At 69.1% G+C, this 101578-nt stretch carries 86 protein-coding genes and 2 pseudogenes (1 of these 88 running past the window's edge); 56 read left to right on the top strand and 32 right to left on the bottom strand.

Annotated elements, in window-relative coordinates:
* The 5 genes in view from ACFOY2_RS31070 to ACFOY2_RS31090 are tightly spaced (at most 32 nt apart) and all read right to left on the bottom strand, a layout consistent with a single transcriptional unit that may run on beyond the window.
* Positions 1-896: the 5' portion of an ROK family transcriptional regulator gene (locus tag ACFOY2_RS31070; RefSeq protein WP_379531650.1), read on the bottom strand. 274 nt of this gene lie to the left of the window's left edge; only the first 896 of its 1170 coding nucleotides appear in the window; the start codon lies at positions 894-896; the stop codon falls past the left edge of the window.
* A gap of 3 nt (positions 897-899) precedes the next feature.
* Entirely contained in the window at positions 900-1745 is an 846-nt protein-coding gene (locus tag ACFOY2_RS31075) for a carbohydrate ABC transporter permease (RefSeq protein ID WP_379531651.1), read from the bottom strand.
* Between the two features lie 7 nt (positions 1746-1752).
* Positions 1753-2667 carry a carbohydrate ABC transporter permease gene (locus ACFOY2_RS31080; RefSeq protein WP_379531652.1) on the bottom strand — a complete coding sequence of 305 codons (915 nt, stop codon included), beginning with the start codon at positions 2665-2667 and terminating at the stop codon, positions 1753-1755.
* Complete coding sequence (locus ACFOY2_RS31085; protein ID WP_379531653.1) at positions 2664-4031, bottom strand: ABC transporter substrate-binding protein; 1368 nt, start codon at positions 4029-4031, stop codon at positions 2664-2666. The genes ACFOY2_RS31080 and ACFOY2_RS31085 overlap by 4 nt, the downstream gene beginning before the upstream one ends.
* Before the next feature lie 32 nt (positions 4032-4063).
* Entirely contained in the window at positions 4064-4951 is an 888-nt protein-coding gene (locus ACFOY2_RS31090; protein ID WP_379531654.1) for a sugar phosphate isomerase/epimerase family protein, read from the bottom strand.
* Positions 4952-5064: 113 nt separating this feature from the next.
* Here ACFOY2_RS31090 and ACFOY2_RS31095 point away from each other — a divergent pair, with 113 nt between their 5' ends.
* The 3 genes and pseudogenes from ACFOY2_RS31095 to ACFOY2_RS31105 all read left to right on the top strand — a co-directional run.
* Positions 5065-6099: a zinc-dependent alcohol dehydrogenase gene (locus ACFOY2_RS31095; RefSeq protein WP_379531655.1), complete on the top strand. Its 1035-nt coding sequence runs from the start codon at positions 5065-5067 to the stop codon at positions 6097-6099.
* A complete protein-coding gene (locus tag ACFOY2_RS31100) occupies positions 6096-6881 on the top strand; it encodes a sugar phosphate isomerase/epimerase family protein (protein WP_379531656.1) in 786 nt (261 codons plus the stop codon). The genes ACFOY2_RS31095 and ACFOY2_RS31100 overlap by 4 nt, the downstream gene beginning before the upstream one ends.
* Positions 6878-8056, top strand: a pseudogene (locus ACFOY2_RS31105) (MGH1-like glycoside hydrolase domain-containing protein); the annotation flags it as partial. The gene ACFOY2_RS31100 and the pseudogene ACFOY2_RS31105, both read left to right, overlap by 4 nt.
* 9 nt (positions 8057-8065) lie before the next feature.
* On the opposite strand, the gene ACFOY2_RS31110 reads toward ACFOY2_RS31105, so the two are convergent.
* The 3 genes and pseudogenes from ACFOY2_RS31110 to ACFOY2_RS31120 form a co-directional block, all read right to left on the bottom strand.
* Positions 8066-9169, bottom strand: coding sequence for a zinc-dependent alcohol dehydrogenase (locus ACFOY2_RS31110; RefSeq protein ID WP_379531729.1), 1104 nt, complete (start codon positions 9167-9169; stop codon positions 8066-8068).
* Positions 9169-9768, bottom strand: a complete 600-nt coding sequence (locus tag ACFOY2_RS31115) for a Gfo/Idh/MocA family protein (RefSeq protein ID WP_379531730.1) — start codon at positions 9766-9768, stop codon at positions 9169-9171. The genes ACFOY2_RS31110 and ACFOY2_RS31115 overlap by 1 nt, the downstream gene beginning before the upstream one ends.
* A 39-nt stretch (positions 9769-9807) precedes the next feature.
* Positions 9808-10107, bottom strand: a pseudogene (locus ACFOY2_RS31120) (Gfo/Idh/MocA family oxidoreductase); the annotation flags it as partial.
* Between the two features lie 108 nt (positions 10108-10215).
* Here ACFOY2_RS31120 and ACFOY2_RS31125 point away from each other — a divergent pair.
* Entirely contained in the window at positions 10216-11184 is a 969-nt protein-coding gene (locus tag ACFOY2_RS31125) for a glucosyl-3-phosphoglycerate synthase (RefSeq protein WP_379531657.1), read from the top strand.
* Entirely contained in the window at positions 11181-12335 is a 1155-nt protein-coding gene (locus ACFOY2_RS31130) for a glycosyltransferase (RefSeq protein WP_379531658.1), read from the top strand. The genes ACFOY2_RS31125 and ACFOY2_RS31130 overlap by 4 nt, the downstream gene beginning before the upstream one ends.
* Here ACFOY2_RS31130 and ACFOY2_RS31135 read toward each other — a convergent pair.
* Positions 12307-13101, bottom strand: a complete 795-nt coding sequence (locus ACFOY2_RS31135; RefSeq protein ID WP_379531659.1) for a universal stress protein — start codon at positions 13099-13101, stop codon at positions 12307-12309. The genes ACFOY2_RS31130 and ACFOY2_RS31135 overlap by 29 nt on opposite strands.
* 138 nt (positions 13102-13239) lie before the next feature.
* On the opposite strand from ACFOY2_RS31135, the gene ACFOY2_RS31140 reads away from it, so the two are divergent.
* A complete protein-coding gene (locus ACFOY2_RS31140; protein WP_379531660.1) occupies positions 13240-13803 on the top strand; it encodes a phosphatase PAP2 family protein in 564 nt (187 codons plus the stop codon).
* Here the strand turns inward: ACFOY2_RS31140 and pip are convergent.
* Entirely contained in the window at positions 13757-14728 is a 972-nt protein-coding gene (pip, locus tag ACFOY2_RS31145) for a prolyl aminopeptidase (RefSeq protein ID WP_379531661.1), read from the bottom strand. The genes ACFOY2_RS31140 and pip overlap by 47 nt on opposite strands.
* 31 nt (positions 14729-14759) lie before the next feature.
* On the opposite strand from pip, the gene ACFOY2_RS31150 reads away from it, so the two are divergent.
* Positions 14760-15671, top strand: a complete 912-nt coding sequence (locus tag ACFOY2_RS31150) for a threonine ammonia-lyase (protein ID WP_379531662.1) — start codon at positions 14760-14762, stop codon at positions 15669-15671.
* On the opposite strand, the gene ACFOY2_RS31155 is transcribed toward ACFOY2_RS31150, so the two are convergent.
* Complete coding sequence (locus ACFOY2_RS31155) at positions 15668-16246, bottom strand: hypothetical protein (RefSeq protein WP_379531663.1); 579 nt, start codon at positions 16244-16246, stop codon at positions 15668-15670. The genes ACFOY2_RS31150 and ACFOY2_RS31155 overlap by 4 nt on opposite strands.
* Before the next feature lie 199 nt (positions 16247-16445).
* Here ACFOY2_RS31155 and glgX point away from each other — a divergent pair, with 199 nt between their 5' ends.
* From glgX to treZ, 3 genes are read left to right on the top strand one after another with little or no spacing between them, the layout of a single operon-like run.
* Entirely contained in the window at positions 16446-18539 is a 2094-nt protein-coding gene (glgX, locus tag ACFOY2_RS31160; RefSeq protein ID WP_379531664.1) for a glycogen debranching protein GlgX, read from the top strand.
* Positions 18532-20676, top strand: a complete 2145-nt coding sequence (gene treY, locus ACFOY2_RS31165; RefSeq protein WP_379531665.1) for a malto-oligosyltrehalose synthase — start codon at positions 18532-18534, stop codon at positions 20674-20676. The genes glgX and treY overlap by 8 nt, the downstream gene beginning before the upstream one ends.
* Positions 20666-22378, top strand: coding sequence for a malto-oligosyltrehalose trehalohydrolase (gene treZ / locus ACFOY2_RS31170; RefSeq protein ID WP_379531666.1), 1713 nt, complete (start codon positions 20666-20668; stop codon positions 22376-22378). The genes treY and treZ overlap by 11 nt, the downstream gene beginning before the upstream one ends.
* A gap of 290 nt (positions 22379-22668) precedes the next feature.
* Here the strand turns inward: treZ and ACFOY2_RS31175 are convergent, their stop codons facing one another.
* A complete protein-coding gene (locus ACFOY2_RS31175) occupies positions 22669-24009 on the bottom strand; it encodes a helix-turn-helix domain-containing protein (protein WP_379531667.1) in 1341 nt (446 codons plus the stop codon).
* A 715-nt stretch (positions 24010-24724) separates the two neighbouring features.
* Between ACFOY2_RS31175 and ACFOY2_RS31180 the strand changes: the two genes are divergently transcribed.
* From ACFOY2_RS31180 to ACFOY2_RS31190, 3 genes are all read left to right on the top strand, one after another.
* Positions 24725-25123 carry a hypothetical protein gene (locus tag ACFOY2_RS31180; RefSeq protein ID WP_379531668.1) on the top strand — a complete coding sequence of 133 codons (399 nt, stop codon included), beginning with the start codon at positions 24725-24727 and terminating at the stop codon, positions 25121-25123.
* A 513-nt stretch (positions 25124-25636) separates the two neighbouring features.
* A complete protein-coding gene (locus ACFOY2_RS31185; RefSeq protein WP_379531669.1) occupies positions 25637-26623 on the top strand; it encodes a hypothetical protein in 987 nt (328 codons plus the stop codon).
* Between the two features lie 29 nt (positions 26624-26652).
* Positions 26653-27402, top strand: coding sequence for a hypothetical protein (locus tag ACFOY2_RS31190; protein ID WP_379531670.1), 750 nt, complete (start codon positions 26653-26655; stop codon positions 27400-27402).
* Between the two features lie 7 nt (positions 27403-27409).
* Here ACFOY2_RS31190 and ACFOY2_RS31195 read toward each other — a convergent pair whose 3' ends face one another.
* The 4 genes from ACFOY2_RS31195 to ACFOY2_RS31210 form a co-directional block, all read right to left on the bottom strand.
* A complete protein-coding gene (locus tag ACFOY2_RS31195) occupies positions 27410-27754 on the bottom strand; it encodes a winged helix-turn-helix transcriptional regulator (RefSeq protein ID WP_379531671.1) in 345 nt (114 codons plus the stop codon).
* Between the two features lie 46 nt (positions 27755-27800).
* A complete protein-coding gene (locus ACFOY2_RS31200) occupies positions 27801-28637 on the bottom strand; it encodes an NAD(P)-dependent oxidoreductase (RefSeq protein WP_379531672.1) in 837 nt (278 codons plus the stop codon).
* Positions 28638-28814: 177 nt separating this feature from the next.
* Positions 28815-29954 (bottom strand): suppressor of fused domain protein, encoded by a 1140-nt coding sequence (locus tag ACFOY2_RS31205; RefSeq protein WP_379531673.1) that lies wholly within the window; start codon positions 29952-29954, stop codon positions 28815-28817.
* Between the two features lie 118 nt (positions 29955-30072).
* Positions 30073-31698, bottom strand: coding sequence for an FAD-dependent monooxygenase (locus ACFOY2_RS31210; RefSeq protein ID WP_379531674.1), 1626 nt, complete (start codon positions 31696-31698; stop codon positions 30073-30075).
* Positions 31699-31865: 167 nt separating this feature from the next.
* On the opposite strand from ACFOY2_RS31210, the gene ACFOY2_RS31215 reads away from it, so the two are divergent.
* Together ACFOY2_RS31215 and ACFOY2_RS31220 are read left to right on the top strand one after the other, a co-directional pair.
* Positions 31866-32159 (top strand): MTH1187 family thiamine-binding protein, encoded by a 294-nt coding sequence (locus ACFOY2_RS31215; RefSeq protein ID WP_379531675.1) that lies wholly within the window; start codon positions 31866-31868, stop codon positions 32157-32159.
* A gap of 137 nt (positions 32160-32296) precedes the next feature.
* Positions 32297-32824 (top strand): hypothetical protein, encoded by a 528-nt coding sequence (locus ACFOY2_RS31220; protein ID WP_379531676.1) that lies wholly within the window; start codon positions 32297-32299, stop codon positions 32822-32824.
* Positions 32825-33006: 182 nt separating this feature from the next.
* Here the strand turns inward: ACFOY2_RS31220 and ACFOY2_RS31225 are convergent, their stop codons facing one another.
* The 6 genes from ACFOY2_RS31225 to ACFOY2_RS31250 form a co-directional block, all read right to left on the bottom strand.
* On the bottom strand, positions 33007-33330 hold the full coding sequence (locus ACFOY2_RS31225; RefSeq protein WP_379531677.1) for a hypothetical protein: 324 nt from the start codon (positions 33328-33330) through the stop codon (positions 33007-33009).
* Between the two features lie 10 nt (positions 33331-33340).
* Positions 33341-34018 carry a uracil-DNA glycosylase gene (locus ACFOY2_RS31230; RefSeq protein WP_379531678.1) on the bottom strand — a complete coding sequence of 226 codons (678 nt, stop codon included), beginning with the start codon at positions 34016-34018 and terminating at the stop codon, positions 33341-33343.
* Positions 34019-34671: 653 nt separating this feature from the next.
* The gene (locus tag ACFOY2_RS31235; RefSeq protein ID WP_379531679.1) at positions 34672-35574 is read right to left on the bottom strand and encodes a carbohydrate ABC transporter permease; all 903 of its coding nucleotides are present in this window, start codon (positions 35572-35574) and stop codon (positions 34672-34674) included.
* Positions 35571-36950: an ABC transporter permease gene (locus tag ACFOY2_RS31240; RefSeq protein WP_379531680.1), complete on the bottom strand. Its 1380-nt coding sequence runs from the start codon at positions 36948-36950 to the stop codon at positions 35571-35573. Before ACFOY2_RS31240 ends, ACFOY2_RS31235 begins: the two co-directional genes overlap by 4 nt.
* A gap of 12 nt (positions 36951-36962) precedes the next feature.
* Complete coding sequence (locus ACFOY2_RS31245; RefSeq protein ID WP_379531681.1) at positions 36963-38291, bottom strand: ABC transporter substrate-binding protein; 1329 nt, start codon at positions 38289-38291, stop codon at positions 36963-36965.
* Positions 38292-38298: 7 nt separating this feature from the next.
* Entirely contained in the window at positions 38299-39546 is a 1248-nt protein-coding gene (locus ACFOY2_RS31250) for an ABC transporter substrate-binding protein (protein WP_379531682.1), read from the bottom strand.
* Positions 39547-39674: 128 nt separating this feature from the next.
* Here ACFOY2_RS31250 and ACFOY2_RS31255 point away from each other — a divergent pair, with 128 nt between their 5' ends.
* Genes ACFOY2_RS31255 through ACFOY2_RS31265 form a run of 3 tightly spaced genes read left to right on the top strand, consistent with a single transcriptional unit; the run spans position 39675 to position 43205 of the window.
* Entirely contained in the window at positions 39675-40181 is a 507-nt protein-coding gene (locus ACFOY2_RS31255; RefSeq protein WP_379531683.1) for a PadR family transcriptional regulator, read from the top strand.
* A complete protein-coding gene (locus ACFOY2_RS31260) occupies positions 40178-40906 on the top strand; it encodes an ABC transporter ATP-binding protein (RefSeq protein WP_379531684.1) in 729 nt (242 codons plus the stop codon). Before ACFOY2_RS31255 ends, ACFOY2_RS31260 begins: the two co-directional genes overlap by 4 nt.
* Positions 40907-40937: 31 nt before the next feature.
* Positions 40938-43205, top strand: coding sequence for an ABC transporter permease (locus ACFOY2_RS31265; RefSeq protein WP_379531685.1), 2268 nt, complete (start codon positions 40938-40940; stop codon positions 43203-43205).
* On the opposite strand, the gene treS is transcribed toward ACFOY2_RS31265, so the two are convergent.
* Together treS and ACFOY2_RS31275 are read right to left on the bottom strand one after the other, a co-directional pair.
* On the bottom strand, positions 43192-44907 hold the full coding sequence (treS, locus tag ACFOY2_RS31270; RefSeq protein ID WP_379531686.1) for a maltose alpha-D-glucosyltransferase: 1716 nt from the start codon (positions 44905-44907) through the stop codon (positions 43192-43194). The genes ACFOY2_RS31265 and treS overlap by 14 nt on opposite strands.
* A 261-nt stretch (positions 44908-45168) precedes the next feature.
* Positions 45169-46803, bottom strand: coding sequence for an asparagine synthetase B family protein (locus ACFOY2_RS31275; RefSeq protein ID WP_379531687.1), 1635 nt, complete (start codon positions 46801-46803; stop codon positions 45169-45171).
* Positions 46804-46873: 70 nt separating this feature from the next.
* Here ACFOY2_RS31275 and ACFOY2_RS31280 point away from each other — a divergent pair, with 70 nt between their 5' ends.
* The 4 genes from ACFOY2_RS31280 to ACFOY2_RS31295 all read left to right on the top strand — a co-directional run bounded on the left by ACFOY2_RS31280 (position 46874) and on the right by ACFOY2_RS31295 (position 52144).
* Positions 46874-48721, top strand: coding sequence for a hypothetical protein (locus ACFOY2_RS31280; protein WP_379531688.1), 1848 nt, complete (start codon positions 46874-46876; stop codon positions 48719-48721).
* Between the two features lie 9 nt (positions 48722-48730).
* Entirely contained in the window at positions 48731-49351 is a 621-nt protein-coding gene (locus ACFOY2_RS31285) for an anticodon-binding protein (RefSeq protein WP_379531689.1), read from the top strand.
* Between the two features lie 124 nt (positions 49352-49475).
* The gene (lysA, locus tag ACFOY2_RS31290; RefSeq protein WP_379531690.1) at positions 49476-50858 is read left to right on the top strand and encodes a diaminopimelate decarboxylase; all 1383 of its coding nucleotides are present in this window, start codon (positions 49476-49478) and stop codon (positions 50856-50858) included.
* Positions 50855-52144: a homoserine dehydrogenase gene (locus ACFOY2_RS31295; RefSeq protein ID WP_379531691.1), complete on the top strand. Its 1290-nt coding sequence runs from the start codon at positions 50855-50857 to the stop codon at positions 52142-52144. The genes lysA and ACFOY2_RS31295 overlap by 4 nt, the downstream gene beginning before the upstream one ends.
* On the opposite strand, the gene ACFOY2_RS31300 is transcribed toward ACFOY2_RS31295, so the two are convergent.
* The 4 genes from ACFOY2_RS31300 to ACFOY2_RS31315 are packed head-to-tail and all read right to left on the bottom strand — an operon-like array spanning position 52145 to position 57673.
* Positions 52145-53824, bottom strand: a complete 1680-nt coding sequence (locus tag ACFOY2_RS31300; protein ID WP_379531692.1) for a glycosyltransferase — start codon at positions 53822-53824, stop codon at positions 52145-52147.
* A complete protein-coding gene (locus ACFOY2_RS31305) occupies positions 53821-55740 on the bottom strand; it encodes a glycosyltransferase (protein ID WP_379531693.1) in 1920 nt (639 codons plus the stop codon). The genes ACFOY2_RS31300 and ACFOY2_RS31305 overlap by 4 nt, the downstream gene beginning before the upstream one ends.
* Positions 55737-57239 carry a glycosyltransferase gene (locus ACFOY2_RS31310; protein WP_379531694.1) on the bottom strand — a complete coding sequence of 501 codons (1503 nt, stop codon included), beginning with the start codon at positions 57237-57239 and terminating at the stop codon, positions 55737-55739. The genes ACFOY2_RS31305 and ACFOY2_RS31310 overlap by 4 nt, the downstream gene beginning before the upstream one ends.
* Positions 57236-57673 (bottom strand): hypothetical protein, encoded by a 438-nt coding sequence (locus tag ACFOY2_RS31315; protein ID WP_379531695.1) that lies wholly within the window; start codon positions 57671-57673, stop codon positions 57236-57238. Before ACFOY2_RS31315 ends, ACFOY2_RS31310 begins: the two co-directional genes overlap by 4 nt.
* A gap of 253 nt (positions 57674-57926) precedes the next feature.
* Between ACFOY2_RS31315 and ACFOY2_RS31320 the strand changes: the two genes are divergently transcribed.
* A complete protein-coding gene (locus ACFOY2_RS31320) occupies positions 57927-59000 on the top strand; it encodes a glycosyltransferase family 2 protein (protein WP_379531696.1) in 1074 nt (357 codons plus the stop codon).
* On the top strand, positions 58997-60643 hold the full coding sequence (locus ACFOY2_RS31325) for a glycosyltransferase family 2 protein (protein ID WP_379531697.1): 1647 nt from the start codon (positions 58997-58999) through the stop codon (positions 60641-60643). The genes ACFOY2_RS31320 and ACFOY2_RS31325 overlap by 4 nt, the downstream gene beginning before the upstream one ends.
* Positions 60644-60694: 51 nt before the next feature.
* On the opposite strand, the gene ACFOY2_RS31330 is transcribed toward ACFOY2_RS31325, so the two are convergent.
* Positions 60695-62083, bottom strand: a complete 1389-nt coding sequence (locus ACFOY2_RS31330; RefSeq protein WP_379531698.1) for a glycosyltransferase family 2 protein — start codon at positions 62081-62083, stop codon at positions 60695-60697.
* 257 nt (positions 62084-62340) lie between these two features.
* Between ACFOY2_RS31330 and thrC the strand changes: the two genes are divergently transcribed.
* From thrC to ACFOY2_RS31450, 24 genes are all read left to right on the top strand, one after another.
* The gene (thrC, locus tag ACFOY2_RS31335; RefSeq protein ID WP_379531699.1) at positions 62341-63399 is read left to right on the top strand and encodes a threonine synthase; all 1059 of its coding nucleotides are present in this window, start codon (positions 62341-62343) and stop codon (positions 63397-63399) included.
* A gap of 41 nt (positions 63400-63440) precedes the next feature.
* Entirely contained in the window at positions 63441-64346 is a 906-nt protein-coding gene (gene thrB, locus ACFOY2_RS31340) for a homoserine kinase (protein ID WP_379531700.1), read from the top strand.
* Between the two features lie 456 nt (positions 64347-64802).
* Positions 64803-66821, top strand: coding sequence for a transcription termination factor Rho (gene rho, locus ACFOY2_RS31345; protein ID WP_379531701.1), 2019 nt, complete (start codon positions 64803-64805; stop codon positions 66819-66821).
* 136 nt (positions 66822-66957) lie between these two features.
* Complete coding sequence (locus ACFOY2_RS31350; protein WP_379531702.1) at positions 66958-68223, top strand: sensor histidine kinase; 1266 nt, start codon at positions 66958-66960, stop codon at positions 68221-68223.
* Positions 68224-68234: 11 nt separating this feature from the next.
* On the top strand, positions 68235-68870 hold the full coding sequence (locus tag ACFOY2_RS31355; protein WP_379531731.1) for a response regulator transcription factor: 636 nt from the start codon (positions 68235-68237) through the stop codon (positions 68868-68870).
* Positions 68871-69095: 225 nt separating this feature from the next.
* On the top strand, positions 69096-69314 hold the full coding sequence (rpmE, locus tag ACFOY2_RS31360) for a 50S ribosomal protein L31 (protein ID WP_357830001.1): 219 nt from the start codon (positions 69096-69098) through the stop codon (positions 69312-69314).
* 161 nt (positions 69315-69475) lie between these two features.
* On the top strand, positions 69476-70528 hold the full coding sequence (prfA, locus tag ACFOY2_RS31365) for a peptide chain release factor 1 (RefSeq protein WP_379531703.1): 1053 nt from the start codon (positions 69476-69478) through the stop codon (positions 70526-70528).
* A complete protein-coding gene (gene prmC / locus ACFOY2_RS31370) occupies positions 70525-71379 on the top strand; it encodes a peptide chain release factor N(5)-glutamine methyltransferase (RefSeq protein ID WP_379531704.1) in 855 nt (284 codons plus the stop codon). The genes prfA and prmC overlap by 4 nt, the downstream gene beginning before the upstream one ends.
* Before the next feature lie 111 nt (positions 71380-71490).
* Positions 71491-72138, top strand: a complete 648-nt coding sequence (locus ACFOY2_RS31375; RefSeq protein ID WP_357829992.1) for an L-threonylcarbamoyladenylate synthase — start codon at positions 71491-71493, stop codon at positions 72136-72138.
* 89 nt (positions 72139-72227) lie between these two features.
* Positions 72228-74216 (top strand): hypothetical protein, encoded by a 1989-nt coding sequence (locus ACFOY2_RS31380; protein ID WP_379531705.1) that lies wholly within the window; start codon positions 72228-72230, stop codon positions 74214-74216.
* Positions 74216-74587, top strand: a complete 372-nt coding sequence (locus ACFOY2_RS31385; protein ID WP_379531706.1) for a hypothetical protein — start codon at positions 74216-74218, stop codon at positions 74585-74587. The genes ACFOY2_RS31380 and ACFOY2_RS31385 overlap by 1 nt, the downstream gene beginning before the upstream one ends.
* Before the next feature lie 63 nt (positions 74588-74650).
* The gene (locus ACFOY2_RS31390) at positions 74651-75916 is read left to right on the top strand and encodes a serine hydroxymethyltransferase (protein WP_379531707.1); all 1266 of its coding nucleotides are present in this window, start codon (positions 74651-74653) and stop codon (positions 75914-75916) included.
* Positions 75917-75973: 57 nt separating this feature from the next.
* The gene (locus tag ACFOY2_RS31395; RefSeq protein WP_379531708.1) at positions 75974-77257 is read left to right on the top strand and encodes a glycosyltransferase family 4 protein; all 1284 of its coding nucleotides are present in this window, start codon (positions 75974-75976) and stop codon (positions 77255-77257) included.
* Positions 77258-77387: 130 nt separating this feature from the next.
* A complete protein-coding gene (locus ACFOY2_RS31400) occupies positions 77388-77810 on the top strand; it encodes a hypothetical protein (RefSeq protein WP_379531709.1) in 423 nt (140 codons plus the stop codon).
* A 64-nt stretch (positions 77811-77874) separates the two neighbouring features.
* Positions 77875-78090 carry an AtpZ/AtpI family protein gene (locus ACFOY2_RS31405; protein WP_379531710.1) on the top strand — a complete coding sequence of 72 codons (216 nt, stop codon included), beginning with the start codon at positions 77875-77877 and terminating at the stop codon, positions 78088-78090.
* Between the two features lie 67 nt (positions 78091-78157).
* Complete coding sequence (atpB, locus tag ACFOY2_RS31410; RefSeq protein WP_379531711.1) at positions 78158-78955, top strand: F0F1 ATP synthase subunit A; 798 nt, start codon at positions 78158-78160, stop codon at positions 78953-78955.
* Positions 78956-79028: 73 nt separating this feature from the next.
* Positions 79029-79259, top strand: coding sequence for an ATP synthase F0 subunit C (gene atpE / locus ACFOY2_RS31415; RefSeq protein ID WP_357829968.1), 231 nt, complete (start codon positions 79029-79031; stop codon positions 79257-79259).
* A 37-nt stretch (positions 79260-79296) separates the two neighbouring features.
* Positions 79297-79848: a F0F1 ATP synthase subunit B gene (locus ACFOY2_RS31420; RefSeq protein WP_379531712.1), complete on the top strand. Its 552-nt coding sequence runs from the start codon at positions 79297-79299 to the stop codon at positions 79846-79848.
* A gap of 40 nt (positions 79849-79888) precedes the next feature.
* A complete protein-coding gene (locus ACFOY2_RS31425; RefSeq protein WP_379531713.1) occupies positions 79889-80698 on the top strand; it encodes a F0F1 ATP synthase subunit delta in 810 nt (269 codons plus the stop codon).
* Positions 80699-80721: 23 nt separating this feature from the next.
* Positions 80722-82371 carry a F0F1 ATP synthase subunit alpha gene (atpA, locus tag ACFOY2_RS31430; protein WP_379531714.1) on the top strand — a complete coding sequence of 550 codons (1650 nt, stop codon included), beginning with the start codon at positions 80722-80724 and terminating at the stop codon, positions 82369-82371.
* 3 nt (positions 82372-82374) lie between these two features.
* Positions 82375-83277 carry a F0F1 ATP synthase subunit gamma gene (locus tag ACFOY2_RS31435; RefSeq protein WP_379531715.1) on the top strand — a complete coding sequence of 301 codons (903 nt, stop codon included), beginning with the start codon at positions 82375-82377 and terminating at the stop codon, positions 83275-83277.
* A 1-nt stretch (position 83278) separates the two neighbouring features.
* On the top strand, positions 83279-84727 hold the full coding sequence (atpD, locus tag ACFOY2_RS31440) for a F0F1 ATP synthase subunit beta (protein ID WP_379531716.1): 1449 nt from the start codon (positions 83279-83281) through the stop codon (positions 84725-84727).
* Positions 84728-84795: 68 nt separating this feature from the next.
* The gene (locus ACFOY2_RS31445; protein ID WP_132331956.1) at positions 84796-85197 is read left to right on the top strand and encodes a F0F1 ATP synthase subunit epsilon; all 402 of its coding nucleotides are present in this window, start codon (positions 84796-84798) and stop codon (positions 85195-85197) included.
* A gap of 113 nt (positions 85198-85310) precedes the next feature.
* Positions 85311-85676, top strand: a complete 366-nt coding sequence (locus ACFOY2_RS31450; protein WP_379531717.1) for a DUF2550 family protein — start codon at positions 85311-85313, stop codon at positions 85674-85676.
* Here the strand turns inward: ACFOY2_RS31450 and ACFOY2_RS31455 are convergent.
* Positions 85673-86263: a cob(I)yrinic acid a,c-diamide adenosyltransferase gene (locus ACFOY2_RS31455; RefSeq protein ID WP_379531718.1), complete on the bottom strand. Its 591-nt coding sequence runs from the start codon at positions 86261-86263 to the stop codon at positions 85673-85675. The genes ACFOY2_RS31450 and ACFOY2_RS31455 overlap by 4 nt on opposite strands.
* A 175-nt stretch (positions 86264-86438) precedes the next feature.
* Between ACFOY2_RS31455 and ACFOY2_RS31460 the strand changes: the two genes are divergently transcribed.
* The 4 genes from ACFOY2_RS31460 (at position 86439) to ACFOY2_RS31475 (ending at position 90002) form a co-directional block, all read left to right on the top strand.
* Complete coding sequence (locus tag ACFOY2_RS31460) at positions 86439-87335, top strand: ABC transporter ATP-binding protein (protein WP_379531719.1); 897 nt, start codon at positions 86439-86441, stop codon at positions 87333-87335.
* Complete coding sequence (locus tag ACFOY2_RS31465) at positions 87332-88441, top strand: ABC transporter permease (RefSeq protein WP_379531720.1); 1110 nt, start codon at positions 87332-87334, stop codon at positions 88439-88441. Before ACFOY2_RS31460 ends, ACFOY2_RS31465 begins: the two co-directional genes overlap by 4 nt.
* On the top strand, positions 88442-89605 hold the full coding sequence (locus ACFOY2_RS31470; protein WP_379531721.1) for a sensor histidine kinase: 1164 nt from the start codon (positions 88442-88444) through the stop codon (positions 89603-89605).
* A gap of 79 nt (positions 89606-89684) precedes the next feature.
* The gene (locus ACFOY2_RS31475) at positions 89685-90002 is read left to right on the top strand and encodes an STAS domain-containing protein (RefSeq protein WP_357829932.1); all 318 of its coding nucleotides are present in this window, start codon (positions 89685-89687) and stop codon (positions 90000-90002) included.
* A gap of 175 nt (positions 90003-90177) precedes the next feature.
* Here the strand turns inward: ACFOY2_RS31475 and ACFOY2_RS31480 are convergent, their stop codons facing one another.
* Positions 90178-90714, bottom strand: a complete 537-nt coding sequence (locus ACFOY2_RS31480; protein ID WP_379531722.1) for a TetR/AcrR family transcriptional regulator — start codon at positions 90712-90714, stop codon at positions 90178-90180.
* Between the two features lie 639 nt (positions 90715-91353).
* Positions 91354-92016 carry an endonuclease NucS gene (gene nucS, locus ACFOY2_RS31485; protein ID WP_379531723.1) on the bottom strand — a complete coding sequence of 221 codons (663 nt, stop codon included), beginning with the start codon at positions 92014-92016 and terminating at the stop codon, positions 91354-91356.
* Between the two features lie 65 nt (positions 92017-92081).
* On the opposite strand from nucS, the gene ACFOY2_RS31490 reads away from it, so the two are divergent.
* The 4 genes from ACFOY2_RS31490 to ACFOY2_RS31505 form a co-directional block, all read left to right on the top strand.
* The gene (locus ACFOY2_RS31490; RefSeq protein WP_379531724.1) at positions 92082-92372 is read left to right on the top strand and encodes an ATP/GTP-binding protein; all 291 of its coding nucleotides are present in this window, start codon (positions 92082-92084) and stop codon (positions 92370-92372) included.
* 108 nt (positions 92373-92480) lie between these two features.
* Positions 92481-93185 carry an alpha/beta hydrolase gene (locus ACFOY2_RS31495; RefSeq protein ID WP_379531732.1) on the top strand — a complete coding sequence of 235 codons (705 nt, stop codon included), beginning with the start codon at positions 92481-92483 and terminating at the stop codon, positions 93183-93185.
* Between the two features lie 235 nt (positions 93186-93420).
* Positions 93421-96639: a LamG-like jellyroll fold domain-containing protein gene (locus tag ACFOY2_RS31500; protein ID WP_379531725.1), complete on the top strand. Its 3219-nt coding sequence runs from the start codon at positions 93421-93423 to the stop codon at positions 96637-96639.
* Between the two features lie 93 nt (positions 96640-96732).
* The coding region (locus ACFOY2_RS31505) for a type IV secretion protein Rhs (RefSeq protein WP_379531726.1) at positions 96733-101578 on the top strand (4846 nt) is incomplete at its 3' end.

Raw genomic sequence — 101578 nt, forward strand, 5'->3', positions numbered from 1 at the left:
GCCAGCACGATGCCCAGCGTGCGCCCCGCCTCCTGGGTGACGGCGATGGCGGCGGGGTCGCCGGCCTGCACCAGGCGGACCACGTCGCGGCTGGAGGCCACGCCCAGGTCGGTGGCCAGGGCGTTGCCGCTGGCCAGGGAGGCGACGCAGCCGCGCGAGCCGCACGTGCAGACCCGGTCGTCGGTCTCGCGCAGGCGGACGTGGCCGATGTTGCCTGCGGCCTCCTCCACGCCCCGATAGATCTGCCCGTCCAGGACGATGCCGGTGCCGATCCCGGTCGAGACCTTGACCAGTATCAGCGACTCGACGTCCCGCCAGGACGACCACCACTCGCCCAGCGCCATCGCGTTCGCGTCGTTCTCGACAAGGATGGGCACGTTGTACTCTTCCCCGATCGCCGCGCCCACCGGATGGTCGTCCCAGCCCGGCATCAGGAACGACCTGATCACCCGTCCGGTGGTGTGGTCCACGGAGCCGGGCAGGTCCAGCCCGATGCCGCACACCTCGCTCGCCGGCCGCCCGGTCCTGTCCAGCAGCCGCTGGAACGCACCCCGCACCCACGACAGGACGGCCTGCGGCCCGAGCTCGATGCGCATCTCGGTGTACTCCTCGGCCAGGGACCTGGCCGCCAGGTCGGTCAGCGCGACCCTGGCGTGCGTGGCGCCGAGGTCGGCCACCAGCATCAGGCGGCTGGTCGCGTCCACGCCGAGGACCGAGGGGGGTCGCCCGCCTCCGGAGGTGCCCACGCCGGACTCGTGGATGTAGCCGGCGTCGATGAGCCGGTCGACCCGGTCGGTGACGGTCGAGCGGGACAGGCCCGTGTGCTCGATCAGTTCCTTGCGTGTCCGGCAGGTGCCATTCCGGATGAGCTGGAGGATCTGCCCTGCCGTCAGCATGGTCTACCCCTTCTCCGCCCCTGCCGTGAGGCCCTCCGTCAGCAGTCGTTCACCGGCGAAGAACACGATCACGATGGGCAACGTGAGCACCACCGATCCCGCCATCAGGACCGTCGTCGGGATCTCTATGCTCCCCGCAAGCTGAGAGAGCCCCAGTGACACCGTCCAGTTCTCCCGTCTCTCCACCAGGAAGAGCAGGGCGAACAGGAACTCGTTCCATGCGATCATGAACGCGTACAGGCCGGTGGCCATCAGCGCGGGCTTGGACAGTGGCAGCACCACGCGCCAGATGGTCGACAGCCTCGTGCACCCGTCGATCGCGGCCGCCTCCTCAACGCTTTGCGGCACGCTCTCGAAGTAGTTGCGGAGCATATATACCGTGACTGGAACGGTTTGCGCGATATATACGAGAATTAGGCCGATGAGCGACCCCCGGAGCCCGAGCATCGTGAAAAGCACGAACAGGGGGATGGCCAGCACGATCGCCGGAAACAGGTACACCGCCAGGAACAGGAAGTGCACCTGCCGCCGCCCGAAGAAACGCAGCCGCGCGACCGCGTAGGCGCCCGGGATCGAGATCAGCAGCGTGCATGCCACCGTGGCGATCGAGACGATCGCGCTGTTGCGCAGAAACGTCAGGAAGCCCTGCTCTGTCAGTACGTTCACGTACGTGTCCAGGGTGAAATCGCGCGGCAGCAGCGATCCTGGGTCCAGGATGAGCTCCTGGATGTCGCGCACCGACAACATCACCATGTACATAAACGGGAACGCGGTGATCAGGACCAAGAACACGATCACCACGGGCTTGAGTACGGCGAACAGGCCCCGCTCAAACCGGTCCCTGCTCATCGGCCGCCTACCCTTCGTCACGTTCACCTCCGGCGAAGAAGCGCAGGTAGATGGCCAGGAGGACGACCAGGAAGATCGCCAGCACGATCGCCTGCGCGGCCGAGGCGCCGATGTCGTCGCGGGCGGTGAGGAAGTTGTAGACGCGGACGCTGACCACCTCGGTCCCGGCCCCGCCGCCGGTCAGCAGATAGACGTCGTCGAACTTGGTGAAGGTGAAGACGAACCGCAGCACCGACAGCAGCGCGATGATCCGCCAGAGCTGCGGCATGATCACGTAACGGAAGCGCTGGGTCGGCGTGGCCCCGTCCATGACCGCGGCCTCCTCCAGTTCCGCGGGCAGCGCCTGAAGCCTGGCCAGGATGAACAGGAACGCGAACGGGAAATACCGCCACGCCTCGAACGCGATCACCGTCAGCAGCGCCACCGGCACCTCGACGCCCAGGAACTCGCCCTTGGCCTGGGTGAGGAAGGCGATCGGCTCGCGCAGCCAGGTGTTCACGATGCCGTACTGCGGGTTGAGCATCGTCTCCCACAGGAAGGCCACGGCCACGACCGGGGCCACGTACGGGATCAGGATCGAGGCCCGCACCAGCGTCCTGCCCCTGAACCTGTCACGCAGCGCCAGCGCCGTCACCAGCCCGATCGCGATCGACGACGCGGTCCCGGCGATCGTGTAGAGGAGCGTGTTGACCAGCGACGACCAGAAGCCCGGCTCGGAGATCACGTACGTGAAGTTCTCCAGGGTGTAGTGGCCGAAGACGCCCACCCGCCGGATGTTGATCAGCCGCGCGTCCTGGAAGGCCAGCATGATCGCCCACAGCAGTGGCAGCACCACCACGACCAGCGTGATGATCAGCGTCGGCGAGATCAGCGCCAACCCCGCCCGCCCCTCCTGCTGCCTGAGGGTTCTTGGGGTGGTCACTCGCGGATCCCGCGTTTGATGGTTTCCACGTCGGTCTTGGCCTGGGTGGCGGCGACCTGCGGGCTCAGGGAGCCGTCGGCGATGGCGGTCAGCGCCTTGGGGACGGGCAGTTCGCCCATCGTGGCCCCCACAAGTTTGCCCTGACCCTGGGGGATGCCCCAGCGGGCGAAGGTGTCAGGGCTCTTGCGCAGGGCGTCGAGCACGTCGGCCGGGTAGATCTCGGCCAGCGGCTTCTTGGAGTCGACCCCGGCGGGCAGCTTGTTCCACTTGTCCTCGAAGCCCTTGCGGGTGGGGAACTTGCCTTCCGGCGCCATGCCGATCCAGCGCTCGTAGCCCTCGTTCATCATGTAGGAGACGAACCTGGCGGCCGGGTCCTTGGCGGCGTCACGGGTGATCGCCCACGAGACGATCTCGCCGTACTGCGCGGGAGCGCTCCCGTCGGGCCCCTTCAGCGCCGTGACCACGCCCGTGTTCTCGGCCAGCCATTGCGGGTCGGCGCGGCACTCCCGGCAGCTCGGCAGCGCGTCCTTACGCAGCCCCGCCAGCTCGTCCAGGATGAACGACGACCAGATCATCATGGCCGCCTTCCCCGAGAAGTACGTGGCCCGGGTCGAGTCGACGTCCTGCTTGCCCTTGACCGAGTAGTCCTTCGCGAGTTTCGCGTAGAAGTCGAAGGCTTTCACGCACTGCGGTGAGTCAAGGGCGACATTTCCGGAATTGTCGACTAGCTGGCAGCCATTCGCCAACGCCACATGCTCGAAGCTCTGCGCGGTGAAGGAGTCCTTCGGCGCGATCGCCAGCGTGATGCCCGCCATTCCACCGGTGTTCAGCCTGGCCGCCGCCGCCTCAAGGCTCTCGTACGTGTCCGGCGCCCGCAGCCCGGCCCGCTCGAACAGGTCCTTGCGGTAGAGGATGAGCTGCGCCCACCCGTCGCTGGGCACCGCGAGCAGCCTGCCCCCCGAGGTGTCGAGCTCCAGCGCCCGCGGCGAGAACGACGCCCTGCCGAGCTGATCGACGACCCTGCCCGCCGTCTTGGTGTCGAGCAGGTCGCCTGCCTCCATCTCCCGTACGGCCGACAGCGGCAGCGCCCCGATCACGTCGGGCAGGTCGCCGGCCGCGGCGGCGGCCGTCAGGGTCTGGCTGAACTGGTCCTCGGCCACGCCGACCAGCTTCACCTTGACCCCGGTCTTCTTGGTGAACTCGGAGACGATCGTGTTCTGCACGGTCATGCGGTCCGGGAGGTTCTCCTCGGTCCAGACGGTGATCGCGTTGGGCGACCGCCCGCCCCCGTCGTCGCCGCAGGCGGCCAGCGACGCGGCGGCCAGCAGTGCGACGGAGAGGACAGCGGTTACCTGCTTCGGCATGGCGCGCTCCTCCGGTTGGGGATACGCCGCATTTACCCCGGGATCATGGGGCGCAACGTGCGGTAGGCGATACCGAGACCGGTCTGTACCCGGTCCGTGCTGCCGCTCCACACCGGGTCCTCGTGCTCCACGGAGACCGTCCCGTCGTAGCCGGCCTCGTGGAGCGCGTCGATCACCCGGACCCAGTCGACCTGGCCGAGACCGGGCACGCGGAAGCGGTACCAGCCCTTCTCGCCGCTGATCGGCCCGTAGCAGCCGTACCTGTCGATGGCGCCGGGCAGGATCTCGGTGTCCTTGGCCTGGACGTGCGCGACGTTCGCCACGTACGGCCGCAGCGCCGCCACCGGGTCGATCCCGAGCGGAACGAGGTGGGAGGGGTCGTAGTTGAGCTTGAGCCCGAGCGTGAACATCCACTCCCACAGCTCGGGGGAGTAGGCCAGGTTGCCCGGGTATCCATCGGGATGCCAGCTCTTCATCACGCAGTTCTCGATGGCGATCCGGACGCCGCGCGCGGTGGCGTACTCGACCAGCGGCCCGAAGACGTCGGTGGCCAGTTTGAGGTTGTCGCGTACCGTCAGGCCGGGGTCGCGGCCCACGAACGTGCCGACCGTGGGGCAGCCGAGCGCCGCGGCGGCGTCGACGCAGGCCCGCACGTGCGCGTTCACCTGCGCCCCTTCCCGAGGGTGCAGATTGTTCTCGTAGTAGGCGATCGAGGAAAGCGTGAGTCCGGTCTCCGCGAAGATTCGCCTGACTCGATGGCATTCGGCTTCGTCGAAACGATCTACTCTGATGTGATTTCGGTCATCCGGGGACGGCCAACCCGCCACCTCGAGCGCCTCGAAACCCGTTCGGGCGGCCCAGCGTGCTATGTCGGTAAGATCCCTTTCCGGAAGACACGCAGTCAGGAACCCCAATTTCATCAGCCACCTCCGATGGAAGTCGTAGACTTAAGCGTGTTACGAGCGCAACTATGGTGTGCGAACAAGGGCTAAGTCTTTGCCTTCCGTTTGATCGAATATCGTAAGTGTGGGGAATGCGAGTCATCACCTTCCAAGAGCCAGGCAAAGTCCGCGTCAGCCTGGAACCGCCCGCCGATCTCGTGCCGGGCTCCGTGCGGGTTCGCACGATCTACTCGGGAATCTCAGCGGGCACCGAACTAACCGCCTATAGGGGAACCAACCCCTACCTCAACCGCAAATGGGACACCGAGCGCCGGCTCTTCGTCGAGGGCCAGACGCACGGCTACCCGCTCACCGGCTGGGGCTACCAGGAGGTCGGCGAGGTCATCGAGGCCGCGCCCGACGTGGCCGACCCGCCGATCGGCAGCCTCGTGTGGGGCATCTGGGGCCACCGCGCCGAGGCCGTGGTCCCCGCCGAAAGGCTGGTCGGCCACGTGCTGCCGCCCGGCGCAGACCCGCTCACAGGCGTGTTCGCGCGGGTGGGCGCCATCGCGCTCAACGCCGTCCACGCCGCCGACGTGCACCTGGGCGACCAGATCGCGATCTTCGGCCAGGGCGTCATCGGGTTGCTGGCCACCCGCCTGGCCGTGCTGAGCGGCGCCAGGGTGGTCGCGGCCGACTCCATCCCCGAGCGGCTGGAGCTGGCCAGGGAGTTCGGCGCATCGGAGACGTTCGACGTGGCCTCGGGCTCGGTGGCCGAGTTCATGCGCAAGCGCGACGAGGGCGCCGACACCGTCATCGAGTTCAGCGGCAGCCACCAGGGCCTGCACGAGGCTATCAGGACCGTGCGCAAGGGTGGCAGAGTCGTGGCGGCCGGGTTCTACCAGGGTGACGCCATCGGGCTGCGGCTGGGCGAGGAGTTCCATCACAACCAGGTCCAGCTCGTCTCCTCACAGATCGGCGGCGTCGCCTCGTGGCTGGCGCATCGCTGGGACGTCGAACGCCTGCAGCGCACGTTCATGGCGCTGGTGCACGAGGGGCAGGTCGACGCCCTGCGGCTCATCAGCGAGGTCATGCCCATCGAGCGGGCTCCTGAGGCGTTCGACCTGCTCGACAAGCACCGGCACAAGGTGCTCCAGCTCGTCTTCCGATTCGAGGAGTCGCCATGAAGCTCGCCGTCCAGGAGCAGCTTCTGCCAGGCCGGACGCTGCAGGAGAAGTACGCCTTCGCGGTCGAGGCCGGGTTCGAGGCCATCGAGCTGCGCGGCAAGGGCGACTTCCACTTCGCCGGCCGCCTGACCGAGCTCAAGCGGGCACGGGCCGACGGCGTGATCATGCCGACGGTCTGCGTGGAGATGTCCCACTTCATCGGCGACTTCGACCCGGCCAAGCGCAAGGACGCCATCCAGCAGCTCAGATCGCAGCTCACGGTGATCGGCGAGTTGGGCGGCCTCGGCGTCATGACTCCGGCCTCGTGGGGGCAGTTCTCGCGCCGGCTGCCGCCGTTCGAGCCGCCGCGCAGCCAGGAGGAGGACCGCGAGGTGCTGGCCGAGGCCCTGGGCATCCTGGGCGAGCACGCGCAGCGCAACGGCGTGCTGATCATGCTGGAGCCGCTCAACCGCTACGAGAACCACATGGTCAACACCCTGGCCGAGGCGGTCTCCTACTGCTCCATGGACTCGATCAGGATCGTCGGCGACACCTACCACATGAACATCGAGGAGGACGACCCCTGCCGCGCGCTGGCCGAGGCCGCCCCCTACCTCGCGCACATGCAGATCAGCGAGTCCAACAGGAATCAGCCGGGCACCGGCCACCTCGACTGGGCCGCGCAGCTCGCGACGCTCGACGCCGTCGGCTTCGACGGCTACCTCGCCCTGGAGTGCCGGCTCCGCGGCGAACCCGAGATCGTCCTTCCCCAAACCGCAGCCTTTGTCAGGAAATTTGTATGATCCTCCGCGAAGCCGTGCGTGTTCTCGTGGCCAACTGGGACGGCAGCCACACGGTTCCCTCCCGCCGTCTCTACCCCCACCAGTGGAGCTGGGACTCCGCCTTCATCGCGATCGGCAACGCCCGGTGGGCGCCCAGAAGGGCCAGGCTGGAGCTGCTGTCCCTGTTCGGGGCCCAGTGGCAGGACGGCAGGGTGCCGCACATCGTCTTCAACCCCGCGGTGCCCGAGGGCGCCTACTTCCCCGGCCCCGAGTTCTGGGCCTGCCGCGCGCCGTCCGGCTCGGCGACCTCCGGCATCGTCCAGCCGCCCGTGCACGCGCTGGCGGCGTGGAAGACACACCTGGCCGACCCCGACGCGGCGTTCCTGCGCCGGATCTACCCCAAGCTCGTGGCCCAGCAGGACTTCCTGCGCGCGGCCCGGCGCTCCGCCGAGGGCCTGATCTCCATCGTGCACCCCTGGGAGTCGGGCATGGACAACAGCCCGGCCTGGGACCTGCCGCTCAGCGCCGTCGAGACCGGCCAGTCCGGGTTCGTCCGCAAAGACCTGGCCTCGGTCGAGGCCTCTGAGCGGCCCACCGACCGCGACTACGAACGCTATGTCGCGCTCGCCCGCGCCTACCGCGACTCCGGCTACCGCGAGCCCGGGGCCTTCCACATCGAGGACCCCCTGTTCAACGCCGCGTACGGGCTGGCAGAGTCGACGCTGGCCAAGATCGCCGAGGCGTGCGGCGCCGACCCCCGGCCCCACGAGCGCGAGGCGGCCGCGGTCACCGCCGCCATGGTCGAGCACCTGTATGACGACGGCCTGTTCCACCCGCGCGACCTGCGCACCGGCTACCTGATGCGCTCAAGCAGCGCCGCAGGGCTGACCCCGCTCATGCTGGCGGGCCTGCCGATCGGCGTCGTGAACGCGTTGATCGGCACCGCGCTCGACCGGTTCGCGCTCAAGGACGGCGTGCTGCCCAGCTACTCACCGGCCGCGCCCGAGTTCGACACGGCCCGCTACTGGCGCGGCCCGAGCTGGATCAACCTCGCCTGGCTGGTCTGGCACGGGCTCAAGGACCGCCGCCCCGACCTGGCCGGCCTGCTCGCCGGCGGGATGGCCACCGCGGTGTCGCGTTCCGGCTTCCGCGAGTACTTCGACCCGTCCACGCTGCGCGGCCACGGCTGCCACGACTTCAGCTGGTCAGCCGCCCTCATCCTCGACGTGGTCGCAGAGCACGGCCTGGAGCGTCTGCCTGCGGCGGCCCGCGAGATCGGCGAGAAGTCCGGGGGCCTCGGCGAAACCGACGAGATCGGTGACCACGTGCTCGCGTAGTGGCCCGCCGTGCTCCCTGAGCAGGCTGATCGTCTCGTGTGAGAGCCGTTCTCTGTCCCAGGCGTGCGCGAGGCCGCGCGGCACCCGGCCGATCTGGGCGCAGCGCACGGTCAGCCCGTTGTGGTGGAACTCCTCCCCGAGTCGTACGTCGTGCGCGCCCTGCGTGTAGAAGGCCAGGTCCACCAGCGTGCCCTGGGGGCGCAGCAGCTTGAGCCCGAGCGCCAGTGCCCTGGTCTGGCCGCGGCACTGGAACACCAGGTCGGCGCCGCGATCGTTCACGCCGTGCCGCCAGCGGCGCTTGAGCGCCACCGCGGGGTCGTCGTCGGCGGCCAGCGTGTTCGCGCCGAGCGCCCGCGCCACCGCGAGTCTGGCCGGGGTCTCGTCCACCACCACGACCTCGGCCGCGCCGCCCGAGATGGCGAAGCAGGCCGTCAGCAGCCCCACCACTCCCGCGCCGACGACCGCGACCCGCCGGCCGCGTACGCCGTCGCCGAGGTGCCGCACTGCGGGCCCGTGCAGGTCGTGCGCGGCGTGCAGGAGGCCGTTGGCGCAGATCGGGCCCATGTGGGCCACGTAGATGCCGAGCACGGGATCGAGGTCGCCGGGCAGTTCCACGAACCTGTCCCGCATCGGGTCGGCCACGTACGCCGTGCGGTGCCCGTAACACATGGCGACCAGCGAGCCCTCGCGCACCGCCCGCGTTCGCGTCTCCACCACCAGGCCGACCTGCATGTAGCCGATGCCGCGCACGGGGTAGGCGATGGACGGCGCGCCGTCCATGAACAGCCCGAGCGCCGGATCCCACGTCGCGCCCAGGTAGGGGTTGGTGCCCTTGACGTAGGTGAGCTCGGTCCCTGCCGACACGCCGCTGTGCGTGGTCGCCACGACGAACCCGCCTTCGGGCAGATCGGACAACTTCTCTTCGACCAGCGTGACGTGCCCTGGGGCCTCGATGCTGAGCACTCTGTTCATCATGGGAGCAGCACCGGCCGTCGTTCGGCGGCTGACTGGGCCAGGGCGAGCGCCAGGCGGTGGGTGCGCAGGGCTTCACGGTACGGCACGCGTACGTCGGCGTCCTTGCCCTGGACCGCGTCGATGAAGGCGCGGTCCACCCGCGTCTTGGCCCGGCCCTCGTCCTCGATCACCCGCTGCCCGTCCACCAGCAGTCGCGTCTCGCTGAGCTCCAGCGCGATGCCGTCGGCGCAGACCTCCAGCCCCACCCGGTGTTTCTGGGTGAGCAGGCAGGAGGTGGCCAGCAGCCCCGACGCCCCGCCGGCGAAGCGCATGACCGCCGCCGTGGCCCGGTCCACCTGGCCGTCGGAGGTGGTCTGCGCCGGCACCGCGTGCACCATCGACACCTCGCCCACCAGGAGCCGCGCCAGGTCCAGCACGTGGACCGCTTGCTCGACGATCTGGCCGCCCGACATGGCCGGGTCGAGCCACCAGGCGACCGGCGGCACCTTGTCGAGCCAGTGCCCGAGGGCCAGGTGGACGGGGCGGCCGGCGAGAAGGTCGTGGGCCTGCCCGATGATGTCTAGATATCTCCAATGATGTCCGACAGCCGATGGCAAAGATCTCCTGTCTATTTCGGACGCGATTTTTTCCGCGGTGTGGAGGTCAAGCGAAAGGGGTTTTTCCACAAAGATCGGAAGATTGCACGACAGAACATCATGTTCCGGGCTGCCATGCGCGAAAGGTGGCACGCAGATGTAAACCGCATCCAGATCGTCCGCATCCAGCAGGTCCGCGTGGCCGCCGTAGGCGGGCGCGCCGTACCTTGCGGCCAGAGCTTCGGCCTTGTGAAGATCTGTGTCAGCGATTCCCGCGATCACGACATCGGGAAATCCGGACAGGACGTCTGCGTGGCGAGCGGCGACATTTCCGGCACCTATGATTCCGACACGGCTCATTGGGGACACAATCTGGCATATGCCACACTCAGCTGTAATCAAACTAGAATGGAGAAATGCGTATAGGTCGGGCAGATGCTGTGGCCCAAGGGGATCGAGGCTGACCGCATGGAAACAGATCTGCGCACCTTGGCCAGAGTGAAGGAATGGTACGGCCCGCACTCGAGCACCGCGGCCGAGTGGCCGGTCGACGCTTTAATCCTGGCCAAGGGAACCACCACGATCAGCGTCGTCCTGCCCGCCCGCGACGAGGAGAGCACGGTCGGCGACATCGTCCGTGTCATCCGCCGCGACCTCGTCGAGCGGGCGCCGCTCGTGGACGAGATCCTGGTCGTCGACTCCAACTCCACCGACGCCACGGCGGAGCGGGCCCGAGAGGCGGGCGCGCGCGTCGTGGCGCAGAACGCCGTGCTCTCCCACCTGCCCCCGCTGACGGGCAAGGGGGAGGCGTTGTGGAAGGGGCTGGCCGCCACCACCGGCGACATCGTCGTGTACATCGACGCAGACCTGCGCAGCTTCGGCGCCCACTACGTGTCGGGGCTGGTGGGGCCGCTGCTGACGAACTCCGACATCCACTTCGTCAAGGCCACCTACGAGCGGCCGTACGTCGGCGCCGACGGCTCCGTCCAGCCCGGTGGCGGCGGCCGGGTCACCGAACTGGTCGCCCGCCCCCTGATCAACCTGTTCTGGCCGGAACTCGCCGGAATCGCCCAGCCGCTCGGCGGCGAGTACGCCGGCCGTCGCTCGGTGCTGGAAGCCGTGCCGTTCGTCACCGAGTACGGCGTGGAGTTCGGACTCCTCGTCGACCTGCTCGAACTCGTCGGACTCGACGCGATGGCCCAGGTGGACCTGGGGTATCGCACCCACACCCACCAGTCGATGACCGCGCTCGGCAGGATGGCCGGGCAGATCATGCTCACCGCCTGGTCCCGCCTGCAACGGCAGGGCCGTGTGTCGGAGACCCCGGCGCGCACCATGCTCCAGTTCGGGCTGGAGGGCGGGGCCGACGTGGTGGACCTGGCCGTGGACGAGCGGCCTCCGCTCGCCTCCCTCGTCCTTGAGGAGGACGTGGCATGAGAGTCCTGGTGAACGCGGGGCCGTGGCTCGCGGTCCCGCCTCCTGGCTATGGCGGGATCGAGAACGTGGTGGCCACGCTGGTCCCCGCGCTGCGCGAGCGCGGCGTGCACGTGGTGCTGGCCTCGGTCGCGTCGAGCACGCTGCAGGTGGACGAGCTCATCAGCGCCTACGACGACGGGCAGTTCGCCGAACTGCAGAAGCCGTACAACCAGGTCATGGGCATCGCCCACGCGCACCAGGCCATGGTGGCCGCCGCGCTGCGCGCCCGCGAGGACATCGACCTGGTCCACGACCACCTGGAGGTGGTCGGCCCCGCGGTGCTGTCGGCGCTGGGCGGGCCGCCCGTCCTGCACACCCTCCACTGGGACCTGCGCAAACACCCGGCCTTCTACGGCGCCTTCCCGCCGTCGATCGCGGTCAACGGGGTCTCGGAGTCGCAGCTCGCCCGCGCCCCCGCCGCGCTGCGCTCCGTCTCGCTCGGAGCCGTCCACCTGGCCACCCCGCTGGCCGCCTACGACCTGCGGGTGGAGCGGGGCGGGCACCTGGTGGTCATGGGCCGGATCTGCCGGCTCAAGGGCCAGCACGTGGCGGCCAGGATCTGCCAGAAGCTCGGGCTCCCGCTGGTGCTGGCGGGCCCCGTGAGCGGCCGCAACAGCCAGGACGAGCTGGACGTCGTCATACACGACCCCCACCACCCGCTGCACGGCCACCCCGACGTGCGCTACCACCTCGACCACGTCACGCCCCACCTTGACGGCGAGCTGGTCAGATGGGTCGGCGCGGTCGGCGGCCAGGACAGGGACCACCTCTACGGCTCGGCACGGGCCGCCCTCTTCCCCATCCAATGGGACGAGCCGGGCGGCACGGCCGTCGTGGAGGCGCTGGCGCTCGGGGTGCCGGCGGTGGGCCTGCGCCGCGGCTGCCTGCCGGAGATCATCGAGCACGGCCGCACGGGATTCCTCGCCGACACCGAGGACGAACTGGCCGAATGGCTGCTGCGGGTGGACGAACTCGACCCCGAGGAGTGCCGCAGCGAGGCCAGGCGCCGCTTCACGCCGTCCGTGATGGCCGCGGGCTACCTGGAGCTGTACGAGCGGGTCATGGCAGAGGCCGCACCGCAGGTCAGGAGAACCCCCGAGGGAGCACGGTGACGGGGCAGGACGAGGCCCGCAGCACCTTCATGGCCAGCTCGCCGAGGAAGACCCGGTGCGGCTGGGCGTCCTCGCTGGCCGCGCAGACCAGCAGTTCGCCCGGCAGCCAGTCGAGGCTTTCCAGCGCGGAGGCCACGTCGTGGCCCTCGGCGACCTCGGACTCGGCCTCGATCCCGGTGCTCTCCCAGGCCAGCCGCACGGCCAGCGCGAGATCGTCCATGAGCTTGCCCGGGTCTTCTGTGCGCAGGTCGAGCGTGATCAGCCGGAGCGGCACGCCCAGCCGCAGCGCCGCCTGGGCCACCTGCTCGACCGCCGCGTCGCACTGCGGCCGGTGCACGTAGGCCAGGGTCAGCCGGGCCGGCTCCTGCGACGGGACGTACTGGGCCGGGGCCAGCATGACCGCCTCCGACGACAGGTGCAGCAGGTGGTCGGAGGTGGAGCCGATCTCGATGCGGCCGTTCCTGCCTCCTTCCGCCGACCCGACCACGATCAGGTCGGCCCTGATCCTGCTGGCCAGCACCGACAACCCGCGCCCCGCGCCCCTGCTCTCGTAGGTGAGGTACTCGGCGGGGGCCTGCCCCAGCTCCTCGGCCGCGTGCGCCAGGTTGGCCTGCGCCTCGACCGCCAGCCCCGGGCTGCCCGGCGGGTAGATCGTCGCTATCGTGAGCTCGCCGCCGGTGACCCGGGTGATCGCGGAGCCGAGGGCGAGCGCGTCTTTGCCGCCCTGGTCACTGGTGTAGCCGACGATCACGTGCGCTCCGATCACGACTGCCCTCCTACCCGCTCCGAGCTGGGAACACGCTGTCTTGATCCGAAACGTTCGGTGGAGTTTTTCCCGGCTTTCCACCTTAAGGCCGAGGCGTTTGACGATCTTTGTTCGTAAGGTCGTGTCCATTACCCGTTCATGGATAGGACACGTGTGTACCACGACATCGTCGGCTTCGCCCTCACCACCCCCTCCTGGCTCCATACCTTCGCCGAAGTCGGCACCGACGCCGGGTTGTTCGTGTTCGTCGCGCTGTTCGGGGTGGCCGCGTTCCGGGCGTGGCGGGCCCCGGCCCGCGACCTGGCCATCGTGATCGCGGGCCCCGCCGGGGTGGTGTTCGCCTACGTCGTGAGCGAGGCGCTCAAGCTCGTCATCAGGGAGGACCGGCCGTGCAGGGGCGGGGTCACGACGATCGCCGCCTGCCCGCCCCCGGACGACTGGTCCTTCCCCAGCAACCACTCGGTGATCGCGGCCGGCGCCGCCGCCACGCTCGTGCTGGCCTGGCGCGCCCTGGCCTGGGCGGTGCTGCCGCTGGCGGCGCTCATGGCGTTCTCGCGGGTGTTCGTGGGCGTGCACTACCCGCACGACGTGGCGGCGGGCTTCGTGCTGGGGCTGGTGCTCGCGCCGCTGTTCGCGCTGCTGCTGGTGGGGGCAGTCACCCCCGCGGTGCGTCTAGTGAGAACCCGTCTGTCGCCGCGATGAGCCGGTCCACGATGCCGGGCTCTGTGGCCGAGTGGCCGGCGTCCTGGACGACGTGGAACTCCGCCTCGGGCCAGGCCCGGTGCAGCTCCCAGGCGGTGGCCATGGGCGTGCAGGCGTCGTAGCGGCCCTGCACGATCACCGCAGGGATGTGCCGGATGCGGTCGACGTCCCTGATGAGCTGCCCGGGCTCGAACCAGCCGGCGTGGGTGAAGTAGTGGTTCTCGATCCTGGCGAAGCAGATGGCCATCTGCTCCTCGCCGAACTCCTCGACCAGCTCAGGGTCCGGCAGCAACGTGATCGTGCCCGCCTCCCACTGCGCCCACGCCCTGGCCGCCGCCAGCCGGGCCGCGTCGTCCTGCCCCTCCAGCCGCCGGCGGAAGGCCGCGATGAGGTCGCCGCGCTCCTCCTCCGGGATCGGGCGCACGTACGACTCCCACAGGTCGGGGAAGAGGTGGTTGGCGCCCGCCTGGTAGAACCAGTGCAGTTCCTCGGGCCGCAGCGTGAAGATCCCGCGCAGCACCAGCTCGGTCGTCCGGTCAGGATGGGTCTGGGCGTAGGCGAGCGCGAGCGCGCTGCCCCACGACCCGCCGAACACCTGCCAGCGCTCGATGCCCAGGTGCTCGCGGAGCTTGTCCATGTCGGCGACCAGGTTCCAGGTGGTGTTGGCGCTCAGGTCGGTGGCCGGGTCGCCGGCGTGCGGCAGGCTGTGTCCGCAGTTGCGCTGGTCGAACAGGACGATGCGGTACAGATCAGGGTTCCACTGGCGACGTTGCCTGGCGCTGCACCCGCCGCCGGGGCCGCCGTGGAGCATGACGGCCGGCTTGCCGTCGGGGTTGCCGCTCACCTCGTAGTGGATCAGGTTGCCGTCGCCGACATCGAGCAGGCCGGAGTCGTAGGGGTCGATGGGCGGGTACAGGGTTCTCATGCGTCCCGATATTGCCTCATGCTTGGGTCTCATGGAGCTGGTGACGATCGATGACGTCCGCGCGGCGGCCGAGCGGATCAAGGCGGTGGCGGTGCGCACACCGCTCGTGCGGATGGGCGAGGCGTGGGTCAAGCCCGAGAGCCTGCAGCCGGTCGGCGCCTTCAAGATCCGCGGAGCCTACAACGCGGTCGCCTCCCTGCGCCCCGACGGGGTGGTGACCCATTCCTCCGGCAACCACGGGCAGGCCCTCGCGTACGCGGCCAAGGAGTTCGGGGTGCCGTGCGTGGTCGTCGTCCCCGAGGGCACGCCGCGGGTCAAGACGGACGCGATCCGAGGGTGGGGCGCCGAGGTGGTCGTCGTGCCGCCCGAGCAGCGCGAGAGCGTGGCGGAGAAGACGGCCGCCGAGCGCGGGCTGACGCTCGTGCCGCCGTACGACCATCCGGCGATCATCGCCGGGCAGGGGACGGTCGGGCTGGAGATCGTCGAGGATCTGCCGGACGTCGAGGTGGTGCTGGTGCCGGTCGGCGGGGGCGGGCTGGCCTCGGGCGTGAGCACGGCGGTCAAGGCGCTGCGGCCGGACGCGCGGGTGATCGGGGTCGAGCCCGAGCTGGCGGGCGACGCGGCGCAGAGCCTGGCCGCCGGGCGGGTCGTGGTGTGGGAGCCGGCGCGCACCTTCCGCACGATCGCCGACGGGCTGCGCACGTGCCTGTCGGAGCTCACGTACGCGCATCTGAACGCGCGCCTCGACGGGATCGTCACCGTCACCGAGGACGAGATCAGGGCCGCCATGGGCCACCTGGCGCGCAGGGCCCGGCTGGTGGCCGAGCCGAGCGGGGCGGTGGCCACGGCGGCCCTGCTGTCGGGGCGGGTCCCCGCAGGACGTACCGTCACGGTGCTGTCGGGCGGGAACGTGGACCCCGACCTGCTGCGGCAGGTGATCTAGGCCGACCATTCGTGGCGGGACAGGAACGAGCGCTCGCCCGTGGCGTAGTCGTGGAAGGCCCGCTGCACCTCGGCCAGCTCCGCCACCGTCGTGCGGACGAGCGTGCCCTCCTTGTACTCCAGCTCGTATCCGGGCGAGACCTGCAGGAAGTGGCGGCCGAAGTTGACCAGGGCCACGAAGGGGTTCTGCGGTGACAACGTGGCCAGGACGTCGTGGACGAGACCGAGGTCGGGATCCTTGACGATCATGCCGTCGCCCGTGTGGAGCTGCATGCCCTCGTACACGCCCAGCGGCGCCACGTTGTGCACCAGATCGCGCTGCGGGTCGTAACACACCAGCCCGTGCGCCTGCGCGAGCGTGAACACCTGCGCGGACATCTCGTCCATCGTGTCCAGGTCCATCGTCACCAGCACGTGCCCCGGATAGAGCGTGATCTTCCCCGGCAACTCCTTGGCGACCTCGGGCACCGCTCCGCCTGTCACCGGGTCGGTCCGCTTGACCGCCAGGTAGGCGGTGCGGGCCTGATCCCTGGTGATCGGCACCGGCTCGTCCCAGACCATCAACTCAACGCTCATCGGTCCATCTTGGCCGACCGGCACCCCCGCCGCGCGCCACCACCTGGGTTTTTTCGAATCGGGCGGCTGTTTGAAAGGGCCACGGCGCGGCAGGTTGCCAGGGTGGTGTGATGACCAGGTTGGTACGGATCGGCGTCGGCCGGGCTTGTTCGGCGCAGCAGGGGAACAGAACATGGGGAGAGACCGCAAGGGAGCCTCGATGATCGAGATCTGGCCCGGAGACCCCTATCCGCTCGGGGCGACCTACGACGGCGCGGGCACCAACTTCTCGCTCTACACCGAGGTCGCCGACCAGGTGGAGCTGTGCCTGTTCGACGAGGACAACGTCGAGTCGAAGGTGCCGCTCAGCGAGGTCGACGGGTTCATCTGGCACGGTTACCTGCCGGGCATCGGCCCCGGCCAGCGTTACGGCTACCGCGTCCACGGGCCGTACGACCCTGCGAGCGGGTTGCGCTGCAACCCGGCCAAGCTGCTGCTCGACCCGTACGCGATGGCCATCGAGGGCGGCGTGAGGTGGAACGAGGCGGTGTACGGCTACCGGTTCGGCGCGCCCGACACCAGGAACGACCTGGACTCGGCCCCCTACGTGCCGCGCTCGATCGTGATCAACCCCTTTTTCGGCTGGGGCCACGACCGGCCGCCCGCGACGCCGTACCACGACACCGTGATCTACGAGGCCCACGTGCGCGGGCTGACGTACAGCCACCCCAAGATCCCCAGGCACCTGCGCGGCACGTACGCGGCCCTGCACCACCCCGAGATCCTCGACCACCTGACCAAGCTGGGCGTGACGGCGCTGGAGCTGATGCCGGTCCACCAGTTCGTCACCGACCAGATCCTGGAGCAGCGCGGTCTGTCCAACTACTGGGGCTACCACTCGATCGGCTTCTTCGCCCCGCACAACCGCTACTCCAGCCAGGGGCAGCGCGGCCAGCAGGTGCTGGAGTTCAAGGCCATGGTCAGGGGGCTGCACGAGGCGGGCATCGAGGTCATCCTCGACGTCGTCTACAACCACACCGCCGAGGGCAACCACCTGGGGCCGACGCTGGGGCTTCGGGGGATCGACAACTCCGACTACTACCGGCTCGCCGAGAACGACAAGCGTTACTACGTCGACACCACCGGCACGGGCAACAGCCTGCTCATGCGCTCGCCGCACGTCCTGCAGATGATCATGGATTCGCTGCGGTACTGGGTCATCGAGATGCACGTCGACGGGTTCCGCTTCGACCTGGCCTCGACGCTGGCGCGCGAGCTGCACGAGGTCGACCGGCTGAGCTCGTTCTTCGACCTGGTGCAGCAGGACCCGGTGTTGTCGCAGGTGAAGCTGATCGCGGAGCCGTGGGACGTCGGGCCAGGCGGCTACCAAGTCGGAAATTTCCCATCTCGGTGGACGGAATGGAACGGACGTTACCGCGACACGATCCGCGACCTGTGGCGCGGGCAGGCGGCCACGCTGCCGGAGTTCGGATCCAGGTTCACCGGTTCGAGCGACCTCTACCAGGACGACAGCCGCCGTCCCGCCGCCTCGATCAACTTCGTCACCTGCCACGACGGCTTCACCCTGCAGGACCTCGTCTCCTACGACCACAAGCACAACGAGGCCAACAAGGAGGGCAACCGCGACGGCACCGACGACAACAGGTCATGGAACTGCGGCGAGGAGGGCCCGGCGGGCATCGCCATCGAGTCGCTGCGCGAGCAGCAGAAACGCAACTTCCTGACCACGCTCTTCCTGTCGCAGGGCGTGCCGATGCTCTCCCACGGCGACGAGCTGGGCCGCACCCAGCAGGGCAACAACAACGGCTACTGCCAGGACAACGAGCTGACCTGGGTCGACTGGTCCGACATCCGCGAGAACTGGCTGCTGCTGGAGTTCACCCAGAGCCTGGCGGCGCTGCGCAAGAAACACCCGGTCTTCCGCCGCAGGCGGTTCTTCTACGGCAAGCCCGTACGCGGGCTGAACGACATCGCCTGGCTCACCCCGTCAGGCGAGGAGATGATCGACGGCGACTGGAACGTCGGATACGCCAAGTCGCTGGCCGTCTTCCTGAACGGCGACGCCATCACCGAGCCGGACCGGCGCGGCCGGCCGATCAGGGACGACTCGTTCCTGGTGCTGTTCAACGCCCACCACGACACGATCAAGTTCACCATCCCCGAGGACTATGGCGAGATGTGGCACACGGAGATCGACACGGCCATGCCGATCAGGCTCGACGTGCGGATGTGCCGGGCGGGCGAGGCGATCGCCGTGCCCGGACGGAGTGTACGGGTGCTGCGCCGTGTCTAGGCCGGCCTCCACCTACCGGGTGCAGCTCACCCCCGACTTCGGTTTCGCCCAGGTGGCCGAGATCGCCGGTTACCTGCGCGACCTCGGCGTCAGCCACGTCTACCTGTCACCGATCCTGCAGGCCGTGCCCGAGTCGCGGCACGGCTACGACGTCACCGACCACTCCAAGATCAGGGAGGAGTTCGGCGGGGCGACCGGGTTCAGGGAGATGGCCCAGCAACTGGCCGCCCATGACCTGGGCATCGTGCTGGACATCGTGCCCAACCACATGAACACGGTCAACGCTCCGTTCTGGTCGGTGCTCAGGTACGGCCCTGACTCGCCGTACGCGTCCTGGTTCGACCTCGACTGGGTCGAAGGGAAGGTCGCGCTGCCCGTGCTCGGCGATGACACCGAGCCGGTGGTGGACGGCGACGTGCTGCGCTACCACGAGCACGCCTACCCCCATCCCGGCCACTATCGGCTCGTCGACTGGCGCGAAGGGCCCGGCTACCGTCGCTTCTTCGACGTGTCCTCGTTAATCGGGCTGCGGGTGGAGGACCCGTCCGTGCTGTTCGCCACCCACGAGGTGATCTTCTGGCTCCTCGACGAGGGCCTGGTGGACGGGCTGCGCGTGGACCACCCCGACGGGCTGGCCGATCCGCGCGGCTACCTCGAACGGCTGCGCGCGCGGGCCGGCGAGGCGTGGACCGTCGTGGAGAAGATCCTCATCGGCCCCGAGCGGCTGCCCGGCGACTGGGCCTGCGACGGCACCACGGGCTACGACGTGCTCAACCGGGTCAACGGCCTGTTCGTCGATCCGGCGGGCCGCGAGCCGCTCGTCCGGCTCTTCTGCGAGCTGACCGGGCAGCCCGCCGAGTACCGTCCGGTGATGGCGCGGGCGAAGCGGGAGGTGCTGGAGCTGTTCTTCGGAGCCGAGGTCGACCGGCTGGCCAGGCTCACCTCCAGCTCCCCCGAGGCAGTACGCGAGCTGCTCGCGGCGATGCCGGTCTACCGGGCGTACGTGGTGCCGGGGGAGGAGCCGCCGCCGGAGTCCGCCGAGATCGTCGAGATGGCCGCCGAGTCCTGCTCTCCCGCCGTGCTGCCGCTGGTCCGCAAGGTCCTGCGCGGACCGGAGGAGGCGGTCACCCGCTTCCAGCAGGCGTGCGGCCCCGTGATGGCCAAGGGCGTCGAGGACACCGCGCTCTACCGGTGGTACCCGCTGGCCTGCCTGAACGAGGTCGGCGGCGAGCCGGACGCCTTCGGGACGTCGGTCGAGGACTTCCACGCGTTCTGCGCCGAACTGCGGCCGTACACGATGACGACGCTGTCCACGCACGACACCAAGCGCTCTGAGGACGTGCGGGCGCGGCTGTCGGTGCTGGCGGAGTTGCCGGGCGAGTGGGCCGAGGCGGTGGCGCAGTGGTCGGCGGCCGTGCGCTTCGACCCGAACCTCGACTACCTGGCCTGGCAGAATCTCATGGCGGCGTGGCCGATCTCGGTCGAGCGGTTCGGGGATTACCTGCTCAAGGCCGCACGGGAGGCCAAAACCGCCATTTCCTGGATAAATCCGGATCCGTCCTATGAGCGGCGGCTGCGAGACTTCGCCGCGGCCGCCGTCTTACTGCCGGGGCCCGGCGAGTTCGCCGCGCGGATCGAGCCGTACGCGCTGTGCAACTCGCTCGGGGCCAAGCTGGTGCAGCTCATGATGCCCGGGGTGCCCGACGTGTACCAGGGCAACGAGACCACCGATTTCTCGCTGGTCGATCCGGACAACCGGCGGCCGGTGACCTACCCCCGCAAACCCGACACCTCTTGGGATGCGGCCAAGCTCCTGGTGACCACCCAGGCGCTGCGGCTGCGCCGCCGGCTCGGGGGCGCGGCGCCATACCTGCCGCTGTCGGCGGAGGGCTCCGCGGCGGAGCACGTGATCGCCTTCGCCCGCGGGCTCGACGCCCGCACCCGGCCCATGGCGGTCGCGGTGGCCACCCGGCTCCCGGTACGGCTGGCGCGGTCGGGATGGGGCACGACGTTCCTGGCGCTGCCCGCCGGCACCTGGCGCGACCTGCTCACCGGCGGCCTCTACACGGGGCGGATCCCGCTCGCCCACCTGCTCGGTCAGTATCCTGTCGCACTCCTGGAGAGACATGATCTTTGAGGTCTGGGCACCGCGGGCCACGGTTGTCGAGATGGTCGTCATGGGCGCGCGCCGGGCGATGTCGGCGGGGGCGGGCGGGTGGTGGTCGGCCGAGGTGGGCGGGGCCCGGCACGGCACCCAATACGCGTACCTGGTGGACGGCGCCGGGCCCTACCCCGACCCGCGCTCCCGCCGGCAGCCCGAGGGGATCTTCGGGCCCAGCGTCGTGTACGACCACGCCCGCTTCACCTGGTCCGACCACGAATGGAAGGGACGCGACCTGCGGGGCGCGGTGATCTACGAGCTGCACGTGGGGACGTTCACGGGGGCGGGGACGTTCGCGGCGGCCATCGAGAAGGTGCCGCACCTCGTGGAGCTGTCGGTGGACTTCGTCGAGATCATGCCGGTGGCGCCGGTTCCCGGGGGGCGGAACTGGGGGTACGACGGGGTTGATCTTTATGCGGTGAACGAGACGTATGGGGGGCCTGACGGGCTCAAGTCGTTCGTGGACGCGTGTCATCGGGCGGGGATCGGTGTGATCCTGGACGTGGTGTACAACCACCTCGGGCCGTCGGGGAACTTCCTGCACCCGTTCGCCCCCTATTTTTCCGGATTTAAGGGCAGTTATTGGGGCGATGCGGTCAATTTGGACGGGCCGGGGTCCGACGAAGTGCGGCGGTACCTCATCGGGAACGCCGTGCAGTGGCTGCGCGACTTCCACATCGACGGGCTGCGACTCGACGCCGTACACGCCCTGCACGACCGCCGCGCCACCCACCTGCTGGCCGAACTGGCCGAAGAGGTGGACGCGCTGGCCTGCTCCGTCGGCCGTCCCTTGTGTCTGATCGCCGAATCCGACCTCAACGACCCGCGCATGGTGCGCTCCCTCGACGCCGGCGGCCTGGGCATGACCGCGCAGTGGAACGACGACGTCCACCACGCCCTGCACAGCGCCGTGAGCGGGGAATCGCACGGCTACTACAAGGACTTCGCCGACCTGTCGGCGCTGGCCAAAGTCCTGACGTCGGGGGTGCTGCACGACGGGTCCCACTCCAGCTTCCGCCACCGCGCCCACGGCCGCCCCTTCGCCGGCGTCCCCGGACACCGGCTCGTGGCCTGCCTGCAGAACCACGACCAGATCGGCAACCGCCCCAACGGAGACCGCCTGCCCGTCCCCGCGCTCAAACTCGGCGCCGGCCTGCTCCTCACCTCCCCCTTCACGCCCATGCTCTTCATGGGGGAGGAGTGGGGGGCGCGCACCCCGTTCCTGTTCTTCTCCGACCACCTGGACCCCGAACTGCGGGCGAGCGAGGGGGCGCGCCGAGAACGGGAGTTCGACGGGTTCGGATACGTATGGGACGCCCCTGACCCCTCCGACGAGGAGACCTTCCAACGCTCGAAACTGGACTGGAGCGAAGTCAAGGAAGAAGCGCACTGGTCGCTCCTGTGCTGGTACCGAGACCTGATCGCGCTCCGCAAGGCACTCCCCGAACTGTCGGACCCCCGGCTGGACCAGGTGCGGGTGGAAGTGGACCCAGCGGGGAAGTGGCTGCTGATGTGGAGGGGGACGCTGGCCGTCTCGGTCAACTTCTCCCAGGAGTCAGTGACGGTGCCGGTGCCGGGCGGGACGGTGCTACTGGCCTCGGACGAACCGGTCATCGCCGAAGCCGACGGCCTCCGCCTACCGGCCCAATCCCTGACCATCCACCGCCCCACGTCCTGACCCGCGCCTCTCCTGGCACCCACCCGTTGCCCGCTTACCGGGTGGGCTGGCGGCTCCCGCCCCGAGCGGTGCTCGCTGCGCTCGCGCGCCTGCTAAGGGGGCTTCGCCCATCGCACACCATCCGCGCACCGGCTTTCCGACGCCACGGCCCTTCGCCAGCCCTTGCCTGCTGCCCGCCGCCACCGCACGTCCCTCGTCGGGCATCGCTCACGATCCAGCCGGCACGAGCGGAAAGGTCACCGCAGGCGTGCCTCAGGGATAGGGATTACCCTGCGCTCAGGTGACCGACCCTACGAATTCAGCCTGTGTAGGAGTTGGCGGAGGTCGGCAGCGGAGTCAACCAATGTGGACGTTGCGACCGTACGGGCCTTCTCGATGCGTTCGATGGTACGCAGCAACAGATTTGTGGTGCGTATTGATCCGATTTCCTGTGCTTTGGGCATCACGTCGTTGATCATCGTCTGTTCGGCTTCCCCCCAAGCATGGACGCGTACCAGCGAATCAAGGAAATGGACTGAAGCATAATAGCTTGAGCGGCGGGACGATTGCCGAAGATCGGCTGCTTCTTTGAGCAACGGGACGGCATTGTGCCATTCTCCGAGCTCGGCGTGAGCCGTAGCTTTGTGTCCAATAACCTCGGCCTCGTCCAGCCACCAAGTCCATTTTGGATCACGAGTGGTAATGCTGTCGTCGAGCGCTGAGCGCGCCTTGTCAAGGGTGCGGAGGGCTCGTTCGCGCTCCCCGTACTGGGCCAGCGCACGACCACGCCGTATGTCGAACAACGCTACGACTCGTGGCGGTATTTGTGCATCGTCTTGGACATCGTCGGCGATCCTCATCGCCTCCCGAGGACGATGAAGATAAATGGACTGCATGGCCAGGTGTGTTAGCTCGAAAAGCTCCATCTCGCGATCCCCTGCAAGCCGCGACAGAAACAGCGCCTCATGGATGATCTGGCGAGAAAGTGACTGATGGTCGGCATCGTAGGCCAGCCATGCGGCTACTTCGCCGGCTTCTCCGGCTGCCGCTTCCAGGTCCCGCTGGATAGCGGGGTGGAGAGATGCGCTGCCGAGCTTTCCGTGTGCGGCTCGGAAGGTTCTGACAGCCAGTGGGAGTATGTCTTTTCCTCCGCAAAGGCCATCGATGGCGACGAAGTGCTGGTTACTCTCCCTGATTGCCTGGACATAGTCCGCGTCAACTTGGTTGGCACCAAATATCTCGTCGGCGGACAGAATTAGCCTTTCCTTGCTATCTGGTTCTGTCGTCCCGGTCTGCATGCTTTGATTGCCGTCTGGATGACGGAAATCGCGCCTGAATGTCATGGGCGCCTCTGCAACCTGCGGCGTGCTCGCCTCAGTCGATGCTTCGGCGAAGAGTTCGGCCTCGCTCATACCGAATACGCGGCAGTAGAGCGTGCGATAGGGGTCTCGGGGTTGGTGCTTACCGGCTTCGTAGTCGGTGATCCTGCGGAGGATGGAGGCTCGCGCGGGCAGAGCGGCGCCAAGACGCTTGTTGACGGCTGCTGCTTCCTTCTCCAGCGCGCTCGCAAGGTCGTCCTGTGACCACAGTCGGTTTTGCCGCTCGGCGCGTAGACGTTCTGCCCATTTCGGGCGGGACGGTCGTCTGACCACGAGTGCACCTCACGATCGGATGGGGGGTATCGGGATCGCCGGACAGGGGACTATCGGTCTCTGTTTTCTAGTGTCCTCTATACGCGGCTGTCCGTGCATGTTGTCCGGCGATTGGATTGGGCTCGCAGAAGAGCGATGACGCCGAATAGGCGGGAGTTGCAGGCGGTGACATGCCTGGCGGCTGCCTGGATCAGGAATTGAGGTCCTGACCTATGACACATGATAGAGCCAATCCGGCAACAGGCGAGAGGCGTTCAAATCGCGGCGAAAAGCCCGATATGACGCACGTCAGCCTTGTCGGGGGGCATGAGAGACCACTTGATGCTGATCTTCTATGGCATCGGGGGCCTATAAAGACGGCGGCGGCGAGCGCATCGTGCCCGGCGGAGAGACTCGCGCATCAACTGGCGGACCACCTGCGTCGTCTCGGTATCGAGTCCCAAATCTCAGCGTGCGAGGGGATCGCACTGGTGGGGATCTGGTCGGTGCGGTTGGCGGTGTGGTGTGAGTGCGTGACGGACGGTTGGCGCTTCCGGTGGTGCTTGGACGACACGAGCGTTCCCGGAAAGTGGCGGTACACGTCGTGCCCGGGGTCGGCGCTGGAGACGGCCGCGATGCGGGTAGCGCGCTTGTACGAGGAAAGGCACCGGAAGATGTACGGGCCGGTGCCGGTGGAAGCGCGTCAGCGATCCGCGTCTCGTCATGAGGACATGGCATGACCGGCTACACCCCACTTACTGATGATCCCGGCTACGTGGAAGCGCGGCGGGACAGATTCGGTCCCTTTGTAGAAGTGCGCTGGGGGCAAAACCGGATAGTCGTCCGAGAAAACGGCTGGAGTGTATTCCATTCCGAAATCCGCTTCGGTGGCTATCAGCCTGCGAAAGTGGACGGCAAGCGTGGGTGGGTGCGTTTCGAGATCGACGAAGGGTATGCCGGGACATTGCCGCCGGTGGGCTGGAAACCCAAGGCGCTGGAAGTGCCCGAGTTGGTATGGCAACGGTTCGTTGATGCCGGTGGCAGAGGTGTCTTTGCAGACCTCGGGTACTGCTACTGGGCGGGCAGGCCGCCGCGAAAGCCTCCAGATACACAGTCAATGGCTGACCCGGAGTGAGGCCCGGAGACCGTCTGGGGATGACCCTGGCTGATGTCCGGCTGCCGCGCGTCGGACTCGCCGGGGTGGGGTCCCAGCCAGCAGCACCACCGCACTTGCGTGATGGCTGGGACCTTGGTGATTCCGACTCGGCTCGGGTTCACGGTCGCGTCCCCGCCGACTCCGGCCAAGGGCTTCGTTACCAAGAAAGTGAAGGTGACCGACGACGGTCAGCCGGTCATGGTGGTGAAGAAGCTGCTGGCGAAACGATCACCAGCGAGGCACTGACCAAGCGGAAACGCTCACGACAGGCCACTCACGGGCCAACCGGGGCATCGTGGCCGTAAAACCCCAGGTCAACCCCTCTGGTTGTGGATAAGCGATCGTTCTCCACAGAACCACGTTCCATTCTCCCTGCCCCTCGCCCCATCTTCCATCCTGAACACCTCCCGGCCCGGGCCACCGCCCGGTCCAACCCACGTGGGTCCACTACAAGCTCGTTCCCAACGTCAGCCCGACACCCGGAGGCCGTTCATGATGATCACCTTCCCCCTGCCCAGCACACTGACCTCCCAATTCATCGTCGCCACAGAGCGCCTTCTGTTCGACGTGGAGTCATTCGTGCCCTGGCGCATCGGGGGCGGCCCGTTCAAGAAGGCCGCACTCGCCGCGTTGAACGACGCATCGCTCACCATGACCCACCACCCGACCCCCTGGAAGCCGACGAGTGTCCCCAACCTCTCAGATGAGGAAAGACGCCGCCTTCGCCGGACGAAACAGCACGTCGTCATCTCCTCCAGCGCGCCCCCGCACAAGCTCCCCTCCATCCTCCAGACGGCAAGGGCCGTGGCCAGAGCCCTGGCCCGCGAATCGGGCGGCCTTCTGTTCGACCCGCTGACCGGCTCCTCGATCCTCACCTGCGGAAAGTGCACGACCGAGCCCATGGCGTTCAGCCTCGGCGACGACTGGCTCTCCTGGGACGTCCAGATTCACGACGACGCCACCTGCCCGCCGTGGGACCCAGCGGACCTGGGCGTATGCGACTGCCTGCGCGTCACCTCCCGAGGCATGCGCCGCTTCGCCCTCCCGGAGATCACCCTCGACGGCGCCGCCTGCGCCCACAACCTGTGCGCGATCAACCTCCTGCGCACGGTCGCCCACCGCCTGGTCACCGACCACCTCGCCTATGTCACCACCCATCCCGACGCCACCGAACGCCAGATCGACGACTACCTCCGAATACGGCCATCGGACCAGCCCGACGGCAGCGGCCTCCCGTTCGGCGTCCAGCTCACGCCGTACAACGCCGACATAGGCGAACTGGGCCGCACGGGCAGCATCCGCCGCCTCAAGGTCGGCCCGGGGCCGGGCACGGGCCAGGTCACCTGCCTCAAGGTCGGCCCGCCGCCGGGCTTCGCGGGTTCACTGAACGACTGGTTGTGCACCACCCAAGCCCTCACCGGCCACTCCACCCCGGCCCAGCTCGGCCGCCACCCCATAGCTCCGGCCTTCGCCGCCTGACGCCAGTAGCCCGTCCTCACATGGCCGCTATGCCCGATTTGAAGGTAAAACTGCATGATCGTCCTGAACCGGCTCGCCCTCGCGGACGTCCAAGTCACGTGATCCCCTTTGAAATGATCAACGAAGACCTGCGTACGGCCCGCCGCCGGGCACGTCGCAGGGACGAGCTGACCGAACGACACGCGGAGATCATCGACCTCGTGCAGGAGGCGCGAAAGGCCCTCGATGCGGTTGACGTGTGGGATCAGGAGTCGGTGTCCGTGGCCGAGGCCCGGCTGGGCGCGCTGACGGTCGTGCTCGCGGCGGTGGAACAGGAACTGGCCGCAGTGGGCCCGGCGCAAGACCTCTACGAAGAACTGCTGGTACGTGAGGAACGACGGGTGGCCGCATCGGCCGACCCGCGAGGCGCCGAACTGCTGGAGATCAATCGGTTACTGTCCGAGCTGGACGTGGAACTACCGGCCAGAGAACGCGCCCGAGCAGCAGGAACCGCGCTCCTGCACACCGGGGGAGGCGCATGCGAAGCGGCCCTGACGGACTTCGCCCAGCGACTCAAGGCACTGGGAATGACGGTCGAACCGGCATCGCTGAGGTGCCATGGCGGAACACTCAGTGGCCACGGTCAGAGGCCCAGTGGCCGTGGTCGGAAGTCCGGTGGTGAAGGGCGGAGGGTCGGTGTTGCGCGAGGGGCCGTGGAGCGGCTGGAGGAGCGGTGCCACGAACTGGAAGGGCTCCGCTACCGACTTCGCACCCGCCGAGAGGAGTTGCTGATCAGCTGACCAACGCTTACTCCTGGCCGTGGGTGGGAACGAGGTCGAGCGTGTGCATGCGGCGACGACCCCATTCCCCCAGAGCGCCGAGCGCTGCCAAGAGCGCGACGCCTTCGTCGGTCAACGCGTACTCGACCCGGGGCGGCGTCTCCTCGAACACGGTCCTGCTGACGATCCCGTCCGCCTCGAGCTCACGCAGTTGTTGGGCGAGCACTTTCTCGCTGACGCCCGGCAGGCTCCGGCGCAACTCACCGAATCGATGGATGCGCGCGTCCAATGCCCAAAGGATCAGGGCCTTCCATTTGCCCCCGACAACATCCATCACTGCATCAAGGGCGCAGATGTACGGCGGATTACGCATCTGCCTCATGGTAGCCGGGATCCGCCGCGCAGCCCTGAGGCGAGACTCAGGCGACCGTGGCCGCGTGCCGCATCCGCCACAGCGAAGCGCGCAGGTGTCCCACGAGCTCCGCGGGCACGCCCGCCTCCTCGGAGGCGGCCAGCATGGTCTCCAGGCCAGTCGCCTGCATCCCCGGGTTGGAGTCCTCCAGGACAGTCTCGCTCGCCTCGGCGCCGACGACCATGAACGGGAGCATCTGCTCCAGCCAGAGCCCCAGCACCTCGCGCTTGAAGGTCTCCACGTCGCCGCCTTCTGCGTGGACCATGGCCACAGCGTGGTCCGCCCCAGCCGCAATGCCGTACATACCGCTCAACGCGGCCATGTCGTACAGTGCCGCGAACCCCGGGTCCTCGCCCACCCAGTGCGGGCGGGCCATGGGACTGAGCACAGGGGCGACACGGTCGAACAGGTCACGGGCGCCGCTGTAGAGAATGAAGGCTCCCTCCGTCCCCACCGTCGGCGGCACAGCCATGATCCCGCCGGAAAGGAACCGCACCCCGTACCCTTTGAGCCATCCGGCGAGCTCCCGCGCCTGCCGCACGGAGCCGCTGGTGAGATCGACGAGCGTCCTGCCGTCCAGCTTCGGCGCGACCGGTGCGAGCGTTTCACGGACGCTGGAGTCATCCAGCAGGCACACGACCGTCAGGTCGCCCGCCTTGATCGCCTCCTCCACGCTCGACGCCTCCCGCGCACCGCGCGCGACAAGGTCGCCCGCCTTTCCGGGGGTACGGTTCCACACGGTCACCTCGCGGCCCGCTTCGAGAAGCGCGCCCGCAAGCGCACGCCCCATGGCTCCCAGGCCGAGGATGCTGATTCGTTCATGCGTGATGTTCATGCGGACCACTGTTCTCCGGCGCGGACCGTGCCACAAGAACGCACTTCGAAGTGCGTGGTTACCTTGGAGTTAGAGAGCTCGGTGGCAGCGGCCGTGAGCTGGAACGGCTCCGCAGTCGGCTCCACGCCCGCCGAGAGGAGTTGCTGATCGTCTGATCTCGCCCTCGATCAAGGGCGTTGCCAAGACTCAGCGGGTGACGTCGGTGATCGGTACCCCATGCTCGCCGGTGAGACGGGCCAGGACCGCATCATTGCTGGTGGCCTTGGCCTCGGCGAGTTCCTCGCGGGTCACCCCGACGGCTGTGATGAACTCGACTCGGCCACCGGGAGCGTCGATCGTGCCGAGCTGAGGGTCGGTGATGAAGGCCAGGGCGTTGAGCCGGCTGCTTTCCGGGCCGAGTTGGCCGGCGACGCCCATCCGGTGCCCGTCGGCGAACGGGTATCCCTCGCTGAAGACGTACTCGCCCAGGTTGCGCAGCGTCTGCAGGGCCCAGCCGGGCGGCATCTCATCGTTTTCCTCGCGAGGCACGCGCATCGTCAGTTCGAAGCCGAGGCCGCTGGTTCCGGTGTCGAGGTCAAGGACGCCGTCCAGGTCGCTGAAACCCCAGGTGACCAGCAGCCAGTGGCCGTCCGCGCGGTGGGCGCTCAGCTCCTGGACACCCTTGCCGATCGGGGTGTCAGTCGACCAGTGCAGCGGTTGCCCATCAGGCAGCAGGGCATCCAGGGCGGCGACGATCGCCTTGCGGCTGCCTTCGCGGATCTCCGGGACGCCCGTCTGGAGGTACACCTCGAACAGCCCGCCCCAGAAGGTGTCGGGTGCCAGAGCCCGCTCGTCCAGGGACTTCAGTTCGGCGATGAGCTTTTCGGTGTACGGGCGTGCCTCCTCGGCGGACGTCCCCGCGATCTCCGTTCGGCGTAGCTCGCTCCGGTAGAGGAACTCCACGAAGGAATTGAGCGTCGTGTTGACCGTCTCGACGTGGCTGGTGAACTTGCCGTCCTCGATGCCGAGCATGAAGACGTTGCCGCTCTCCAGCTCAACGGCATAGCGGATCTGGTCCGCATAGGCGTTCTGCTCGCCGTCAGCCCCTTTGCCGAGGATCAAGAAGCGCGCGGGCCTGTCCTGCGTCTCGGCGTCCACCATCGTGAAGGCCTCGTACGGGCCGTTCACCTTCATGGTGAAGACGATGCCGGCGGTCACCGGGATACCGACCGAGCACAGCACTTCCACGTCGTCGGGACGGAAACCGTGGGACTCGACGTCGGCCCGGTCGAGCGTGATGACACCGTCCGCGCCGAAGACCTGGACGAGCTCTGCATGCGTGGCCACGGGAAGCCTTCCGGAAGGGGGCAGGACCGACGACATCATAGTGATCTTCGGAAAGCCGACTTTTGGTTTTGTGGGAGTTGGTCACTCATGGCCAGAGTTGTGGAGGCGATGCGCTGGGTTAGCGGCTGAGGATTTGCCTGAGGACGCGTTCGAGGGTGGCCGCCGGTTCCGGGGTGGGCGCGGGGGAGCGCCAGGCGACGTATCCGTCCGGCCGTACGAGCACGGCGCCGCCCCCGCGAACGCCGTACCGCTGCCGGAAGCGTCCCTCGACGTCCATCAGCTCCTCATCCACCAGCAACCGCGTGAGCTGCACCCCCAGCCGCTCCTTGACCAGCCGCCCGGCGTCGGTCCAGACCTGACCTCCTTGTTTGTCGGCCATCAGCACGAAGCCCGAGCCGAACAGGTCGATGGTCGACATGGGCTGGCCGTCCCAGTCGAGCACCACATGGGGAGCACGACTGCCGGGCCGGCCGGTGGGGATGCGTGGGTTCTCCAGGATGGAGCGGTCGTCGTCCGGTTCGGTGAGGATCGCCGCTGAGTGGTAGCGGTGGGCGACGAGGGCGCTCGCCGGGTCCTGCATGGGTTCCGGGTAGCCGACTCGGACGGTGGGAGGTGCGGATGCGCCGAAGGTGGTGGGCTGGGAGGTGGGAGGCGTGAGTGCGCCGAAGGTGGCGACTCGGGCGGTGAGAGGCGTGTGCGCGCCGAAGCCGGCGAGTTGGGCGGTGGCGGTCAGGGTGCCGATCGGGCGGCGTTCGGCGTCGTAGGTGTCGAGGAAGGAGGGGCTCGCCTGGCCCGTGAGAACGAGCCAGAGCCGCCAGGCGAGGTCGCAGCCGTCCTGGAGCGCCAGGCTGCCGGCCTGACCGCCGGTGGGTGGCATGGTGTGGGCGGCGTCCCCGGCGAAGAAGACCCGGCCGCAGTGGTAGGTGTCGGCGAGCAGGTGGGCCACGGGGAACGTCGTCTTGTCCAGGATCTGGACGTCGAGGCCGGGCCGGCCGACGGCGGCGCGTACGAGATCGACGCAGCGTTCGTCCGTGAAGTCGGCCTCGGTGTCCTCGTCGGAGTAGTTGACGCCGAGAACGTGGGCGCCCACCCCGCAACCGGTCACGATCGCGCCGGTGAACAGGTCGTTGCGCAGGTGCCGGAGTGTGGTCTCGCGGTCGCTCACCAGCCCGGTCAGGTCGGCGTCGAACATGATCGAGCACGTCCGTCCCAGTTCGCCCTTGCCCGAGGTGGGGACGTTCATGAGCTGCCGCAGCGGGCTTTCGTACCCGTCGGCGGCCACCACGTAGTCCGCCCGGACGACGCGTTCGACGCCCCTGGTGCGGAGCAGCGCCGTCACGCCGTCGTCGTCCTGCTCAAGCGAGATCAGTTCGGTGGAGAAGCACAGGTCGGCGCCCAATTCCTCGGCCTTGGCCCGCAGCACGCGCTCGATCTCGGTCTGCGGCGCCCCCACCGGCGCGACCGGGGTGATGTCGGCCTGGAAGGGCGGAGCGTCGCTCGTGATCATGTGAGGGCTCACGCCGATGCCCGTCCAGACCTGGCTGAGCTGTTCCTCAAGACCCGGGACGGGACGCAGTAGTTCGACCGCGCGCGGGTTCACGCCGAACGACTTGGGCTGGATCGAGGTGCCCGGACGCCGCTCGACCAGCATCACGGGGACCTCGCGCCAGGCCAGGAGCGTCGCCGCGCTCAATCCCGCATACCCGCCGCCCACCACCAGGACGGGCACTCGCTCGTGTTCCATGCTTGTCCACCTCCAAGAACGCGTACTATCGCGTTGCGGTCGCGGACAACACGATATGTCGCGTATGGCGACACGGTCAAGACATATCGCGAATGGTGGCTTTCTTGAAGCGGCGTCGTCGACGCTCGTTAAGATCGAAGTCGCTCTGGCCGCGAAGGGAGCCCTCAATGATCGTCGCATTTTCCATCACCCCGCTCGGTGTCGGCGAAGGTGTCGCCGAGCCCGTCGCCCGCGCTGTGAAGGTGGTCCGCGAGAGCGGGCTGCCCAACCGGACAGATGCCATGTTCACCACGATCGAGGGCGAATGGGATGACGTAATGGACGTGGTCAAGCGTGCGGTGGAGGCGGTGAAGGAGGTGGCTCCGCGGGTGAGCCTGGTGCTCAAGGCCGACCTGCGGGAAGGGGTCACCGACGGGATGAGCGGCAAGATCGAGTCATTGGAACGCCACCTCTCCCAGTGAACAAACCTGGACGCATCCAGCCATCGGCCGCGCCGTACCGTCGTGACGGTCGCGGACGCCTGCTGATCGTGTGAATCGCCCACACCCGAAGCGCGTTCGGGCTATGGTTGCGGACTCGCGATCATGGAGGAAACGTTGTGAAGCAGACCATAGCCGTGCGGATCGGTCGGTCGGCGCTCGTGGTGGCGCTGGCCGGAGGCGTCGTGCCGGCGGGCGTCGCGCCCGCGGCGAACGCCTCCGCTGCCCAGAAGAGGGCGTTGGGGCCGTTCGGGTACGGCAACATCAAGCTCGGGATGACGGAGGCGCGGGCCAAAGCCACCGGAAGGATCGTCCGCAAGACCATCAACGCCCCCACCAAGTGCTCGACCTACGACCTGAAGGAGCGGCGGTACAGCGGCAACCGCGCGGGGTTGTTCGTCTCGAAGAAGCAGGGCGTGGTCACGATCTCCGCACCCGGCCGCAGCGTCAAAACACCTCAGGGCATCGGCATAGGCTCCACCCCCGCGCAGTTGAAGGCCGCCTACCCCAACCTGAAGCAGAACGCGCGCTACGGGACGTTCGCCACCGTTCCGGGCAACCCCAAGGCGTCCTACGTCTTCCTCGTGACGAAGAACATGGTCATCGGTGTGACCCTGATGCTGACCGCGCAGGACTGCCTCGGGTAACGGCCCATCACGTCAACTCGACCGGCCCGGTTCCGGATGGGCCGCCCATACCAGAGGGGAGGCCTCCCGGACCCCAACTGCCGGAGCCGTGTGGGAGCAGCGAAAAGCCACGACGTTTCTTGACGCCGTGGCCGCCGCTTCATGTCACCTCAAGGGGTACACAGGTCGTGCGGAACTCGATGTCACACGTGGTCGTGCTCTTCTTCGTCCTCTTCCTCGCTGGGGCCCTCCGAGGGCTCCACACCCAGCACGGCCTCGCGCGGCTCGATCTCGGCGATGTGCTCCACGAGCTGGAGCACGTGATCGGGCTCGATGAGCCACTGCAGGGCAGAGGCGCCGGTCTCGTCGGAGTTGACCAGCTCGGCCTGCTCGGTGCGCTCCTCCTCCGAGAGGTCGGCTTCGGGGTGCCTGATCTCGGCCAGCGCCGCCGCCTGCAGCGCGTTCACATCGAGCACCTCGACGGTCAGCTCGACCGTGAGGCGCAGGTACTTCGGTTCGTCACTCATGGCGATGACTTTAGGGCAGCTTCCACTCGACGGGTGCCGCGCCTTGCTGGACGAGCAGTTCGTTGGCGCGGCTGAACGGCCGGGAGCCGAAGAAGCCGCTGCGGGCCGACAGCGGGGAGGGGTGGGCGGACTCGATGCGCGGGATGTTGCCCAGCATCGGCGCCAGGTTGCGCGCGTCGCGGCCCCAGAGGATGGCGACCATCGGCTTGTCGCGGGCCACGAGAGCGTGGATGGCCTGCTCGGTGACCTGCTCCCAGCCCTTGCCGCGGTGCGAGGCGGGCTTGCCCGGCATCACGGTGAGGACCCTGTTGAGCAGGAGCACGCCCTGGTCGGCCCACGGCGTGAGGTCGCCGTTGGCGGGGCGGGGGAGGCCGAGGTCGGTCTCCATCTCCTTGTAGATGTTCAGCAGGCTCCCGGGAAGGGGACGCACGTCGGGGGCCACCGAGAACGACAGCCCCACCGGGTGACCGGGCGTCGGGTAGGGGTCCTGGCCCACGATCAGCACCTTGACGTCGTCGAAGGGCTGGCTGAAAGCACGCAGGACGTGCGGGCCCGAGGGCAGGTACTGCCTGCCCTCGGCGATCTCCTTGCGCAGGAACTCGCCCATCAGCGAGATCTGATCGGCGACGGGCTCAAGCGCTTGAGCCCATCCGGCTTCGACGACTTCATGAAGGGGACGACCTGCCATGTCCGGGAGCTTAGTCAGGTCTGGTACTGCTTGCGGCCGAAACACGGTGTCAAGCCGTACCAGAATGATCACAACGCGGGTTTGCCGGGTTTGAAGAGCCGCGCATCACCCAGGTCAGGGGCGTACGCTTTCGTTCGGGACAGGCACTGGAGGTTGTCGTGCGTGGTTCAGATGTGGCACCTGCGTACCTCCGGGTCCGTCGGGCTGAACTGCACACGGCGATGCAGGAGGCGATGGCCCAGCTGGATGGTACGCACACGGCCCGGGTGGCGCTCGTGCCCGGACTCACCAAGGAGCAGATCGAGGAGCTCGGCGGCGTGGAGGAAGGGTGAACCCGACCCGTCCGACCATCCGCTTGACGAGGGGCATGAAACCTATGTGGGCATCCGGTTTCATGGATCCCCAGCGGTAGCACTGGGCTTGTTACGACGGTCATCAAGGGGAGCCGTCGTAGCCCCGGCTCTCTTGCTCCGGAGCCGACAAGATGACGGCCGGACCAATGCGGCGGGTGTTCCTCCGCGCCGTTCGATCCACTGATCGGCGCCCATGCGTTACGCAGGCAAGGCAGCGTCCGCCCCAGACGTTCGCCGCGAACGCCGAGGCCCAAAACGCCCGGACGGGGCGGGCGTTCTGGGCCTTGTCACTTCACCGGGTTACTTGACCGAGCCGGCCATCATGCCCTGGACGAAGTACCGCTGGAAGGCGAAGAACAGTACCAGCGGAATGATCAGCGACAGGAACGCGCCGGACGAGAGGATGTCGACGTTCGACCCGAACTGCCGCATCTGTGACTGCAGGGCCTTGGTCATCGGCTGGTTGCCGGCGTTGGCGAAGACCAGCGCGATGAGCATGTCGTTCCACACCCACAGGAACTGGAAGATCCCCAGGGACGCGATGGCGGGCTTGCCCAGCGGGAACACCACCGACACGAAGATCTTCCACTCGGGCGCCCCGTCCATCCGCGCGGCTTCCAGCAGCGAGGCGGGGATGCCGACGAAGAAGTTGCGGAGCAGGAAGATCGCGAAGGGCAGGCCGAACGCCACGTGGAAGAGCACCACGCCGGGGATCGAGCCGAAGATCCCGAGGCCGCCGTAGAAGGACGCGATGGGGATCAGCGCGATCTGGATGGGCACGATCAGCAGCCCGACCACGATGAGGAAGCCCAGGTCGCGTCCGGGGAACTCCATCCAGGCGAACGCGTAGGCGGCCATGGCCGCGATGCCGATCACCAGGATCGTGGTCGGCACCGTGATCGCCACGGTGTTCCAGAAGGAGGCGGTGAAGCCGGTGGCCAGCAGGTCGGTGTAGTTGGAGAGGATCAGATCGGACGGCTTGGTGAAGATCGTCCACCAGCCTTCGGCGGTGTTGACCTCGGTGTCGCGCAGCGAGACGACCAGCAGGCCGAGCGTCGGCACCAGCCAGAACAGCCCCAGAAGCACCATCACGACCTGGACCGCGCCGCTCCCGACGCGATCGACGATCTTGCTCAGCACGCCCCTGCGCGGAGCGCCCGTCTCGAGCCCGGACGACGGCGCCTCAGCCGTTGCCGTAGTCATGACTCCCCCCTTCTGAACCGGCGAATGTTCATGATCATGAAGGGAAGGACCAGAATGAGCAGGAAGACGGCCAGCGCGCTGCCCAGACCCTGGTTGTTCCCGCCGCCGAACGCCACGCGCCACATCTCCAGCGCGATCACGTTCGCCTGCGGCTGGACCGAGGCCGGCGCGATGATGAAGACCAGGTCGAACACCTTCAGCGTATTGATGATCATCGTCACGAAGACGACGAGCAGCACCGGCGACAGCAGCGGCACGGTGATCTTGCGGAACACCTGCCACTCCGTGGCGCCGTCGATGCGGGCGGCCTCAAGGGCGTCGCGCGGGATGGCCGCGAGGCCGGCCGCGATCAGCACCATGGCGAACCCGGCCCACACCCAGACGAACGCGCCGATGATCGCCGGAGTGATCAGCGTCTCGCCGAGCCAGGTCAGCCCGCCGTAGGCGGCCTGGAAGTTCGACTGCGGAAGCCGTACGACGTAGGACCCCGCGGGCAGGCCCGCGAAGTGGAAGGAGCCGTCGCCGGCCGTCGTCGCGGTCGCGGCGACCTGGCCGTTCTGCACCGCCTCCACGGTCATGCCCGGCAGGCCCTTCTCCTCGCCGTCCACGACGCCGCTCTGGCCTTTGCCGCCTTGCGTGAAGTCGAACCAGACGGTGCCCGATAGGACGTCGCCGGCCGTCGGGGCGCGCGCGGTCTGGGCGTTGCCCGGCATGGTCTCCTGCTTGACGCCCACGATCGGGATCAGCACCGGCTGACCCACCTGGACGGCCTGCTTGGTGACGACCGCGCCGTTCTGGTCGGCGACCGGTGACTGGTCGCCCTCGCGCGGGCGGGCTTCCGGGTAGCCCTGCGAGGAGGAGAACGTGTCGTGCACGGTCGTCAGGACGGCGTTGGCCAGGCCCTTGTCCGGGTTCTCCTCGTAGACGAGGCGGAAGATCACACCGGCCGCCATCAGGGAGACCGCCATCGGCATGAACACGATCAGCTTGAACGCCGTCGCCCACTTGATCCGCTCGGTCAGCACCGCGAAGATCATCCCCAGTGTGGTGACGATGATCGGCGCGACGATGACCCAGATGAGGTTGTTGCGGATGGTGGTGAGCATGCCGCCATCGGTGAAGATCGTGGCGTAGTTGCCCAGTCCCACGAATCCGGTGCCGTTGGCGTCGAACAGGCTCCGGAAGATGGAGTAGACGATCGGATAGACCACCCAGATGCCCAGCAGCAGCGCCGCCGGGAGGAGGAAGGCGATGGCGACCGCCGGCGAGGGGCCGAGGCGTTGTTTGGTGCGGGGGGAATCAGCCGGTCCGGAGGAGGGCCCGCCCGCGTCGTCCGCGGGCGGGGCCTGTCGCGGGCCGTCCAACCGTTCGGTCACGGCCTTACCTCTTTACTTCCAGGCCTTTTTGGCCTCGTCCTCGAGCTTGGCCTGCGCGCCCTTGATGTCGCTCGGGTCACGCAGGAAGTCCTGCAGTACCTTCCACTCGCCCTTGCCGTCGGTGGCGCCGAACGCGCTCGGCGCCAGGTCGGACATGTCGTAGCGGACGGCGTCACCGGCCGAGACGATCGTCTGGCCGAGCTGCTTGGTCAGCTCGTCGGGGTAGTTGTCGGGGGAGACGTTCTTGTTGGCGGACAGGTAGCCGGGCAGCTTGGCCCAGATCTCGCCGCCCTCCTTGGATGCCAGGAACTTCACCAGCTCCTGCGCACCGGGGGAGTCCTTCATGATCACTGCCACGTCGCCGCCGAGGATGACGGGCGCGGTGTCGCCGACCTTCGGGAACGGGAAGTACTTGGCCTCCTCGCCCACCTTGGCGCCCGCCTGCACGGCCGAGACGGCGACGAAGTCGGCCTCGATGACCATGGCGGACTTCTTGGTGCCGTAGACCTTGTCCACGCAGCCGGGGAAGTCGGTCTGCAGCGCGCCGGAGGCGCCGTCGACCACGAACTCCTTCTTGCCCACGATCTGCTGGATCTTCTCCAGGGCCGTGGTCACGGTGGCGTCGGTCCAGGGGATCTCGTGCTTGGAGAGCTTGTCGTAGTTCTCGGGACCCGCGGTGGACAGGTAGACGTTCTCGAACAGGTCGGTCAGCGTCCAGCCGGAGGCGCCACAGAACGAGAACGGCGCGGTGCCGGAGTCGGCGATGGTCTGCGCGTTCTTGACCAGCTCGTCCCAGGTGGTCGCCGGCTGCACGCCCGCGTCCTCGAACGCCTGCGCCCGGTACCAGACCAGCGACTTGTGGGCGGCCTTGATCAGCACGCCGAACGGCTTGCCGTCCGCGGAGCCGAGCTCCTTCCAGTACGGGGTGAAGTTGGTGTCGATCTCCTGCAGGACCGGGTCGCTCAGCGGCTTGAGCGCGTTCTGGTCGGCGTACTGCTGCACCAGGCCCGGCTGCGGCAGGATCGCGACGTCGGGCGGGCTGCCGCCCTGGATGCGCGGGCCGAGGTAGGCGCCGGTGTCCTCGCCGGTGGAGGCGTAGGTGATCTCGGCGCCGGTCTTGTCGGAGAAGGCCTTCAGCACCTGCTCGAAGTTCTTCTGCTCGTCGCCGGTCCACTTGGCGGCGACTTCGAGTTTCACGCCCTGCAGAGTCTTGGCGCCGCCGGCGTCACTGGCCGGGGCCGAGCTCGAAGCGTTGTCCGGCGTCGTCGTCGGCGCGTTGCCGCACGCGGCGACGGCTACCGCAAGCCCTGCCAGGATCGCTGCTGCTCTGGCTGTTCGCATGACTGCCTCACTGGGTTCTGATGATCTCTTCGAGTTCGGACTTCATGGAGGCCGCGACGTCGTCGGCGGACTCGGGGGAAGGGTTGTTGAGCGCCTTGGCGACCGAGCTGGCGATCACCAGGCTGAGCTGGTTGTAGTTGGCGGTGACCGGCCGTGGCCTGGCCGCGAGGATGCTCTCCTTGAGCACGGGCAGGTAGGGGAAGCGCTTGATCAGCGCGGGGTCGTCGTACAGCTCGGTCCACACGGGTGGGAAGGAGCCCTCGGTGAGGACCCGGCGTTCGTTCTCCAGGCTCGTGAAGTAGCGGATGAACTCCTGTGCGGTCTGCTGGTGCTTGGAGTAGGCGCTGATCGCCAGGTTGGCGCCGCCCAGCGTGCTGGACCCCGGCCCGTCGAGCCCCGGCAGCCTGGTCACGCCCAGCTTGTCGCCGAGTTCGGCCCTGGCGGGGCCGTACCCGTGCGGCCAGTTGCGGGCGAAGGCCAGCCGGCCCTCCTGGAAGGCCAGGCGCGACTCCTCCTCCTTGTAGCTCAGCGACTGTTTGGGTATCCACCCCTCGCGCAGGCCCTGGAGCAGGAAGGAGAGCGCGACGCCGCCCTTGGCGGGGTCGAGCCGCACCTCCGTGCCGTCGCGGCTGACGATCTCGCCGCCCGCCGACTGCACGGCCTCGGAGTAGTTGACGGTCAACCCTTCGTAGGCCAAGAACTGACCGGAATACCCCTCAATATTGTGCTTTTTCCTAATTTGTCGGGATTGATCGCGAAGTTCCGCCCACGTGCGCGGCGGCTTCTTGACCAGGTCAGTCCGGTAATACAGCAGCCCCGCGTTGCTCGTGTACGGAACCGCCCAAAGTTTGCCCTTGTAGACCGCCGTTTCCACGACAGGCGGCAGGAACCTGTCGAGCGGGAACGACCCGCGCGCCAGGGGGATGATCCAGCCGTTCTCCGCGAATTCGGCGGTCCACACCACGTCCAGTCCGAGCACGTCGTACCGATTGCTCTGAGCCTGGAGGTTGGCCACCATCTGGGCACGCTGCTCATCGGCGGCCTCGGGCAGTTCCAGCAGCGTCACCTTCTCGGCCGGATGGGCCTGATTCCAGCGGTCCAGCAGGGGTTGCAGGTACGCCGTGGTGTCGCGGCCGGTGACGAAGGTGATGGGCCCCGTTCCGCCCGTCCCGCTCTCGCCGCCGCCCTCGTCACCCGCCCCCGCGCAACCGGCCGTGACAAGCATGGCCAGTGCGGCAAAAAGCGGGCGCAGCACTCTGTTGCCTCCGTGTTCAGAGTGATTACATACGTGTTAGGTAGATGCATTCATGTTATGCACACCTGTAATCTGTAGGTCAACGGATAGCCACGTAACGCATTCGTAACACGGCGGGAGGTGAGGGGTTGCGGCTTCACCTGCTTGCGCTCCTGGCCAAAGAGCCGGCCCACGGCTACGAGCTCAAACAGGCGCTGGAGCAGACCTTCGGCAGCGCCTATCCCTCACCCAACATCGGCCAGATCTACGTGACCCTCGGCAGGCTGGAGAAGGACGGCTTGATCAGGGCGGTCGACGTCGAGCAGTCCAACCGGCCCAACAAGAAGGTCTACTACCTGACGGCCAAGGGCCGCGACGTGCTCACGACCTGGGTGGACGAGCCGACCGAGGGTCCCAGGGTGCGCGACGAGTTCTTCATGAAGCTCGTGCTCGCCCCGCTCACCGGCATCGCCGACCGCATGGCGCTGATCAGCCGGCAGCGCCGCCACTATCTGTCGTTGATGGGCGACCTCAACGACCTCCTGTCCCGAACGCCGCAGACCGACCGGGTGGCGACGTTGCTGATCGAGGGCGCCATGTTGCACCTGCAAGCCGATCTTGACTGGCTGGAGCGTTGCCAGGAGGATCTGGCATGAGCGCGGTTGTGAAAACGGTCAATCTGGTCAAAATCTACCAGGATGGCGCGGTCCCCGTGCCCGCCGTGCGCGGTGTGGACCTGCAGGTCGAGGCCGGCGAGTTCGTGGCGATCATGGGGCCGTCCGGCTCGGGGAAGTCCACGCTCGTCCACCTGCTGGGCGGGCTCGACACCAGGACCAGCGGCGAGATCTGGCTCGACGGCAAGCGCGTGGACACGCTCTCGGAGAGCGCCTGGGCGCTGCTGCGGCGCAAGAAGATCGGGTTCGTCTTCCAGTTCTTCAACCTCGTCGCCAACATGACCGTCGGCGACAACGTCGAGCTGCCGGCCCTGCTGGCCGGGGTCTCGCCCAAAGAGGCCCGCGAGCGCAGAGAGAACCTGCTCGGCGCGCTCAACCTGACCGACAGGTCCGAGGCGTCGCCCGCCCAGCTCTCCGGAGGCGAGCAGCAGCGGGTCGCGCTGGCCAGGGCGCTGGCCCACCAGCCCGCCCTGCTGCTGGCCGACGAGCCCACCGGCAACCTCGACAGCCGCAACACCCGCGACGTGCTCCGCCTGCTCAGCGACGTCCACAAGGAGGGCCAGACGATCGTCATGGTCACCCACGACGCCCGCGTGGCGAGCCTGGCCGACCGCCTGGTGTCGCTGTTCGACGGGGAGATCGTCGACGACGGCCGCATCGCGCGCCGGCGCACCCGCACCGCAGGAGAGGTGATCGACCTCAGGTGAGCGGACGAGCGACGATCCCATGGCGGTGGCTGTGAGTACCACGCTGGCCGGGAGCCGGTGGATCAGGGCGGACCTGCGGGCCAGGAAGGGCCAGACGGCGCTGACCGTGCTGGTCGTGGCCGGCATCGTGGCCGCGCTGATCACCGGGGCGACCCTGCTCGAAGACAGCACCAACCCGTGGCGCAGCCTGTTCGCCCAGACCGAGGGCGCCCACGTCTGGCTCTACACCGACGAGAGCCCCCAGGTCGACCTGGGGGCCATCGACGGCGTGACCAGGACCGCGGGCCCCTACCGCGCCGCGCCGGTGACCGTGGCGCAGGACGGGAAGAAGGAGCCGGCGGCGCTGCGCGCGATGCCGGCCGAGCCGCAGGCCGTGGCCCACCCCATGGTCTCCGACGGCAGGTGGCTGGACGCCGCCCAGCCCGACGGCGTGGTCGTCGAGCGCTCGTTCGCCACCTCGCTGCGGCTCGGGGTCGGCGCGCCCTTCACGATCATCGCGCTCAGCGGCGAGCGCCACACCCTGTACGTGCGCGGCATCGCCGACTCCGCCGAGCAGGGCTTCTATCCGGAGTGGACGCCCGGCCTGGCCTACGTGCTGCCGGGCACGCTCGACCGGATCGAGCCCATGCTGGGCCGCAGCGAATGGGTCACCGGGCTGCGCCTGGCCGACCAGGAGGCCTCCCAGGTCGTCTCGCAGCGCGTGGTCGTGATGCTGGAGGACAAACTCCAGCGGGTCTACACCTGGCGCGAGGTCAGGGCCGCGATGGAGCTGGACAACCGGCTGCTCGGCACGCTGCTGGCGCTGTTCGGGGTGGCCGGGCTGGTGGCCGCGGCCTTCGCGCTGGCCAACGCGGCCGGCGGGCGGGTGCTCGGCCAGCAGCGCGACCTGGCCACGCTCAAGTCGATGGGCTTCACCAAGGGCCAGGTCGCCCTGCTGCTCCTGGTCGAGCACGGCGCGCTCGGGCTGGTCGGCGTGGCGATCGGCGGCGTGGCGGGCTGGGGCGTGATGGCGGCCGTGCTGGGCGCCTCCTCCGTGGCCCCCGGGCCCGTGCTGGCGATCGTGGCGGGCACCGCCCTGGTGGTGCTGGCGGCCGTGGGCGTGCCCGCCTGGCGCGGCGGCCGCACGCCGCCGATCCCCGACGCCCCCGTCTCGCCGCCCCACGGCCGTCTGTCCAGGCTGGCCAGACTGGCCCTCCTCGTACGCCTGCCGCCCGCCCTGATCCTGGGCACCAGGGACGCGTTCACGCGCAGGATGCCGGCGTTCCTGACGGCGTTCGGCCTGGCCGTGCCGATGATGATGATCACGATCGGGCTCGGCGTGTGGGCCACCCTGGACAACTTCCGCGCCCACCCCGAGCAGGTCGGCCAGCACGCCGGCCTCTACGTCAGACCGGGCAAGCTGGAGGCCGCCGCCGCGCAGCGCATCGCCGAGCAGGACAAGGACGTGGCCGAGGTCTATCCGGGCACCGACGTGAACGCCCTGGCTCCGGGCCAGGCCCGTTCCGTCAGGGTGCGGGCGCTCGGCAGCTCGACCGACCCGTACCCGTTCCCCGTGGTCGAGGGCCGCATCTACGGCAGGCAGGGGGAGGCGGTGGCGGGGCAGGGGCTGCTGAACCTGCTCGGGCTCAAGATCGGCGACCGGGTGCGGCTGACCGTCGGCGGCACGCCGCTGATCGTCAGGATCGTCGGCAGGACGGTCGAGCCCGACCTGGACGGCGAGGTGCTCTCGGTCGGGCTGGACAGCCTGGCGGCCAAGGACGCGGTGCCGCCCGAGTTCTACGCGCTCGCCCTGAAGCCGGGCGCCGACCAGGCGGAGGTGCGCGGCCGGCTGCTGACCCAGTCGGCGGAGAGCCTGGAGGTGCAGGCCGCGGTGAACCCGGCCGACCGCCTGGCCATCATCAGGGTCGTGATCGTGGCGATGATCGCCGTGCTGACCCTGATCGGCCTGGCCAACCTGCTCACCGCCAGCGCGCTCGGCCTGCGCGACCACGCCTTCGACCTGGCCGTGCTGAAGGCCATGGGGCTGACGCCGCGCCAGGTCATGGCCACGCTCGTGACCGGTACGGGCCTGCTGGTCGTGCTCGGCGTCGGCGTGGGCGCCGCGGCGGGCGTCTCGATCGTCACCGGGCTGATCGACCTGCAGGGCCACACGAGCGGTGTGGGCGCGGGCATCGGCCGCGCGCCCTCGGCCGTGACGCTGGCCACGGCGGTCGTGATCGCCGTGGGCACGGCCCTCGCGGTGGCGCTCATCCCGGCGCGCCGCGCGGCCCGTGCCCAGGTGCCGGTCACATCGCGCTGACGGCGGGCTCCCCGGCGCGCTTGAGCGCGAACCAGTAGAACCCGTGCCCCGGCAGGGTCAGCAGGTAGGGCAGTTCCCCGATGGGCGGGAAGTGCACCCCGCCGCGCGCCTCGATCGGCGTCATGCCCTCGAAGCGCCGCAGGTCCAGCTCGACCGGCTGCGGGAACTTCGACAGGTTGTTCACACACAGCATGACGTCGTCGCCGTCCTCACGCACGAAGGTGAGCACGCAGGGGTTGGAGGACCACATTTCGGTGTAGGCCCCGACGCCGAACACCGGGTGGTTGCGGCGGATCTCCAGCATGCGCCTGGTGAAGTGGAGCAACGACCCCTCGTGGCGCTGCTGGGCCTCCACGTTGACCGCCTGGAAGCCGTAGATCGGGTCCATGACGGCGGGCAGGTAGAGGCGGCCGGGGTCGGCCGAGGAGAAGCCGGCGTTGCGGTCGGGGCTCCACTGCATCGGCGTGCGGACCGCGTCGCGGTCCTCCAGCCAGATGTTGTCGCCCATGCCGATCTCGTCGCCGTAGTAGATGATCGGCGAGCCCGGCAGGCTCAGCAGCAGCGCGGTGAACAGCTCGATCCGGTCCCTGTCGTTGTCGAGCAGGGGGGCCAGGCGGCGCCGGATGCCCAGGTAGGCCCGCATGCGCGGGTCCTTGGCGTACTCCTTGTGCATGTAGTCGCGCTCTTCCTCGGTCACCGTCTCGAGCGTGAGCTCGTCGTGGTTGCGAAGGAAGATGCCCCACTGCGCCGTCTCGGGCAGCTTCGGCGTACGCGACATGATCTCGGAGATCGGCTCGCGGGTCTCCTTCTTGACCGCCATGTAGATGCGCGGCATCAGCGGGAAGTGGAAGGCCATGTGGCACTCGTCGCCGCCGGCCGTGGGGTCGCCGAAGTACTCGACCACGTCCTCGGGCCAGCCGTTGGCCTCCGCGAGCAGCACCCGGTCCGGGTAGAGGCGGTCGACCTCCGCGCGGACCTTCTTCAGGTAGGCGTGCGTCTCGGGCAGCCCGGAGCACGCGGTGCCCTCGCGCTCGAACAGGTACGGCACCGCGTCCAGCCGGAACCCGTCGATGCCCAGGTCGAGCCAGAACCGCAGGACCTCGAGCATGGCCTCCTGCACCGCAGGGTTGTCATAGTTCAGGTCCGGCTGGTGGTGGAAGAAACGGTGCCAGTAGTACTGCTTGCGCACCGGGTCGTAGGTCCAGTTGGACTCCTCGGCGCCGATGAAGATGACCGGCGCGTCCGGATAGCCTCCGGGGTCGTCGGACCACACGTAGAAGTCGCCGTACGGCCCTTCAGGGTCGTGCCTGGACGCCTGGAACCACGGGTGCCGGTCGCTCGTGTGGTTCATCACGAGGTCGGTGATGATCCGCAGGCCGCGCTCGTGAGCCGCCTCGATCAGTTGGACAAAATCCCCCAGATCCCCAAAGTCAGGGAGGATCTTCATATAGTCCGAAATATCGTAGCCGCCGTCGCGCAGCGGCGACTCGTACAGCGGCAGCAACCACAGACAGTCCACACCGAGCCACTCGACGTAGCCGAGCTTCTCGATGAGACCGCGCAGGTCGCCGGTGCCGTCGCCATTGGAGTCCTTGAACCCCCGGACGAGAACCTCGTAGAACACCGCCCGCTTGTACCAGGCAGGGTCTTCGGAGACGAACGCCTCAGAGATCGGCTCCGGCGATGGGGATGTGTTGATCATATGTAGCTCACAGAAAGAGATGTGGGCAGGACGAAGTCACCGGTGTTCCCCGGCGTTGTTATCTGGTGACCGCGCCGCGTGGAGGCGTCATCCCTGCGAACTCCATGCCCTGACGAGACCGGATTTGTGATCTGGTGCCCGTTTGTGCGGCGCTTACGGGCCGAACACTACCAGCCCGTCGGCTTTCCGGAACCCGCTTCTGCTGTACAAGGTTTAATGCCCACGAGATCGGTATGTAATCGCCCTGTTACCCAGGGTTCACTAAAAAGGTGTAGCCAGATCTGAGAGATCGTTCTCGAAGTCGTTCAGCCAGAGCCCGAACAGCACCAATCCGCGCACCCAGAATCGGTCGTTCCAGCCGTTGAACCTGGTCAGCGCGTCGGGTCCGCCCGCGATCACCTCGTGCAGCTCGTCCGACAACAACCCCGGCACCCGGCTCACAACGGTCTCCAGCATGCGGTGCGAATAATTTCGGGCAGGCGCCGCCGTCGACCGCAACGGCACGCGCTGAAGCGGCTGCTTGACCACATTCGTGGAAGGCAGTGCGGCCACCCGTGGATGGGCCGCGCGCAGCACCTCGCGGTAGAAGCGGCCCTTGTCCTTGCGGGCCACGCCGACCGACAGCGCGGCGTCGAAGAACTCCGGATGGATGAACGGCGCCGCGAACGCCGCCTCGGGGCCGACCAGGTTGACCGCCGAGCGCGCGATGCCCCGGACCGTCCTGGTGTGCAGCACCGAGAGCGGCAACTCGGCCCGGTGCCCGTGGAGCATGGAGGTGGCCGCCGCGAACTGCTCGCGTACGGTCTCCTCCATCCACTGCACGGCGGCCTTGGACAGGAACGGCTGCGAGGGCGCGCCGAGCGACAGCGAACCCAGCACGGCCGCCGACCGCTCGGCCTGCGTCCTGGCCTCCAGCGCGGCCCCGCTGACCATGAAGTTCTTCAGCAGCGGCCCGCCGGCCAGGCCGTCGACGAGGATGCGGCCCGCGCCGTGGACCTCCTTGGCGAAGGGGGCGTACCAGGCGTGGTGCGGCGTCAGGTATTCGAGCCTGCGGGCGACCTCGGCGGCGTCGTCCGGATAGTCGGCGGCGTCCTGGGTGATCACCCGGTGCTGGATGCCCAGCTCCCTGGTGATCGACCTGGCGAAGGCGATGTCGGTGTCGGTGCCGTCGTCGGGGCTGGTCGTCCACGACTCGACGTCCATGCCGCGGGCCTTGGCCACGCTCGCCAGCAGCCGTGAGTCGTAGCCGCCCGAGACCGGCACGAGCAGCTTGCGGCCGTCGTAGTCCTCGTAGACGCGGTGCAGCAGCTCGACGATCTCCTGCGGGCTGATCCACGCCTCGTACGGCTCGGTGCGCAGCCAGCGCGGCAGCCGGCGGTCGGTGGCCACCCTCCCGTGCTCCCACACCAGCGCGCTCGATCCCGGCAGGCGCTTGACCTCGGCGTACGGCGTCGCCTCGCCCAGCGGGAAGGTCACCTGGAGGATCGAGGCCCAGGCCGACCAGTCGATCCGGATCGGCACCAGGCTGAGCAGGGGCTGGATGAGGGAGGAGAAGTAGACGGCCTCGCCGTGGCGGACGTAGTAGACGTCCACGAGCCCGAGCGCGCCGGTGTGCAGCGTGATCCGCTCGCCGTCGCCGATCAGGCCGGGCGTCTCGTGGGTCTCCGCGACCGTCATCCAGTCTTCCGCCTCGGTCGGCCTGCGCTCGCCCCAGGAGAACGCGAACGCCCCTCCTGAGCGGTGGTAGGGCGGCAGCGGCGTCGAGCTGAACAGCGCGGCCTCGGCCGACTGGAGGGCCGGGCGGACCCGGGGGCCGGCGGCCATCAGCTTGCCGAGCACGGCGGTGTCGATCCGGCCGAGAGCGCCGCAGACGTAGGGTCGGACGTTGAACTGCACCGGATCTCATCCCTTCCAGACGCTTGCGCAAAGAGTATCCTTTGCCGGGCTGAGGGAGAGGTGGTCGGTTTTGTCCACAGAGCTGGAGAGCACGCGAAGGGCGCTGCGGGACGCGGTCGCGCAGGCCGAGCGCGCCGCCGAGCTGGCCAGGCTGCTGGACGCCGCCCAGGCCAAGCTGGCCGCGGCCGAGGAGAGCGCCGAGCAGGTCAGGACGCTGGCCGAGCAGCTGAGCGAGGCTGAGGAGCAGCTCGCCGCCGAGCAGGCCGCCGCCGACAAGCTGCGCAAGGACGTGGCCGAGCAGCGTTTCCAGGCCGAGGTGGCCAACTGGAAGCTGTCGTCGATCAAGGTCGCCCGCTGGAACCGGCTCGGTGACGCCATCAAGAGCGGCAAGAGCAACCCCGTCCGGCTCGCCAGGGGCCTCAAGGGCGCCGCCAAGCCCGTCAAACGGCCCGTCGCGCCCAAACGCAAGCCGCCCGCGTCCAACGCCAAGCCCAAGGACGAGCGCCCGGGAGCGGCCTTCCAGGCCACGACCACGACCAGGACGGTCGAGGGCGCCTCCTTCAAGCTCAAGCCGTTCCGGGTGCCGACGGGGCCCAACACCCGTCCGCACCTGACGGCCGCGGTGATCGCCGACCCGCACGCCGAGGCGCTGCTGCGCTACGAGTGGCGGCAGACGACCGGGTTCACGCCGCGCGACTTCGCCAGGGTGCTCCCGCTGGAGGTGCCCCACCTGCTCGTCGTCGAGTCCGTCACGCGGGGGCCGTGGGCCGAGGAGATCATCGGCGAGCCCGGCGAGGGGCTGCGGGCGCTGCTGGCCTGGTGCGCCGAGCGCGGCATCCGCACGGTCTTCTGGCACACCCAGGGCGAGGTGTCCGACTACGCCGCGGCGGCCCACCTGTTCGAGCACCGCTTCACCAACGACCTGACCGTGGCCTGGCCGCGCCTGCAGTTCGGGGTCCAGCCCCGGGTGCACAACCCGCTGCCGCTGTCCAGCGGGCGCATCGACCGGGTGCTCTCGCTCAACCAGCTCCTGCCCGATCACCTGTCCTACCCGGACGTGCTGACCTCCTACCGCTGGGCCGCCGCGGCCGACTGCCCGCCGGGCACGCCTCAGTGGCGGCTGGCCGAGCTCGCCGCCTGCGGCACGCCCATCGGCACCGAGGCCGACTCGCGGCGGGCGCACGTGGCGCTGCGGCGGGCCTACCAGATGGGCACGATGACCGAGCGCATCGACGAGATGCTGGAGGCGATCGGGCTGCCCAGCGCCCGCGCCACCCTCAACACCTCCGTGCTGCTGCCGATCCGCGACCCGTTCCTGATGGAGCACGGGCTGGCGCAGGTGGCCAAGCAGTCGGGCGTGGACCAGCTCATCGTCATCGGGCCGCCGGAGACCGAGCTGCGGGCCCGCGACGTGCTGCCGGACGTCGAGATCATCTACCGCCGCCCGGAGCCCTCGATGACCGAGGGCGCGATGCTGGGCGCCGGCATCGACCTGTGCGAGGCCGACCTGGTGGCGGTCATGGACCCGCGCGACGTCTACGGCCCGCACTACCTGGCGGACCTGCGGCGGGCCTTCCTGTTCAGCACCGCCGACGTCGTCGGCAAGGCCGCCTACTACGCTCACCTGCGCAAGCCGCAGACCACGCTGCTCAAGCAGCCGGACGCCGAGTACTCCTACGTGCCGGAGATCACCGGAGCCACCCTGCTGGCCCGCCGCAACGCGCTGCGCGAGCTGGGCTTCGCCGACCTCACCGAGGGCTGGGACGAGGTTCTCATGCGGCAGTGCCGCACCGACGGGATCAAGGTGTTCTCGGCCGACCGGTTCGGCTACGTGCGGGTGCGCGACGAGGACCGCTGGCTGCTCGGGGCGGCCCAACTGGTCGAGTACGGCTCGGCGGAGCCGCACGCGCTCATCTAAGGTCGTCCCATGCTGGAGGAGCTGGCCGAGGCGCTGGGGGAGCCGCCGGCGCCCGAAGGGACGTGGGAGCGCGAGGCCGTGTACGTCTCCGCCGCGGCCCTGCGGCGGCGCCTGCCCCCCGAGCCGCTCGCCGAGCGGATCTCGGCCCTGCCGGGCGTGGACAGGGTCGAGGCCGAGCCGAACGGGTTCCTGCGGATCATCGTCCGCGAGCCGGGCGAGCTGCTGGAGTCGCTGCCGCGTCCCGACCTCCCCGAGCCCGCGTGGCCGGACTTTCCCCGCACGTGGGACAACCCTGGCTTCGTGGTCAGGTACGCGCACGCCCGCACGTGCGCCGTGCGGCGGTGGGCCGATCAGCTCCGGGTGCCGCTCACCGGGTTCAGGCCCGAACTGCTCGACGACCCCCGCGACCGGCTGGTGCTCAGGGTGCTGGCGGAGCTGCCGGGGCGGCTGGGCAGCAGGGATCCGGGCTGGGAGGCGTACCTGCTGCGGCTGGCCCTGGCCTATCACGACGCCCACGAGCACGCGCCCGCCGTGCCCGTCGGGGACGAGCCGCCGGGGCCGGTGCACACGGCGCGGGTGCGGCTGGCGGAGACGGTGGGCGGGATCATCGCAGGGCCGGATCGGCTGTGACGAATTGCAAAATATCCGGGCTACCAGTGAAAAAGCGTAAAAATATCCCTTCTGCGGCTTGATCCCGTCTCGATACGTGGGCAGTGGGTCATGGCTCACTTGCTGTTCCGATAGCCTCGATCAGGTGAGTCGATTCGCCCATCCCGCCGGGGACCGGCATGCCGAGATGCTTCCCCACGAGCGCCCGCCGCAGGCGCCCGCCGACCTCAACCGGATCAACCCCGCGATCTGGCCCCGAACGTCGACGCGGACCGACGGCGCGCTCACGGTCGGCGGCGTGGACGTCCGCGACCTGGCCCGCGAGTACGGCACGCCGCTCTACGTCCTCGACGAGGACGACGTGCGCTCGCGCATGCGCGACTACGCCACCGCCTTCGCCGGCTCCGAGGTCCACTACGCCGGCAAGGCGTTCCTGTGCAAGGAGCTCGTGCGCTGGCTGCGCGACGAGGGCCTCGGGCTCGACGTGGCCAGCAGCGGCGAGCTCGCGGTCGCGCTCAGCGTCGGATTCCCCGCCGAGCGCGTCACGATGCACGGCAACAACAAGTCCGCCGCCGAGCTGACCAAGGCCCTGGAAGCCGGCGTCGGCCACATCGTGGTCGACTCCTTCGACGAGATCGCCCGCCTCGGCTACCTCGCCGAACAGCACGGCAAGCGGCCCAAGGTGATGATCAGGGTGACCACCGGGGTCGAGGCCCACACCCACGAGTTCATCGCCACGGCCCACGACGACCAGAAGTTCGGGCTCTCGCTCAACTCCGGCGCCGCCGCCGAGGCCGTCCACCGCATCCTCGCGCTGCCGCAGCTCGAACTCGTCGGGCTGCACTCCCACATCGGGTCCCAGATCGTCGACACGGCCGGGTTCGAGGCGGCCGCCAGGCGCCTGGCCACGCTGCTCGTGCAGATCAAGGACGAGCACGGCGTGGTGCTGCCCGAGCTCGACCTCGGCGGCGGCTACGGCATCGCCTACGTCGAGGGCGACGAGGCGCCCGACATCAAGGAGCTGGCCGACGGCCTGCGCGAGATCGTCACCAAGGTCTGCGCCGACGCGGGCCTGCCCGTGCCCCGCCTGACCGTCGAGCCGGGCCGCACCATCGTCGGTCCAGGCGGCATCACGCTCTACCAGGTCGGCACCGTCAAGGACGTCGAGGGCCTGCGCACCTACGTCAGCATCGACGGCGGCATGAGCGACAACGTCCGCACCGCCCTCTACGGCGCCGACTACACCGCCGCGCTGGCCAGCCGCGTCAGCCAGGACGCGCCCATGCTCAGCCGTCTGGTCGGCAAGCACTGCGAGAGCGGCGACATCATCGTGCGCGACTGCCACCTGCCGGCCGACCTCACGCCGGGAGACCTGATCGCCGTGGCGGCGACCGGCGCCTACTGCCGCTCGCTGGCCAGCAACTACAACTACCTGCCCAAGCCCGCCGTGGTGGCCGTCTCAGGCGGCAAGTCGCGGGTGATCGTGCAGGGCGAGACCGAGGACGACCTACTGAGGGGGCAGGTGTGAAACCGCTGAAAGTGGCTCTTCTGGGCTGCGGCGTCGTCGGCTCGCAGGTCATCAGGCTCATGCACGAGCAGGCCGCCGACCTGGCGGCCCGCATCGGGGCCCCGCTCGAGCTGGCCGGGGTCGCGGTGCGCCGCCTGGGCCGCAAGCGCGACATCGACATCGACCCGGCCCTGCTGACCACCGACGCCGAGGCGCTGGTCACCCGCGACGACGTCGACATCGTGATCGAGGTCATCGGCGGCATCGAGCCGGCCCGCACGCTGATCGTCTCGGCCCTGTCCAAGGGCAAGTCCGTGGTCACCGCCAACAAGGCCCTGCTGGCCGAGGACGGCGGCACCCTCCACGAGGCCGCCCGCAACGGCAACGGCGACCTCTACTTCGAGGCCAGCGTGGCCGGCGCCATCCCGCTGCTGCGCCCCCTGCGCGAGTCGCTGGCCGGCGACCACGTCAAACGGGTGCTGGGCATCGTCAACGGCACCACCAACTACATCCTCGACAAGATGGACTCCACCGGCGCGTCCTTCACCGACGCCCTGGAGGAGGCCCAGACGCTCGGCTACGCCGAGGCCGACCCGACGGCCGACGTCGAGGGCTTCGACGCCGCCGCCAAGGCCGCCATCCTGGCCGGGCTCGCCTTCCACAGCCGGGTGACGGCCGCCGAGGTGCACCGCGAGGGCATCACCGAGATCACCGCCACCGACGTGGCCTCGGCCAAGGAGATGGGCTACGTCATCAAGCTGCTGGCCATCTGCGCCCGCGCGGACGACGGCCGCTCGTTCGGGGTGCGGGTGCACCCGGCGATGATCCCCAGGTCCCATCCGCTGGCCGGGGTGCGCGAGGCGTACAACGCGGTCTTCGTGGAGGCCGAGTCGGCCGGAGAGCTGATGTTCTACGGCAAGGGCGCGGGCGGGGCGCCCACGGCCTCCGCCGTGCTCGGCGACCTGGTCGCGGTGGCCCGCAACCGCCTGGCGGGCACCCGCGGGCCAGAAGAGTCGACCTACGCCGACCTGGTGGCCCACCCCATGGGCGAGACCGTCACGCGCTGCCACGTGGCGCTCGACGTGGCCGACAAGCCGGGCGTGCTGGCGCGGGTGGCGGAGCTGTTCTCCAAGCACGACGTCTCGATCCAGACGGTGCGCCAGGAGGGGCGCGGCGACGACGCCCAGCTCGTCATCGTCACCCACCGGGCCACCGACGCCGCCCTGACGGCGACCATGGAGGGGCTGCGGGAGCTCGACCACGTGCGCGCGGTGGCCAGTGTGATGCGCGTCGAGGGCGACGAATAACTATTTGCCGGGGAAGGCCAGGCCCCTGACACGGCGGACGGCCCGCTTCAGCACCGTGCGGTCCTGGGTGCGGGCCAGCCGCACCGCCTCCTTGCGCCAGGACTCCGCCTTCTCCCGCCAGCGGGCGGCGTCCCTGCCGTTCTTGCCCGCCTCCTTGCGCAGCTGGGCGATCTCGGCGCGGAGCTCGGCCGTGCGCTTGCGGTAGAGAGCGATCTTCTGCTCCTGCTGGGCGGCCTGCTTGACGATCTCCGGGACGGGCCGTTTGCGGGGCGGATAGACGGCAGGGCGGCGCTTGAAGCCCCAGCTTTCGCCGTCCACCCACTCCAGGCCGAAAACGGCGTCGAGGAGGTCGTCGGGGTCGTCGTCCCGGGTGGCCACCAGCGCGACCCTGGCCAGGGCCGCCGTGCGGTCCAGGCGGGCGACGGCGACGCCCTGCGCGTTCTCCTCCAGCGCGACGAGCAGGCCGCCGGCGTCGTGCTCCTCCATGTGGGCCACCAGGCGTTCCACGGTGTCCTGCGACGGGACCCAGCCCGGCGGGACGCTCAGGTGGAACGGGGGTGTGCCCGTCTCGGGGGCCGTCAGGTGGACGCGCGGGTCGTTGTCGAAGGTCGCGTGGATGAGCCGCAGGTCGAGGTCGGGGTCGGCGAGCGGGGAGCGGCGGTCGCAGGTCAGCGAATCCCAGGGGCCGGTGACGGTGACCCTGACGTCGGGGAGCGAACCGGCCAGCAGGCCGTCGACCGTGGCCCTGACGTCCTCGTAGGAGCCCGTGGCGGGCACCACCGCGTCCACGTACGGCACCAGCCACTGGCGGCCGGGGTCGGTGCGCAGGTAGCGGCGGTACGGGACCCGGTCGGCGACGTAGGGGTCGTTGTAGCGCTTGAGCGCGGTGAAGTCGCGCATCGCCGTCGGCAGGCCGACGTGCCAGGCCCTGGACTGCGGGTCGGGGACGAACACCACGCCCGCCTGCGTGAGCCGGTAGCCGAGCTCCGTGTCCTCCGCCAGCACGAGCGAGGTGTCCATGCCGCCGATCGAACGCAGCAGCTCGGCCGGGTAGGACGCCGTGGCGCCGACGTGGATGCGGGTGGCCAGGGAGTTCGGCGCGCCGCGCAGGCCGTCGTGGTCGGCGATGATCTGCTCGGCCCAGTCGTGGCGGTGCGGGGACAGCTCGAACAGGCCCTCCTCCTCGCCCGCCGCCAATGCCTGGCACACCCGCTCCTGGGACGGCAGGTCGCCGCCCGCCGGGGTGAAGTCGATCCAGCCCAGGACCACCACGTACGGGGCCAGGTGGTGCCAGCGGAGCTGGGCCTCCACGTGCTGCCTGTGGGGCACCATGTCGGCGTCCAGGACGAAGACGACCTCGCCCATGGCCGCGTCCAGGCCCGCCTGCACGGCCCACGCCCGGCCCCAGCCGCCCGGCGGGCTGGAGATCAGCTTCGTTCTGGAGGGCCTGATCTCCGGCAGGTGGAGCGGGGTGGCGCTGCCGTCGTCCACGACGATGACGTCGATGAGGGGCTCGGGGTAGCTCTGGGCCGACAGGGCGGCCAGCGTGAGGTCCAGGGTCTCCTGGCGGTCGTGGGCCGGGATGACGACCGTGACGGTGAGCGTGGGCTCCCAGGCGCCCAGGGCGGGCGGGGTCAGGACGCCGAAGTCGTTGCGCCGGATGCGCGGGATGGGTGTCATGGGCGCGGGCCCCCGTCCATGGCCATGAGCGCGTTCGGGCGGAAGCCGCGCCACTGGTGCCGGTTGCGTTGCAGGAACGTCCCGATCGGCTCCTGCCAGGTGTGGTTGGCGGCCGGGCCTCTGCGCAGGATGTAGCCGAGCCCGTGTGTGCGGTAGATCTGCCCGCCGGCCGCCTGCAGCGCCTCCTGGAACTGCGTGTCCACCGAGCGGCGCAGCGGCCTGAACCCGCCCACCGCCTGGAACGCCGACCGCTCCACCAGGATCGTGCCCCCGGCGACGAAGCTGGTGATCTGCTCGGTGATCTGCCTGCGGTGCACGGTGACGTCGATGGAGGCCAGGTAGACGAACTCCGGCACCGTGCCGATCACCTGGGCGCCCGAGTACGAGTGCGCCAGGAGCAGATCGGACAGGAAGTCCGGGCCGTACCAGTCGTCGTCGTCCATCTTCAGCAGGAACGAGCCCGACGCCCTGGTGGCGGCGGCGTTCAGCACCTCGCCGAAGATCGCCTTGGGGTCGGCCTCGAACACCGTCAGGGGCCGCTCGAACGCCTTGATCGCCACGGCCACGTCCGGGTCGTCCTTCGAGACGCCGTGCAGGGCGAGGATCACTTCGAGTCGCGTGTCGCGCTGCCTGGCGACCTGGTCGAGGGCGAAGGCCACCATGTCGGCGCGGCGGGTGGCCAGCAGGACCGAGGTGAGCGGGGGAGCGGGGGCGGGCGCGCCGAGCTGTTCCCAGCGCGCGGCCACGCCGTGGGTGCGCAGCGCGGCGCGGCGCAGCCGGATGCTGTGTTCCTCCCGCCGGAGTTCGTCGGACAGGTCCGGATATTTCTGGACGAGCTCGATGAGGTCGTCGCCGAGCGCGCCCGCCCAGCGCGGCACCGTCTCCGCCACCAGCGGCACCCCGGCGGCGGCCAGACCCGCCAGCACCCGCACGGCCGCCAGCGGGCCGCTGTGGGCGTGGCGCCAGTCCACCTCCACACCGCGGATCTGCCGCAACCTGGCCACGTCGGCGTCGGTCACCCCACCCGACTCGGCGAACGACGTCACGACCTTCCCGTCCAGGACCACCGACCAGCGGCCGTCGCGCTCGGCCAGCGAGGCCATGCCGCGGGAGGGGGTCGTGACGAAACCCTGGGGGTTCACGAGGCGTTCGTCCACCGGGGGGATCATGGAGGGCTCGGCCAGCACGTCGGGGTCGGCCAAGGGCGAACCGGCCATTCCCGGGCGGCCCAGGCGCTCCCAGGTCGCCGCCTGCGGCGCGGGGCGCTCGATGGGCGTCTGGTCGCCCGCCCAGGCCGGGGCGCCGTCCTCGGTGACGCTCATGGGCGTGGTTCGCAGGACCACATCGCTGCCGGGGGCCCCCACCCGCTCGGGGACGGGGCCCGTCACCTCGGCGGGTGTGGCGTTCGGGTCGCCGGGCCGCCAGGCCGCCGCGCCGACGCCCGCGATCGCCGCCGCGGGCGCCGCGATCACGTCCAGGCGATGCCCCGCGAAGGCGCGGGCCGTGGCGGTGACGGTACGGCCGGCGGGCGTGGCGGCGGAGAAACGGGCGTCCACCACCCAGACCCGGTTCTTGGGCTGGTACACCCGCAGATCGGTCAGCGACCGCCACCGGTGGGCGGGCGTGGGCGTGGGCACGGGCGCCGGATGGGCGGCGGGCGTGTCGAGCACGGCCACCACCACCCGCTCGGCCTGGGGCAACAGCTTGTGGAGCGTCGCGATCCTGCGCAGGTCGGCCGGTGTCCTGGCCAGGACGAGGACTTCGCGCACCTGCTCGGGCTCGGCGGGCGGCTCCATGAGGTCGCGGTCGAGATCGACGACGACCCGCTCGTCGGCCCCGGAGAACGGCTTCACGTCGTCCATTCCGGCGAAGAACACGGGAGCGCCGCGCAGCTCCGCCATCAGCTCCTTGATCATCCGGCGCTCCGCAGGTGCCTGATCAACGAGCTCAACGGCCCACGGCGGTCCTCGGAGCCGTCGGCGTCGGAGGGGGCCGACAGCCGTTCGACCTCGGCCTTCAACTGTGCCACCTCGGCACGCAGCTCCTTGACCTCCCCGAGCCGCTCCCCGGCCAGCCCCCTCCATTTGGCGGGGTCGCCACCCAACAGCTCGGCCTCCTCGGGCCTCGCGAACCCGTATTCGCCCCCGCTCACCCACTCCGAGCCGAACATCTCGTCCACGAGGTCATCGGCCGCGCCGCGCAGCAGGGCGGCGCGGGAGAAGGCGGACGTACGCTCCAGCCGGGCGGCCTCGACCCCGCCGGGACCCTCGGCCAGGGCGATGGAGACCAGCCCGAGCAGGTCCTTGTCGGCGTGCCGCACGAGCTTGGCGAGCGTGTCGGCGCCCAGGACCCATCCGGTGGGCAGGGTGAGCTGGAAGGGGGTGGGCGCGACGGATGCGGGTACGCTCTCCGCGAACGCGACCCGGGGCTCATGCGCGTAGAGATTGTGCAGCAGCCGCAGGTCGAGCATGGGGTCGTCCAGGTTGGACCGGCGCTCGCCGGTCAGCTTGCCCCACGGCCCGACGAGCGTGACGGCAGCGTCGGCGAGCGTGCCCGCCAGCGCCGAGTCCACGCCGGCGCGCGTCTGCTCGTACGTGGTCGCCGCCACCACGACCCGCACGTACGGCACCCGCCAGTTCCGCCGCGGATGGCTGCGCAACCAGCGCAGATCGGGGATGAAGTCACCCAGGTAGGACCAGTTGTGCCGGTGCACCTCCTTCTCCCGCGTCATCACGGTGGAGGGCCCGACGTGCCACGCCCTGGCCTCGGGGTCGGGGATGAACACCGCCCCCGCCTGGAGCAGGCGGTATCCGAGCTCGGTGTCCTCGGCCATGTTCAGGGAGACGTCCACGCCGCCGGCCGCGCGCAGCAGTTCGGCGCGCACGGAGGTGGAGGCGCCGGTGTGCAACAGGTACGCCCCCGCGCCCGCGTCCTTGAGCCGCCTGGTCGACTCCAGCGTCTTGCGCGTGTACTCCGAGACGACGCCCTCCTCGCCCGGCTCGTCCACGAAGCGCGTCTCGCCGATCACCACCGCGTAGTCGATGAGGTGGTGCCAGCGCATGTGCGTCTCAAGGTGGTCCTCGGACAGGATCATGTCGGAGTCGAGCCAGTGGACGACGTCCCCGGTGGCCGCGAGCTGGCCGGTCTGCCGGGCCGCGCCCCGTCCCCAGCCCTCGGGCACCCGTACGACCCGCGCCCCCTGCGCCTGGAGCGGCGGCCGGCTGCCGTCGTCGGCGACGATCACTTCGACGAGCTCGGCCGGGTAGGTCTGGCGCGCGAGCGCGGGAATCGTGCGCTCCAGCGCGTCCGCGCAGTTGTAGGCCGGGATGACCACGGACACCCGCAGCGTGGGCCGCCACGAGCCGACCGCCGGTGGTCGCAGCACCCCGTAGTCGTTGTGCCTGACCCGGGTCACACCGAGTCCTTGGCCGGCGCGCGGACCTCGGCGCGCAGCTCCTCCACCTCTCGTGCCCGCGCCATGGCGTTCACGCGGTCCTCCCCGAGCGAGGCCAGGATCGCGCCGAGGTCGTCGGCGCGCCGGCCGGCGGACTCCTCGACGGCGCGCACCAGCAGGTCGAGCCGTGTCTCGATGGTCCTGAGCGCGGCCGTGGTCTTGGCCAGCTCGGCTTCGTGCTTCTTGATCCGCAGGTCGATCCTGTGCGCCTTGCCGTCGACGCGTCGCAGGGTGACCGTCACGTACGCGAGGGCCGCGAACGTGACCAGGAAGGCCGTCGCGGTCGCCGCCGCCCCGGGCGTGATCAGCCCGGCGACGACGAGGAGCGCGAGCACGCCGAGGGTCAGAGCTGCGAGGGCTGCGGCGGTCGCTGCCAGTCGGCGGGGCGAGAGCATCCGCGCATACCTTTCATGATTCACGCCTTGTCGGGCATCAGAGGCGTCGGGTGACTTTGGGGGATTGTCGTGGGCTTAAGGGGATTGTTGACACCTTAATAAACTTCGTCCACTACCGTGCCATAGGTTCCTGGAGGATGACTGAGAGTCTCCTCGGGTTTTACCTGGGACGCCGGACCTGTGAAACCGCCTATCAGCCGGTAAAAGCGGCGTAAGGTAGGCGCCGTCCGAAGTCCCGCAGCCGGAGGAGCCCATGCCCGTCACCCCTATCGGCTTCGTACGTTCGCCGGAGAAGGGGCTGGCCCGCCTGCACTGGGCTGACGGCGGCTGGGCCGTCGACGGCCGGGCCCCCGACGTGGCCGTGCTACGTCCGCTGCGCGGCCTGGAGATCGAGTGGCCCGCGCGGGAGGAGCCGCTGGCGGGGCTGATGGAACTGGCCGCCGCCGGGGTTCCGCTGACGGCGCAGAGCGCGCCGCCCTGGGTGCCGGGCGAGCTCGCGGCGCTGCTCACCGACCGTGCGTGGCTCGGCCACGCCGCCGACGGCACCGCCCGCTCGCTGGCCGACCTGCGGCGCGAGGAGCACAGCGTACGCCTGCGCCGCCTGGCCCACCCCGTCGCCGCCCCGTCGGTCAGCATCCTGATGTCGAGCAAACGGTCAAAACTGGTGGGCGCGGCGCTGAGCCAGATGGAACGCCAGCGGGACGTCGAAGCCGAGGTGCTGCTCGGCCTGCACGGGGTGCGGTTCGACGAGGTGCGTGAGGCGGTCGAGAGCTGTTCGCTTCCGGTGAAATTCATCGAGGCCGAGGAGTCGGTGCCGTTCGGCGAGGTCCTGACCCGGCTGGCGGGCCTGGCGAGCGGCGACTACGTGGCCAAATGGGATGACGACGACTGGTACGGCCCCCGCCATCTGTCCGACCTGTTCATGGCCATGACGTACATGGGGGCCGACGTGGTGGGGACGACGGCCGAGTTCTTCTACCTGGAGCCGTTGAGGGCCACGATCAGGCGGACGACGTTCGGGAGTGGGGCGAACTATCTGAGTGAGCTCTGGGCCGATCACGTGGCCGGAGGGACGATCATGGTTTCCCGGGCGAAATTTCACGAAATAGGTGGCTTTCCTGGATTATCCAGAGCCGTTGATCTGGAATTCCTGAAGGCGGCGCTGAGCGCGGGGGCACGCGTCTACCGCACGCACGGCCTGGGCTACGTCCTGCGCAGAGGGCTCAGCGACGAGCACACCTGGCAGCTTCCCCTCGCCCACTTCCTCAAGGTGGCCGCCAACCAGTGGCGGGGGTTCCGCCCGAGCCTGCTGATGGAAGCCGCATGAGAACAGGGCAGCACCCGGCCGGGTCCGTCGTGCGCGGCAACGACTACCGCGTCCTCGGCCCACGGGCCGGCTTCACCCCCGAACTGAAGGTCAGCGTCGTCATCCCCGCCTACGGCGGCCAGGACAAGCTCGACCTGGTCCTGGCAGGGCTGGCCCGGCAGACGTACCCGTCAGGGCTGAGCGAGGTCATCGTCGTCGACAACGGCAGCAGCCCGCCGCTGCGCCTGCCGGACCTCCGGCCACAAGACACCCGCCTGATCGTCTGCCCCCAGCCCGGCCGCGCGAACGCCCGCAACGCAGGGCTGGCGAAGGCCACGGGCGAGGTGATCCACTGGCTCGACTCCGACGTGGTGCTCACCCCGGGCGCGATCGAGGCCCACATGCGCTGGCACCACGCCGCCCCGTACCTCGTCGTGACCGGCTACATCAGGTTCACCGACGTCGAGCCGCCCGGCGAACTGCCCGACGACCTCGAAGCGCACTTCGAGCCCGCCGAGCCGCACGCCTGGATCGTCGACCTCGTCGAGCGCACCGACGGGCTCACCGACAACCCGCAACGCCCGTTCAGCCTGCACGTGGGCGGCGCGACCTCGGTCAACGCCCGGCTGATCGAGGCGGCGGGGCCGATGGACGACGAACTGATCCTCGGCCAGGACACCGAAATGGGCTACCGGCTGGCCCAGGCGGGCGCGGTCTTCGTCCCCGAGCCCGCCGCCCGTGCCTACCACCTCGGGCCCACGATGCGCATGCGCGACAAAGCGCCCATCGACCGGGTCAGCCACGCGTTCGTGGCCGACCGCATCCCCGCCTACCGGTGGCTGCGCGGGCATCCGGGGCGGCGCTGGAAGGTGCCGTACGTGACGGCCGTGGTGGACGGGAGCGCCGGGTACGACGAGGTCAGGGCCACAGTGGACGCCCTGCTCGCCGGCACCGTGCCGGATGTCTCCGTGCTCCTCGTCGGCCCCTGGGACACCCTCACCCGCGACCGGCGCGCCCCGCTCAAGGACCCCGACCTCGATCTGGTGCTCGTCCAGGGCCACTACCAGCACGAGAGCCGGGTGCGCCTGTCGGCCGAGGACGACGTCGACCCCGCCGTCCCGTACGTCCTGCGCCTGCCCGCCGGCTGGATCCCCGGCGAGGACACCCTGGCCTGCCTGCTCGACCTGGCCCGCGACGAAGGGCTCGGCCTGGTCAACGTGCTGCTCCACGAGTCGTCCCAGGGCGTCGTGGCGGCCCGGCTGGAACGCGTGTCGGCGCTGGCCAGGGCCCGTATCGTGGCCGCGCCCGACGAGGACGTGGACGACGTGGTGGACGCGGTGTCCGGGGTCTCGTGGGTCGAGGCCGAGACCTACGGCTTCACCACGGAGGCGGCGCCGCCGCTCGGGCGGCGTGGCGCGTACCGGGCCAGGATGGAGGCGCAGGCGGAGGCGGCCAGGCTGGCCAAGGAGGCCGAGCGGCTGCGCGCGCAGGCGGCCAAGTGGAAGGAGGAGGCGGGCCGCTGGCGCAAGTCGGCGGTGGAGTACCGCCGCGAGATCGGCACGCTGCGCCGCCAGCTCTCGGCCGCCAACCGCGCCCAGCAGAGCCTGCGCGCGGTGCTGTCCTCGACCATGAAACGCGCCCTGCGCAAACCCCTGCGCGGCTGACGCACCCAGAAGGGGCCGCCCGCCTCGCTGTGCGGTTCTGGGCGGCGCGGCTCAGTTGGGGCGCAGGGCGGACTTCAGCCGCCGCAGCAGCGTCCGCTCGTTCGGCTCCACCGAGACGGTGACCGGGGCCGGGATCGTGACGGGCTCCGGCTGCTTGGGCGGGGGCGCGGGCCAGAAGCGGTCTGGTGGCTCGTGCCGCACGCCATGGGTGGTTTCGATGATCTCGTCGAGATCGTCGCCCGGGTCGGCGAGCAGCACCGCGCGCCCGAGGGCGGAGGTGCGTTCGAGGCGGGCCGTGCGCCCGTCGGGCAGGTCGACCACCAGGACGCCCGTCAGGTCCTTCTGCACCGACTCGATCATGCGCTCCAGCGTGACCCGGTGCAGCGCCACGTCCACAGGGCCTCGGTAGCGGAACGGGGCGGGCGCGGGCGTCGGCGCGGCCTCGTCGATCAGGCGGATGCGTTCGTCGTGCGCGAACAGATCACGCATCAGCCGCAGCTCGAAACAGGGGTCCGACAGGGCGAAGCGCCGCGAGGAGTCCAGCAGCGACCACGGCCCCACCAGCGTCACCGCGACGTCCTGCAGCTTGCCGCCCAGCGCCGCCGCCACGGCCTGCCGCACCACCGACTCGGAGGTGTCGGTGACGTCGAGGACGATCTCGACGTAGGGCACCAGCCAGCGCCGCCCCGGATCCTTGCGCAGGTCCCTGCGCAGCGGGATCCGGTGTGCCAGGTAGGGCTCCACCGCCCGCACGGCCCGCTCCTTGTCGCGGCGCTGCGCGGGCAGCCCCAGGTGCACGGCCTGGGCGTCCATGTCGGGCACGAACACCACGCCGTGCATGGCCAGTCGGTAGGAGAACTCGGTGTCCTCGCCCCGCGCCACGTTCGGGTCGAGGCCGCCCACGGCGTGGAAGATCTCTCTGGGCAGGGCGAACGTCGGCCCCGTGCACACGTGGTAGGGATTGCGGCTCTTGCGCAGCCCGTCGGTCTTGGCGATCGTCGCCTCGGTGGAGCTCGGCACGGCCGCGTCCAGGTCGAACAGCTCTCCCAGGTGTCCGGCCCGGTAGACCTCGTTCGGCGTGACGGGCGGCGCGTCGACGAACTTCTTCATCCCGATCGTGACCAGGTAGTCCGTCACGTGGTGCCAACGGGCCAGCGCCTCGATGTGCTCGCGGCAGGCCACCATGTCGGAGTCGAGCCGCTGGATGATCTCGCCGTCGGCGGCCTTGGCGCCGGTGTTGACGGCGTTGGAGATGCCCCAGCCGTCGCCTGCGCGTACGACACGGGTGTTGACCGGCCGGATCTCCGGCAGCCGGATCGGCGGCTCGCTGCCGTCGTCGACGACGACGACCTCCATGAGATGGTCCGGGTACGTCTGTGCGGCCAGCGCGGCGAGCGTCAGGTCGAGCCGGTCCTGCCCGCCGTGAGCGGGTATGACCACGCTGACGGAAAGTGCGGGTGACCAGGCGCCCAGATGCGGCGCTGCTACCGGTGAATAGTCGTTCTGCCTCAGAGCAGGACGCGCGTTCATGAGTCGTGACCCCCTGCCGAGACCTTATCGGGAGATGCTGAGAATTTCCTGAATAGTGCTCCTGTCCAATGGAGAGTCCGACTCGTGTCCGACCCGTGGACGCCGATCAGCGGGGGTCTCCCGCACCCCGTACACTCTGTGCCCAACACCGCAGGTAGGGAGTCATCATGAGCAGGTCGTGGCGCGGCCTCATCGAGGAGTACCGCGAGCGTCTTCCCGTCACGCCGAAGACACCTGTCATCACGCTGCTCGAAGGCGGCACGCCGCTGGTGCCCGCGCGCCGTGTCTCGGCCCTGACGGGGTGCGAGGTCTACCTGAAGGTCGAGGGGGCCAACCCGACGGGCAGCTTCAAGGACCGCGGGATGACGATGGCCATCAGCAAGGCGGTCGAGGAGGGGGCCAAGGCGGTCATCTGCGCCTCCACCGGCAACACCTCGGCCTCGGCGGCGGCCTACGCCGTCCGCGCCGGGCTGACCTGCGCCGTGCTGGTGCCACGGGGGAAGATCGCCATGGGCAAGCTCGCCCAGGCGCTGGTTCACGGGGCCACGCTGCTGCAGGTCGAGGGGTCGTTCGACGACTGCCTGGAGATGACCCGCAAGTTGTCGTCCAACTATCCGATCGCGCTGGTCAACTCCGTCAACCCGTTCAGGTTGCAGGGGCAGAAGACCGCCGCGTTCGAGATCGTCGACACGCTGGGCGACGCGCCCGACATCCACTGCATCCCGGTGGGCAACGCGGGCAACATCTCGGCCTACTGGATGGGCTACAAGGAATATTGCGCCGACGGCGTATCGACCAGGCGGCCGCGCATGTTCGGCTTCCAGGCCAGCGGGGCGGCGCCGATCGTCCAGGGGGCGCCCGTCCTGCATCCGCACACGATCGCCACCGCCATCCGCATCGGCAACCCGGCCTCCTGGTCGCTGGCCACGGCGGCCCGCGACGAGTCGGGCGGGGCCATCCAGTCGGTCACCGACCGGCAGATCGCGGCGGCGTACAAGCTGCTGGCGCAGGAAGAGGGCGTGTTCGTGGAGCTCGCCTCGGCGGCCAGCGTCGCGGGCCTGCTGCAGGCCCACGCGCAGGGCCTGATCGAGCCAGGTCAGCGCGTCGTCTGCACGGTCACGGGCAACGGCCTCAAGGACCCCGACTGGGCGATCTCCGGCGCGCCCGCGCCGGTCGTGATCCCCATCGACGTCCACGCGGCCGCGGCGGCGCTCAACCTCGCCTGACGGGCACACGCAAACGGGGGCACGGGGAGGAAACGTGATGAATGAAGAGCGTTGAGATACGCGTGCCGGCCACGTCGGCGAACCTCGGGCCGGGGTTCGACGCGCTGGGGCTGGCACTGAGCCTGTATGACGAGGTCGAGGCCGCGCTGACGGGGGAGCCCGGCGTCGTCGTCACGGTGGAGGGCGAGGCGGCCGGAGAGGTCGATCTCGGCGAGGGGCATCTGATCGTCCGCGCGATGCGCGCGACGTTCGACCGTATGGGAGCCCCGCAGCCCGCGGGGATCCGCCTGCGCTGCCTCAACAGGATCCCGCACGCCCGCGGCCTCGGGTCGTCCTCCGCGGCCGTCTGCGCGGGCATCCTGGCCGCCCGTGCCCTGGCCGGCGGCGAGCTCTCCGACGACGCGGTGTTCGCGCTGGCCACCGAGATGGAGGGCCACCCCGACAACGTGGCCCCCTGTCTGGCCGGAGGATTGACCGTGGCCTGGTCAGACCATGCGGGAGCACCGCATATGCTGAAGCTGAGTCCCGACGAACGGGTCCGCCCCGTCGTCGTCGTTCCTTCGACACGACTGGCCACGGAGACCGCGCGGGGGCTTCTGCCGAAGGACGTGCCCCACAAGGACGCCTCCTTCAACGCCGGCCGGGCCGCGTTGCTGATTGCCGCGCTGACCCAACGGCCCGAGACGAGGCTTTTGCTCGCCGCCACAGAAGATCGGCTTCACCAGCACTACCGCGCGCCTGCCATGCGGGAAAGCGCGGATCTGGTAGAACGGCTCCGTGCAGTGGGCGTGCCCGCCGTCGTTTCGGGAGCGGGTCCCACGGTTCTTGCGTTTTCGACATCGGATACGCAGGATTTGATCGCGCCAGAAGTGGGTAATGACTGGCACATCCAGCAAATGGACGTCGACCCGGTTGGTGCGAACGTTCAGTTCCCCGAGACACGCTGATGCCTCTTAAGACCTTCAGGGAATAGCCGTGTGCGCTGGTGATGTTAGGCTGATAGCCGCACCAGATGCCCCCTTGGTGGGTGCGTGCTTGTCAGCCATACATCGCTGCTGCATCATGCTTCACGTCGCGAGGCGTGGGCAGCGCGGCTGTCTCCCCGGAATCCGTTGCCTCCGGTTGGCCCACACCCGGTTGGCCCAACGCGAGGCGGCGACGACGGGGACCTGCGCGTTCGAATCATCTGGTTGGCGACAGCAATCTCGGGGGTGTCAGTCACGCGCCAAGCGCCCATTTGGCGGCGTGGACGAGCCCCTAGCCAAGAGAGTGGCGGCCGTCTCCAGCGACAGCCGAAGATCGCAAAGTGCACCCCGACCCGGTCTGTCCCGCCGGATCGCAAGCACCTCCGGGACGCCCGGCAGAACAAAACCGGCGCCCGACCCCTGGGAAGGACCTTTTAGTTGAGCGACACCACCGAACTCCTCTCCGACGCTTCAGGCGCTGAGCCGGCGTCCGGCGACACCCCCACTCGCGCTCCGGCCAAGCCGCGTGCGCGTCGCTCCGGCACCGGCCTGTCCGCCAAGGTGCTGCCCGAGCTGCAGAAGATCGCAGCGGAGCTGGGCATCAGCGGGACCGGGCGCATGCGGAAGAGCCAGCTCATCGCGGCCATCCAGGAGAAGCAGGGTGGCGGTCCCGGCGACGGCGCTTCGGCGTCCGCGCCCGTGGCAGAGGCGGCGCCGGCCGCGGCCGAGACGGCTCCCGCGGCCGAGCGGCCCACCCGTACGCGCAGGGAACGTTCCCGTGCCAAGACCGTAGAGGACCCTGCTCCGCAGCAGCCCGCCGCGCAGCCGGCCGAGCCCGTGGTCGCCGCGCCCGAGCCCGCCGCGGCCGCCGCGCCGGTCGAGCCGGTCGTGGAGCAGCAGCACAGCCAGCCCGTCGAGAGCGGGCAGGGCGAGACGCGGGCCGAGCGCGGCGAGAGCCGTCGCGAGCGCCGCAGCCGCGGCGAGCGCCGTGAGCGCGGCGACCGTAGTGACCGCGGTGACCGTAGTGACCGCGGTGACCGTGGCGACCGTAGTGACCGTGGCGACCGCAGCGGCGGTGACCGCGGCGAGGGCGGCCGCGACGGCGGTCGTGCCGACCAGCGGGGCGACCAGCGTGAGCGGGTCGCCGACGCGGGCGGCCGGGGTGACCAGCGTGACCAGCGCGGCGACCAGCGGGGTGACCAGCGCGGCGGTGGCGACGACGACGAGCGGGGCCGCGGTCGCAGGGGCCGCTTCAGGGAGCGCAACCGCGGCCGTGGCCGCGACCGCTTCGAGGGCGGCGAGCCCGTCATCGGCGACGACGACGTGCTCATCCCGATCGCCGGCATCCTCGACATCCTCGACAACTACGCGTTCGTCAGGACCAGCGGCTACCTGCCGGGCAGCAACGACGTCTACGTCTCGCTGGCCCAGATCCGCCGCAACGGCCTGCGCAAGGGCGACGTCATCACCGGCGCCGTCAGGCAGCCTCGCGACGGCGAGCGGCGCGAGAAGTTCAACGCCCTGGTCCGCCTCGACACCGTCAACGGCATGGACCCGGAGCAGGCCCGCAACAGGCCCGACTTCAACAAGCTGACGCCGCTCTACCCGCAGGAGCGCCTGCGCCTGGAGACCGAGCACAACATCCTCACCACGCGCATCATCGACCTCGTCTCGCCGATCGGCAAGGGCCAGCGCGGCCTGATCGTCTCGCCGCCCAAGGCCGGCAAGACGATGGTGCTGCAGTCGATCGCCAACGCGATCACCCGCAACAACCCCGAGTGCCACCTGATGGTCGTGCTCGTGGACGAGCGGCCTGAAGAGGTCACCGACATGCAGCGGTCGGTCAAGGGCGAGGTCATCCACTCGACCTTCGACCGTCCCGCGGAAGACCACACCACGGTCGCCGAACTCGCCATCGAGCGGGCCAAGCGCCTGGTGGAGCTGGGCCACGACGTGGTCGTCCTGCTCGACTCGATCACCCGCCTCGGCCGCGCCTACAACCTGGCGGCCCCGGCGTCCGGGCGCATCCTGTCGGGTGGTGTCGACTCCACGGCGCTCTACCCGCCCAAGCGCTTCTTCGGCGCGGCCCGCAACATCGAGAACGGCGGCTCGCTGACGATCCTCGCCACGGCCCTGGTCGAGACCGGGTCGAAGATGGACGAGGTCATCTTCGAGGAGTTCAAGGGCACCGGCAACATGGAGCTCAAGCTCAACCGCTCCCTGGCCGACAAGCGGATCTTCCCCGCGGTCGACGTCGACGCGTCGGGCACGCGCAAGGAAGAGATCCTCATGGCCAAGGAAGAGCTCCAGATCGTCTGGAAGCTGCGCCGGGTGCTGCACGCGCTCGACATGCAGCAGGCGCTGGAACTGCTCCTGGAGAAGATGAAGGAGACCAAGTCCAACGCCGAGTTCCTCCTGCAGGTCCAGAAGACCACGGTGAGCAACGACCGCGACTAGCGGGGCTGAGGTGACAGGGGTGGTGGGGTTCGTCCCCGCCGCCCCTTTCCGCGTTCGGGGGCCGGGGGTTAGCCCCACCCCGTGACGGCGGGCCTGCCGCATTCACACTTCTCCCGGACGAGTGCACGCTGTGGGCATGGATTCGGTGGCGTTGAAAGAGCGCGTCCCCTGGGGGCCGAAGGGGCCCTTGGGGGTCCTGGTCGATCCGATGACCTGGCGGGCTGTGCCGTACTTGCTGGTCAGCGCAGGGGTGGGGATCGGCTGGTTCGTCGTGCTGTCCATGGCGGTGCCGCTGTCGCTGGCGCTGGCGGTCGTCTGGGTGGGCGTGCCGCTGGGGATGGCGACCGTGCTGATGTGGCGCGGCGGGGCGATGCTGGAGCGGCGGCTGCTGGGGGCGGCGTTCGGGATCAGGATCGCCGACCCCTACCGTGAGCGTCCGCAGCGAGGGCTGGGACGGCACATCCAGTGGCTGCTGTCCGATCCCGCCACCTGGAAAGACCTGGGCTACCTGCTGATGCTGCTGCCGCTGGGGCTGGTCGAGACGGCGATGTCGTTCGGGTTGTGGACGGCCACGGCGATGCTGCTCCCGCAGCCCGCGCTGCTCGCCATGAAGGAGGGCGCGGGCCTGCGCTCCGAGCTGATCGTCGACAACTGGGCGGGCGCCTGGGCGTTGTCGGCGGCCGGGGTCGCGCTGCTGATCCTGACCGCGTACTTCGCCAGGGGGATGGCCTGGCTGCACGGGACCCTGGCGATGCTGCTGCTCGGCGGCAGCGAGGAGGAGCGGCTGCGGGCCAGTCGCGCGCGGGGGATCGACGCGGCCGAGGCCGAGCGGCGCAGGATCGAGCGCGACCTGCACGACGGCGCCCAGCAGCGGCTGCTGTCGGTGGCGGTCGATCTGGGACGGGCGCAGGCCAAGTTCGACAGCGAGCCGGAGACGGTCAGGACGCTCATCGCCCAGGCGCACGCGGGCACCAAGGCGGCCATCGCCGAGCTGCGCAACCTGGCCAGGGGCATCCATCCGGCCATCCTGAGCGACCGAGGGCTCGACGCGGCACTGTCGGGGCTGGCCGCGCGGGCGCCCATCCGGGTGGACGTGGCCGTGGAACTGGAGGAACGCCCGCCCGCCGCCGTGGAGAGCATCGCGTACTTCATCGTCGCCGAGACGCTGGCCAACATGGCCAAGCACTCCGGCGCCACCGAGGCGTCGGTCACGGTGATCAGGGATCATCGCGGCGTGGTCGTGGACGTGTGGGACAACGGCATCGGCGGCGCCGTCGTCAGCCCGGGAGGGGGCCTGGCGGGGCTGGCCGACAGGGCGGCCACCATCGACGGCGTGCTCGTCCTGCACAGCCCCGTGGGCGGCCCTACGATCGTGCGTGCGGAGTTGCCCTGCGAATGGTAGTCATGGTGGCCATGCGCGTGGTCATCGCCGAGGACTCCGTACTTCTGCGCGAGGGGCTCGCCCGGCTCCTCGCCGACGGCGGCATCGAGACGGTCGCGGCGGTGTCAGACGGGCCCTCGCTGGTCGCCGCGGTGCGGGAGCACGAGCCCGACCTGGCGATCGTGGACGTCCGCATGCCGCCGACCCACACCGACGAGGGCCTGCGGGCGGCGCTGCGGGTCCGCGAGGCCAGGCCCGGCTTCCCGATCCTGGTGCTGTCGCAGTACGTCGAGGAGCGCTACGCGGGCGACCTGATCGGCAAGGCCGTCGGCTACCTGCTGAAGGAGCGGGTGGCCGACGTGGCCGAATTCCTTGAGGCGGTGCGGCAGGTGGCGGCGGGCGGCACGGTCATCGACCCCGAGGTCGTCGTGCAACTGCTCAGCCGCCAGCGGCGCGGCGCCCCGCTCGACTCGCTCTCGCCGCGCGAGCGGGAGGTGCTGGCCCTCATGGCCGAGGGCCGTTCCAACACCGCGATCGCCGCCAAACTGGTCGTCACCGAGGGCGCGGTGGAGAAGCACATCTCCGGGATCTTCGCCAAGCTGGCCCTCGGGCCCGCGCCCGAGGACCATCGGCGGGTGCTGGCGGTGCTGACGTATCTGGGGCGCTGACCTATCTGACGTCCACGAATACCATCATGCTCGTCCTTCGGGGAGTTGTGGTTGATGCGCTTGGAGCCTGATGTGGCTGGAGCGAGGCCGTCACGAAGATTGTCGGGAATGCCAGATGGCCTGGGATGGTTGCACGATCTGGCACACTGGTAGCCGACCATTTATGCGGTTCCGGTTCACGCCACGCGTGAAGGCGACCCGGCGGCCGCACCCGAAAGGACAGCGATGAAGCCCGACATCCACCCCGAGTACCACGTGACCCAGGTCACCTGCTCGTGCGGTAACACCTTCACCACCCGCAGCACCGCCAAGAACGGCGTGATCCACGCCGACGTGTGCTCTGCCTGCCACCCGTTCTACACCGGCAAGCAGAAGATCCTCGACACCGGCGGCCGGGTGGCCCGCTTCGAGAAGCGCTTCGGCAAGAAGGCCACGGGCAAGTAGCTTCACCGACGCCGGCCCGGACGCACGCTGGTGCGCCGGGTCGGCGTTGTTGGTGAACGATGAGAAATCCGCAAAACCGGCCGCCGCCACGGCTCTGACCGGGTAAGGCTGATGAGCAGGTTTCTCGCTGGCAGGCCGATTTCCACGAGTAAGGACCCACGGTGAACCTCGACGAGTTGCTCAAGGAGTATTCCGAGCTGGAGTCGCAGCTCGCCGACCCCGCCGTGCACGCCGACCAGGGCAAGGCCCGCGCTCTTGGCAGGCGCTACTCCCAGCTCACGCCGATCGTCGGCACCTACCGCGAGCTCGGCACGGTCCGCGACGACCTGAGCGCCGCCAAGGAGCTGGCGGGCGAGGACGAAACGTTCGCGGCCGAGGCCGCCCAGCTCGAAGAGCGCATCCCCGAGCTGGAGGACAAGCTCCGACATCTGCTCATCCCGCGTGATCCCAACGATGACAAGGACATCATCATGGAGATCAAGGCGGGCGAGGGCGGCGAGGAGTCCGCGCTGTTCGCGGGCGACCTGCTGCGCATGTACCTCCGCTACGCCGAGCGGATCGGCTGGAAGGCCGAGGTCATCGACAGCCAGCCCTCCGACCTCGGCGGCTACAAGGACGTCACGGTCGGCATCAGGGCCAAGGGCGACGAGGGCGTGTGGTCCAGGCTCAAGTACGAAGGCGGCGTCCACCGCGTGCAGCGGGTGCCCGTCACCGAGTCCCAGGGCCGCATCCACACCAGCGCCGCGGGCGTGCTCGTCTACCCGGAGGCGGAGGAGGTCGACGTCCAGGTCGACGCCAACGACCTGCGCATCGACGTCTACCGCTCCAGCGGCCCCGGCGGCCAGAGCGTCAACACCACCGACTCGGCGGTGCGCATCACCCACCTGCCCACCGGCGTGGTCGTCTCCTGCCAGAACGAGAAGAGCCAGCTCCAGAACAAGGAGTCGGCCCTTCGCATCCTGCGCGCCCGGCTGCTGTCCCTCGCCCAGGAGGAGGCCGAGGCGGCGGCGCAGGCCGAACGCAAGTCGCAGGTCCGCACCGTCGACCGCTCCGAGCGCGTCCGCACCTACAACTTCCCGGAAAACCGCATCTCCGACCACCGGGTCGGCTTCAAGGCGTACAACCTCGACCAGGTTCTCGACGGCGAGCTCAACGCCGTCACCCAGGCCCTCATAGACGCCGAGATGGCGGAGAAGCTCGCACAACACTCATGACATTTCTGCTGGACGAGATCGCCCTCGCCACCGCCCGGCTGGCCGAGGCAGGTGTGCCGTCCCCCCGCACCGACGCGGAGGAGATCGCGGCATTCGTCCACGGCGTGCGCAGGAGCGAGCTCCACACCGTCAAGGACGCCGACTTCGACGCGCTGTTCTGGGAGGGTGTCGCCCGCCGCGAGTCCCGTGAGCCGCTGCAGCACATCACCGGGCACGCCTACTTCCGCTACCTGGAACTCGTGGTCGGGCCCGGCGTGTTCGTGCCGCGGCCCGAGACCGAGGTGGTGGCCGGATGGGCCATCGAGACACTGCGCGAGATGGACGTCAACGCCCCGCTCGTCGTCGACCTCGGCACCGGATCCGGCGCGATCGCGCTGTCGATCGCCCAGGAAGTGGCGCTGGCCGAGGTGCACGCCGTGGAGGTCGATCCCGAGGCGTACACGTGGGCCAAGCGCAACATCTCCGAGCTCGGCCAGGGCCGCACCCACCTGCACCCCGAAGACCTCGCCGAGGCGCTGCCCGAGCTCAACGGCAAGGTCGACCTGGTCATTTCCAACCCGCCCTACATCCCGCCAGGCGCGATCCCGCGCGATCCCGAGGTACGCGACTACGACCCCTCAAGGGCGCTGTTCGGCTCGGGCGACGACGGGCTCGGCGAGGTGCGCGCGGTCGAGCGCACCGCTCGCCGGCTGCTGCGCCCCGGCGGCTGGGTCGCCGTCGAGCACGCCGACGAGCAGGGCAGGGCCGTCTACCTGACCTTCCCCGAGGACAACGGCTGGCGCGACGTGCGTCTTCGCCAGGACCTCACCAGAAGGGACCGCTTCGTCACGGCCAGGCTGGGCCAGGACTAGGATTCACACGGAGCCGCCCGGCCCTCTCCAGACAGAGGGGGCACCAAGCGGCCCGATCACGAGGAAGGAGGCGGCCTCGAGAGCGCCGCTCGCCGCCGAGGCAACGACACCGTGGGAAGACGCTTTGACTGCTCCGACCTCGAGCAGCGGACCGAGGGCCTGACACAGGCCGCATCCGCCGTACGCCGCGGCGAACTCGTGGTGCTGCCGACCGACACCGTGTACGGCATCGGCGCCGACGCCTTCACCGCCTCGGCGGTCACCGCGCTGCTCGACGCCAAGGGCCGGGGCCGCGACATGCCGCCGCCCGTGCTCGTGGGCACCGTCAGAGCCGCCACAGCGCTCATAGACGACCTCGGGCCCTATGGGCAGGACCTGATAGACGCCTTCTGGCCGGGGCCGCTCACGCTCATCTGCAAGGCCAACAGGGCCCTTTCCTGGGACCTCGGCGACACCAAGGGCACGGTGGCCGTGCGCATGCCGCTCCATCCGGTCGCCCTCGACCTGCTCAAGGAGACCGGCCCCATGGCCGTCTCCAGCGCCAACCGCTCCGGCGCCCCCGCCGCCGTCACGGCCGCAGAGGCCGAAGAGCAGCTCGGCGACTCGGTCGAGGTCTACCTCGACGCCGGCAAAACCACCGACAACACGCCCTCCTCCATCCTCGACCTCACCTCGGCCGTGCCGCGGCTGCTGCGCCGCGGGGCGATCCCGGTGGAGAAGCTGCGCGGCATCATCGGCTACGTCGCCACCGAAGACTGAGGTATACCCGCTGCTTATTCCGGCTGCCATCGCGCCCGGCCGAGATTACGGTGAGGCCCGGAGCCTGCGAGACGTCCGGGGAGTGGCCGATGGGCAAGTTCGACGGCATGGATCCCAAGCTGGTCCGTGACCTGTTGACCGAGGTGAAACACGCCGCCGCGCAGATGCGCACGGTCGAGGACCGGGTCAGGGCCGCCATGAGCCGTGCCGGGGTGTCCACCCAGACCACCCACCGGCCCGCTCAGGTGGCCGACGCCGTCGACGTGATGGTTCGCGACGTCAACGTGCGGCTGGAGACCCTGGAGAAGCGCGTCGAGGCGCCCGACGGCGCCGAGGCCGTCGACGGGCCCAAGGACGAGGCAGGCGGGGGACGGAACCGGTACGACAATCCACGTGCCGATGAGCCGCCGTCCAAGGGTGATGAGCCGAAGACGCGCGATGAGCCGCCCGCCAAGGCGGAGGAGCCGCCGTCCAAGGGTGATGAACCCAAAACGCGGGATGAGCCCCCTTCCAAGGGGGACGAGCCTAAGGACGACGTGCGCGGGGAGCGGGACCGGTACGACAATCCACGTGCCGATGAGCCGCCGTCCAAGGGCGATGAGCCGAAGACACCACAGGAACCCCCCTCCAAGGGCGACAAGCCCGAGACCGGCGACGGGGCCGAGGCGGACTCCGGTGGGAAGGACTGCGACGACGCCAAGGACACCGGGACCGGCAAGGACACGGACACCGGAAAGGACATCGGTACGGGTGGGGATTGTGAGACCGGTGATCGGCCCTCGGATCAGCCGGTCGATCAGCCCAAGGACGACGATCTCGACAGCAGGCGCGACCGGGGCGCCGAGAACGACGGCGGTACGGTCGACATCCCGGTCGGCGACACCCCGGTCGGCGACCAGAAGGACCCGACGAAACCGCAGATCGTGGTCGTGGACGGGGTCAAGGTCCTGCAGGTGCCCATCGACCCGCCGACCGCCGATCAACTGGAGGACCTGCTCGGGAACACCGACGACGTAAAACCGGCGGACATGCCGAAAATGCCCGCCGACAGCCCCTCCACCGCCAACGTCAACGGCGAGTACGGCCAGGGGGCGTGGACCGAACGCGACCTCAGCCCCGACGGCGATGTGGGCTCGATCAACCCCGGAAGGCCGAGCACGGGTGGCGACGCGACGGCCATCCCGCCGGCCCCCGCCCCCGACGACGGCGGGAGCGCGACCACACCATCCGACAACGCGGCCTCCACAGCGGGCGAAGGAAACGGTTGCGACTCCGGCACGGACCGCACCCCAGGCGACAAGGACACGGTCCCAGACACCAGGGACACCGGCACCGACAAGGACACGGGCACGGGCAAAGACACGACTCCGGACGGAAGGGACGCGGGCACCGGTAGAGACGCAGGCACCGGCAAGGACACGACTCCGGACGGTAGAGACGCGGGCACCGGTAGGGACACGACTCCGGATGGAGGGGACACGGGCACCGGCAAGGACACCGTTCCGGATGGGAAGGACACCAGGCCGGGCGGTTTGGGGCCGAGGCCGGACCTGCCGGTGAACGACGGTAATCAGGGTGCGGGAGACCAGGGCAAGCCGTTCGCGGTCCCGCCCACCAACCCCTCGGCCACGCTGCCCACCGGAGCCGGAGCCGACGCGCCGCCCACCACGACGACGGCCGATGCGGGTTACGGAGCGGAAGCGACCAACGGGACGAATGCGGCCCACGGCGCCAGTGGGTTCAACGATCCGATCACCAACGGAACGGCGGCCTATGGGCCGCCCGTCGCCGGGCCGATCGCCGGCGAACCGATCACCAACGATGGGGCGACCCTAAACGGACCGATCGCCGACGGGACGGCCGCAGATGGGACGGCGGCCTATGGGGCCGTGCAGGTCGATGGGGATGTTGTGATTCGCAAGGTCGGCCCCGTTGACCCGGAATCCCTGCGCATGTTCATCGACGGTGTCCGCGACATCAAGCCCATGGAGATGCCCTCGGTGGAGATCCGGTCAGGTGAGGGCGATCGGGCCCTCGGGAACGACGTAGACCCCGGCACGCCGGAGAGGAGCGCCTGATGTTCGTCGACCCCCCGGCCCCCACCCCCAAGACCGCGGAGGAGAAACCCCCGGCAAGCGCCGAGGACGCCCTCCAGAACCCTCCCAGAGCCTGGGAGTTCAATCCCGACTACCAACGCCTGGTAACCGCCTGGAACACCGTCCTGCCCCACCTGGAGGGCCTCAGAACGGCCCTTGACAAGGCGTACGGCCTGGCCATGAGCCCGCAGACGTGGGACGCCCCGGTCGGCGAGCGCTATGTCGAGGACATCCGCGAATGGCGCAACAGGCTGGCCGCCTACCGCCACTCGGTCCTGACCGCGATCAGCGACGAGGCGGCCGACACCCCGCGCTGGGTCAGGACCACGGCCAATGCTCCCCATGCGTTCTGAGATATCCCGGACTAAGCGCTAGCCGCCTGGGTGAAAACGGACATCAGGTCGTACAGTGGGGAAATGGGTGTACAACCCTACTACGGCCCGGACTTCGGGCAGCTGCAGAAGCAGGATCCCGAGCTCGCGCAGATCCTGCTGGACGAGCTCGACCGCGTACGCGGCGGGATCCAGCTGATCGCGAGCGAGAACTTCACCTCGCCCGCCGTCATGGCGGCCCTGGGCTCCACCCTCACCAACAAGTACGCCGAGGGCTACCCGGGCAGGCGCTACTACGGCGGTTGCGAGGTCGTGGACCGGGCCGAACGCCTGGCGATCGACCGGGCCAAGGGGCTGTTCGGGGCCGAGCACGCCAACGTCCAGCCCCACTCGGGCGCCTCGGCCAACCTGGCCGCCTACGCCGCGCTCCTCCAGCCCGGCGACACCATGCTGGCCATGGCGCTTTCGCACGGCGGCCACCTCACCCACGGCTCCAAGGTGAACTTTTCCGGAAGATGGTTCGACGTCGTGTCGTACGGAGTGCGTCGCGACACCGAACTCATCGACTACGACGAGGTGCGCGACCTGGCCCTGCGGCACCAGCCGAAACTCATCGTGTGCGGCGCCACCGCGTATCCGAGGCTGATCGACTTCGCGGTCTTCCGCGGCATCGCCGACGAGGTGGGGGCGTGGCTGATGGCCGACGTGGCGCACACGATCGGGCTGATGGCGGGCGGCGCGATCCCGTCGGCGGTGCCGTACGCGGACGTCGTGACGCTCACCACCCACAAGGCGCTGCGCGGCCCGCGCGGCGGGGCCATCCTGTGCACGGGGGAGCTGGCCAAGAAGATCGACAGGGCGGTGTTCCCGTTCATCCAGGGTGGGCCGCTGATGCACGTGGTGGCGGCCAAGGCGGTGGCGTTCGCGGAGGCGGCGCGGCCGGAGTTCCGCGACTACACCAGGCGGGTGGTCGCCAACGCGCAGGCGCTGGCGGGGGCGCTGGCCGTGGACGGGATGCGGGCGGTGTCCGGCGGCACGGACACCCACCTGGCGCTGATCGACCTGCGCGGCGTGGAGGTGTCGGGGGCCGAGGCGGAGCAGAGATGCGCCGCCGCAGGGATCACGCTGAACCGGAACGTGATCCCGTACGATCCCGAGCCCGCGACGACCACCTCGGGCATCCGCGTCGGCACGCCCTGCGTGACCACCCAGGGGATGGGGCCCCAGGATCTCGAGGAAGTTGGCACGCTCGTGACCCGGGCGGTGCGCGATCCGGGGAGTGCGCAGGAGGTTCGGGAAAGAGTTTCAGCGCTTCTGGCCATACATCGGCCATATCTCAGCGAATATTAAACTGGTCTGTGTCGTTTTCCGGTCACAGTGGGCCGGAGCATCCGGGAAACTAGGTCCGTGCGCGAATACCTCTTCATGGCGCTCATCTCGGCGGCGGTGACCTATCTGCTGGTCCCGCTCGTGCGCCGCTTCGCCATCCGCATCGGCGCCATGCCCGAGGTTCGCGAACGGGATGTGCACACCACGCCAACGCCCAGGCTGGGCGGTCTTGCGATGTACGGCGGGCTCGTCGTGGGCCTGCTGGTCGCCAATCAGCTCACCCACACGGGCAAGGCGCTGGCGGAGTCCGAGAGCAACGCGGTGACCGCGCTGATCCTGGCGGGCGGGCTCATCACGCTGACCGGGTTCCTCGACGACTGGTGGGGCATGGACGCCTTCATCAAGCTCGGCGGGCAGATCGCGGCGGCCGGCGTGCTGGTCTTCTACGACCTGCGGCTGCTCTACCTCCCGCTGCCCCAAGACTGGGGCGGCTCCACCAGCCTCGACTACACCTTGAGCACGGTCATCACGATCCTGGTCGTGGTCGTGACCATCAACGCGGTCAACTTCGTCGACGGGCTCGACGGCCTGGCGGCCGGCATCGTCTGCATCGCCAGCATGGCCACATGGGCCTACTCGATCTTCCTCGCCGACAACATCAGCACCGGGCGCATCACCGTCACGGCCGCCATCGTCGCCATCCTCATCGGCACCTGCCTGGGCTTCCTGCCCCACAACTTCCACCCGGCGAAGATCTTCATGGGCGACACGGGCGCGATGCTGATCGGGCTCGTGCTCGCCTCCTCCATCGTCACCGTGACGCCGGTCGACCCCGGGATCATCGAGGGGATGAACAAGGTCCCGGTGCTGCTGCCGCTGCTGCTGCCGGCCGCGGTGCTGGTCCTGCCGCTGGTCGACCTGATCACGGCCGTGGTGCGGCGCACCTCGCGCGGCCTGTCGCCGTTCGCGCCCGACCGCGGCCACCTGCACCACCGGCTGATGGACATCGGCCACTCCCATCGCAGAACCGTGCTCATCCTGTACGCGTGGGCGTTCCTGTTCGCCTTCGGCATCGTGGGGATGTCCACGGTCGGCGTGCCGGTCCTGCTGTTCCCCGTGGTCATCCTGCTCGCGCTGGCGGTTCTGGTGCTGATGGCCCTGCCGCGCTGGCGGGGCAGGGGCGGGGCGCACTCGCGCGGGGGCCGGTCCGACGACGACGACGGGCCGCCCACGGGGCCGATGCCGCCCATCCGCCCGGACACCGAGGTCAGAGGGCCGAGGCCGCCTGCCGACGGCTCTCCGAACGACCGTGCGACGGCCGATGGCAAACCGGTCATTCCCGCCTTTCCGAGCCGTTCTTGATCGCGAACTAGAAACGGCAGGTAAAAGCGGTCTTCCGTGAGCTTGTGATATCTTTCACGAGCAGGGACTCCAGATGCACTGCTTCTGGAGGTAGCAAACGCTCGCTTGACAACATGCTGATGGAGCACTGATGCAGGCCAACGACGTGCGCGTACTCAAAAGTGCCGCGATTCCGACCCTCGGGGTCGGGGTGGTCGCCGTCGTCCTGGCGCTGCTGCTCGCCGGTGGTCAAGGGGCGCTCGGCGCGGCCCTCGGCACCGTGCTCGTCGGAGTTTTCTTCAGCATCAGCGTCGTGGCGGTCTCCTACGCCGCCCGCGTCTCCCCGCAGATGATGGCGATCGCGGCGATGGTGAGCTACCTCGTCAAGGTCGTGGCCATCATGGTCGTGCTGTCCGCCTTCCGCGACACCACGGCCTGGAACACCCAAGCTTTCGCCTGGTCAGTGGTGGTGTGCACGCTCGTGTGGACGGGTTTCGAGGTCCGCGCCTTCATGAAGACCAAGCTGCTTTACGTCGACCCCGAGGCCAAGGTCCCCGGAAAGGGAGACTCATGAGGCCGGCGCGTGACGGGGCCCGATATGACTAGTCCTCCATTTGCCTGCTATCGTCGGGGCCGCGATGAGCGCACAGGAACGCCGACCGGAAGAAGACGGTCGCGACTTCGCCGACGCCATGTGGTCAGTCCCCAGCTATCTGCTTGCAGGGATGGCCATCTACGGCGGTCTCGGGTGGTTGCTGGACCGGTGGCTGGACATGTCCGCGTTCTTTCCCATAGGCATCGTCCTTGGGCTGGTGCTCGCCGGCTACCTGGCCTACCGGAAGTTCTCTCGCTGACTCGCGAAGGCTTCGCTGAGGGAAACCCCTGTGATCCACACTACGACGTTGATGAAGGGAACGCCGCGTGAGTGCGCTGACGGCCCTAGCTCCCGCTGATCAGTTCCAGGCGCCATCGCCTGACAGTCTGTTCAATGCTTTCACCCCGATCATCCCGGGGGTCGACTGGTTCACCAAGCCGGTTCTCCTCGCGATGCTCAGCTCGATTCTCGTGATCGGCGTCTGCTGGGCGGCCTTCGGCAACCCGAAGGTCGTGCCGAGGGGTGTCCAGAACGTCGTCGAGTACGGCTACATGTTCGTCCGCGACCAGGTCGCCCGGCCCTTCCTGGGCAAGGACGCCGACCGGTGGATGGGCCTGCTGCTCACCCTGTTCTTCCTGGTCCTGGTCTGGAACCTCATGGGTGTCATCCCGGTGATCCAGTTCCCGGTGGCCTCGCACATCGCCTTCCCGATGGTGCTGGCGATCTCGATCTACGTGCTCAAGATCTACCTGGGTATGAAGCACCAGGGCCCGATCGGCTACTTCAAGAACATGATGTTCCCGCCGGGGTTGCCGAAGTTCATCTACGTGCTCCTGGCGCCGATCGAGTTCCTGTCCAACCTGATCATCGCCCCCTTCACGCACGCGGTCCGACTCTTCGCGAACATGTTCGCCGGCCACATGCTGCTGGCCTTCTTCAGCATGGTGGGCTTCTGGTTCCTGTTCGAGAAGCTGACCCCGCTCGGCGCGGGCGTGGGCGTCGTCGGCGTGATCATGACGATCATCTTCACCGCCTTCGAGATGTTCATCCAGTTCTTGCAGGCATTCCTGTTCGCGATGCTGGCCTCGATGTACATCGGCAACTCGCTGCACGCGGATCACTGAGAACCACATACCGGAATATCCATGACCGGTGAAAACACCGATTCACCGGCCGTCCAGTAAAGGAATAACAGTAATGAGCGTTCTCGCTGAGGTCTCCGGCAACGTCACCGCCATCGGTTACGGTCTCGCCGCCATCGGCCCCGGCATCGGCGTCGGCATCATCTTCGGTCAGGGCGTGCAGGCCATCGCCCGCCAGCCGGAGGCGTACGGGCTGATCCGTCAGAACATGCTCCTGGGCTTCGTCCTCACCGAGGCCCTGGCCCTGCTCGGTCTCGTCGCGCCGTTCATCTTCTCGGGCATCTAGACCGCTTGATCATCCTCACTGACGAAAGGCTGCAACCATGATCAAGGCAGCTACGCTCCTTGCGGCGGAGGAAGGGGCCAACCCCCTCATGCCGCACACGTACGAGCTCGTCGTCGGTATCTTCTCGTTCCTCGTCGTTCTCGTCGTCGTCGGCAAGATTCTCGTCCCGCGTATCCAGAAGACGCTGGCCGAGCGGACCAACGCGATCGAGGGCGGCATCAAGAGGGCCGAGGAGGCCCAGGCCGAGGCGCAGGAGCTGCAGCGCAAGTACCAGCAGCAACTCGAAGAGGCCCGTCGCGACGCCGCCCGCCTGCGCGAGGAGGCCCGCGAGCAGGCCGCGCAGATCAAGGCCGAGCTCCGTGAAGAGGCGCAGGCCGAGGCCCGCCGCCTCGTCGAGGCCGCGCACGCGCAGATCGAGGCCGACCGTCAGGCGGCCTTCTCCCAGCTCCGCACGGAGATCGGCCGACTGTCGACCGAGCTGGCCGGCCGCATCGTCGGCGAGTCTCTCGAGGACGAGGTCCGGCAGAGCCGCATCGTCGACCGGTTCCTCGACGAGCTGGAGACCAGCAACGCGCAGGCGGTGCGCTGATGCGTGGGCGAACCCCCCGCAGCGAGCGGGTGAGTGAACGATGAGGGGCTTGAGCAGGACGTCCCTGGCTACGGTCGAGGAGCGGTTCAACGCGGTCGCCGGCAGTGCCGAGCTCGGCACGCTCTCCGACGAGCTGTTCGCGGTCGCGGACCTGCTCGATCGGGAGCACGGCCTGCGCCGGGCCCTGTCCGACCCGGCCAGGCCCGGGGAGCAGAAGGCGGCCACCGTGCGCGCGCTGCTCGAGGGGAAGGTCAGCGCCTCGACGATCTCCACCGTCGAGGCTGCGGTCTCGGCGCGGTGGTCGCGCGCCGGTGACCTGCCCGACGTGCTCGAACGGCTCGGCGTCGTCGCCGCGTCCGCGGAGGCGGAGAGCCAGTCCAGGCTCGACGAGGTCGATGACGAGCTCTTCCGCTTCGGCCGCATCGTCGCCGCCAACCCCGATCTGCGCCGCGCGCTGTCCGACGCGGCGGCGCCCGAGTCGGGCAAGCGGCAGTTGCTGCGCGACCTGCTCGGCGACAAGGTCGCGCCGACCAGCCTGCGCCTGGTCACGCAGGTCGTGGCACACCCACGTGGGCGTAGCCTGGAGGCAGGTCTTGAGGGTGTCGGCCAGCTCGTAGCCGAGCAGCGCCAGCGCCTCGTCGCGGTGGTGCGCACCGCGGTCGAGCTGTCCGACGCGCAGCAGGAGCGCCTGGCGGCGTGGCTGCGCGCTTCATACGGCCGTGACGTGCACCTGAACGTCGAGGTGGACAAGCGGGTGATCGGTGGGTTCTCGGTCCGCATCGGCGACGAGATCATCGACAGCACCATTGTGGGACGAATCGAAGAAGTCCGCCGCCGGTTGGCCGGCTAGGCGAATAGGGAGACAGAGTAGAGATGGCGGAGCTTACGATCCGGCCGGACGAGATCCGGGACGCGCTTGAGCGCTTCGTCCAGGCGTACGAACCGGAAGGCGCCGCGCGCGAGGAGATCGGGACCGTCGTCGACGCCGGCGACGGCATTGCCCATGTCTCCGGCCTTCCCTCGGCGATGGCGAACGAACTGCTCGAGTTCGAGGACGGCACGCGCGGCCTGGCACTTAACCTCGACACCCGCGAGATCGGTGTCGTTGTCCTGGGCGACTTCAGCAAGATCGAGGAAGGCCAGACGGTCCGCAGGACGGGCGAGGTCCTGTCCGTGCCCGTCGGCGACAACTTCCTCGGCCGCGTGGTCGACCCGCTCGGTGTTCCGCTCGACGGCAAGGGCGCCATCGAGTCCGAGGGCACGCGTGCCCTCGAACTCCAGGCCCCCTCGGTCGTCCAGCGGCAGCCGGTGAAGCAGCCGCTGCAGACCGGCATCAAGGCGATCGACGCCATGACGCCGATCGGCCGCGGCCAGCGCCAGCTGATCATCGGTGACCGTGGCACCGGCAAGACCGCGATCGCCGTGGACACGATTCTCAACCAGCGCGAAAACTGGGCCTCGGGCGACCCCGAGAAGCAGGTCCGCTGCGTCTACGTCGCGGTAGGCCAGAAGGGCTCGACGATCGCGCAGGTCAAGGCTCGGCTGGAGGAGGCCGGCGCGCTGGAGTACACCACCATCGTCGCCGCTCCCGCCTCCGACCCGGCCGGCTACAAGTACCTCGCCCCCTACACCGGTTCGGCCATCGGCCAGCACTGGATGTACCAGGGCAAGCACGTTCTGATCATCTTCGACGACCTGACCAAGCAGGCCGACGCCTACCGCGCGGTGTCCCTGCTGCTGCGTCGCCCGCCGGGCCGCGAGGCCTTCCCCGGCGACGTCTTCTACCTCCACTCCAGGCTCTTGGAGCGCTGCGCGAGGCTGTCCAAGGAGATGGGCGGCGGCTCGATGACGGGCCTGCCGATCATCGAGACCAAGGGCAACGACGTCTCGGCGTTCATCCCGACCAACGTCATCTCCATCACCGACGGCCAGTGCTTCCTTGAGACCGACCTGTTCAACGCGGGTGTCCGTCCGGCGATCAACGTCGGTATCTCGGTCTCCCGAGTCGGTGGCTCGGCGCAGGTCAAGGCGATGCGGAAGGTCGCGGGCACGCTGAAGCTGTCGCTGTCGCAGTACCGCGACCTGGAGGCGTTCGCGTCGTTCGCCTCCGACCTGGACGCGGCCTCCCGCGCCCAGCTCGAGCGCGGCCAGCGCCTGGTCGAGCTGCTCAAGCAGCCGCAGTACTCTCCGTTCCCCGTCGAGAAGCAGGTCGTGTCGGTGTGGGCCGGCACCACCGGTGAGCTCGACGAGGTGCCGACCGAGGACATCCGCCGCTTCGAGTCGGAGTTCCTCGATTTCCTGCAGGCCTCGCACAAGGGTGTCTTCGACAGCATCCGCGAGACCAACGACCTGTCCGACGACGCGGTGACCACCCTCAAGGACGCCATCACGGAGTTCAAGAAGGGCTTCACCACCTCCTCGGGTGAGCTGCTCGTCAAGGACGAGCCGGTCGCTCCGCTGGAGGCCGAAGAGGTCGGCCAGGAGAAGATCAAGAAGGTCGTCCGTCCGGCTACGGGGAAGTAGCCCATGGGTGCCCAGCTAAGGCTGCTGCGGCGGCGGATCAACTCGGTCAAGTCGACCGCGAAGATCACGCGCGCCCAGGAGCTCATCGCCTCTTCACGGATCGTGAAGGCGCAGCAGCGGATGCAGGCGGCGCTGCCGTACGAGCGCGAGATCACTCGCGCCGTCACCGGCGTCGTCAGCAACGCGGCCAGCGTCGACCATCCGCTGACCGTGGCGAAGGAGAACCCCGCCAGGGCGGGCGTCCTCATCGTCACCAGCGACAGCGGGTTCTGCGGCGGTTTCAACGCCAACGTGCTGCGTGAGGCCGAGGCCCTGCGCGGGCTGCTGGAGAGCCGCGGCATGGACGTGGTTCCGTTCGTCTCCGGGCGCAAGGGCGTCACCTGGCACACCTTCCGCCAGCGGGAGATGGGCGGCGACTGGGTCGGCTTCTCCAGGAAGCCGTCCTACGCCGACGCCAAGGAGATCGCGGGCACGCTGATCGAGTCGTTCAAGGACGAGAACGGGATCGACGAGATCCACATCGTCTCGACCGAGTTCGTCTCGATGCTGACGCAGAACGTCGTGGTCAAGCGGGTTCTGCCGCTCGAGGTCGAGGAGACCGTGGCGACGGAGTCCACCGTGATCCCGCCCTACTTCGAGTTCGAGCCGACCGCTGCCGACGTGCTGGAGACGCTGCTTCCGCGTTATGTGGAATCGCGCATCTTCACCGCGTTGCTGCAGTCGGCGGCCTCCGAGGAGGCCGCGCGGCGGCGCGCGATGAAGTCGGCGACGGACAACGCCAACGAGCTGATGCGGTTGCTCACCCAGGAGATGAACCAGGCTCGCCAGGCTGAGATCACCCAGGAAATCAGCGAGATCGTCGGTGGCGCCAACGCGCTCGCTGACGCCGCAGCGGGGAAAGAGTGAAATGACTGCAGAGGCTGTTGAAAACGTAGAGGCTGCGGCGGCCGGTACGGGCCGCGTGGCCCGCGTCACCGGCGCCGTCGTCGACGCGGAGTTCCCCGTCGACGCGATGCCCGACATCTATAACGCGCTCAAGGTCGAGGTCACCCTCGGCGGCGAGACCAAGACCCTGACCCTGGAGGTCGCCCAGCACCTGGGCGACAACCTGGTCCGGGCCATCTCCATGCAGCCCACCGACGGCATGGTCCGCGGCCAGGCCGTGCTCGACACCGGCGCCCCGATCTCGGTGCCGGTCGGCGACGTCGTCAAGGGCCACGTGTGGAGCGCGCTGGGCGAGACGCTCGACGTGCCGACCGCGTCGCTCAAGATCGAGGAGCGGTGGGGCATCCACCGGCCGTCGCCGCCCTTCGACCAGCTCGAGTCGCGCACCGAGATGCTCGTCACGGGCATCAAGGTCATCGACCTGCTCACCCCGTACGTGCAGGGTGGGAAGATCGGCCTGTTCGGCGGCGCCGGCGTGGGCAAGACGGTGCTCATCCAGGAGATGATCCGCCGTGTCGCCCGTAACTTCGGTGGCACCTCGTGCTTCGCCGGTGTGGGCGAGCGCACCCGTGAGGGCAACGACCTCTGGCTGGAGATGGAGGAGGCGGACGTCCTCAAGGACACCGCGCTCGTCTTCGGCCAGATGGACGAGCCGCCGGGCACCCGGCTGCGGGTCGCGCTGTCGGCGCTGACCATGGCGGAGTACTTCCGCGATGTGCAGAAGCAGGACGTGCTGCTGTTCATCGACAACATCTTCCGCTTCACGCAGGCCGGTTCCGAGGTCTCCACGCTGCTCGGCCGTATGCCGTCCGCGGTGGGTTACCAGCCGACGCTGGCCGACGAGATGGGTGTGCTCCAGGAGCGCATCACCTCGACGCGCGGTCACTCGATCACCTCCATGCAGGCGATCTACGTGCCCGCCGACGACATCACCGACCCGGCCCCGCACAACGCGTTCGCGCACCTCGACGCGCAGACCGTGCTCTCGCGGCCGATCTCGGAGAAGGGCATCTACCCCGCGGTGGACCCGCTCGACTCCTCCTCCCGGATCCTCGACCCGCAGATCGTGGGCGAGGAGCACTACCGGGTGGCCCAGGAGACCAAGCGGATCCTGCAGAAGTACCGCGAGCTCCAGGACATCATCGCGATCCTCGGTATCGACGAGCTGTCCGAAGAGGACAAGGTCACCGTGCAGCGGGCCCGCCGTATCGAGCGGTTCCTGTCGCACCCGATGTACGCCGCCGAGGCGTTCACCGGCCAGCCGGGCGAGACCGTCCCGCTGGACGAGACCATCGCCTCCTTCAAGGGCCTGTGCGCGGGTGAGTACGACCACCTGCCCGAGCAGGCGTTCTTCATGGTCGGTGGCATCGAGCAGGCCGTGGCCAAGGCCAAGGAACTCGAGCGCCGCTAAGTCGCCCACGGTGATGGCGCGGCCGTCGCGGGCCGCGCCATCACCTGATCGGAAAGGAACCTACACAAGTGGCGAAGCTACGCGTAGGGGTTGTCTCACCCGAGCGTGAGATCTGGTCGGGCGAGGCCGACATGGTGATTGCCAAGACCGTGGACGGCGAGATCGGTATTATGCCGCAACACGCACCTGTGCTCGGCGTCCTCGTCGAGGGCGGCGTGCTGCGCATCAAGCGGGAGGGCGAGGGCGATCTCGCGGCGGCGGTGCACGGGGGCTTCATCTCCGTCGCCGACGACGAGGTGTCCGTGCTCGCCGAGGTGGCCGAGCTCGGTTCCGAGGTCGACGTCGCCGCCGCCCGTGATGCACTCGACCGGGCTCAGGCCTCGATCGAGGCCAATCAGGAAGACGCCGACGCGGCAATCGAGGCCAAACGTGCCAGGGCTCGGCTGCGCGCGGCAGGCGAAGAGGTTTAATACCAATAAGAAATCCGCCAAGCGGACCGCCGCAACCACAGGCGCGGGCCGGCGGGCGGGTTTCTCATTGGTGATGCAAGCTGGCTCAGGGGGGCAGCCTAGTGGTAACGGTTGTGACTTTCGTACTGCTACTGGCTGCCCTCGTGGTCCTGCGCGGCATCGTGCTGGCCAGATCACGGGGGAGCGTACCCTGTCGCCTGCGGGTGGGCGAGCGCGGATGGCAGAGCGGGGTGGCCCGCTACGCCGACGGGGAGCTCCACTGGATCCCGCTCATGGGCGTCCGACTGAGGCCGCGCCACGCTATCGCGAGGCGCGGCCTCGTCGTTTCCGCCCGGCGTGAGATAGACGGCGGGCTCTACGCCGTGGACTTCGGCGGAAGCACGCGGGGGTTGTCGATCGCGATGAGCGCCGATGCGCTGACCGGGTTCCTGGCGTGGCTGGAGTCGGCGCCGCCCAGCGCATATCTCGACGTGGCTTAGCGGGTGCCGCCGGGCTTCCAGAGGATCTCCTCGCCCGCGTGGGCGACCCGGCAGGCGATGAAGAGCAGGTCTGAGAGCCGGTTGAGGTATTTCGCGGTCAGCTCGTTCATGTCGTCGTGGACGTCCAGGGCCGCCCAGGTCGAACGCTCGGCCCTGCGGACCGTGACCCGGGCCACGTGGAGCGCGGCCGTGGCCGGGTCGCCGCCGGGCAGGATGAAGCTACGCAGCGGCTTGAGGCCGGCGTTGAAGTGGTCGCACTGCTCCTCCAGCCGGTCGATGTAGGACTGCTCGACCCGCAGCGGCGGGAACTCCGGGTTGCCGACCACCGGCGTGGCCAGATCGGCCCCCAGATCGAACATCTCGTTCTGCACCCTGACCAGGACCTTCACGAGCTCGGCGGGAAGCGTGCCGTGGGAGAGCGCGACCCCCAGGTGGGCGTTGGCCTCCTCCACGTCGGCGTAGGCCGCCAGCCGGGGATCGGTCTTCGAGGTCCGGCTCATGTCGCTCAGCGTCGTGGTGCCGTCGTCGCCGGTGCGTGTGTAGATGCGGGATAGGACGACCGGCTTGTCCTTGTCGGCGCGCGTCATGCTCTCACCCTATTGACTCCCTCGCCGCGCATGAGGCCCGGGGCTCCTCGGGAGGCGCCGATGACAAAAGTCATCAAGAACGGACGCGCGACGCATGCCGGGCCCGTGATTTCGGCGACTGGCCGGACGAATGCCATGAAAGACACCATGGACTCATGACGAAGGAGAGGACCTGATGCTCGAGATCAGCGAGCTGCGCAAGCGCTTCGCGGGCGGCCCCGACGCCCCTGGCGGGAAGGTCGCCCTGGACGGAGTCAGCTTCGCCGTACAGCCGGGGGAGATGTTCGGGTTCGTCGGCGCGAACGGCGCCGGCAAGACGACCACCATGCGCATCGTCATGGGTGTGCTCCAGCCCGACTCCGGGTCGGTGAGCTGGCAGGGCAGCCCGTTGGGCCCCGCCGCCAGGCAGCGTTTCGGCTACATGCCGGAGGAGCGCGGGCTTTACCAGAAGATGCGGGTCGCCGAGCAGATCGAGTACTTCGGCCGCCTGCACGGGCTGAGCGCCGCGGCGGCCAAGAAATCCACCGACGACCTGCTGGAGCGGCTCGGGCTGACCGAGCGCAGGGCAGACGCGGTGCAGGCGCTGTCGCTGGGCAACCAGCAGCGCGTGCAGCTCGCCGTGGCCCTGGTGCACGATCCCGAGGTGCTGGTCCTGGACGAGCCGTTCTCCGGCCTCGACCCCATCGCGGTGGACGCGCTGGCCACGGTGCTGCAGGAGCGCTGCAGGGGCGGCGTGCCGGTGATCTTCTCCAGCCACCAGCTCGAACTGGTCGAGCGGCTGTGCGACTCCGTCGGCATCGTCTCGGCCGGCCGGATGGTCGCCTCCGGCACGGTCGCCGACCTGCGCGCCGCCGAGGGCAACGCGCTGCGCGTGGTCGTGCGCGACCCGGCGCCCGGCTGGGCGGACGGGCTGCCCGGCACGGTCACCGTCACCGGCGACAGGCACGTCCTGCGCACCGAGGACGGCGACGACCAGGAGATCCTGCGCCGCGCCATGAAGGCGGGGCACGTCGAGCACTTCGGGGTCGAGCAACCGACCCTCACCGAGATCTTCAAGGAGGCCGTGGCGTGAACGGACTGATGCTGGTCGCCCGCAGAGAAGTCGTCACGCAGGTCAGGACGCGGGCGTTCGTCATCGGCCTGCTCATCACGGCCCTGCTGACGGCCGTGCTCGCCTTCGCCCCGAAGTTCATGGGCGGCCCCGACTCCTACACGCTCGGCACCGTCAACTCCCAGCCGCTGCCGCTGCGGACGGCCGTGCCGGACACCGAGTTCACCTGGCGCTCCTTCCCCGACGAGGCCGCGGCCAAGAAGGCCGTGCTGGCGGGCGACGTGGACGCGGTGCTGGTCAACGGCACCAAGGTGATCACGGACGGCGAGATCGACTCCCAGCTCGGCGTGATCATGCAGAGCGTCAACAGGGAGGCGAAGCTCGGCGCCGCCGGCCTGGCGATCCCGCCGCTGCAGATGGAGTCGGTGGGCGCCGACACCCGTTACGAGTCGGCGCGCGCCGGGATCGCCTGGGTGCTGGTCATCGTGCTGTTCATGATGCTCTTCGGGCAGACCATCATGGTCGCCATGGGCGTGGTGGAGGAGAAGGGCAGCAGGATCGTGGAGATCCTGCTCTCCACGCTGAGGCCGTGGCAACTGCTCGGCGGGAAGATCATCGGGCTGGGCGTGATCGGCCTCATCAACCTGGGCACGGTCGTCGTGGTCGGCCTGGGGGCGGCGACCGCCTCGGGCGTGGCCTCCGACTTCCCGCCCGGCATCGGGGGTCTGGTGGCCGGGGTGCTGGTGTGGTTCGTGCTCGGGTACGCCTTCTTCGCCACGCTGTCGGCCGCGCTCGCCTCGCTGGTCTCGCGCCAGGAGGAGGTCAACAACGTGCTCACCCCGCTGACCATGATCATGATGGCCACGTACTTCGTCGCCATCTTCACCGTCAACAACCCCACGGGCACGCTGGCCACGGTCCTGTCGTACGTGCCGCCGTTCTCCTCGATGATCATGCCGGTGCGGATGGCCGGGACCGAGGTGCCGCTGTGGCAGATGGGCGCCTCCATGGCGGCGATGGTGCTGGGCGTGGTCGCGGTGCTGGCCTTCGGCGCCAAGGTCTACGAGCGGGCCGTGCTGCGCACCGGCGCCCGGCTGAAACTCGGCGACGTCGTGCGCGCCCGGTAGATGGACCCGATCCAGCGGATGCGGCGCGCCACCTGGACGATGCTGGTCGGCTTCGTCTTCATGATGTGGGCGCTCGTCACGGTGGCGACGGTGGTCACCTATGACAGGGGGATGCTCAACTGGTGGCGTGTCGTGCCCGCGGCGATCGTGACGCTCGTTCTGACCTGGGTGCTGCTGCGCATGCTGCGGGCGTTTCTGGACCGCCGTCACCCCACCAGAGAGGTGGTGGTGTCGGCGGTTCTCGCCGTTGTCGCGGCGGTCGTGGGCGGGGCCGAGCCGTTCGGATGGGGGATCACGATCCCGACGTGGTTGTCGATCGCCACGCTCGAGATCCCGAGGCGCCGGGCCGTCGCCATGACGGCCGCGACGTTCGTGGTCTCGACCGGGCTCGGCGCGCTGACCTTACTGACGGGGACGAGCGCTTGGACCGCATCGGGGAACCCCGGGAAACTCGTCTACATCGTCGCCTTCAACGCCTTCCTCTGCGTGCTGCTGCCGCCGTCCAATCGGGTCGTCATGTGGATCTGGACGCTGGCCGTACAGGCTCATGAGGGGCGTGCGGCGCACGCGCGGCTGGCCGTGGCCGAGGAGCGGCTGCGCCTGGCCAGGGACCTGCACGACCTCGTCGGGCACCAGCTCTCGGCGATCGCCGTCAAGACCGAGCTGGCCGTACGGCTCTCCGACGCCGACGCGGCGGCGGCCAAGGCCGAGATGTCCGAGGTCAACACGCTGACCAGGAAGGCACTCAAGGAGCTGCGCCAGGCCGTGCGCGGCTACCGCGAGCTTGACTTGTCCGCCGAGCTGAATAGCGTGAAGGGAGTGCTCGAAGCGGCCGGGGTCCGCTGTGAGGTTCGCCTGCCCTATCGCGAACTGCCCGCCGGGGTGGCGCCGGTGTTCGCCTATGTGGTGCGCGAGGCGGCGACCAACGTACTCAAGCACAGCTCCGCGAGCTTCTGCGACGTCACGATCCGCTTCACCGACCGGGAGGCGGAGCTGCGCGTCCGCAACGACGGTGTCGAGCGGCGGCAGACCGCTGACCTGGGAAGCGGGCTGGTCGGCATGAGTGAGCGGCTGGCCGCCGTGGGGGGCACGGTGACGGCGCGCCCGACGGGTGACGGAGAGTTCCTGGTGCACGCTGTCGTGTTACTCCCGATTCGTGGGTAGTGGAATAACGCCGGGGAAACCACGGCAGACGCTTTACGCAGGGGTTCGACTACGCTGCGTGCGTGACTGAGGAGGTGGCATGCGCGTCCGGGGCAATCCGAGTGCCCAGGTGGTGCGGATCGGCGCCCGGCTCGACGCCGGCACGTCGGCCGGGGTGCGCGAGCGGCTGCACAAGGCGCTCGACTCCGGGGAAGGCGACCTGATCCTGGATCTCTCCAAGCTGGAGATGATCGACGCCACCGGTCTCGGCGTGCTCGTGGGCGCGCATCGGCGCGCGCTGAGCGTGCAACGCCGCCTCGTTCTTCGGGGGGTGCCACCGCGGATCATGCGGATACTGGCGGTGACCCGGCTGAATCGGGTCCTGCACGTGGAGGTACACGCTGCCGCGGTGGCCTGATGTGACATATCGGAGCGGGTGACGATCAGCCGTCGCCCGCTCTTTTTATGGTTTAGGCGAAATGCAGTTTTCGGTTGGCCCACTTGTGGGACTCGTGGGGCGGAATACAACTCCGAACGGATTTATCGCCTGCACGGTGAAGGTAATGACGCTTGGTGACCGCGCCATCACCGCCTTACCGCAGGATCCGCTCGAAGATGTGCACGGCCACCTCCGCGAGTTCGTCGATCTCCGGTTGGTCTTCCGCGTGCAGCCATTCGATCAGCAACTCCTGTAACGCCCCAATGGCGCCGAGCGCGACCAGTCGCCGATTCAACGGGGCGGCCAACGGGAAATCGGCCGAGGCCTCCTCGATGAGCCGGGCGAAGGACGCCACGGCGCGCTGGCGGGACAGCGCCAGAACGTCTCCTGATCTGCGAACCTCCACGTGCATGATTCGGGCGCGTCGCCAGTCGGCCGTGGTGTACTCGATATATGCGCGTATCCCCGCCTTGACCCGTTCGCCCAGGGCGTTCGGCGCCTCCTGTAACGCCTTGGACACGACGGCCAGGCTTTCGTCCACACACCGCTCGTGCAGCGCCTGAAGGAGCTCCTCGCGGCCGCCGAAACATTCGTAGAAGGCGCGGTTGGAGATCCTCGCCTCCGAGCACAGTCTTTCGATCGTCGTCGCCGCGAAACCCGGCTTCGCGTATAGCGTGTAGGCGGCCGTCATCAGCCGCTCCCGTCTGTCTGCCAGCCTTTGCTCAGCCGACATTCCCCGGTAAGACCGGTTCACATTCCACCCGTCCAACATGATCGTGGCCCCCAGAGCACACAATTATGGACGGATGATCCGTTTTGGGAAAGGGCAAGAAGATTATCTTTTACGTCGGCCGTGCAAGAACGTGACAAGCCTGATCAGCCGCTCAAGTTCGACGGGCCCGCTGAACGCCACCATGCCCGCTCGCATCCTACGCGCCGACACACATCACCCGAGAACACCGGCCCACACCTCCGCCACCCACTCGGCCAGCTCACGCATGAAACTTTCATACACGCCGCCCCCGACATAAACGCGCCGCCCAGCCGCGCTCCCAGCAGCCTCCTGGACGGCTTCTGGGGGCTGACGTCGGGTGGCCGGGGTACAGCGGGCGCCACGGGCAGGATGAGAACCACGTAGGGGGCCAACGTTGCGCCCCGTAACGGCGGGTCACCACTGAAGGGTCAGCAGGCGTTTCCTGGAGGGCCCGCAGCCGAAGTGCGGTGGGTGGTTGGGCACGGCAGCGCGTAACAGATGGGCTTTTCCGACGAGCAGCAGAAGCGGCCCTGCACCAGTGCGGTGGGTGGGCTTTTCCGACGAGCGCCCTGCGCCTTAGAACAGCGTGGGATTTTCCGGCTCGATGCCGCGGAGGGCATCGTAGTCGAGGGTGACGCAGGTGATGCCGCGGTCGGAGGCGAGGACGCGGGCCTGGGGTTTGATCTCCTGGGCCGCGAACACCCCCCGGACGGGAGCGATCAGCGGATCGCGGTTGAGCAGCTCCAGATACCGGGTGAGCTGCTCGACGCCGTCGATCTCGCCGCGTCGCTTGATCTCCACCGCCACCGTCGCCCCCACCGCGTCACGGCACAGGATGTCGACGGGCCCGATCGCCGTCATGTACTCGCGCCTGACCAGCGAGTAGCCCTCGCCCAGCGTCGTGATGTGCTCGGCGAGCAGCTCCTGCAGGTGGGCCTCCACGCCGTCCTTGATCAGCCCGGGGTCGACGCCCAGTTCGTGGCTGGTGTCGTGGATGATTTCGGCCATCGTCAGCACCAGCTTCTCGCCGGTCTTGCCGTGGGTGACCGTCCAGGTCTCGCCGTCCTCTTTGAGCTTGCACGGCGGGTTCATCCAGTTGAGCGGCTTGAACGCGCGGTCGTCGGCGTGAATGCTCACGCTGCCGTCCGCCTTGATGAGGACGAGTCTTGGCGCCATCGGCAGGTGCGCCGTGAGCCGTCCGATGTAATCCACGCTGCATCGCGCGATGACCAGCCGCATGACGATCCACCTTAGCGGTTCTGGAAAACTGGAGGCATGGCGTTGGAAAGGGTGGGTGTGCGTTGATGAGCCCCCGACGGGCGCGCCGCAGGGAGTCCTCCCGCCCTTTCGGCTTCCCGACCGGCATGGACAAGGTGGAGGAGTGGCCGGACGGCGAGTGGAAGGTGCGCATGCTGACAGGCGCCTCCTCGCAGAAAAACTACCGCTGTCCTGGCTGCGACCAGGAGATCCGCAGCGGCCAGCCGCATCTTGTCGCCTGGCCCAACTGGACGGGCGGCGACGAGGAACGCCGCCACTGGCATGCGTCCTGCTGGCGCAAGAGACTCGACCGCGGCCCTGGCCGCAGCCGCTACTGATGCGAGCGCGATCAAAACCAGCCGCGACCAACCCCGGACGCGACCAGAACGAGAGCGCGACGGAAGACCGTGCGCGACAGAAGACCAGCCATGAAATTGGGGGCGATTGTGGAGATTCGTGCGGCGACGGTGCTGCCCGCGCGGCGGGAGCCGATCGAGCTGCACACCGGCGACGGCCTGACCCTGGTGGGGGAGCTGGCTGTGCCGGTCGACCGCCCGCCGGCGGCGACGCTGGTGACGTTGCACCCGCTGCCCACCCACGGCGGCTTCATGGACAGTCACGTCTACAAGAAGGCCGCCAACCGTCTGCCCGCCCTCGCCGACCTGGCCGTGCTGCGTTTCAATACGCGCGGCACTTCGTCGGAGCGGGGCACGTCGGAGGGCGCGTTCGACGGTGGCGAGGGTGAGCGGTTCGATGTCGCGGCGGCGCTGGAGTTCGCCGACTACCACGATCTGCCGAGGGTGTGGGTCGTCGGCTGGTCGTTCGGCACCGAGTTGACGCTCAAGTGGGCCCACGACCCGCTCGTGGAGGGCGCGATCCTGCTCTCGCCCCCGCTCCACAGGGCCACCGACGACGACCTCGACGCGTGGGCGCGGTTCGGGCGGCCTTTGGTGGCGCTGGTGCCGGAGTTCGACGACTATCTGCGGCCGGAGGAGGCCCGCGCCAGGTTCGCGCGGGTGCCGCAGGCCGAGGTCATCGGGGTCGACGGGGCCAAGCATCTGTGGGTGGGGGAGCCGTATGTGCGCATCGCCCTGAACGAGATCGTCAAGCGGGTCAACCCGGCGGCTTCGCCCCTGCCGACGGAGGTCTGAGCCGTCTGGCGGATATCTCCACGGAGATTCGGTCCCTGAAGAAATCTTTGAGCAGAATGAACAAAACCCTGGACTCATAGTTCGGAGCCGGGTGATGATCCGATCGTCAACCGACGATCGTGGAGACGCCGGGCGGATGCTTTGTCCCGCGCGTGATCCAGCTCACCTTGAGCGAGGACGTATGCGGGCAGTGCGTGGGCTGGTTGCGGCGGCGTTAGCCTTCACGATCTTGGCGGTGCCGGATCCGGCGCCCGCCGCCGAGACGGAGACCGTCCGGGAGACCGTCCAGCGGAAAGTCCAGTCGCCCGAGGCGTCCGCTCTCGCGCTTGCCCGCACGGAGGGCAAGCCGGTCGAGGTCGAGTCGCTGCGCGACGAGACCAGCCAGGTCTGGGCCAAGCCTGACGGCACGTTCACCTTGGAGCAGAACGTCCGCCCGGTGCGCGTGCGCAAGTCCGGCGGCTGGGTCCCGGTGGACACCACCCTCCGCGTTCGCCCCGACGGCGCGGTCGAGCCGGTCGCCACGGCGGCCGGCCTGACGTTCTCCGGTGGCGGCACCGCCCCGCTCGCCCGCCTGTCGCGCGGCGCCAAGTCCCTGGAGCTCGGCTGGCAGGGCGCCCTGCCCAAGCCCACCCTGAACGGCGACACCGCCACCTATCCCGAGGTCATGCCGGGCGTCGACCTCCAGGTCACCGCGGACGTGGACGGCTTCTCGCACCTCCTGGTGGTCAAGTCGCGCAAGGCGGCGGCGAACCTGACCGACCTGACGTATCCGCTCGACGCCAAGGGCCTGTCGCTGAAGTCGGACGCGGCAGGCAACCTGGAGGCCGTCGACAACGGCGGTGGCACGATCTTCATCGCGCCCACGCCGAAGATGTGGGACTCGGAGGGGATCACGAGCCCGCAGGCGCTCAAGGAAGGCCGCTCTCCGGAGGCCAGGGAGGCCACGATGGGAGTGGAGCTGACGGGCAGGCAGCTCCGGCTGAAGCCGGACAGGAAGATGCTGACGGATCCGAAGACCAAGTTCCCCCTCTACCTGGATCCGTACTTCTCGGCCTCGCGCGGCTCGTGGACGACGGTCTGGAGCAGCTGGCCCACCTCCAACTACCTCAACGCCAACGACATCGCCCGCGTCGGCCGCATCAGCTCCACCCAGACGAACCGCACGTTCTTCCAGATGGCCAGTGGCTCCACCATCCACGGCAAGCAGATCATCAAGGCGACGCTGCGCACGTATGAGACGTGGTCGTACTCGTGCACCGCCCGCAAGGTGGAGGCCTGGGGGACCGGCGCGATCAGCAAGAGCACCACCTGGAAGAACCCGCCGGCGAAGACCAGGTTGCTCTCCACGGTGAACGTGGCCAAGGGCTATGGCACGGGGTCCTGCGCACCCGGCGGTGTGGAGTTCGACGTCACGTCGTGGGCCGCCGACGCCGCCGCCAAGAAATGGCCCACCATGACCATCGGTCTCTATGCCAACGATGAGAAGGACAACTGGGCCTGGAAGAAGTTCAGGAACAACCCGAGCCTGGTCATCGAGTACAACTCGCTGCCCGGCGACCCGGTGGCGGCCGACGTCTGGTCGGACCCGGGCGGCCCCTGCGTCTCGGGTGACGGGCGGCCGATCATCGCCACCGCCGCGCCCAAGCTGTGGGCCAAGCTCAAGGACGTCGACAACTCGGTCAAGGGCCGCTTCGAGTGGTACGACGAGGCCGGCACGAAGCGGGGCGAGTACGTCACCCCGACGGGCTCGAACGGCAACGCCTTCTCCGCGACCATCCCGCAGAACCTGTTCGCCGACGGCCAGCTCATCCGCTGGCGGGTGCGCGCCGAGGACGGCAAGGCCAACAGCGCGTGGAGCCCGTGGTGCGAGGCCACCGTGGACGCCACGGCCCCCGGCAGGGAGCCCGAGGTCTCCTCGCCGCAGTACGCAGAGGAGGGCTGGAGCGACGGCGTCGGCCTGGCGGGCACGTTCACCTTCGCCCCGAACGGCGTCCCCGACGTCGCGCTCTACGTCTATGGCCTGGACACCACGCCGAAGGCGGAGGTCGCGCCCGGCGCCGACGGTTCGGCCACGATCGGGCTCACCCCGCGCCACGACGGACCCAACGTCCTTTCGGTGCGCAGCAAGGACCGCGCCGGCCACCTCGGCCCGATCCGCACTTACGTCTTCAACGTCAACAGCGGCAAGGGCCCGAACGGCCACTGGACCATGAACGAGGGCCAGGGCGGCGTGACGGCCGACGAGAGCGGCGCACGGCCCGCCACGCTGTATGGGGCGACGTGGACGACCGGCAAGACCGGCTCCGGGCTGAACCTGGCCAACGCCTACGCCCAGACCTCCGGCCCCGTCACCGACACCAGCCGCAACTTCACCGTCACCACCTGGGCCCGCCTGACGGGCACCACCGCCTCCGCCACCGCCGTCACCCAGGAAGGCAACAGGACCGGCGCGTTCTCGCTGCAGTACAGCAAGGCCGACAACCGGTGGGCGCTGGTGATGGCGGGTACGGACGCCGACAACGCGACGACCGTGCGCGCCCTGTCCGAGGCCGCGCCCCGGTTGAACGAGTGGACCCACCTGGCCGGCGTCTACGACTCGGCCGCGGGTCAGATCTCCCTTTACGTCAACGGCAAGCTCGAATCCACGGTTGCCGCCACCTCGCCGTGGAACGCGGCCGGACCCCTCACCATCGGCCGAGGCAAGATCAACGGCGCGGCGGCGGACCACTGGGCGGGTGACCTCGACGAGGTCCGCGTCTATGGCCGCGCCATGTTCGCCGATGAGCTCGCCGACCTGGTCAACAGCGCTGCCACGCTGGTCGGCCACTGGACGCTGGATGAGGAGTCCGGCCTGACGGCCGCCGACTCGTCGGGCAGGGGGACGCCCGCGACCCTGGGGGGCGCGGCCTCGTGGACGCCCGGCTGGCTGGAAGGCGCGCTCGCGCTCGACGGGGTCAACGGCTACGCCCAGGCGGGCGCGCCCGCGGTCAACACCAGGGCGGGGTTCACCGTGGCCGCCTGGACGCAGCTCGACTACCTGCCCACCCGCGACACCGCGGCGGTGGCCCAGCTGGGCAGCCGGGCCGCCGGTTTCCAGCTCGGCTTCGACAAGGAGCAGAGCCGCTGGACGCTCGGCATGGCCGCGGCCGACAGCGACACCGCCGCGCTCGTCCGCACTCGCTCCGACGCCATCCCGACCCCGCTGGAGTGGGCGCACGTGGCCGGCGTGTACGACCCGCTCGCCGGGGAGCTGCGCATCTACGTCAACGGCCGACTGTCCACCACCACCATCACCGACCATGTCAGCGCATGGAACGCCACCGGCCCGCTCCAGCTCGGACGGACCAAGGCGGCGGGCGCCTTCACCGGCTACTGGCCGGGGATCGTCGATGACGTCCGCACGTACGACGGCGTGTTGAGCGCCGAGCAAATCGCCCAACTCGCCGCCCAGTAAGTCCTCTCACCACCGCCGGTCGCCACGAGCAGGGCGACCGGCGGCCCTTAGCCGCCCAGTTCCCGATCGGCACCCCCACACTGGGAGAGGTTCATGGATCTGCCGGACGAGTTAGACCTGCCCGAATCCCGCTGGCACCGGCCCCCGCAACCCGACGAACCTGACATTCCCGATGGCTCCTGGAACCGTTTCCGGGAAGCCAAGTCCGAATCCCCCTGGCCGCGCCGGCTGGCGGCCGTCGTGTCGATGATGCTGGTGGTCCCCATGGCCTACGCCATGCCGGCCGCCGCGGAGTCCCGTTCGGCCCCCTCCGTGCAGAAGGAGACGCCGGTCAACGGGACCAAGGTCCCCATCCGGCCCGCGATGGCCGACCCAGCCGGTCAACAGGCGTGGAAGGCGCCACCAACGGTCACCTGGCCCAAACCGCAGAGCGTCGAGCTGGGCGGTGAGGCGAAGGCCGCGACCCTGGCGTCCGGCTTCCCGATCACGCTGGCTCCGCGGGAGGGTGCGAGCGCGAAGGCAGCCGCCGCAGCCGACCCGGTCAAGGTGGAGCTGCTCGAAACGGATCGGCTCGGCCTGGCGTTGCGTGTCTCTCCTGGTCAGGGTGTCGCCGCCGCGAAGGCGGCGGGCAAGACCCGTCTGCGGGTCGACTACTCCGGTTTCCGTTACGCCTACGGCGGCGACTACGGCGCCCGTCTGCGCGTGGTCAAGCTGGAGGAGTGCGCGCTGGACGCCAAGGCGGCCGACTGCGCCCCGCCCGAGCCGGTCAAGACCGACAACAACGCCAAGGACGGCACGCTGACCGCCGACTTCGAGGCGAACGGCCTGTATGCCCTGACCGCGGCGGCCTCGGGCCCGTCGGGCGACCACTCCGCCACCTCGCTGGCTCCTTCGGCGGACTGGAGCGTCGGCACCCAGTCCGGCGACTTCAACTGGAGCTACGACATGCGCACCCCGCCCGCACTGGGCGGCGAGGAGCCGGAATTCGGGCTGGGTTACTCCTCGCAGAGCGTGGACGGCCGCACCTCCTCCACCAACAACCAGGCCTCCTGGGTCGGTGAGGGCTTCGACCTCAACCCGGGCGGCTTCGTCGAGCGCCGCTACAAGTCCTGCATGCTCGACGGCAAGAAGACCGGCGACCTGTGCTGGGACCAGGACAACGCCGTCCTGTCGCTCGGCAGCTCCTCCGTCGAGCTGGTCAAGGACGCCACGACCAAGCAGTGGCGGCCCAAGCGCGACGACGGCACCAGGATCGAGGCGCTGACCGGCGCGACGAACGGCGACAACAACGGCGAGTACTGGCGGGTCACCACGCCGGACGGCACCCAGTACTCCTTCGGCCTGAACCGTCTGCCCGGCTGGGTGAGCGGCAAGGCGGAGACGAAGTCGGTGCAGACGGTGCCGGTGTTCGGCAACAACAGCACCGAGCCCTGCTACAACAGCACTCCGGCCAACGCGTGGTGCCAGCAGGCGTACCGGTGGAACCTCGACTACGCCGTCGACAGCCACGGGAACGCCACGACGTACTGGTACGAGCGCGAGACCAACTACTACGGCCGAAACTCCAAGCCGGAATTGGGCACCCAGTACACCCGGGGCGCCTACCTGGCCCGGATCGACTACGGCTACCTGAAGAACGAGCTGTTCACCAAGTCACCGGCGACCCGGGTGCTGTTCGAGGTCGCCGAGCGCTGCCTGCCCAACGGCACGATCACCTGTGCCCCTGAGCAGCTCAAGAAGGAGACCGCCAGCCACTGGCCGGACGTCCCGTTCGACCAGATCTGCGACTCCGGTGTCAAGTGCACCGATCGCACGGCTCCGACGTTCTTCTCCCGCAAGCGGCTGTCGAAGGTCACCACCCAGGTGCTCAACGCGGCCGGTCAGTATTACGCGGTGGACTCGTGGGCGCTGACGCATCAGTTCCCGGCCACGGGCGACGGGCTCAGCCCGGCGCTCTGGCTGGCCTCGGTTCAGCAGACCGGGCACGTGGGAGGCACGCTCTCGCTGCCCAAGACCACCTTCATCGGCGTGCAGCTGCCCAACCGGGTGGACGCGAACGAGGGCCGCGCCCCTCTGGTGAAGTGGCGCATCCAGGCGGTCAACAACGGGACGGGCGGTGAGCTGCGGGTCAATTACGCGCCCGCGGAGTGCAAGTCCGGCGAGTTGCCCGCACCCGACAAGAACACCAAGCGCTGCTTCCCGCAGCGCTGGGCCCCGCCGGACGAGGCGGAGATCACCGACTGGTTCCACAAGTACGTGGTGGCGCAGACCATGGAGGTGGACCGCGTCGCGGCCTCGCCGAACGTGGTCACCGACTATGAGTACCTGGGCGGTGTCGGCTGGCACTACGCCGACAACATCCTCGTCAAGCCCGAGCACCGCACGTGGTCGGACTTCCGAGGATTCGGCCGGGTACGCGTCCGCGAGGGCGACGGTCAGGACACCAAGCGCACACTCACGGAGTTCAAGTACTTCCGCGGCATGCACGGCGACAAGCAGTCCGACGGCTCCAAGCGCAGCGCGCAGGTGGAGGACTCAGAGGGCGTCAAGCTGGACGACCTCGACCAGTACTCCGGCTTCGAGCGCGAGGAGATCCTGTACGACGGCGACGGCGGCGCGATCCTGACCGCGAGCACCGAGAAGCCGTGGTCGGTCAAGACAGCGGAATCCACGCAGGGCGGCGTCACCAAGGCCGCGCACGTGGTCGAGTCCCAGTCCATGGAGACCCGCAAGGCGCTGTCTGACGGCAAGTGGCGGCGGGTGGGCGAGGAACGCTCGTACGACACCAAGGGCCTGCTGACCCAGGTGGATGACAAGGGCGACCTGTCCACGCCCGACGACGACTCGTGCACCCGCCTGTCCTACGCCAGCAACGACACGACCTGGATGATCGACTACACCAGCCGCATCCACAAGGTGGCCGCGAGCTGCGGCACGTCGGTGGCCAAGCTGGCCGCCGACGAGGTCATCTCCGACGAGAAGGTCGAGTACGACGGACAGGCGCACGGCCAGGCGCCGAGCAAGGGTGACGTGACGTCGGTGAAGCAGGTCGTCAACGGCGACGGCACGACCATCACCGACAGCACCCACACCTTCGACGCCTACGGCCGTGAGACCAGCGAGACCGACGCGGTCGGCACCAAGTCGGTGACGGCCTACAGCCCGGCCGCTGGCACCCTCGCGACCGAGGTGACCGAGACCAACCAGCTCGGCCACACCGACCGCACGATCGTCGAGCCGGCCTGGGGCGAGCCCGTCGCCGACATCGACGCGAACAACCGCCGCGTCGAGATGGAGTACGACGCGCTCGGCCGCGTGACCAAGGTCTGGCAGGCCGACCGCAGCAAGGCGGGCGGGCAGTCGCCCAGCACCGAGTACTCCTACACGATGCGTGACACCGGCCCCAGCGTCGTGACCACCAAGACGCTGCGCGCCGACGGCGGCTACACCTCCAGCCACGAGTTGTACGACGGCCTGATGCGTGAGCGCCAGACGCAGGAACCGGCGCCCAAGGACGACCAGACGCAGGATCCCGCGCTGCGTGACGGGCGCACGATCACCGACACCTTCTACAACTCCCAGGGCGAGCAGTCCAAGTCGAACTCGGGCTACTTCGCCATCGGCAACCCCGCCTCCGAGTTGCTGGCGGTGGCGGACACCGACGTGCCCAACCAGGTCGTGTCCACCTTCGACGGCGCCGGCGAGGTCACCTCCCAGATCCTCAAGGCGAAGGGCGCGGAGAAGTACCGGGTCACGGCCAAGCACGAGGGCGACCGGGTCCACGTGACGCCGCCGCCCGGCGGGACGGCGACGACCCGGATCGGTGACGCTGAAGACCGCCTGATCGAGTTGCGTCAGTACAAGGGCGCGACCCCGACGGGCGAGTACGAGGCCACCAAGTACAGCTACGACCATGCCGGACGCCTGTCGACGGTGACCGACTCGGCGGGCAACGTGTGGAAGCACCACTACGACCTGCGCGGCCGGGAGATCAAGACCGAGGACCCCGACAAGGGCGTCACGACGACCACCTACAACGACGCCGACGAGATCGTCACCACCACCGACTCTCGCGGCAAGACCCTGTACTACGGCTACGACGAGCTCGGTCGCAAGAAGGAGATGCGCGAAGGCTCGGCGACCGGCCCGCTGCTGGCGGAGTGGAAGTACGACGCCCTGGCCAAGGGCCACACGAACGCGAGCATCCGGTACGCGGGCGGGCAGGCGTACAAGGCCGAGATCGACGCGATCGACGCCGACTACCGCCCGCTGCGCGAGACGGTCACCGTCCCCGAGCGGGAGGGCAAGCTGGCGGGTTCGTACCAGCTCAACACCCGCTACACGGCCGATGACAAGGTCCAGTCGGTCAGCTTCCCCGGCGTGGGCGGGCTGGCTGAGGAGCAGGTCGTCTACACCTACGACGAGCTGGGCCAGACGACCAAGGTCACCGGCCTGTCGGGGTATGTGAGCATGGCCCGTTACTCCAAGATGGGTGAGACGCTGCAGTACGAGCTGGGCGAGGCGGGCAAAAAGACCTGGCTCACCTACACCCACGACGAGGCCACCCGCCGCCTCACGAGCATGCGGCTGGACCGGGAGAACACGGCCAAGACCGATCTGGACATCAACTACAGCTACGACGCGTCCGGCAACATCACCAAGATCGCCGACAAGGCGAGCGGCCAGGACACGCAGTGCTTCAATTACGACCATCTGCGCCGCCTGACCTCGGCGTGGACGGCCACGGACGACTGCGCGGCCTCCTCGCCGCAGTCGGGGAAGATCGGCGGGGTGGCGCCGTACGCGGTCAGCTACGGCTACGACGCCGTCGGCAACCGCACGAAGGAGACCAAGCACGCCTGGGGCGGCGCGGGTGAGCAGGTCCGCGACTACACCTACCCGGCGGCGGGCGGCAAGCAGCCGCACGCGCTGCAGGCGG

Origin of the sequence: Nonomuraea purpurea, from assembly GCF_042650645.1 — a bacterium.
GTDB classification, from domain to species: Bacteria; Actinomycetota; Actinomycetes; order Streptosporangiales; family Streptosporangiaceae; genus Nonomuraea; species Nonomuraea purpurea.

Coding starts and splice junctions, on each gene's coding strand:
- ACFOY2_RS31095 (WP_379531655.1), top strand. CDS start 5,065: ATGCGAGTCATCACCTTCCAAGAGCCAGGCAAAGTCCGCGTCAGCCTG.
- ACFOY2_RS31490 (WP_379531724.1), top strand. CDS start 92,082: ATGAGCCCCCGACGGGCGCGCCGCAGGGAGTCCTCCCGCCCTTTCGGC.
- ACFOY2_RS31285 (WP_379531689.1), top strand. CDS start 48,731: ATGCTGGAGGAGCTGGCCGAGGCGCTGGGGGAGCCGCCGGCGCCCGAA.
- ACFOY2_RS31385 (WP_379531706.1), top strand. CDS start 74,216: ATGTTCGTCGACCCCCCGGCCCCCACCCCCAAGACCGCGGAGGAGAAA.
- ACFOY2_RS31190 (WP_379531670.1), top strand. CDS start 26,653: ATGCCCGATTTGAAGGTAAAACTGCATGATCGTCCTGAACCGGCTCGC.
- ACFOY2_RS31155 (WP_379531663.1), bottom strand. CDS start 16,246: ATGAGCGTTGAGTTGATGGTCTGGGACGAGCCGGTGCCGATCACCAGG.
- ACFOY2_RS31380 (WP_379531705.1), top strand. CDS start 72,228: ATGGGCAAGTTCGACGGCATGGATCCCAAGCTGGTCCGTGACCTGTTG.
- nucS (WP_379531723.1), bottom strand. CDS start 92,016: ATGCGGCTGGTCATCGCGCGATGCAGCGTGGATTACATCGGACGGCTC.
- ACFOY2_RS31210 (WP_379531674.1), bottom strand. CDS start 31,698: ATGGAACACGAGCGAGTGCCCGTCCTGGTGGTGGGCGGCGGGTATGCG.
- ACFOY2_RS31455 (WP_379531718.1), bottom strand. CDS start 86,263: ATGACGCGCGCCGACAAGGACAAGCCGGTCGTCCTATCCCGCATCTAC.
- ACFOY2_RS31100 (WP_379531656.1), top strand. CDS start 6,096: ATGAAGCTCGCCGTCCAGGAGCAGCTTCTGCCAGGCCGGACGCTGCAG.
- ACFOY2_RS31125 (WP_379531657.1), top strand. CDS start 10,216: ATGGAAACAGATCTGCGCACCTTGGCCAGAGTGAAGGAATGGTACGGC.
- ACFOY2_RS31185 (WP_379531669.1), top strand. CDS start 25,637: ATGATGATCACCTTCCCCCTGCCCAGCACACTGACCTCCCAATTCATC.
- ACFOY2_RS31215 (WP_379531675.1), top strand. CDS start 31,866: ATGATCGTCGCATTTTCCATCACCCCGCTCGGTGTCGGCGAAGGTGTC.
- treZ (WP_379531666.1), top strand. CDS start 20,666: ATGATCTTTGAGGTCTGGGCACCGCGGGCCACGGTTGTCGAGATGGTC.
- ACFOY2_RS31300 (WP_379531692.1), bottom strand. CDS start 53,824: ATGACACCCATCCCGCGCATCCGGCGCAACGACTTCGGCGTCCTGACC.
- ACFOY2_RS31230 (WP_379531678.1), bottom strand. CDS start 34,018: ATGGCAGGTCGTCCCCTTCATGAAGTCGTCGAAGCCGGATGGGCTCAA.
- ACFOY2_RS31225 (WP_379531677.1), bottom strand. CDS start 33,330: ATGAGTGACGAACCGAAGTACCTGCGCCTCACGGTCGAGCTGACCGTC.
- ACFOY2_RS31480 (WP_379531722.1), bottom strand. CDS start 90,714: ATGACGGCCGCCTACACGCTATACGCGAAGCCGGGTTTCGCGGCGACG.
- ACFOY2_RS31195 (WP_379531671.1), bottom strand. CDS start 27,754: ATGCGTAATCCGCCGTACATCTGCGCCCTTGATGCAGTGATGGATGTT.
- ACFOY2_RS31355 (WP_379531731.1), top strand. CDS start 68,235: ATGCGCGTGGTCATCGCCGAGGACTCCGTACTTCTGCGCGAGGGGCTC.
- ACFOY2_RS31140 (WP_379531660.1), top strand. CDS start 13,240: ATGGATAGGACACGTGTGTACCACGACATCGTCGGCTTCGCCCTCACC.
- ACFOY2_RS31470 (WP_379531721.1), top strand. CDS start 88,442: ATGGACCCGATCCAGCGGATGCGGCGCGCCACCTGGACGATGCTGGTC.
- rpmE (WP_357830001.1), top strand. CDS start 69,096: ATGAAGCCCGACATCCACCCCGAGTACCACGTGACCCAGGTCACCTGC.
- ACFOY2_RS31235 (WP_379531679.1), bottom strand. CDS start 35,574: ATGACTACGGCAACGGCTGAGGCGCCGTCGTCCGGGCTCGAGACGGGC.
- ACFOY2_RS31420 (WP_379531712.1), top strand. CDS start 79,297: ATGATCAAGGCAGCTACGCTCCTTGCGGCGGAGGAAGGGGCCAACCCC.
- ACFOY2_RS31320 (WP_379531696.1), top strand. CDS start 57,927: ATGCCCGTCACCCCTATCGGCTTCGTACGTTCGCCGGAGAAGGGGCTG.
- ACFOY2_RS31325 (WP_379531697.1), top strand. CDS start 58,997: ATGAGAACAGGGCAGCACCCGGCCGGGTCCGTCGTGCGCGGCAACGAC.
- ACFOY2_RS31425 (WP_379531713.1), top strand. CDS start 79,889: ATGAGGGGCTTGAGCAGGACGTCCCTGGCTACGGTCGAGGAGCGGTTC.
- ACFOY2_RS31435 (WP_379531715.1), top strand. CDS start 82,375: ATGGGTGCCCAGCTAAGGCTGCTGCGGCGGCGGATCAACTCGGTCAAG.
- ACFOY2_RS31110 (WP_379531729.1), bottom strand. CDS start 9,169: ATGAACAGAGTGCTCAGCATCGAGGCCCCAGGGCACGTCACGCTGGTC.
- glgX (WP_379531664.1), top strand. CDS start 16,446: ATGATCGAGATCTGGCCCGGAGACCCCTATCCGCTCGGGGCGACCTAC.
- treS (WP_379531686.1), bottom strand. CDS start 44,907: ATGATCAACACATCCCCATCGCCGGAGCCGATCTCTGAGGCGTTCGTC.
- ACFOY2_RS31075 (WP_379531651.1), bottom strand. CDS start 1,745: ATGAGCAGGGACCGGTTTGAGCGGGGCCTGTTCGCCGTACTCAAGCCC.
- ACFOY2_RS31400 (WP_379531709.1), top strand. CDS start 77,388: ATGCAGGCCAACGACGTGCGCGTACTCAAAAGTGCCGCGATTCCGACC.
- ACFOY2_RS31305 (WP_379531693.1), bottom strand. CDS start 55,740: ATGATCAAGGAGCTGATGGCGGAGCTGCGCGGCGCTCCCGTGTTCTTC.
- atpE (WP_357829968.1), top strand. CDS start 79,029: ATGAGCGTTCTCGCTGAGGTCTCCGGCAACGTCACCGCCATCGGTTAC.
- thrB (WP_379531700.1), top strand. CDS start 63,441: ATGAAGAGCGTTGAGATACGCGTGCCGGCCACGTCGGCGAACCTCGGG.
- prmC (WP_379531704.1), top strand. CDS start 70,525: ATGACATTTCTGCTGGACGAGATCGCCCTCGCCACCGCCCGGCTGGCC.
- ACFOY2_RS31460 (WP_379531719.1), top strand. CDS start 86,439: ATGCTCGAGATCAGCGAGCTGCGCAAGCGCTTCGCGGGCGGCCCCGAC.
- pip (WP_379531661.1), bottom strand. CDS start 14,728: ATGAGAACCCTGTACCCGCCCATCGACCCCTACGACTCCGGCCTGCTC.
- ACFOY2_RS31130 (WP_379531658.1), top strand. CDS start 11,181: ATGAGAGTCCTGGTGAACGCGGGGCCGTGGCTCGCGGTCCCGCCTCCT.
- ACFOY2_RS31475 (WP_357829932.1), top strand. CDS start 89,685: ATGCGCGTCCGGGGCAATCCGAGTGCCCAGGTGGTGCGGATCGGCGCC.
- thrC (WP_379531699.1), top strand. CDS start 62,341: ATGAGCAGGTCGTGGCGCGGCCTCATCGAGGAGTACCGCGAGCGTCTT.
- ACFOY2_RS31390 (WP_379531707.1), top strand. CDS start 74,651: ATGGGTGTACAACCCTACTACGGCCCGGACTTCGGGCAGCTGCAGAAG.
- atpD (WP_379531716.1), top strand. CDS start 83,279: ATGACTGCAGAGGCTGTTGAAAACGTAGAGGCTGCGGCGGCCGGTACG.
- ACFOY2_RS31245 (WP_379531681.1), bottom strand. CDS start 38,291: ATGCGAACAGCCAGAGCAGCAGCGATCCTGGCAGGGCTTGCGGTAGCC.
- atpA (WP_379531714.1), top strand. CDS start 80,722: ATGGCGGAGCTTACGATCCGGCCGGACGAGATCCGGGACGCGCTTGAG.
- ACFOY2_RS31405 (WP_379531710.1), top strand. CDS start 77,875: ATGAGCGCACAGGAACGCCGACCGGAAGAAGACGGTCGCGACTTCGCC.
- ACFOY2_RS31315 (WP_379531695.1), bottom strand. CDS start 57,673: ATGCTCTCGCCCCGCCGACTGGCAGCGACCGCCGCAGCCCTCGCAGCT.
- ACFOY2_RS31350 (WP_379531702.1), top strand. CDS start 66,958: ATGGATTCGGTGGCGTTGAAAGAGCGCGTCCCCTGGGGGCCGAAGGGG.
- ACFOY2_RS31150 (WP_379531662.1), top strand. CDS start 14,760: ATGGAGCTGGTGACGATCGATGACGTCCGCGCGGCGGCCGAGCGGATC.
- ACFOY2_RS31180 (WP_379531668.1), top strand. CDS start 24,725: ATGACCGGCTACACCCCACTTACTGATGATCCCGGCTACGTGGAAGCG.
- ACFOY2_RS31085 (WP_379531653.1), bottom strand. CDS start 4,031: ATGCCGAAGCAGGTAACCGCTGTCCTCTCCGTCGCACTGCTGGCCGCC.
- ACFOY2_RS31260 (WP_379531684.1), top strand. CDS start 40,178: ATGAGCGCGGTTGTGAAAACGGTCAATCTGGTCAAAATCTACCAGGAT.
- ACFOY2_RS31090 (WP_379531654.1), bottom strand. CDS start 4,951: ATGAAATTGGGGTTCCTGACTGCGTGTCTTCCGGAAAGGGATCTTACC.